We start from the raw sequence: 115,343 nt of genomic DNA, 5'->3' as shown, positions 1-115,343 counted from the left end.
GAGAATGAGGGTGTGACAGGAGACCGACCGGTATCATCAAGGCATGTACGCGCAGAAGCGCACCAGGAGTCATCCAGCAAAGAAAATGGGCTTGGTGGCTGGCTGGGGCGGTCATGCTGATCTGGACCCGTGGCTGGCCATGGGCCCGAAGGGCCGTCGCGAAGGGGTGGATTCCAGCGGTGCAGGCACAGCGTTAAGATGGAACCGGTTCATTTCTGCAGTTGGATAGGGAGCACTGAAATGTTGGTTGATATGGCTGCCTTCACACCGTGGTCGGCTCTGGCAGGCGGAGCACTAATAGGCCTGGCCGCCGGGCTGTTCGTGGTGGCGAACGGGCGCATTGCCGGTATCAGCGGTTTGCTCGGCTCGCTATTGCAGCGCACGGGAGAAGGGCGTGGCGAGAAACTGTCGTTTCTGCTGGGCATCATCGCGGCGCCACTTGTGTGGCGAGCGTTCTCGGCGATGCCCACGGTACATTTCAGTACGGCCCCCTGGTTGCTCATGGTCGCAGGGCTTCTGGTGGGCGTGGGTACCCGCTATGGCAGTGGCTGCACCAGTGGCCATGGTGTGTGCGGCCTTTCTCGCCTGTCCCCTCGCTCGGCGGTGGCCACGTTGTGCTTCATGGCGGCCGGCTTTGCCACCGTCTTCGTGGTTCGCCACCTTTACCCAGGAGCATGAAATGACCCGGATCAGCGCATTCATCGCGGGGTTGCTGTTCGGCATGGGGTTGTTGCTGTCGGGCATGGCAAACCCCACCAAGGTACTGGGGTTTCTCGACCTCGCGGGGCAGTGGGACCCGTCACTGGCACTCGTCATGGTGGGCGCCATCGGTGTTGCACTGCTGCCGATGGCTTGGGCGCGTCAGCACGCTGTGTCCTTGCTCGGCGGCGCGATGCAGTTGCCTGCCCGGCGCGACATTGACCGACGGCTAGTGGGTGGCAGCCTGATCTTCGGCATTGGCTGGGGGCTAGCCGGGGTGTGCCCAGGGCCGGCCCTGGTGCTGCTGGCCGGCGGGTTTTGGCAAGGCTGGCTGTTTGTGGCAGCGATGCTGGCCGGCATGGCGCTGTTCAATGGGCTGGAAGTGCTTAGTAAAAGCCGCCAGGCGTAAAGCAAGCTGCGGCCGTGCCGCGTAGACAACAGCGGGTGGGTTTCATTGGGTGAGGGCAGAGGAGACAACCCCGTTGCCCTTACCGACGACATGGAACCACCCGTTATCATTGCCATCCCGACGAAAGTCGCCCATTGAAGGCGGGTGAGGGCGCGGCCAGTTGCATAGTCGTCTGTAGCCCTCGGCCACGTTTAGGGGGCGGGGAAGGAGGCCAGGTAGGCTCGCACCGTCGGCTGTTCTTCGGTCAGCTGCTGGAAATTCAGCATCAGAAAGCACCGGTAACTTTCGAAGACAGGGTGATAACGATGACATGGGACAACCTGAATAAAGAATGGCGCTGAGGAATACACAATATCCCGGCTTGAGAGTTATCGGATATTGAGGGAAGCGTGAAGGGCACTTTCCAGACAGGCTATGCGTATAACTCAACTAAATATTCATTTAGTCGAGTTGGGTCGCGCGCTTACATAAAAGAAGGGTAGTTTGGTATTTATTGCTCGACAATGCAACCGACTGGCTTTATCTCAGGTTTTCTGGGTTATCGGGCTGCGGGCGCACGCTGATATCGGACAGCTTCGTGGCAAACTGAAGCGCTCAGGTAGCCTGGAATTGGGCTTTGAGGATACAGAATGGCTGGCGTGCACCCGCGCGCCAGGCAGATTTAACGGGTGTACTGACTGAGACAGAGCTGTACAGGGCGATGATTTTGACCGATTTTATCGTTTATTGAGTGAGTAAACCGCTCTAGGTTGAGGGGTTGCCAAGGTTAGGCGAAAGCGTCTATTGGGATTGATCTGGGCATTTAGGCTATTGAAAGGTCGTGGCGTCTGTGCCAATCAGAGCCAAATGCGATTGGAAAAACCCGGCTCTACAAATATCTCATGCTTTATTTTCACCTGGATAATGATGAGCTACCTGAAACAGATCTCACCGATATTGCGTGTTCGGAACCGTACAGAATTGACAGCGCAACCGCAGTCACTCGAGGCCATCGCGCTTAAAGTTTCTTCTGATTTCACAGGTTCGACCTCTGGTCAGAAAAAGGAGTTCGCGCCGATGCTTGTGTTTTCATCGATGAGTAAGCATACGCGGCCTTCGCAAGTCTTCAGAAATAGCAAAGGCGCTGGCACGGTTGCTTAACGCAGTTTACGTGGCTGCAGTAACACATAGACGTAAATCGACACCTTAATGACGAGGCTCGTCGCGCCAGGAAGCGCCTTGTATCCATGGCATCGGTGGACAGAAGCGTTGAATGGGTCTGCGGCTGTGAGAGCGATCCGAGCAGCAAGATGGATTGGAATGAGGCAAAAAAACGGCCTAGGTCGATTTACTTTCGAGATTAGGGTAAGAGGCTTCCGTGTACTGTCACAGCTGGAAAGGCGCCTGAGCTGTCATGTACCTGGCTTTAAATCTGCCCACCCAGCGGTACCGGTGACTAATACGCAGTTATGCATAATGCGTATTATGTTAAATCATGTTCTATGTAAGGGAGCCAGGGTCAGTGTCCGTTTCCATTAACCCCGTTGAGATTTTCACAAAACCCCGTTCTTTTAAAATCAAGCGCTTACGTATGGCTCCCCGTCCTCCAGCCTCCCTGCAGTTTCACAAACCTCCGTTCAGCACGCTCAGACCTTGCTCGCCTCGAAACCTAGTAGATAACCTTTCTATAATAGCCAGCTGACAGTCCAGCCATGCGGCCATTCATCCCATTTCCCATCTTTGCCCATACTCCCATTGGTGGCCAAGCCAAGAAACCGAGCTCCCGGTAAACATCCCGGTCGCCGAGCGACTGAGTGCGCTGGATCCAAGTATCAACCCGTTCATGAATACCTGGTACGCCCACCGATACCTCAACTGGGTGGCGTTCAGTTGGAACCCTCAGAGACCGCATCAGCTTTATCACACCTGCACCATGTCCCTCGAAAAGATGCTTAATTGGAGCTTCGCCAACGAGCTCTCGCTGTTCGAATGGACACGCGATGACTTTGAACACTACGCGGATTTCATCGCCAAGCCAGATGAGAGCTGGTGCACATCCAGCAGACAGCCTCGCTTCATCCCAGATGCACAACGTGATTTTCGTGCATGGGCTATTAATCCAGCCTGGCTGCCATTTGACGAGTCCCGCATTACCGGCTCTGAAAATGAGATCGAAGAAAATATCTGGAAGCGTGAAATCAGAATCGTCTCCCAGTTCTTGAATTTTTATCTCCAGGACGTTGGGGCTAGTCGGCTGAATGTCGCCAACGCACCGCTAGCCCACCTGGTGTTCAAGCAGCCCGAGACCCGGGAAACTATCACGGATGCCGAAATGACCTGGATTCTGCGCAATCTGAAGCGCCTGTTGAGCAGCCACGATTTTCAGGCAATTGAGATGGGCCTCATCATAGCTAGGTATTCTTCACAGCCGCTGGCCCGCCCTCACCCATATTTCCCACGGATAATTCCAAGGGTGCGATTGGGCTCAAGGGTTTAAGGAAAATCCTAGTTAGAGCCAGAGAAGCGCTGGGAAACTTAGCGTCTGCGTCCAATTCACCAGCCATCCGTCAGGCTTCACATAAATTTAGAGGATTGACCGTCGCGCTTGTCCGGGCCCCGGAGTTGACAGTCGATAACGGCGAGGAAGGCAGAAAGTAAAACAAGGGTGAGTTTTTATCGGCGTCAGATCGGCTTGGCACTGCGAGCAAGGCTGGCGTGAATGTCGCTGACTGAAGCCTGTTCGTTGCTGGAGGAGCCTGCCTCATCCATACTCAAAAGCCTTCGATTCATTCCAGACATGTCAGGCATTCATCCATTCATACCATTACGGAGCCCTGGCGCGAGCCATTGCTGGATCAGCATGAGAGTCACCACGGTGAGATCGTCTAGATGATATCGGTAATATCGGTAATTCGCCTCCATTAGCGAAGCAACAAATTCCTGCTGCTGACACTCTTGTTCAGATAGCGTGAGCGTACCCTTCTAGGCCCGGCTATCGTGAATCGAGACATCGTCGGACGACGACGCCTCGCCGCCCCCGGCTTCCATCCGTCAGCCTATACGCTGCGCTTGCTTCCCGGCACCCAATCCTCCCTCCCGGGTACTCGACGCGACGTGTTTTTTATCTCCTCACGTCTGTGCCCTTCGCTCAGAGCCGGCCTTTTCGAGCCTGAATGTCCGATAGGTTCGAGGTGTCGGCGCCCTTCCCTCATGACCGGCTAAGCCGCTGGCTTGCACCATGAACTGGCCTAATGATTTTGGACACCTTCATCGGGCGCTATGATGGCGCCCAATTGGAGGCAAAATCAGTGCGTAAATCTTATTCAAGAGAATACAAAGTCCAAGCTGCCGAAATGGTGCTGGACGGTGGCCAGTCAGTTCCTGAAGTCTGCGCAGCCCTTGGGCTGGGGCCTACGGCACTCCGTCGTTGGGTTGAGCAGGTGCGTGAAGAGAGAGCGGGCAAGGTTCCGGCCGGAACCAAAGCGATCACGCCGGAGCAGCAACGAATTGAAGAACTCGAAGCGCTGGTTCGGCAAAAAGATCGGGATATCGAAATCCTAAAAAAGGCCAGTGCTCTTCTGCTTCGGGACTCCAAAGATCGTTCTCGCTGATCAACGAGCTGAGTGAGCAATACCCTGTTATCGACTGCTGCCGCGTGCTTGGGGTCAAGCGCAGCAGTTTCTATGCATGGCGCAAACGGCAAGGGCGTGAAGACCCGGCCAGAGATGATCTGCGCCTGTTGGTAATCAAGCACTTCAACGCCTCGCGAAGTGCCTCTGGCTCGCGAACGTTGGTGCAGGAGCTGCGGCGAGACGGTCATGAAGTCGGACGATACAAGGTGCGCGGGTTAATGCGTGAAGCTGGTCTGAAGTGCAAGCAGCGCAGGCCGCACCGGTACCGGTCATCGGGGGCGGAAGCATTGATCGCGGAGAATCAGCTGAAGCGCAATTTCAAGGTTTCGACGATCAATGAGGTTTGGTGTGGCGATGTGACCTACATCCAGGTTGGCAGGCGCTGGTTGTACCTGGCCGCTGTGATTGACCTCTATGCCCGTCGAGTAGTGGGTTGGGCGTTCTCAATGATTGCAGACGCTAATTTGGCTTGTAACGCCCTGCGCATGGCTGCCGAATCGCGAGGCAGGCCGGCGGGTGTAATGTTTCATTCAGACCAGGGTTGTCAGTACACCAGCCATAAATTCAGGGCGGCACTCGATGAGTACAACTTGAACCAGAGCATGAGCCATCGTGGCCAATGCTGGGATAACGCCGCCATGGAGCGATTCTTCGGCGCGTTGAAATCAGAATGGATGCCAACGGAGGGTTATGAGACCGAAGCGCAGGCACGAGTGGATATCCAGGCTTATCTGATGCGCTACAACCTCAAGCGCCTCCACAGCTACAACGGCTACGAGACGCCGATAGCCATGGAGGAAAAGCTCAGGGCAGCGGCATAAACCTTAACCGGTGTCCAAAATTACTTGACCAGATCACCATGGCTCCCACACAGGTAGCTGCGTATGACCGCGTTGGACTTAGAACGCTGCACAGGTCTAGCCCGCCTACACCGGCCGACGTGGCGTGTGCTTGCAGCTTATTTGGAAGATCTGCACAAATTTCTCTTCCGTCATCGTTTCAATATCTGAAAGAGAACTCACTCTAAGTAGGCTCAGCGGGTTCTTCGCTGTGGACTTATAAATACTGCGCAGTATGGCTTCTATTCGTCCCCCCCGACTGATAGCGATTATGGCGATCGATGATTTTAATTCCTGCTAACTGGGCCGCTTGGTTCACCCTCGAAGAAGAATCGGAGTGATCGATCTCGAGCTTGGTAATGCGGTAAAGATGCTGGGAGGATGTGTTGGGCGGATAACCTCTTTAAGTCGACCAGAGCTTAGGCGAGGCAACCTTCCATTACTCTAGATGAGGCGAAATACCTCGTTAGATTGATTCGACGAATGGCGATTTCCTATGGTGATACTCGTTAGCCGGTCTCTATGAGCCCGAAGGTGCGATAGACACAAAATATCCTACGGCAAGGCCCTCGGCTGTGAGCTTCGGAGCAGCGCGCAGCAAACGCCAGAATCTAGAAGCCAACCTTCGGCAGCCTGAACATTCGGCTAGGTAGTATGTCTGCTCTACTTTCGACTGCTTCCCAAATACCCTATGCTGGCCTTTTGATTTTGCGCATGGGGCCTCCATGCTCCTGGAAGGAGCTAATATGGGCAAGCAGCACGCAACAGGGGCATCGCATGTTGAGGGAATTGATTTCGACATCCCTCTTCTACCCGAATCTGCTATCGACACCGATCAGCTATCCCGAGTAGGGTTCGCTGAAATCGCCACCTCCTCGCTTCGTAAAGTGCCTTCGACGTCGGGCTTCGTGCTGTCAATCGAAGGCCCATGGGGAAGCGGAAAAAGCTCAGTTCTCGCGATGATTCAGGCCCTGCTCAACCGTGAGGACAAGAAGCGTCAGCCAGTGATTGTGCATTTTAACCCCTGGCTGGTTGGCGACAAGGATGCCCTGCTCCGCCAGTTTCTCGCCAGCATTGCTAAGGCCGTTAAATTGAGCGATCACAGCAAGGATGGCCGGAAGGTAGCCAAAGAGCTCAAAGCTTACTCAAAGGTTTTTGATGTCCTAAAACTCATACCAGGCGTGGAGCCGTGGGCGTCCCTGGTTAAGTCGGTAATGGATGCTGCAGGCGATGCCAGTGAAGCCGTTGCAGAGTACAAATCGCCTGACCTTGAGGAGCAAAAGGAGCGAGTTGAGGCTGCGCTTAGGAGCTTTGATCGCCCTGTCATAGTTTTCATCGATGATGTCGACCGTCTTTTCCCTGCTGAAGTATTTGAGATGATCAGAATCATCAAAGCAGTCGGGGGACTGCCAAGGGTCGGATATGTCGTGGCTTGGGATTCCGCATACGTTACTGCAGCTCTCTCAAGCGTTAAGGTTCCTCAATCGAGCTCGTACCTGGACAAGATCGTTCAAGTCAGGATGCCGCTGCCAAACCTGTCCTTGAGCGCCCGGTCAAAGCTGTTTGACTCGGCTGTCGGGAGTCTTGATCCGAAGGCGATCCAAACTTACTTCGAGGGGCAAACCAAGCGGCTGGGCTTCCTGTATCAACTGGGGTTACGGGACTTGTTGGAGCAGCCCCGAGATCTTGCCCGGGTATTCAATGCTGTGCGAATGATTGAGCCCCTTCTACGGGGTGAGATTGTGTTTGCTGACATCCTTGGGCTAGCTGCGTTGTCGGTGAAAGCTCCGCAGGTGTATGAGCTGTTGAGGATTAAGCCACAGCTGTTCGTGGGGCGTCTGCCAAGTGAGATTGGGCCTGGTGATTCTACAAAGCTTGTCGCTGACGGCTCAGCTGAGCGAGCAACTGCATATGCACACGGACGCACTGACGCAATTCGTAAAGTCGTTCATTTCCTGTTTCCTGAGGTGGCAGCGGCAGAAGAAGGCTTCTCAATGGGTGACGGTAAGTACACTGATGGAGTGATTTCAGATCCTTCACGGCTACTCTTCGCGCTGCAGTTGGGCATAACAGATGGTGATGTGAGCATCAAGACGGCTCGACAGTATCTAGAAAATCCCGCCCAGCGGGAGAACATAGTTGCTGCTCTCACTCCTGACGTGTGCCATGAATTTATGGACATGCTCGGCCAAATCGGCTCCTCTTTGCCGAGCGATCAACTCGACGATATTTCAAGTGTTTGTGTATCGCTCGCTCGGCTTGTTGATTCTTCCGTTTTTGTAAAGCGTGGAAGACACCGTGATGGGGTCTTTGGAATGAGCCCTGACGACCTCGCCTTGCGACAGATTAAGCTGCTTACAGCTTCCTTTGACTCCATGAGCGCCTCAGCAATCTACACCCAAGTGGCTATTGACCCATACGCACTGAGCTGCGCGGCCGAGTTGCTTCGAGTGAGCTACGTACCGAATCAAAGGAGGTACGACAGCGATCTTTTGCTTGAGCAGGACAACAAGGACGCTGTGATACAAGCCTTTGCTCAAAACGTGCTGAATGCGACAGAGGAGAAGCGATTTTTTGAGGTCAACCTTCCAAGTCGTGTTCTCTGGACACTTGCGCGCCTTGATTCTCAAGCATGCAGGAAAATCTTCCGTATCGTGGAAGCGTCCGAAAAGTCTCTTGATCAGTTCGCTCTCCACTTCCTACGTAACAGTTGGGATTCGAGCAACGGCCAAGCCTACGCCCTGCCAAGTGATGAGGGAGTGACCAAAGCATTTTGCCCACTGAAGACCCTGCGTCAGCATGCTTCCAAGCGACTCGCAGATGAAACACTGGCCTATCCAGCGCGTGCAGCATGGCAATCGGTGCTAGACGGCAAGCCCCTTTATGGCGTGGACGGCACCGACGCAAGCAGATGATTAACTGGGGTTCTTCTCTAGGAAAACCATTAGGTTTCGGCGGTTGCGGAATGATGTTAAATTGCCATTCCTGATACGAGGAATGCCCAAGGAGTGTTTCGTGAGGAATGGTTTGCTGGTTTCTTGTATGGCTCTTTCCCTTACTGGATGTGGAGATGGTGGCGAAGCCTACAGAAAGCAGGCGGAGAGCCTTCGCGGGGACATCAGTTCTCTGCAAGCACAGATTGCAGCTGCGAAAACCAGGATCACTCAGCTCGAACAGGAAAATAAGACTCTCAAAGAGACACCGGCAGTGTTCTTAGCCCAGCTCAGAAAGGCTGTGGATGCCGGGGACGAGACAACCGCGAAAGCAGCCTTGGCATCGTTAACCTCCCGCTACGCCGACTCCGCTGAAGCTGCGATCGGAAATGGCCTTTTGCAAAAAATGGTCAAGGATCGCGAAGCTAAGGAACAAGAAGAGCGCCGACTGGCGGCTCTTGGTATGAAAGCGATCCCGGTCAAAGGCTCGTTCACCGCGGACGACAGCGCCGTCTCACTTCAGTCTGCTCAAGTGGCCGGCCAATGGAGCTTCAACGATCACGGGGATGAGTACGAATACCGCTCGGCTGAGCGCGGCTCTCGGTACATCACCGCGAAGGTGACCTACTCGTCCAAGAGCAAAGATCCCCGTTTGGCCCCTCTGATTGTTTACGCATCAAACGGTGGCGAGCTCAAACGCCTTGGCGTCATGGGCTTTGAGTTCGTTAGCTGGAGCAGCTATGCGACCTTCCTGGGAAACTACCACGACGACGCTAACGATTTTGCTCACAAGGCAAGCATCAGATTCTCAATGGGTCTTCAAGTCCCTAATGAAGCGATCATTAAACCCCTGTACATCGTTGCCTCGTCTTCAGGTTGCGCTGATCGTAGCTCGGATCGATTCGGTAATCCGCCCGTGAGCTACTCGACCTATAGCTGTGACCAAGCTGCTCCCGCTGTGCTCCGGGCAAGCGATTTCAAAGAAGGCCGGTTCGGCATCGTTAAGCGCATCGATTGATACTGAGATAGGACTCTCTACATGAAGAAGGCTTTTATTGCAGCGGGCATCGCCCTGCTCTGCTTGGTCATCTACACCCAGATTACGATTTTCTCAGTACCGCCAATTGGAGCGGTACCAGAAGGGAGGACAGTCATCATGCTTCGTCTCAACAAGACGAATTTCATCGATAGCGCTGATGCGATGTGCGTTCGTATTCAGGGCTATGTGAACCTGCTTTGCCGCGGTATGACGATGGGGGCTGTGGTGAACGCTACCACCATCATTGCGCGTCTGCCCTACTCCGAGACCATCTACAAGATCAGTACTGGTGGCAACACCTACGATCGATAATCGGGCTGTGCAGGCTTGTACTATCAGGCCTGCTAGATCCACAAGGATGTTCACTGCTGCTCATCGATTAAGTGATACCAGTCAGCGTAGGGCGTGTTGATCGCCTTGTGGCGGTTGTAGTCCGGGCTACCGTCATCCCACCACACCGGGCCCCTTTCCCCTAGTGCGAATTTCGCCTCATCCACCGCTGCTCGAGCAGCATGCAGCTTGTCTTTGTCGTCCAGTGCTTTGGCTTCCTTCACGGCTCGCCGTGCTTCCATCAGATCATGCACCAGGCGTTGACGGTTCTCATAAGAAATTAAGGGCTTGCTGCAACGCCTTAGCCGACCTTTGACTACGAAATATCGACCATCTGGTGTTGTTGGATGCATGGCGCAGATCTCGTGAACTGATACCTCACAGTCAACCAAAGCGCGCCCTAGGCCGCAAAGAGTACTTTGCTAGTCGAACGCCCAGTCGAAGAGCAACAACGAGCCCGCTGCGCGGATAGCGCGATCCATGCGTGCGACAAAGAGGCCCGACCTGAACTGCTGATTACGCTCTAGCCCGCGGAATTGGTAATGGCGGAGTAAGGCATCTCGATTAGTGTGATTGAGGTCAAACGTGCTTTGTTCTGGGGGCGAGCGGCGAATACTGTGAGTCGAAAGACCCGTGCTTTATTTGCAAATATCACAAGCCAATCCAAATTAGCTATAAGGCTTATTTAGTAGAGCTATAAGAATTATTTAAAAGCCTTGACAATTAATTGCCACCGAAAATTCTAAGTTAACCACCTTGATTTAGTGCCAAGCCACGTCTAGCCTCAAGAAAAATATGAGCGAGGTGAACCATGACGAAGCAAAAAGATGATGCTTCTCAAGGAGGAGAATCGACTTGGCAGGAGGGGCTGAAAAAAGATGGAATACTTTTCCAGTGGAGTGTCGGGGCAGACAAATCGCTGAATAACGCTGATCAGTCCCCAATACAAATTCCCATCCCATCAACTGCTGCTGAGGATGTAACCGCGGATCGAATCCAGCGAAGTTTTCGCGTTGGGATCGATTGGGTGAAAATGCTAAAAACCGTATTTGATTGTAAGAATAGCACTGGCTTTGAATATATTAGACTACCGATTGAAAAAGAACTTAAAGCGACCTTCAACAATCGTGGCGATATAAATTTATCCTCAATAAAAGACATTGCTAAAGAAGCAGGATTCGCCACAAACGTTGTTAAAGATGAATTCAAGTTTGGCAAGTGGCTGGTCAAGCCTAAGAAAGATTTAAAATTTCAATACACTGATTTTACCACGGTAGATAATTATCTTAGCATGTGGCGAGAAAAAGTTGATCGCGTGGATTTGCCACTCGATACAATCTGTTCGATTGAATTCCACGACTTTTTTGCAAGCGAGATTGCAGCCCGCTATGAACAGGTGAGATCAGAAGTTGACTCTACTTCAATCTTAGTTGGGAAAGTTGATGATCTTCTGAAGGATTCGGTTACGACCAACGGCCTTGATAGCACTTACAGGACTGCTCTTCGTCGAGCCATGGATATGAAAGTTTCATTTCATGAGGCCAAAGCTCGTATGAGAGAGCTTCAACAGAAGGCAGAAGCTCTTGGGTACAGATTAGATCCCCTATCAGGCGACTTAATCAAAGCGACAAATATTTCTTCGAGCTTTATACCTTCTCACCATAGAACCAAGCTGGAATTAATAGATGATCTCGGCATCGGCAGGGAAATCGCCAATCTAACTAATGAGCGCCCTTCAGCACTTCGCCCTCTTCCAGACTGGCAGGAAACAAAATTTTCGCACGAGCAGGCTCTTAATAAAACCCTAGGAATAAAGTCCGGATTATTTGAAAGAATCTCTAATGAATACATCACAACAACTGGCCACAATCTGGATGATGTTTTAAGAAACCTTGACCCCTACTTGCCCGACTCTATATTTGGTACAATTACCCTTCCCATATACGACATGGGTGTAAATACGGGAGAAAAATTAACTCGCGCTGTATCGGCGTTTAGACCGCACCCAGGACGCATGCCAATAAGATTACCCGAACTTTTCATCGAAGAAAAGTACAGGCTGGTACTACGGTATAGCGGGGTTGCAACGGGAGAAGTAGTGGAGAGCGTTACACTTGCTCCTGGAGAGGAAAGAACTATAGTAATCGAGCGATCCACAGTATCCGAGCGAGAAACAAAAACCTCTGCGACATCTTCTCTTGATATAGCAAGTGAAGCAAGGAGTGAACTAATTTCAGAGTTGGAATCAGAGTCTAGACGTTCAAGGGATGCGTCGCATTCATCTAAATGGAGTGCTTCTGCAAACGGCGGAGTTAACTTTGGCATCTGGAATGCCGGGGGAGAAACGTCAGGCGGGCAGACTTGGAATGAAACAACAAATGATTTTGCGAAGCGAGTTTCCAAATTAACTCAAAAGGCATCAAGCTCTCTGACAGCTCGTACGAGATACGAGGTTTCAAGCACCGCCAGCTTCAAAGCCACCACTTCAACTAGGGAAGCAACAACAATAAATCTGAAGAATATAAACCAAGGATGCGCACTTACTCTTTTCTTGCACCAGCTCACTAATCGTTATTCTCAAGAGCTCTTCCTTGTAGACCTATCAATTACTGTTCTGCCAGCTGCAGAGACTTTGCTGTGCTCTGAAATGTCATTGCCGCGTCAATTTTCTCTTTCTGATGTAATTGGCGTGCTGAAAGCGATGAGCGTGGAAAGCTTGCCAATTCGTTTTAAGACAACAAAAGAGGCGGAGCTTGAAGCATACTACAAAGAAGTTCTTAATCAAATAGCCTCCCTATTGAAGTCTTACGACCTAAAAACTGACGACGAAAACGTTAAAGCAGACGATCTATTAGATGAAATATTAAACAGCGTGCCAGGAATCAAGTCAATTGAGATTGCCGAGAAGAACTTAAAGCGACTAGCACCAAAATCCGTTAATTACCTGCAGAGTTCAGGATGGGTGGATGGCCCTTGCGCTGGCTTACTCATGACCACTTACTCATCTCCTTCCACTGCACTAGAGGACTACACCAATAAGTTACGCGAAGCTGAACTAGAAAAACGGAGAGCTGACACAAAAGAGGTTCTTGCTAGGGCAGCGCAAATTGAAGCTGTTGGTGATAGCTTACGACCAGCACCGCCAGATCTGGTTGCAATAGTTAAAAATGGTGGCGATCTAAAGTCTGCAAAAATCAGCTTTGTTGGCAGCGTCCGACAAGGGAAATGGATTGTGGTTGTTGACTCGATTGCGCGCCATCACTTTGAGGCGGATCCAACGATCCTTGAGTATTTAATTAATTTTACAACTGATCAAGATTGGCTTAGCGAAAACAATAACAACCTCGGCTTTCTTATTCACGAGCCATCAAGGCTTCATATTCCCTTTGTGGTGTGATATGAATGATGAAAACCTGATTTGCGTTTCGGATAAGTTGATATCACCTGCTGGTCTAGACCCCCAAGAGGATTCTGAGCCAATGTATTTATTGGAGGCTGCGGTAAGCGACGCACCAGGACAAGTATTGGAAATACCTGACATCCCTATAGAAGCACTCATACATTATCTGTCAAGGTTCAAAGATGACATTTCTGATCCTCTTGCCCTTGCAAGCGGCGTTATCAAGGCTGAGGTATTAGGAAGCCATACGGCAATTAGAGGGGTTGCAGAAACTCTGCGACGAGACTTGGTATATGCTATAGGGCTATACGAAAAAGCAGGAAAAAAAGTCACGCCGGAAATTAGAAATTTTGTGCAAAATGCACAAAATTCGGCTAAAAACTCCTTATCAAACATCCGCATCAATACACGCTCTTTTAGACTCATGACTCAAAAAGGCATTTCACTTCAATTTGGTGCATCATCAAATCCATGGGCAAAAAATCTTCGAGGGCGCATTGAGAAGGTACCAGTAAGCTTGTACTCACTTACTGACTTATTTAAAGATCCTTCAATAGCGGCAAACAAACAGACATACTATCGAAACGCGGATAAAATCTTGATTGCCCCAAAGTCTCTATCACGGGCTTTTGACGCCTTTGGACGAATTCTAATAGTCGCTGAAATTGCACCAATAGTGTATGACATTTACACATCAGCTACAGACAAGGATTATGAAGCGGCATTTGATAAATTTATTAATGGCATGGCGAAAGTTGGCTCCGGAATTATTGGAAACGCAGTAACTAATGCGGGTTTTGGCATGTGCGTTGAAGCAGGAGTTTCTGTTACAGTTTTGGCGTCCCCTGCAGTTGGCCTTCCATTTACAATAGCTTGTGGGGTAGGGGCGGTAGCAGCTGGAATGTACATAGGGAAACAAATCGAAAAACTACCGGTAAAGCTTTCTCCTGTACCAAATCTAGATCGAGGTTTAGAACTACGAAACCCCTAGATAGCTGACAACTTTAATGCTGACGGCGCATCATAATGGACAAGTGCTAGTAGGTCTCGTGAAGGCAAGGCAAGGTAACTAATCTGGGTATCCGCATTACAGTTACTTTTATATCAGCTAAATTACAGTAATTGTCGAAATAGAGAAGCAGTAAATCTGGCTGCAATACCAAGAAGTGTAGCCCACTGCATTTTATTTGCCAGCGGTTCATTGCTGCCGCCCACCTATAGCCGCAATGAACCGAGGATTACAGCTGCGCCTCTGTCGAACGTAATTGCAACGTCATATCGACGCCAATAGTCACAGCAGCACCTGCTCACCGGAATTATTGTGAGACTGGGGCGACAACGACTCAGAGCTACAAGAAATAAGGTAATGGCAATTGGGGATATGGAGTTAGCACAGGTGCCTTACAGCGACTGCTATTATCTTCAAGTAGATGACCTCTAGCGCTACCAGAACCGGTACGTTGGGATGCTCGGGGTGTTTTCAACAAATGAGTCCGAGTTCGGTTAGCGCCTTTAGTCCGTCAATGTTGACCGTTAGAGCGATTTCCGATGCTTTCCAAGTGGATTTCTCGTATCTGAAGATTTCCCCAGATCGGAAAGGATTTCTCCAGCAAGTGGAAAATCCGTCCTGCCTACGTCACAACGATGAGACCGACCGGGTTCCGCAACCCAGTCTCGTCCCCTACTATTCATCTTGAATGGCTAATGAGCGGTACCATCCAGCGTAAGGCGTGTTAATTGCCTTGTGGCGGTTGTAGTCCGGGCTACCGTCATCCCACCACACCGGGCCCCTCTCCCCTAGTGCCACTTTCGCCAAGGCCACTGCTGCTCGAGCGGCATGCAGCTTGTCTTCATCATCCAGTGCTTTGGCTTCCTTCACGACTCGCCGTGCTTCCATCAAGTCGTGCACCAGGTGCTGACGCTCTTCAACAGGCAGCGCGGGGTTGCTGCAGCGCCAGAGCTGACCTTTGACTACGAAGTAGCGACCGTCTGGTGTTGTTGGATGCATAGCGCATATTCCATGGGCTGATACCTTACTGACAACCAAGTCCCGCCATACGTTGTATGAGGATCTTTGCCGAGCGGAAAGCCCGGTCGGAGAAACAGCAACCAGCCCGCTTCGCGGAAAGCGCGACCCTTTGACCGCGCCCTGCTTTTAGTGTGGTGGGCGCACTCAATAATCAGAGTAAAAGTTTCTTTCTACTATCCTTCCGTATCACCGTTCTGCTTGGTACTCCACCTCCAACACAAACGATCATCATTATCCATAACAAACAATCCAGACCAGATGGCAAACCAAAACTGGACGGTTACTAGGGGGGCTGATCCCATCAACCATCCAAATCCTTGTAGCAGCGCTTGCATTAGTGACTTGCGATACGGAGAGGTCGTGCGAGGAGTATATACTCTAACCCTCGGAAGGCCGAACCCCCAACGCCAGTAGGTGCTCAGCTCATGCTTCGCAAACTTTATTGAATTACAATTCCACCAATATCTCCAACGGTACGACCAATCATCACTAAATAACCAGCTGTGTGTGAGATAGGATCGCACTGAGTCAAATGCCCTCACCTTTTCACCTGAACTAAGTTTCACCTCGCACTGGAGAATCCTGAAGTCTTCCACTGTGAAGCTAATGCAATCACCTGGAGAGTCTACATATTGCATCATGGGGATGTTTGTAAGACTACAAACCACCGGTGTGGTGTCAACATTGCAAAGAGATATTCGTTGCTGATACTTAACCCCCAGGCCTCGAGCTTCGTAGAAGACCTCCACTCCTGCCACAGTCTCCCCCGTTGCACGTAGCGCAAGCTTCCCCACGCGTGATTTAGGATAGGTTGGCTGTGCCAAATTAACTGAATATTCTAGGTGATCACCTAAGGCGTCCCAATGCGAGCCCAATCTGTGGTTTGAGCTCCATCGCTCGTGGGATCTAGAATACGTCTCATACAACAGCCCCCTGGTCACGCGCCCCCAAACCCAAGAAGCAATTTTTGCAACAAAATTAAAGGGGATTGGTATATCCAAACTAACTCCTTAACCTTTGGCAATGCAGTAGAGATTCCGCTGAAGAAGCCCAACAGTACCGGCACTTCAACCCATCCAGGTCATTGACTAGGTTGGAGACCTTCATCCGTCAACGATCACGGCCAGTCTGGTCTGGCTTCGTCATAACGCTCGTTACGCCGAGTGGTACTAATGTTCTGGTGGTGATCTTAGCGAGAGGAACTGGATGCATCAACAGTATCTGTATGTATCAACAGTATCTAGGCGGATCGGTAGCTCCTCCTCAGAGCAAGACCAAGCTGGCCGCATGGTCTTCGAGACGATCGGATGTGCCAGGAGAGCTGGGTATGAATTTAGACGAATACGGTGACACTCTCCCAGGCGCGCTGACGGCCCGCCAAGTCTGCCAGGTGCTGCGAGAGGTCGTGCTCGGACGCCGGACAATGACCAAGGTTGGCAGTCAGTCGTGGGCGCAGCTGTACGCCTGCCACTTCGAAGTCGATGTAGAGGGATGGCGGATCACGATCTACAACGACTGTCATGAGCTGGACTACTGCGAGCGGTGCGTGAGCCCGGAGGGAAAGCGCTGGGATTTCGACCTAGGTGATCGGCTGTCGACTTGGGAGTATCAAACCCTGGAGCGGATGTTGAAAGCCCTATAGAGCGATGTCGATTCTCGCGCCACTGGATGGTCACGCCCTCTGGCTGCAAGGCTGCCGCCGAGCGGACAATACAATCGCCCGAAAGTGTACTTCGCTCAGCTTTCATCTCCTTCCGCTCTAGCTCAAATGCGGCTCGTTCATGTGCCAAAGCTTCGTTCCCCTCCTCCAGCAATCGATCAGGCATTTTGAGGACGCTGCAGCACCGGGCAGTACGATCATGAAGATATCCGGGCAACCACCAGCGGCTGCCCAGGCCGGAGCTCAGCCCCGAGCGTTGGAGTACGCAGGGCCACCGCGCAGGCCGGTGTGCTCCTCCACCGCACCGGTGCCATCCAGGTAACCATGCTTGCGCAAGTCAGGCATGAGCACCGCAGCCAGCAGGGTAATGGCGCTCATGGCCGCCACGTAGTAGTAGAAATACGACTCTACCCCTGCGCCGCGCAACGACAGCGCCACGTACTCGGCCGTGCCGCCACACAGCGCATTGCCCAGTGCATAAGGCAAACCTACCCCCAGTGCGCGCACGGTGGCGGGGTACAGGTCAGCCTTGAGCACGCCGGTCACCGGCGTATAGAACGCTGCAATCAGCAGCCCGAGCATGACCAACGCGAAGGCTTCGTACGGGTTACTGACGCTCTTCAGGCCCGTGAGCAACGGCACGATCAACAGGCTCGACAGCAGGCCGAAGGCAATCATGCTGTTACGCGAGCCGATCCGGTCGGCCATCATCCCGAACACCGGCTGCAGGCACATGAACACCACCAGGGCGGCTGTCATGATGAAGCTGACTGTCGAGGGGTCGAAGCCGGCCGACACCACCAAGTACTTCTGCATGTAGGTGGAGAAGGTGTAGAAATGCAGCGAGCAACCGGCCGTGATGGCAATGGTCAGCAGCACGGCTTTCTTGTGTTTCATCAGTGCCTTGATCGAGCCGGCTTCCTTGTGTTTGGCGCCCTGGGCATGGGCGGTTTCAAGCATCGAGCGGCGCAGGTACACCACTACCAGCGCGCTGACCGCACCGATGAAGAACGGAATCCGCCAGCCCCAGGCCTTGAGCTCCTCGATTGGCAGCACATTTTGCAGCACCACCACCGTCAGCAGCGCGAGCAACTGGCCGGCGATGATGGTGAAGTACTGGAACGAGCCAAAGAAGCAGCGCTTGCCCTTGCGGGAAATTTCGCTGATGTAGGTGGCCCCGGTGCCGTATTCAGCACCGACCGAGAGCCCCTGCATCAAGCGGGCTACCAGCAGCAGCACCGGAGCTGCCATGCCGATGGACTCATAAGTGGGCAGTACGGCGATCATCAGCGAGCCGCCACACATCAGGAACACAGAGATGATCATGGAGAACTTGCGACCACGGGTGTCGGCCAGGTAGCCGAAGATCCACCCGCCTAACGGGCGCATGAAGAAGCCCACGGCGAAGATTCCGGCGGTCGCCAGCAACTGCGTGGTCTGGTCGCCCTGGGGGAAGAACAGGGCCGCGAAATAAATCGAGGTGTACGCATAAATGAAGAAGTCGTACCACTCCACCAGGTTGCCGGAGCAGGCACCGAGTATGGCGCGGATCCGTTGGCGGTTGGTCAGGTTGCGGATATCAGGCGCAGCGGGATTGTTATTGTTGGCGTGCATGGGGTAACTCCAGATCTAAGGCAAACGTAAGGCAGGAACGACAGCGTCGGTTTACGTTCGATTGATCGGTTTGGAGTCGCGATGGGAAAAAGCGGGCGGCAAAACGCGAGGCGATGAAACGCGCATCATGGGGGGTACCTTCTGGGATCTATTATTTTACAAGTCAGCGAAAGCGCACTGACTTTTATTCCCGAGCAAAGCTACGCCCTCACCTGGATAGCGGCCAGACCCGCTCCCCTCTAGCAGTTATGCCTCAATTGAATAGCTGGCTGCGTCAGAGCATATGCCCAGCCCAGATACCTTCGGCCACCAGCTCCGAGGCAATGTCGACGAAAGTCTGGCCGACATAGCGGGTAGCCGGGCTCACCTGGCGATCGGCCGGCAGCACCAGCACCAGTTTTCGCATGGGCGTAGGGTCTACCAGCGGTGCCGCGCATAGCGTGCCGTCGTTCAAGCGCGAGTAGATCGAGGCCAAGGGTAACGCGGTGTAACCAAAGCCATTGCGCACAAGGTCGATCATCGCGCCGAATGAATCCGCCTCGACGCTAGTGGTGATCTTGAAGCCGCGCTCCAGGGCACATTGGTCCATGATCTTGCGCAGTCCATGGCGGGGGCTGGGCAAGACCATCGGTTCACTGGCCAGCTGGGCGAAAGGGATCGCCGTGTCGAGGGTCAGCCCCGAATCGGGAGGGCCCACCAACACGAGGTTTTCCATCATCACCGGTTCGATGCGCAGGGTATGCAGCGGCTGCGGATCGTAGGAGATGGCCAATTCCAGTTCGCCCCGCTGTAACCAGTCCAGCAGATAGCCGCTGAAGGCTGATGAAAAGCGGATGGAGAGGTCCGGGTGGGTATCGCAGATGCGCTTGACCAGCGGCACGGTGACGATCTCGGCGATCGTCGGCGTGGTACCGATGGCGACCATGCCGCGAAAGGCCGCGCGCCCGCCAGCGACCGAAGTACGAATAGACTCCAGCTCGTTCATGATGCGGGTGGCCCGCTCAAGCACCTCGAGCCCCGCCGCGGTGATTTCCATCCCACGGCCATGGCGCTCGAACAGGTAAACGCCCAGCTCCTTTTCCAACTGCCGAATCTGCCGGCTCAACGCCGGTTGCGCGACATGCAGCCGGTCCGACGCCTTGCTCAAGCTGCCCAGCTCAGCCACGTGGATCAGGGTTTTGAGTTGCGTTACGTCCATCGGTCAACCACTGGCAAGGAAAGGAGCGCCTCTGAAACGGCGTGTTTGACAGTCTAAAGACAGCCTCGGGCGCCAGCTATAGAATTTGAGCATAGCAGCTAGAACCCCATGAAAACCCCTCGGGCTGGCCACACACGTGTGGCCGCACGGATGAATGCCCTGTTCCACCCGCTGCAATCGCCCGCAGGCCTCAAGTGTCAGCCAAGCGCCGACCTCAAGCTGTTGAACGCTCTACCTCCGGGTCAGTGGCGCGTGGGCTCGCCGGCTGTGCGTCCGGTTCCTGCAGTTCCCCTTCCCACTTGGCCACTACCGCAGTGGCGATCGAGTTACCCACGGCATTGGTGGCCGAACGCCCCATGTCGAGGAAGGTGTCGATCCCAAGGATCAACAGCAGCCCCGCTTCAGGAATATCGAACTGCACCAGGGTTGCGGCAATCACTACCAACGATGCCCGAGGCACCCCGGCGAGCCCCTTGGAGGTCAGCATCAAGGTCAGCAGCATGAGGATTTGCGTGCCGAGGGTCATCTCGATTCCGTACGCCTGGGCAATGAACAGCACGGCAAAGGTGCAGTACATCATCGAGCCGTCGAGGTTGAAGGAGTAACCCATGGGCATCACGAAGCTGGAAATCTTGCGGCTGACCCCAAAGCGGTCCAGCGCCGCGAGGAGTTTCGGATAGGCCGATTCGGAACTGGCTGTGGCGAACGCCAGCAGAAACGCCTCCTTGATGAGTGCCAGCAAGCCGAACACCCGCCGGCCCAGGAACATCGCCCCGGCCAGCACCAGCAACACCCACAATAAGACCAAGCCCAGATAGAAGTCGCGCATGAACACGGCGAACGTGGCCAGGATCGACAAGCCATTGACTGCCACCGTGGCAGCCATGGCCGCCATGACAGCCAAGGGCGCCAGCTTCATGACGTAGCCAGTGATCAGCAGCATGGCCTGCGCCAGTTCATCGGTCAGGCGTACCAGGCCCTTGGCTTTTTCCCCCAGCGCCGCCAGGGCGACCCCAAAGAACAGTGAGAACACCACGATTTGCAGGATCTCGTTGTTGGCCAAGGCCTCGGCGAACGACCTGGGTACCAAGTGGGTGACAAAGGCCTTGAGGGTAAAGGCCGAGGTCTGCAGCGAAGTGGTTTCACTGACGTCCGGCAAGGGCAGCGCCAGATGCAGCCCCGGCTGCAGGATATTGGCCATCATCAGACCGACCGCCAGCGACAGCAGCGAGGCCGTCAAGAACCATATCATGGCCTTGCCGAACACCCGGCCTACTGCACCGGCATCGCCCATGTGAGCGATGCCCACCACCAGGGTGGAAAACACCAGAGGCCCGATCAGCATCTTGATTAGCCTCAGGAACACGTCCGAGATCACCGAAATGTAACCGGCAGTATGGGCAGCAGCGGCTTTGTCCGGGCTGGTGAGAAAAATGACGTAGCCGATCACCACGCCGAGGAACATGGCCAGCAGTATCCAGCCCGCCAACGGTAATTTGAGTCTCATTGAGCACCTGTATTCAAGCAATAGGATCCGTCACCGCCTGAGCAGTGCATTACGGAACGAAGTAGGACAGTGCAAGGTGCCGGAACCGGCAGGGCGAGGATGGCGTATCGGCCAATGGCGGCTCAGCAGTGAGCCACCCGGCGAGTGTGCGCAGGTAACGAAGCATCATGGACAACCCTCGATCTTATTGTTGTTTTGATTCGACAGCGGCACGGCCGCAACCGAGTGGACAACCTAACGTCTTCGCCTGCGGCCCATAAGCACTGCATGTGTCTATCAGCTATGCCCGCTTTCTATAGAGGCAACCTCTCCTGCGCGAGCCATGCCTGACTTTATGCGGCAGCTGGTCGCGCCGAACGCTGACCCGCCATCCCACGGGCCAACCTATGCCGACCCGGCATATCTCAAAGAAAAAAACGGTAGTCGTCGTGCACAGCAACTCCCCCCATCATGTGGAAAAACAAAAGCAGCACTGCCGGGAGATACCCATGTCATCGCAAGAAGCTGAACAGAACTGGCAAGAGGACGTGTTCCGTGTCCTTAAGGCCCACGACGTCAAACACGTCGTGTTCGTCCCGGATGCCGGCCACTCGGCAGCCATCCGCATGTCCTACGCCGACCCTGATATCAAGGCCGTTGTGCTCACCACCGAAGAAGAAGGCATCGGTTACCTGGCCGGCGCCTGGCTGGGCGGAGAGCGCGGCGCTCTGCTGATGCAGTCAAGCGGCGTCGGTAACTGCATCAACACCCTTGCCCTGCAGAACTGCGCCGGTTTTCCACTCTTGATGGTGGTGACCATGCGCGGCGACTGGGCGGAGTTCAATGCCTGGCAGAACCCCATGGGCCAAGCCACCGAAGCCTCTCTAAACCTGATGAAGGTGATGACTTGGCGCGCTGACAAGCCTGAGGATGTGGCGCCCCTTCTCCATGGTGCCGCCACCATGGCCTTCAATGGCGATGCCGCCACTGCCCTGCTGCTTGGCCAGCGTCTGATCGGAGAAAAGAAATGGGTCAAGTAAGCGCCAACCACGTGCTCTGCCGCCGTGAAGTCGTCCGTACCCTGCTCGCCGATCGCAACGATGTGCTTGTGGTCACAGGCCTAGGCTCGGCCTCCTATGATGTGATGGCCGCGGGCGATCACGACAACAACTACTACCTCTGGGCCGCCATGGGCAGCGCCATCACCGTGGGTCTGGGCCTTGCCAATGCCCAGCCAGACAAAAGCGTGGTGGTGGTCACCGGTGACGGCGAACTGCTGATGGGCTTTGGCGCCCTGGCCACGGTTGCTCTGCAGCAACCCAAGAACCTGACCATTGTGGTGCTGGATAACGGCCACTTCGGTGAGACCGGCATGCAGGTCAGCCACGCCGGGTTCGGCATTCAGTTGGACCAGGTCGCCGAGACCTGCGGTTTTTCCTGGACTCAGGAAATTCGTGAAATGGACGGCGTGCATGCCTTGCGCGAGCGTTTCGCCACCCGTGATGGCGTCAAGCTGGCGACGGTGAAGATCAAGGCCGAGAACCCGCCCCGCGTATTGCCGCCGCGCGATGGCCATTACATCAAAAACCGCTTCCGCGCTGCCCTGGGCTTCCAGCCCATCTGACCGTGTTAAAGGGCCGGCCGGCGGCCGAACCACGATGACGCTGCCGGCCCGGTCCACCTTGGAGAATGATGATGAACGACAACAACAACGAAGAACTCAACGCCATTCGTGAGGGTGTGCGTGCCCTGTGTGGCGACTTCCCCGCCGAGTACTGGCGCAAGATCGACGAGGAAAAGGGCTTCCCTGAAGCCTTCGTCAAGGCCATGACCGACGAGGGTTGGCTGTCGGCGATGATTCCCGAGGAGTTCGGCGGTTCCGGCCTGGGCCTGGCCGAGGCTTCTGTAATTCTCGAAGAGGTCAATGCCTGCGGCGGCAACTCCGGCACCATCCACGGCCAGATGTACAACATGTTCACCTTGCTGCGTAACGGCAGCGACGAGCAGAAGCGCTATTACCTGCCCAAACTGGCCAGCGGCGAACTGCGCCTGCAATCGATGGCCGTGACCGAGCCGTCCACCGGCACCGACACCACCAAGATCAAGACCACCGCAGTTCGCCAGGGCGACAAGTATGTGGTCAATGGTCAGAAGGTGTGGATCTCGCGTGTGCAGCACTCCGATCTGATGATCCTGCTTGCACGCACCACCCCGCTCGCCGAGGTAACGAAAAAGGTCGATGGCATGTCGATTTTCCTGGTCGACTTGCGCGAGGCCATCGGCAACGGCCTGACCGTGCAGCCGATCGCCAACCTGGTGAACCACGAGACCAACGAGCTGTTCTTCGACAACCTGGAAATCCCAGCCAGTAGTTTGATTGGTGAAGAAGGCAAGGGCTTCCGCTACATCCTCGACGGCCTCAACGCAGAGCGCACCCTGATTGCCGCCGAATGCATCGGCGATGGCCGCTGGTTTGTCGAGAAAGCCAGCCAGTACGCCCGTGACCGTGAGGTGTTCGGCCGGCCGATCGGCAAGAACCAGGGCGTGCAGTTCCCCATCGCTGAAGCCCACATCGAGATCGAAGCCGCCGACCTGATGCGCTGGCGCGCCTGTGCCGAATACGACAGCGGGCGCAACGCCGGGGCAGCCGCCAACATGGCCAAGTACCTCGCCGCCAAGGCCAGCTGGGAGGCGGCCAACGCCTGCCTGCAGACCCACGGCGGCTTCGGCTTTGCCAACGAATACGACGTCGAGCGCAAGTTCCGCGAAACCCGTCTGTACCAGGTCGCGCCGATCTCGACCAACCTGATCCTGTCCTACGTGGCCGAACACCTCCTGGAGTTGCCACGTTCGTTCTGATCCGGACCGCCCCCGTTAACCACGGGGGCCTGCCATAACAAGAGAGACAACCAGCATGAGCCAGCCCATCCGCCCCCTTGACGGCATTACCGTCATCAGCCTCGAACACGCGATCGCGGCGCCCTTCTGCACCCGCCAGTTGGCCGACCTGGGCGCCCGGGTCATCAAGGTGGAGCGCCCCGGCAGTGGCGACTTCGCCCGGGGCTACGACCAGCGGGTCAACGGTCTGGCATCGCATTTCGTGTGGACCAACCGGTCGAAAGAAAGTCTCGCCCTGGACCTCAAGCAGGAAATCGCTGGCGATATTCTTGACCAACTGCTAGAGCAGGCCGATGTGTTGGTGCAGAACCTGGCACCGGGTGCGGCCGCACGCCTGGGACTGAGCTTCGAGGCGCTGCACGCGCGATTCCCACGGCTGATCGTCTGCGATATCTCCGGCTATGGCGCGGGCGGCCCTTATGAACAGAAAAAAGCCTACGACCTGCTGATCCAGAGCGAAGGCGGCTTCCTGTCGGTCACCGGTGGGCCGGGCGAAGACGGGATGGCCAAGGCCGGCAACTCGATCGCTGATATCGCCGCTGGCATGTATGCCTATACCGGTATCCTTTCGGCGGTCCTACTGCGGGAAAAGACCGGCATCGGCAGCCAAGTGGAAGTGTCCATGCTCGAGGCCTTGGTGGAGTGGATGAACTACCCGCTCTACTACGCCTACGAAGGTGCCGCACCACCGCCACGTGCCGGCGCGGCGCACGCCACCATCTATCCGTACGGCCCCTTCCCGGTGGGCGATGGCAGCACCGTCATGCTTGGCCTGCAGAACGAGCGGGAGTGGCAGCTGTTCTGCGAACAGGTGCTGCAGCAACCAGAACTGGCCAGTGACGAGCGCTTCAGTGCCAACTTCAAGCGCGTGACCAACCGCGATGCGCTGCGCGGACTGATCGTCGAGACCTTCGCTGCGCTGGACTTCGACACGGTAATCGAGCGCCTCGATGGGGCCAGCATCGCCAATGCCAAGGTCAATGACATGCAGGGTGTCTGGGCCCACCCGCAACTGCAGGCCCGGGACCGCTGGCGTCGCATCGACACCGCCGCCGGATCAGTGCCCAGCCTGCTGCCGCCGGCCACCAGCAACGCCTATGCACCGCGCATGGACCCGGTGCCCGCACTGGGCCAGCACAGCGAAGGCATCCTTGCCGAACTCGGCCTGCCCCAAGAACGTATTCAGCAACTGCGCAATTCAGGGGTCATCTGACCCCGTGTTCCTCATTCGTTGCCATTGCTCAAACACAGAGTATCCCTGCCTATGAAAGTGCTGGTCGCAATCAAACGAGTGGTCGACTACAACGTCAAGGTTCGCGTCAAGGCGGACAACTCCGGCGTCGACCTTGCTAACGTCAAGATGTCCATGAACCCCTTCTGCGAAATCGCCGTGGAAGAAGCCGTGCGCCTGAAGGAAAAAGGCGTTGCGACCGAGATCGTCGTGGTTTCCGTTGGCCCGACCACCGCCCAGGAGCAACTGCGTACCGCCCTGGCCCTGGGTACCGACCGCGCCATCCTGGTCGAAGCCGCTGACGAGCTGAATTCCCTGGCCGTGGCCAAGGCACTGAAAGCCGTTGTCGACAAGGAGCAGCCGCAGTTGGTCATCCTCGGCAAACAGGCCATCGACAGTGACAACAACCAGACCGGCCAGATGCTGGCCGCGCTGACCGGCTACGCCCAAGGCACCTTCGCCTCCAAGGTCGAAGTCGCTGGCGACAAGCTGAACGTCACCCGTGAAATCGACGGCGGCCTGCAGACCGTTTCGCTGAACCTGCCTGCCATCGTCACCACCGACCTGCGCCTGAACGAGCCACGCTACGCGTCGCTGCCGAACATCATGAAGGCCAAGAAGAAGCCGCTGGAAACTGTGACTCCAGACGCGCTGGGCGTTTCCCTCGCCTCCACCAACAAAACCCTGAAAGTTGAAGCCCCGGCAGCCCGCAGCGCTGGCATCAAGATCAAATCGGTAGCCGAACTGGTCGAAAAGCTGAAGAACGAAGCGAAGGTGATCTGATGAGCATTCTGGTAGTTGCTGAACACGACAATCGCATCCTTGCTGGCCCTACCCTGCACACTCTGGCCGCCGCTCGCCAGATCGGCGCTGACATCGTCGTTCTCGTAGCCGGACTGGACGCAGCCGGTGTGGCGTTCGCTGCCGCGCAGTGCGCTGGAGTGACCAAAGTGCTACTGGCTGACGATTTCGCCTACGCCCATCAGCTCCCGGAAAACGTGGCGCCCTTGGTGGCCAACCTGGTTCGCGACTTCAGCCATGTGCTGGCCCCGGCCACCAGCAACGGCAAGAACCTCCTGCCACGGGTAGCTGCGCTGCTGGATGTCGACCAGATCTCCGAGATCATTTCGGTTGAATCCGCTGACACCTTCAAGCGTCCAATCTACGCCGGTAACGCCATTGCCACCGTCCAATCCAGTGCTGCGGTAAAAGTCATCACCGTGCGCTCCACCGGTTTTGAGGCCGTGCCGGCAGAAGGAGGCAGCGCGCCAATCGAGGCCCTGGGTGGCGCTACAGATGCAGGTCTGTCGGCATTTGTCGGCGAAGAACTGGCCAAGTCCGACCGCCCCGAGCTGACCGCCGCCAAGATCGTGGTGTCGGGCGGTCGTGGCATGGGCAACGGTGAAAACTTCAGCCACCTGTATAGCCTGGCCGACAAGCTCGGTGCTGCGGTTGGTGCTTCGCGCGCGGCGGTAGACGCAGGGTTCGTGCCCAACGACATGCAGGTCGGTCAGACTGGCAAGATCGTCGCGCCGCAGTTGTACATCGCCGTGGGTATCTCCGGCGCTATTCAGCACCTGGCCGGCATGAAGGACGCCAAGGTCATTGTCGCGATCAACAAGGATGAAGAAGCACCTATCTTCCAGGTAGCTGATTACGGTTTGGTCGGCGACCTGTTCGAGATCGTACCGGCACTGACTTCGACGCTGTAAAGGACAATAAAAAATGAGTACACCTGCACCCCAAACATGGATTGGCCGTAGCGAGACTGTCCATGACTGCATCAGCCATAACCTGGTCAAGCGTATTGCTGCCACTTTGAGCGAGCCGGCACCCGCCCCTGGGGATGCCCTGCCCGCGCTCTGGCACTGGGCGTTTTTTCAGGAGCCTGTCGAAGCGGCCGGCCTGGGTGGCGACGGCCATCCGGCGCGGGGCGGTTTTCTGCCCCCGGCAGATAACCGCAACCGCATGTGGGCCGGAGGACGACTGGAGTTCATCCGTCCGCTGCGGATCGATGCTCAGGTGTCCCGCCGCTCGACCATCCTCAATGTCGAGGAGAAGCACGGGCGTACCGGCTCCCTGATGTTCGTCACCGTGCAGCATGAATATGTGCAGGACGGGCAGCGAGCACTGCTTGAAGAGCAGGACATCGTCTACCGCGAGCCCTCACCGCCCAAGCTTGGCGGCACAGAGCCGATGCCCCACGGCGATTGGAGCGAAAGCGTGCAACCAGATCCGACGCTACTGTTTCGCTACTCGGCGGTGACCTTCAACGGACATCGCATCCATTACGACTGGCCCTACGTCACTGAAACCGAGGGGTACCCGGGTCTGGTGGTCCACGGCCCACTGATCGCTACCCTGAACCTGCGTGCCTTCGTGCGCGCGAACCCGCAACTGAAGGTCCGCCGCTTCAGCTATCGCGGTGTGCGCCCGCTGATCTGCCCGGATGCGTTCCAAGTCGGCGGGCGGTTGACCGGTGACGGTAAGGCGCAGGTCTGGGCGGGTAATCAGGCCGGTCAGGCGCAGGTTGGCGAAATCGAATTCGCCCAGGGGGCACGCCCATGAACGCCGAGATCGTACGCAGCGCGCTGTTCGTGCCGGCTACCCGCCCAGAGCGCATACCCAAGGCATTGGTCAGTGGCGCAGATCGAGTCATCGTTGACCTTGAGGATGCCGTTGAAGAGGCGCTGAAGGAACAGGCGCGCGACAACCTCGAGCAGTTTCTCAGCGATCAACCCCAGGCCCGAGTGCTTGTGCGCGTCAACGCGCCGGGTCACTGGGCCCATGAGGCCGACCTGGCGCTGTGCCAGCGCCACCCCGGCGTCGTCGGCATTTTGCTGCCCAAGGCGGAAACCGTCGGCCAGATCGAACGCGCACATGCCACCGGCAAGGCGGTGTGGCCGATCATCGAAAGTGCCAAGGGCCTGGCTGCGCTGCCCCTCCTGGCGGCAGCGACAGGCGTCGACCGTCTGTCGTTCGGCAGCCTGGATCTGGGCCTGGACCTCGGGCTGAACGTCGGCAGTGCCGCCGCCGGGCAGGTACTGGACCATGCCCGCTATGCGGTGTTGCTGCACAGCCGTGTCGCCGGACTTGCCGCGCCGCTGGACGGCGTGTTCCCTGCCATTCAGGACACCGACGGGCTGCAGCGTCAGGTGCGCTTCGCCCGGGACATGGGCTTTGCCGGCGCCCTGTGCATTCACCCTGGCCAGGTCAGCGTGATTCACGCCGCGCTCAAGCCTTCGGCTGCCGAGCTGGACTGGGCGCAGCGGGTGGTCGAACACGCTGAAACTGGCGCTGGCGTGTTCACCCTCGATGGCCAGATGGTCGACGCTCCCGTCATCCTGCGCGCCCGCGCCATGCTGCTCCAGGCCGGCTGACGCTCCCGTTATCGCCCCCGGCACCGCATACTCCTTCTGTTCTGACGCGCAGCGGCCTGCGGTACCGGGGGCATCTACCCAGAGAGGTGCCCCATGTGTCTGCTCACTGGCACACCCCGGTCCCGGCGCTACTGCAAACGCCTGCTCTGCCGGCTGCTGGGCGCACTGTCGAGGATGCCGGCCTATGCTTGAAGCCGCCCGTCCCAGCCCCTCCCCCCTGACCCAGGCTGCAACCGAACTGATGGTCGAGATGGGCTACACCGCCATGACCATGAGGAAGCTGGCCCTGCGCGTCGGTATTCTCCCCGGCAGCCTTTACCATCACGTCGATTGCAAACAGGATCTGCTGCTCAATGTCGTGCTCGATATCGTCGAGCGCCGCAAGCAGGCCTGGGCAAACCGCGCCCAACCTCAAGATCTGCATGCTTATGTGCGTTTTGCGCTGGCACGGCAAGTTGCCCTTCCCCAGGAGGAGATGATCCTTCGTCACGAAACCAGGCACCTGCACGGCCGCCACCGGCTCTGGCTGGAGCGGGCAATGGGGCAACTGGCCGAGCCACTGCACCAGGTCATCGAGCGGGGTTGCGCTATCGGTCAGTACTGCGTACGCGACACAGCCCGGGCCGCCGTTGCGCTCCTGGCGATCATCGAGAGCGCCAATAGTCTGCGGGTTGGCAATGCGGCCTTCGAGGAAGGATGGATCGAGCAGCACATCTTGCGTATGTGCAATGCCTTGCTGCAGCCCGGGCAATGCCACGGTTGACGAACTGCCTTCAAGGTGAGTGGAGAATACATGCTCTGGCGGATCAGCACCCGCCAGAGCGTACTGCAAGCGGCACTAGGTATCGCGATGGTCACTGGCCTTCAGCCGTTGCCGGAACACATCAAACGCCTGCGGGTTGACCATACGTGGCCCCGGCTCGCCGCGCAGTACCTGCAGAATCTGCTCAGCCGCCCACGCTCCCATGCGCTTGCGGGCCTCGTGGGTGACGCCTGCGGTGTGATACAGGCCGACTACGTTTTCCAGGCCGAGCAAGGGGTGATCCAATGCCGGCGGCTCCTGGTCCCAAACGTCGATTCCCGCAGCGCCAAGATGGCCGCAGGCCAACGTGTCATACAACGCGGCCTCGTCATGCAAGCCTCCACGTGCGGTATTGATGAACACAGCCCCTTTGCGCATTGCCGCGAAAGCCGACGCGTTCATGAGGTTCAAGGTCGAAGCCAGACGCGGGCAATGCATCGAGACGACATCACTGTGCTGCAACAGGCTCTGCAACGTGCAACTGGCAGCGCCCCGCTGGCCGATCTGTTCCGCGCTCAGCAGGGGATCATGGGCAAGCACCTGCATGCCCAGGGCCTGGGCTATGCGTGCGACACGTGTACCAATTTCACCGATACCGACCAGCCCCAAGGTCTTACCGCACAGCTCGCTACCCATCAAGTCTTCACGAGAAAACCCGCGTTCCCGGCGCAAGCGCCGGTCCGATTCGCTGATACGCCGCGCGCAATCGAGCATCAGCCCAACCGTGGCCTCGGCCACCGATTGGGCGTTGGCGCCAGACTGGTTGACGACCAGGACACCTGCGCGGGTGCAGGCTTCGACATCTACTGTGTCGAAACCGGCGCCATTGGTCGAGACACACAGCAGGTCAGGCAACTGGCACAGCAGCGCCTCGGTCACACACCACGGTCGCGGGAGTTCGTCCCGCGCCGAAGGCACCTGGTACACCTGGCAGCTGCGCAGCGCCTGCAGGATGACGGCAGGCGGCTGGTCACGGGCAACGGTTTGCAGCACGACATCGGGCGAAGCTTCGAGGATCTGGGCCATCACCGGGTGATACCAGACGTCGAAGCGCACGATCTTCTTCCTTTCAGCAATCATGCTCGCCTTGCCTCAGTGGCTGGGGTGGATGGGCAGCGCTTTACGGCCCATGAACTTGCGTACGCCGATGTTCGCTTCGACCTTGCCGTCGCCATCGAGATAACCGTGTTTGCCAAGGTCTGGCATCAGCAGGGCCGACACCAGGGTGATGGCGCCGATGACCGCCACGTACAGGTAAAAGTACTGCTCCATCCCCAAGGACCGGAAGGTCAGCGCCACGTACTCGGCCGATCCGCCGAACATTGCGGCCCCCACGGCGTACGGCAGCCCTACACCCAGGGCGCGCACGGTCGGCGGATAGAAGTCGGCCTTGAGTACACCGGTGACCGGGGTATAGAAGGCTGCGATAAGCAACCCAGCGAGCACGAGCCCAAACGCGGCAAGCGGGTCCTGCACTGTCTTGATCGCGGACAGCAACGGGATAACCAGGAAGGTGGACAGCAGGCCGAACAAGATCATGTTGCGGCGCACGCCGATTTTGTCTGCGAGCAGGCCGAACACCGGCTGCACCAGCATGAAGATCACCAGTGCAGAAGCCATGATGATGCTCACAGTGGGGGCCGGGATACCGACACTCACTACCAGGAACTTCTGCATGTACGCGGTAAAGGTATAGAAGTACAGCGAGCAGCCGATGGTGATGGTAAAGGTCAGCAAAACCGCGCGCCGGTGCTGCATCAGGCCTCGGAGCGAGCCGGACTCCTTGCTCTTCATGCCCGCTTCAGTGGCTGTCTCGCGCATGGTGCGGCGCAGGATGACCACCACGATCGAAGCCAGCGCGCCGATCAGGAACGGTACCCGCCAGCCCCAGGCCTTCAGGTCCTGTTCCGACAGCACCAGTTGCAGTACCGCAACCGTCAGCAGCGCCAGCAGTTGCCCGGCGATGATCGTCATGTACTGGAACGAGCCGTAGAACGAGCGCCGCCCGGCGCGGGATACCTCGCTGATGTAGGTGGCGCCGGTGCCGTACTCGGCGCCTACCGACAACCCTTGCATCAGCCGCGCGATCACCAGCAGCACCGGCGCTGCCACACCCACCGTGGCATACGTGGGCATGACCGCGATCATCAACGAGCCGCCGCACATCATGAACACTGAGATGATCATCGAGATCTTGCGCCCTCGGGTATCGGCGATGTAGCCGAAAATCCAGCCACCCAGTGGACGCATGAAGAAACCGACAGCGAAGATACCGGCCGTGGCCAGCAGTTGGCTGGTCTGGTCGCCAGCTGGGAAGAACAGTGATGCGAAGTAGATCGACGTGTAGGCGTAGATGAAGAAGTCGTACCATTCCACCAAGTTGCCGGAACACACACCCACAATTGCGGTTGTGCGCTCTTTGCGCGTCAACGGACGTGCCGTGCTCATGTCTGCATTCATGATCGCTTACCCTTGTTGTTATTGTTTTTGCCAACTCGGGTACAGCTTTGCATAGCGTCATTTTGGGGGAAGAGGTGCCACAGGTCTAACAGCTATGCCTGCCAGGCATGGCTGTCTAGAACGGGCTTTCTGGGCGTTTCTGCTGTAGATAGCGGCAGACCTCTTCTGCTGCCCGACTCAGGCAGCCTTTGAAAATGTGCCGGGGGCTGCCGCCCAACATTGGTTGCGGATGGCTGACGATAGCCACCCCCCTTCGGTGAGGTTGATGGATGATCGAGCAGCAGGTGGAGCTTGCCCACCGGCCCATCGATTAGCAGCCCTTCACGGTCCAATTGTGACATTGCAATTGTCTCCTCGGTGGCTGCGCTCAAAGGGGCCGGGCCGGCAGTGACCGCATGACCAGCAGCACTAGCACGACATTGACGGCGGCCAAGGCAGCGAGCGTTGCCAGCACCCCCATGGCGCCAAAGTGCTGAAGCAGGTAGCCACCGACCAGCGGCGTCAGCGCCTGACCGATGAGCGAAGGCCGCGACATCTTGCCCATCAGCGCCACATACTGCGCCGGCGGCATCAGCGCAAGGGGCAGCAAACCCCGGACGATGGCCCGCAGGCCGTTGCCGCAGCCGTAGAGCAATAACCCCAGTGCCGTTGCGCCAGGTGCCAGGGCAACCAGTGCCACGCCCACGGCCACTAGCACTGAAGACACTAATGCGGTCCAGATCGGGTGACGTTTGCGGGCGACTATCTGCAGCACGCGCGAAGCGACTTGGCTGGGCCCCAATAGCGCACTCAGGGCGATTGCCGTAGCCAGACTGTGGCCCAACCCCTGCAGCACTGCCACCAGTTGCACCGAAACTGCTGTCATGATGATCGCGCCGATCGCAAAGATCCACATGAGCAACCAGTACAGACGTCGGTCGACGCTGACATCGGTCGCCGCCGCCACAGGCTTGCTTGTGGCCCCGTGCGGGCCCGCAGGCAGTACCCAGAGGTACAGCGGCGCGACCACGACAATCAGCATCAGCGCATAAGCGGTACAGGTAACTCGCCAGCCGAACTGCTCGATGCCGAACGCCACCAGCGGCCAAGTGATGGTGGTGGCAAAACCAGAGATCAAGGTGATGCCAGTGATCGCGCTGCCCGCCCGCTCGGCGTACAAGGCGCCGAGAGTGGCAAACAGGGCTTCGTAAAGACCAATGGCCATGCCGACGCCAATGACGACCCAGGCCAGCAGAAACACTTGCAGGCTGTTAGCGTTGCCGACGATCAACAGCCCCGCCCCGACCACGATTCCGCTCGCGGCCATCTGCAGGCGACCACCGTAGCGAACCACCAGGCGGCTGGCCAGCGGCGCAAGCAGTGCGGACACCATTAAGCTGAGCGACAGCGCTCCATAGACCCAGTGGCCATCCCAGCCGGTCTCGCGCAGGATGGGCTCACCCATCACCGCCAAAATAAAGAAGGACCCACCCCAGACCATGATCTGGAGTACCCCCAGGCAAAAGATGCCGACGGGTCCGGGGAGACGTAGAGCAGCGTTCACAAGCGGCCTTCATGTACGGAGGAGATCGACGCTGGTGAGTACCGTCGCCAACGTGTTTCGAGGGGCACTGTTGCGCGCAAAGCGCATCGCGCGACTGCAAAATTCTACTGGGATGAGCAAAGGGCTGCTATTGAATCCCGGCATTTCAGCTATGCTGGCCGACGCAGTGTTGACGCGATTAGTCGCGGAGAAAACAGCAGGCTCGCCTGTATTGAAGCGCGCCTGCCTGAGTGAGCAGGCCTGCCGGCGGCAGGCTTTGGTGGACTTACCTTTTGCGCTGCAGGGTGTGGTAACCGAGGTCCTCGCGGGCCTGCTTCAAGGTCTTGCCCTGGCTGATGGCGGCGCGGATATCGGCCTCCACGGCTTCGATCTGGCGGGCAAGCTGGGCGACATCACGGGCACACCCGCGTGGCACCACCACTACGCCATTGGCGTCGGCCACGACGATATCCCGAGCGCAGACTCGCGCCTGGCCGATGGACACCGGCTCGTTGACTGCGCCGACCTCGACCCTGTCCTTGCCGGTGCGCATGAAGCGGCCCTTGGTGAACAGCGGGTAGCCATCGCCCAGCGCCTTGTTGACATCTCGGCAAACGCCGTCAATCACCGTCGCGGCGATTTTTCGTGAGCCGGCGTACTGGGTCATTATGTCGCCCCAGACGGTGCAATCAGTCCGGCCGTCATTGTCGATCACCACCACATCGCCCTCGCCCACGTCCTCGATGAAGTCACCGACAGTGCCCGGCGGCACGCTGGCGGACACATAACGGACGGTAAACGCGGGGCCGACCACGACTTGCTTGTAGTCGGCCAGCGGCATCACGCCAAAGCAGTGCCCTGGCAGGCCCAGCTTGTCCATGGCATCGGATACGCCGGGGGTGTCGAGGCCCTCGAACAGCGCGACCAATTCTTTGTCTTCGGTATTCATCAGCAGCTCCTTGGTACGGTAATCAAATAAAAGAATGTGCAGGGCAAAAAGCCTCAGGTCGTAGCCGTTCTGGGGACCGGTTCGATAATGGTCAACAGCAACATGAAACTGACGAACGAGCCGATCGCCAAGTAGGAGAAAACGTAGCTCCAGCCGTAGCTGTCGAGCAAAAGACCAGTCAGGAATGGAGTGGCTGCGGCGCCCAACTGGCCAACCATGTTGACGATGGCATTGGCAATCGGGAAGGTCTGTTTGCTGGCCAGCGCCATGGGGTAAACCATATAGGACGAAAAGCCCAGGCTCAGCACCACGCCCGTGGCCATCAGCAGCAGCCCATACGCCAATGGGTCGGCGGGCGAATTGATCAACAGGTACATCATCACAGAGGTACCCAGCGCCGACAGCAGCATTCCGGGCTTGCGCCGTCCGGCCAGCCAGCGGTCCGAGCAGTAGCCGCCCAGCAGGTTGCCCAACACGGCGCCGACCCAGGGCGCTGCCGAGACCAGGCCCATGTTCATTACAGAAAAGCCCTTGACGGTCATCAGATAGGTCGGGATCCAGGCCAGAAGCACGCTGGACACGCCCAGCTGGAAGCAGTAGCTCAGCGCGCTGCCCCATATCTGCCAGGAGCCGAACACCTGGCGTCGGGTTTCAAGCAGTGGTACTTCGCGTCGACGAATGAAGGCATCCAACCGAGCAAAGCTGCGCGCTTTAGGTCGCCCGGTATTGCTCGCAGCGGTTCCGGTACCGCCGGCCCCTGCCGGATCGCTGATGTAGTCCAACTCGGCCTGGTTGACGAACCGGCTCTTGGAGGGGTGATCGGCAACCAGGAAGTACCAGGCGATTGACAGCAGGATCCCGGGTACGGCAAAGAAGTAGAACACCTCGCGCCAGCCCCACACCGAAATGATCACGGCGCACAGGGGGGGGACGATGACTGGCCCGAACTTCACCGCAGACAGAAAGATGCCCGAGGCGATGCCTTTTTCCCGGGGCGGGAACCAGTTGTTGATGGTGGTCGTCATGCTGATCGGTAACGGGCCCTCCGCCACACCCAGGCCCAGGCGATAGAGCTTCAATGCCAACAGCGAGCCAGCCGTGCCGACCAGGCCGGTTAGCGCCGAGGTCATGATCATTGCGCCGGGCAGGATTCGGCTTACGCCGTATTTGCTGAACGCCAACCCGGCTGGAATCTGGGCCAGTGCGTAGGCCAATAGGAATAGGCTCATGAGGCCGCCAGCCTGGGCGTTGCTCATCTCGAATTCCTGCCGGATGAACGGCAGCGCGACACCGAGATTGGCCCTGTCCGCCGCTGCGATGGTGTAGATGGAAAAGATCATCCCGGCAACGATCCAGCGGTAACTGCTGCGACCTTTGGCATGGACTATTTCAGCGGTCAACATAATGTGCACACCCTTGTTGTTGTAATTCGCGGGTAATCTAGGCACGGTGATACAAGAAAAAAAGCGACAAAAACTCAACTCAAATCATCGCTTTTAGTGGACAGTCTGAATCCCACTCGCCGTAGACAGCAGCCGTGCCGAGGTAATAAACGTGATCACCCTGAAGCAGATCGAAGCCATTTACTGGATTGTCGAGCTGGGCAGTTTCGAGGCCGCCGCCGCCAAACTGAACATGTCGCAGTCGGCGATTTCCAAACGGGTCCAGGAGTTGGAGGATGCCTTCGGCGTATCGATCTTCGATCGCTCCAAGCGCACTGCCAGGCTTACGCAAAAGGGCATCGAACTGCATGCCTGCGCGGTGGACATGCTGCGCCAGCGTGACGACTTGCTCGAACGCATCAGCTCGAAGGAAACCCTGATCCGGCGGTTTCGCCTTGGGGTGACGGAGCTCACCGCGCTCACCTGGCTGCCCTCGCTGGTCGAGCGCATACATCAGACCTACCCACGGGTCGACCTCGAGCCTTCCATCGAACTCAGCACCGACCTATTGCGGCGGCTGGAAAACGATGAGATAGACCTCATCGTAGTGCCTGACATCTTTCACGATCCGCGCTTCATCAGCACGCCCTTGAAGGCCGTAGAGAACGCCTGGATGTGTGCACCCGCCTTGTATCCAGGCGACAGCGCCATCAGCCTGAATGCGCTGGCGAGCTTCACCGTATTGACCCAGGGCGGCAGCTCTGGGACCGGCCTGACCTACGAGCGCTGGCTGGCAGAACACGACATTCGCCTTGGCAAGACCCTGACCAGCAACTACCTCGTGGCGCAGGTTGGCCTGACCATCTCAGGTGTGGGCATCAGCTACCTGCCGCTCGCCTGCATGGGCACACTTATCACCCAGGGGCGCTTGAAGGTGATCCACACGCAGCAGCCACTGCCAACTATCAAGTACGTCTGCGTTCACAGGGCCGACCGCTACCAGGGGCTGACGGTCGAAGTAGCCCGTCTCGCCCAGCAAACTTGTAATTTCAACCAGCTAATCATCACTTGAGGCGATGGTTTCTGATAAAAAAATATCGCTAAAAGCAAAGCCTGTTCTCTCCTAACATCGGCGCATGCCCCCGATAGTTGCCCCTTGATTAGGAGATTGAACATGTCGTTACCTGGGTCCCGCATCCTCGCTTCACCTGCTCTGGCCCCCGCGTCAGTCATCGAAGCTTTCGCTTCGGTGGTCACCCCGCACATCAGCGACAACCTCGGCCGTCACATTGGCGCCCGAGGCCTGACCCGCTACAACACCACAGGCAAACTGGTGGGTACCGCACTGACCATCAAAACCCGGCCCGGTGATAATCTCTATATCTACAAGGCCCTGACCTTGCTCGAGCCGGGTCATGTATTGGTGATCGACGCCCAGGGCGACACCAACAATGCGGTCATCGGCGAGCTCATTAAGCTCTACGCCGAACAACGCGGCTGTGTGGGGTTCATCGTCGACGGCGCGATTCGTGATGTGGATTCCTTCCGTTCGAGCCCCTGTTACGCACGGGGTGTCGTGCATTGCGGCCCCTACAAGACTGGGCCAGGCGAAATCAACGTGCCGGTGTCGGTCGGCGGCATGCTGGTGAACCCGGGTGACATCATCGTCGGTGACGAGGATGGCGTCGTGGCGTTCCCCCTCGCGGCAGCCGAGCAGGTGCTGGCTCAGGCCCGCGCTCATCAAGCCCATGAGGAGCGGGTAAAGGCCGAAATCGCCACTGGAGCTGTGGATCAATCCTGGCTGGACAAGGTGCTGGAAAAGGCCGGGTTGGCGGATTGAAACCCGCTGCCGATCAGCCCTCCCGTGGCGGAGCGTCTGACAGACACGGTCCCTTCCACATATCAGCGCACGCATCAACTCATATGGCAGGTGGCAAAGGCCGTTTCTGCCCAATAGCAGTCAATTCATGAGCGTCCGCTACCTGCTGGAGCTCAATTTTTTCCAGACTTGTCAGGAAGTTGAAGAGATTCGCGGCTTCTGGGGACAGTCGCGTATTGACCGCGACACCTGCGAATAAAGTTCGAGATGCCCAAGCGTCCACAAGCGGGACAGCTTTCAATGTAGTCTCAAGAAGCCCGTGCCTCACCGCTTCCAAAGGCAAAATTCCGATACCCAACCCAGCTTCGATCATTCGGCAGATGCCATCGAAGCTGGCCACCTGAATTCTGACCTTCAACAGTTTTCTCGCCTCATGGGCAGCATCGTTAATGCGCCGCAATAGCGAACTGCCTTGATTCAGCGCGACGTAGTCATAATCGAGCGTGTCAGCAAAGCTCACCTGTGAGAATTCGGCCAAGGGGTGATCGTTTGGCACCAAAAGCACCAATTGGTCTGCGCGATAGGGCCTTACCTCCAGGTTGGGTGCCAATACGTTGTCAGCGAAGATGCCTATATCGGCACGCCCGTCCTCAACGGCCTGGATCGTCGAGTCGCTAAGCGCTTCTTCCATGCCGATACGCACGTGCGGGTTCGCCGCAAGGAAAGTGTTGAGGTCCTTGGGAAGGAATTGGATTACAGCTGACGTATTGGCGAACAGCCTGACGTGCCCGCGGATGCCATGAGAAAAATCATTGGCATCATGTGCCATACGTTCGACACCTTCGAGGATTAACCGAGCATGTTCGGCCAGGCCTCTCCCGGCTGGCGTTAACTGCAGTCCTCTCGGAAGTCGAATGAACAGGGTGCAGTCGGTGACGCGTTCGAGTTCGGCGAGCCGCTTGCTGGCTGCCGATACGGTCATGTGCGCGCCATCCGCAGCCTTCGTCAGGTTCTGGCTGTTCGCCGCCAGTACCAGCAGCCTCAGAGACGCCAGGTCGAGTTGAAGAAGATTCAGCACGCACCGCCCCATCGTTTCCATTTTGGAAAGTGTAATGGAAAACTTTGAAATTCTCACGCCGGCGCTTTAGGGAGATGATCCAAGCAGAACCTCCAACAAGAACGGAAAACGTCATGAGCCTACCGCTGGATGGCATCAAAGTCGTCGAAATGGGACAGCTGATCGCTGGACCTTTCGCTGCAAAAATCCTCGCCGAGTTCGGAGCCGAAGTCATCAAGATTGAACCTCCCGTGACGGGCGACCCTTTGCGTAAATGGCGCTTGCTGCACAATGGCACTTCTGTGTGGTGGGCCGCCCAGTCTCGTAACAAGCAATCCGTCACGCTGGATCTTCGCCAGGCAGAGGCGCAGGACGTCGTGAAACGACTGATGCAAGACACTGACATCCTCATAGAGAATTTTCGTCCGGGAACCCTCGAAAAATGGGGGCTTGGATGGGATGTGCTGAGTGGCATCAATCCAAAGCTGATCATGTTGCGTGTATCAGGCTACGGGCAGACCGGACCTTATCGCGATCTTCCAGGCTTTGGAGTCATAGGTGAAGCAATGGGCGGGTTGCGTCATCTATCCGGTGAGCCAGGGCGCACGCCTGTGCGTGTTGGCGTGTCGATGGGTGATTCGTTATCGGCGCTGCATGGGGTGATCGGTGTCCTCCTCGCCCTGCGTCACCGGGAGCAAAACCAGGGTACAGGTCAGCAGGTGGACGTGGCGCTTTACGAATCAGTCTTCAACATGATGGAGAGTCTGATTCCTGAACATTCGGTGTTCGGCACTGTACGCGAGCCAGCGGGCAGTAGCCTTCCAGGGATTGCCCCTACCAACGCTTATCGTTGCCAAGACGGAAAGTACGCTCTGATCGCAGGTAATGGCGACAGCATCTTCAAGCGTCTGATGGAGAAGATCGATCGGCACGATCTGGCCGACGATCCTGAGCTTCAGCAAAACGACGGACGTGTCCGTCATGTCGCCAGGTTGGATGCTGCTATTTCTACTTGGACGGCTGAACGTCCACTGGACGAAGTACTTGCTGCGCTGAAAGAAGCCAACATCCCCTCCGGTAAAATCTACGATGCAGCCGATATCGCTGCCGATCCCCACTACCAGGCCCGCGGCATGTTGGTCCGCAGCGAGCTGGATGACGGTACGCCGGTCACTTTGCCTGGAATCGTCCCCAAACTCGAAGCAACGCCCGGGCAATTACGTTCGCCCGCCCCGAGGCTGGGCGAACACACCGACGCGGTTCTCGGCGGTTTGGGCATCGATGCTCCCACCCTTGAGCAATGGCGGCAGCGCGGCCTAATCTGATTAGCGGAGTACCTTAAATGAAACGCCTGTTCATGCAGGAAGTTGCGACCCGTGACGGCTTCCAGAACGAAAAAAACTTTATACAAACCGAAGATAAGATCTCGCTCATCAATGAGTTGAGTCAGTGTGGTTACACCAAGATCGAAGTCACGTCGTTCACGTCGCCCAAGGCCATCCCGGCGCTGCGTGACGCCGAAGCGGTCATGGCCGGCATAGCTCGCCAACCTGGCGTCGAGTACACGGTGCTTGTGCCGAACGTTAGGGGAGCTGAACGCGCATTAGGCTGTGGCATTGATGAGGCCAACCTGGTGATGTCAGTCAGCGAACCGCACAACCGCTCAAACTTGCGAATGACTCGGGAGCAATCGTTTACCCAACTCAAGGATGTGGTTGCCGTTATAGGCTCTGGCCCCGTGGCAGTAAACGTCTCATTGTCGACAGTTTTCGGTTGCCCAATGCAGGGTGACGTCCCGAGCGCTGATGTGCTTCGCTTCGTTGAACGTTTTGCTGCACTGGGAGTGCGAGGCGTAACGCTCTGCGACACCACTGGCATGGCTTACCCGTCTCAGGTTGAAGCGCTGTCCCGGCAAGTGCTTGAACGCTTTCCCAACCTGCAAGTAACCCTGCATTTTCACAATACCCGTGGCATGGCCTTGGCCAACACGCTGGCCGCGCTTGCCGCAGGCGTTAACCGTTTCGATGCTTCTCTGGGCGGCCTCGGTGGCTGCCCCTACGCGCCGGGAGCGAGCGGCAACGTCTGCACAGAAGACCTGGTGCACATGCTCGAACTGATGGGTTACGACACTGGCATGGATCTCCACCGGGTACTGGCAGCATCAGCGCGCCTTCCAGGTTTAATCGGCCACGATACGCCCAGCCAGATCCTCAGGGCAGGCAGGCGCCTGGATTTGCATCCGATACCGGAGCATGTGCATACGCTCACTAAGCAGATGACCAACATCGAATTGGAGCGTGCGCAATGATCGATCATCTCGACCACCTGGTGCTCACCACAATCGACATCCAGGCGTGCAAGGACTTCTACGTCCGGGTGCTGGGAATGCGCGCCGAGACCTTCGGCAGCGGTCGGTTGGCGCTATGTTTCGGTAATCAGAAAATCAACGTCCACGAGCGCGGACGGGAGTTTGAACCCAAGGCACACTTGCCTGTGCCAGGTGCTCTGGATCTGTGCTTTATCACAAGCATTGGGCTCGATGCCGTGATGGTGCGCCTGGAGTCGGAGGGCTGGCCAATCACCGATGGACCCGTACAAAGAACGGGTGCAACCGGACCTATTCGCTCGGTGTATGTACGTGATCCCGACCTGAATCTGATTGAAATCTCCGAGCTTCTCGCACCCAATCGCTGAAGAGATCCATTGCCATGAATATCGTCTTTCTTGACGGCGCCAGCCTGCCGTCCCCATTAGCACGTCCGCTCGAAGCCACTGAGTGGAGCGAGCGGGAGAAAACACCCCTCGATCAGTTAGTTGAGGCATTGGCCGAGGCAGACGTCGCAATTACCAACAAAGTGCGCATTGATCGACTTGCACTGGAACAACTGCCCAAACTCAAACTGATCTGTGTAGCCGCCACTGGCTATGACTGCGTCGATATTGCAGCCTGCCGCGATCAGGGCGTGACCGTGTGCAATGTTCCGGCATACAGCGCGGTAAGCGTTGCCGAGCACGTCATGTGTTCGTTGTTTGCGCTGCGCCGTCAACTGCTTGCCTACAGAGCCGCTTCTGCATCCGAGTGGCCAGCGTCATCGCACTTTTGCGTTCATGGGGAGCCGATTCAGGATCTGCAAGGTTCGACTCTCGGTATCATTGGTCGTGGCGATATTGGCAGTCGCGTCGCTCGGCTTGCCCGCGCTCTGGAGATCAATGTGTTGTTCGCCGAGCACCGCGGCGCCCATAAGGTGCGAGAAGGCTACTCCGAATTCGACGAGGTACTGGCCCGGTCAGACGCACTCACACTTCATTGCCCGCTGACACCGCAAACCCGGTATCTGATTGGCTCTGCGCAGATAGCCCGGATGAAGCCCGGTGCAGTTCTCATAAACACCGCGCGAGGCCCTCTGATCGACGAAAACGCCGTGCTGGCAGGGCTCGCCAATGGGCAGCTGGGCGGGGCGGCATTGGACGTGCTCTACGCCGAACCACCCCGTCCGGATCATCCTCTGCTCCACTGCACACATCCCAATCTGATTATCACACCCCACGTGGCCTGGGCGAGCCAGAGCAGCGTTGCACGGCTTAAAAGTGTACTTGCCGCGAACATCACGGCATTTGCCAAAGGTGATCCGATCAACGTGGTGACTTGAACCCAATATCGATTCAATCAGACCAATAGGTAGAGCCATGACAAAAACAATTAGCTCTTCGATAGAAACCGCTGACGTCGCCTTGCCATGTCGCAAACCGTTCTATCACCATCTGTACGTTCAGGTGCTGGCCGCCATCGTCCTGGGTGTCATTCTCGGGCATTACAGTCCTGGGCTGGGTGAGCAGATGAAACCGCTGGGTGATACGTTCATCAAGCTGATCAAAATGCTCATTGCGCCGATCATCTTCTGTACGGTGGTCAGCGGGATCGCCAGCATGCAAGACCTCAAGCGCATCGGGCGGATCGGCTTCAAATCCCTGGTGTATTTCGAGGTGCTGACCACCATCGCATTAGTCGTCGGCCTCATCGGTGTCAACCTGCTAAAGCCAGGAGTTGGCATGCACATTGACTCTGCGACACTGGATGCATCAGCGATTGCCGGGTACACCAAGGCGGCTCATGACCAGAGTGTTGTGGGATTTCTGACTCATATCATTCCCAGCACGGTATTCGGAGCGTTCACAGACGGTGACATCCTTCAGGTGCTGTTCATTTCCGTATTGTTCGCGTTCGGGCTACAACTGCTGGGCGAGGTCGGGAGACCGCTGCTGAACACCATCGACCTGATCGCCAAGGCGTTCTTCCGGATGCTCAAGATCGTCATGTACCTCGCACCGCTTGGGGCGTTTGGTGGTATGGCATTCACTGTGGGCAAGTATGGTGTCCAGTCGCTGGGGGCCTACGTAAACTTGCTGGTGTGCTATTACATCACGGGCTTGGTATTCGTCTTCGTGGTCTTGAACATCGTGGCGCGTCTGGCTGGATTCAGCCTCTGGAAATTCCTCAAATATATCCGTGAGGAATTGGTCCTGGTGCTGGGCACTTCATCCTCGGAGTCTGCTCTCCCACGCCTGATGGGCAAGCTGGAGAGGCTTGGCTGCGAGAAGTCCACTGTTGGCCTGGTCGTACCATCGGGCTACTGCTTCAACCTCGACGGCAGCTGCATCAACATGACGGTGCTCGCGATCTTCATCGCCCAGGCGTTGGACATTGACGTGTCGCTCTACCATCAGGTGACCTTGCTTTTGATCCTGCTGCTGACGTCCAAAGGAGCAGCAAGTGTGACAGGTGGTGCATTCATAACACTGGCCGCGACCTTGGGTTCAATCGACGTCATTCCCGCTGCCGGACTGGTGTTAGTACTTGGGGTTTATCGCTTTATTTCGGAAGGTGGCGCATTGATTAATGTGATCGGCAACGGCGTCGCCACGCTATTCGTTGCACGCTGGGATGGCGCGCTGGACAGAGAACAACTCAAACGCGAGCTGGGTTAACAGTTTGCTCTCAGCCCTTCAGCAGGCTGCCACGCACGGTGAGCTGAAGGGCTGCGAGCATCTGGATTCCGGCATATTCCGCCACGCAGCCCCCGTCCAGAGCGGACATTGATTGCGGCCAGACAAAAAGGCTGCACCACCTGTATCGCAGATATGCAATTGAGGAGGTGCAGCCTTTCGCTGCTCTGCTTCAGTGTGGTTATCTAGCTATCGCGCATCCTCGCAGAAGCGGTGGATGGCCTGACACGCCGCACGCAGCGAATCGTCATCGAGCGCGTAAGCAATGCGCAGGTAGCCTGAAAGACCAAAAGCACTGCCCTGAACGACTGCAACGTTGGCCTCCTCTAGCAACGCCAGGGCCACCGCCTCATCATTGACCAACTCACAACCGGCGGGAGAACGTTTGCCGATCAATCCTGAACAGTCGGCGAAAGCGTAGAAAGCCCCTCCTGGAACTTCGCAACTGATGCCCGGCGCCTGGTTGAGCAACTCGACCATGAAATCGCGACGCCGCTGGAATACTTCGCGGCTATGAGCGATGAAGTCTTTCGGGCCGTCAAGGGCAGCGATTGCTGCGTGCTGCGAGATGGAACAGGCGCCTGAGGTCTGCTGCCCCTGAAGCTTCTCCATCGCCTCGAGCAGCCAGCGGGGACCGGTAGCAAACCCTATTCGCCAACCCGTCATGGCATAGGCCTTCGACACGCCGTTCATGGTCAACGTCCGTGCAGCCAGACGTGGTTCAACCTGGGCAAGCGTGAGGAAGTCACGGTTGTCGAAAATCAGGTGCTCATAGATGTCGTCAGCCAGAATCAGAACCTGAGGATGGGCCAGCAACACCTCAGCCAGAGCCTGCAGTTCGTCGCGATCGTACACGGCGCCCGTGGGATTGGACGGCGAATTCAGGATCAGCCAGCGGGTGTTCGGGCCGATGGCTTCGGCCAGTGCGTGCGGGGTCAACTTGAAGCTCGACTCGGCGCCGCAGGCAACAATGCGCGACTCGCCACCACACAGCTCAACCATTTCTGGATAGCTGACCCAGTACGGCGCGGGGATCACAACTTCGTCGCCTTCGTTGAGGGTTGCGGCCAGGGCATTGAAGATGACTTGCTTGCCGCCGCTGCAAACCAGCGTGTCCTGCCAGCTGACGTCGAGACCATTTTCACGCTGGTATTTACGCGCGATGGCTTCTCGCAACGCACGAAGGCCAGCCACCTGGGTGTAACGAGTATGACCATTGTTGATTGCACTGATGGCTGCGGTACGGATGTGCTCCGGCGTATCGAAGTCAGGCTCACCCGCGCAAAGCGAAATGATCTTCGCCCCTTCTGCGCGTCGCGCAGCCACGCGGTCGATGATCTTGTAGGTTGCCGAAGGCTTGGCAGCCTCCAAGCGACGGTTCAGCGTTTCCAGGCTCACGCGTGTTCCTCCGGGTGAGTAAGGCCCATCAGGTCCATGGTGGTGTGACCCTCGCGCAGCTTGGCCATGAACAATGCCTCTTTGTCCGCACGTTTCTGGCCTTCGCGTAGCGTGCGTTCGACTGCATCCGCCGGGATGATGATCACGCCGTCCTCATCCGCGACAACCAGATCGCCGGCGCTTACTTGTGCACCGCTGAAGTCGAACGGTTTGCCTACTGAAGGCGTGGTCGCCTTGACGGTCCCTTTGACCGAGATACCCCGCGCGAACACCGGGAAGCCATGCGCTTCAAGCGCGGCGATGTCGCGTACGCCGCCATTGATTACCAAACCGACAATGCCTGCGGCTTGCGCCGCCACCGTGAGCACTTCCCCCCAGTAGCCAGCAATGAAGTCGGCGCAATCACAGACCAGGACGCTACCGCGCGGCGCTTTGGCCACGGCCAAGTGCAAGCCCAGGTTGTCACCAGGCGAACACTGCAGCGGGTAAGCGGGTGCGGCAATGAAGGCGCCCTTCCAGACAGCGCGAATCTCGCGGTCGACTGCAGACGGGAGCCCAGAGGCCTCATAAAGGGTGGAACTACCGAGGACCTTTACAATGTTCTGATAATCGTGTGGAAGGCTCATGGCTGTTTGCTCTGCAGGGAGTGGTAACCGAGGGCGGCACGCGCTTCTTTGAGGCTTTTGCCGGTAGCGATCTCTTCGCGGATCTGTGCTTCGACATGTTCGATACGACGTGCCGTTTCAGCGACTTCCTGCGCACGATTGCGCGGAACGATGACGACACCATTGGCGTCAGCGACAACGATGTCGCGGGCGCAAACTCGAGCTTGGCCAACCGACACCGGCTGGTTTACAGCCACGACTTCCACGCGGTCCTTGCCGGTACGCATGAAACGGCCTTTGCTGAACAGCGGGTAGCCTTCGCCCAGTGCCTTGTTCACATCGCGGCAGACTCCGTCAATGACCGTGCCGGCAATACCCCGGGCCAGTGCGTACTGGGTCATGATGTCGCCCCACACCGTGCAATCGGTACGGCCCTCATTGGCGATGACCACCACATCGCCTGGTGCTACTTCATCAATGAAGTCACCGACAGTGCCGGGCGGTGTGCTCGCACTGACGTACTGAACAGTGAAGGCTGGGCCGACCACAACCTGGCTGTAGTTTGCCAGCGGTGCGATACCGAAGGCCTGGCCTGGAAGGCCCAGCTTGTCCATCGCGTCAGATACACCCGGGGTATCCAAGCCTTCAAACAAGGCAACCAGGTCTTTATCAGAAAGGCTCATGTCAGTGCTCCACCTTGAGGGCTTCGAATTGCGTGTCATGCATGACTTCTTCGACCGAGCGACCGGCACGGACAGCGTCGACCATGCCGGCTTGGCGGCGGTCTATACGCTCGGCCAAATCAAGCACTTCCTCGATGGCATTGGCCGGCACGAAAACGGTGCCGCATTCGTCGGCGATCACATAGTCACCCTCATCAACTTCAATACCAGCCATGCGAACTTTGACGGCCGCGTCGATCTGGATGAGCCGGTTGCGCGCGCTGATCATGGTCACGCCGCGACCGAAGACCGGGTAACCGATATCGGCGCTGCCGCGGATGTCGCGGCTGAAGCCATCAATGATCGACCCACGGATGCCTTTGCGCTGGGCCGCGTTGGCCAGGATGTCGCCCCAGCTGGAGATACCGTCGACGCCCCCTGCAATCACCAGCACGCGGTCGTCGGTAGTGACTCGTTCTACCACCGGGGTAATAAGGTGAACCGTGGGCGCCACGTCTTGCTTGGGCCCCAGTTGCACGGTGCTTGCCCGGCCGACAATTTTGGGGCAGTTCCAGAGCGGCATCAGGCCGTTAGTGGCGCCAGGCAGTTCGAGGAAGTCCAGCGCGTCCGACACTGTGTTGGTATCGAGCGCGGCCAGGCGTTCAAGCGGGGCTTTCAAGCTCATCTGTTGCAGGCCTCTTGTAGGTGAGGCTTGAGTATCGGCGCCGAGATTTGATACGTATATTACGAAGAAGCTAAGCTTGTTATATCCTAAACCTATGGAAAAGCGCCGTGATCAACTTTCGCTTGATACGCCACCTTTGGCTGTTCCTGGCTGTGGCAGAAGACCAAAATTTCAGTCGCGCGGCCAAGCGGCTGGGTATGTCGCAACCCCCGTTGACCGAGCAGATCCAGGCGCTCGAACAGTCGCTACGCGTTCAACTTTTTACCCGTTCTCGCCGCGGAGCACAGCTGACTGCCGTCGGCGCCGCGATTCTTCCCGCGGTCCGGAAATTCGCTGATCAACTGGAGCGACTAGAGTTGGCGGTTCACGAAGCCGTCGCAGGCCATGCCGGCGTGGTGACCATCGGAGCCATTACATCGGCGATGATCGACGTGCTACCCCCGCTGATCGAGCGCTTCAAACAGAACCATCCGTTGATTACGGTATCGGTTCGGGAGATAGATAGCGCGGAAGCCATACCCGCACTGGAGGCGGGTGATATCGACATTGCATTCGCACGCCTGGAAGGGAATCTCGGTCGACATATTCAATCCTTGCCGTTGTCCGAAGATAGGCTGGCTGTAGCGCTACCCAAAGACCATCCCTTGGCTGCCAAGGAGTCAATCTCTCTACAAGCCCTCGCGGACGAAACCCTGGTCATGGCTTCACGGGATGTGAGTCCTGTGTACTTCGACTACCTGGTTGGGCAGTGCAAAGCCAGCGGCTTCGCTCCGCGCATCGTCCACCAGGTGCGGTCCGTATCGTCACAAGTCGCCTTTGTCAGTTGCGGACAGGGCATCGCATTGGTACCGACGTCTATGGGTAAACTCGCGCCGGAGAACGTCCTTATCCGCCCCCTGCATCCCGAAGTGAAAGTGGTGATCACGGCCATGGCCTGGCATAACGAGCACAAAAATCCGCTGGTAGAGGCAATGATCGACCATGCAAAAGATTTGCTGTCATAGGCCAGGCGTATGACAGGCTTCGTGGCTTCGTATTTTACAAATCATTTTGCGAGTTCAACATTGGGGACTCTGTTATAGGAGTTTGTATCCGTGTCCCATGCAGCTCGCTTCACGTACGAGAAAGTCCCACTGAACATCGATGGTGTACAGCTCGATGTGGCGGTGATACACCGCACCGGGCCAAAAACGCCCATCCTGTTCCTTCACGGTTTCGGTTCCACCAAAGAGGATTACGCCGATATCACGCTGCAGGCGTCTTTCGAAGGACACCCCTTCATTGCCTATGATGCGCCAGGCTGCGGTGAAACGAAGTGCGCCGACCTCTCGCGCATCAACATCGCATTCCTGGTGAAAACCGCGCAAGCCGTGCTCACGCATTTCGGAATCGACAAGTTCCATCTGGTAGGCCATTCCATGGGGGGACTTACCGGCTTGGTATTGGCTCACGAGGAGCCTGATCGCGTTAAAAGTTTCGTTGATATCGAAGGCAACATTGCACCTGAGGATTGCTTCCTCAGTCGACAGATCCATGATCATAACCGTGATGACGACGTGGGCTTCTTCCGTGACTTTATCGATCGCACTCGGCTGGCTTCGGATCCTGCAAGTGCACTCTATGCGGCCAGCCTTGCGCATAAAGTACGGACCGGCGCGGTGCGTGGCATTTTCGAATCCATGGTGGATTTGTCCGACAACGCCAAGTTGATGGACAAGTTCCTCGCACTGCCCTTCCCGCGCCAATACATGTATGGAGTCACCAACTCACACCTGTCGTACCTTGACCATATCGCAGCACAAGGCGTGGAACTGGCGTGCATCCCTGATTGCGGTCATTTTCCGATGTATTCGAATCCCGCCCTGATGTGGAAGCACATCAAGGCTTTGCAAGACCGCGCCTGAGCGAATCATATCTTTAAACACGCGGCTGAGTCGGCCGCGTGAAGCTCGCACTCCCCCAGTAAAAATAACAATGAGGTTGCGCCATGCTCGAAGCCATCAACGGTTTTCTTTCGGGAAAGCTGCTCATCGTCCTGGTCGTCGGACTAGGCACTTATTTCACCCTCAAGACACGCTTTGTGCAGCTTCGGTATTTCCTGCACATGTTTAAAGTTTTCAAAGACAGCCTCACCAGCAGTTCAGCGCAAATTAGCTCGTTTCAAGCGCTCATGTTAAGCCTCGCGGGTCGGGTAGGTGCAGGCAATATTGCCGGCGTTGGAGTCGCTGTAACAATGGGTGGTCCGGGTGCTGTCTTCTGGATGTGGGTCACCGCTCTGGTTGGCATGGCGACCACGCTGATGGAATGTAGCTTGGCCCAGTTGTACAAGCGTAAAGATGCCAGCGGCCAATTCTACGGCGGACCGTCCTTCTACATTGAATACGGGTTGAACAAGCGGTGGCTCGGCGTACTGATGGCAATCTTGCTCACCGTCACCTTTGGCTTTTCATTCAACGGTCTGCAATCGCATGCTGTAACCCACTCCCTGCAAAATGCCTTCGGCATCGAGCCTACCCATTCGGGCATCGTCCTGGCGGTCGTGCTGGGGCTGGTATTTGTAGGCGGCATCAAGCGTATCGCGAAGGTGGCAGACCTGCTGGTACCGGTGAAGACGCTAGCCTACGTAGCGGTAACGCTCTACGTGATTGTTTTGCAGTTCGATCACGTGCCAATGATGCTGCTGACCATCATCAAAAGCGCCTTCGGCCTGGACCAGGCATTCGGCGGCCTCATTGGCAGCGCCATCGTAATGGGAGTCAAACGAGGCGTGTTCGCCAATGAAGCCGGCCTGGGCAGTGCTCCCAATGTCGCGGCAGTGGCTGAGGTCAGGCATCCAATTTCTCAAGGTGTGGTACAGGCGTTTAGCGTGTTCTTCGACACGTTCGTCATTTGTACCTGCACTGCTCTGCTGATCCTGTTGTCCGGCTTCTACACCGCCGGCTTTGCCGGTGACGGTCTGGTTCTGACCCAGAACTCACTCGCTGCGGTTGTGGGCGACTGGGGGCGCATTTTCATTAGCGCTGCACTGGCATTGTTCGTGTTTACCTCGATCCTCTACAACTACTACCTCGGCGAGAACAACCTGAAGTTTATCCTTGGTGAAAGCCGCAAGGTCCTTCTAGCCTACCGCGCAGTCGTGCTAGCACTCATCCTCTGGGGCTCGATGGAAGACCTATCAACCGTATTCGCGTTTGCCGACATCACCATGACCCTTTCCGCCTTGGTAAACCTGGTCGCCCTGACGCTGCTGTGCAAGGTTGGCCTGAGGCTGCTCGCAGACTACGACAAGCAACGTAAAGCGGGTGTTACCGAACCCGTCCTGACCGCCAGTGCCTTTCAGGATGTGAATATCGACCAGGGTATCTGGGCTCAACAACCCCCAACGCCCTTAGATAACCCAGCGGTTGTGGTTAGCCACCGCTAAATCCGGCTGTGGCGACGGGGCCCGTTACATGGCCCCGTTGCCTGCTTCGCAGGTATGCTTTGCCGGGGGGGAATATCTGCACTCCGACGTAACCACTAAAAATTTCAGAAACAATCAGGGGTATTGAGGAGATCAATCTGGGCCTGGGCCGCATGACAGGTCTCTACGAACCCCTTGTGATTTGTCCGATCAGCGTGGCCAACTATCTGCGGACACATTGGCTTGCCACTTGATTGTCGAAGTCGGTGTCCATTCCCAAGCGTGTCTGCGGGATACCTGCTACCCCATGCGCAGTCAACAACAGCAAAAAATGTTTCCTTAGATCTGTGCCTGGCCACCGTCTACGAACAATTCAGCCCCGTTCACGAAGCTTGAGTCTTCACTGGCAAGGAACACGGCTGCATTGGCAATCTCGATGGGCTCACCCACCCGCCCCATTGGCACCTGCGAAGCCAGGTAGTCGAGCAAGCCTTGCTGTTGTGTTGTATCTGGGCCAGCCAGGTCGACCAGGCCGGGCGTACGCGTTGCGCCCGGGCTGAGGGTGTTGACCCTGACAGCGCGATCTTTCAAATCCAGAATCCAGCTCCGTGCAAAGGCCCGAACAGCCGCCTTAGACGCGGAGTACACACTGAATGCCGCAGTGCCCGAGCTACCGGCCGTGGAGCCGGTCAGAATGATCGACGCTTTCGGCGCCAGTAGCGGCAGCGCCTTCTGAACCGTGAACAACACGCCTTTCACGTTGCGATCGAATGTATCGTCGTAATGAGCTTCGGTGATCTCACCCAAAGACAGCATGGAGCCGCCGCCGGCGTTGACAAACAGCACGTCGAGCCGACCATGGTTTTGGTTAATGCGGGCATACAGCGTATCGAGCTGCTCGAGCTTCGTGGAGTCAACGGCAATACCGGTGGCGTTGCCAACCAGTTCCACCGCCTTGTCCAATTCAGCTTGACGGCGACCGGTGATGTAGACGTGAGCGCCCTCTTCAGCGAAGCGTTTGGCCGTGGCCAAACCGATGCCAGTGCTTCCGCCAGTGACCAGTGCGACTTTACCTTCCAGTTTCTTGCTCATGGTGTTTCTCCCGTCGAGATTGCGATTTGGTGTGGGAGAAGCGTATCGACCTCTAGAGAATTTCAAAATAGAATCATTTGAAAGTCATTATTGCAGAATTGAAATGTCAAGAATTCCGGATTTTGAAGGGCTTGCCATGTTCGCCAAGGTGGCGGAGGAAGGCTCTTACGCGGCCGCCGCCAGGGCAATGGGTGTGTCGGTTCCCACGGTATCGCGGGCGGTTGCGCGCTTGGAGGAGCGCCTGGGTGGTCGCTTGTTCAACCGAACGTCACGTCAACTCTCTGTGACCGAGTTTGGTCAACGTATGGTTGACCAGGCCAGTGCGTTGTATCGCCAGGCTGAAGAAATGGAAAGCGAAGCCCAAGAGCTGTCGGTTCAACCACGCGGGTTGGTGCGGCTGGCTGTGCCCATGTCGTTCGGCTTGCGCTGGGTCGCGCCGTTACTCCCAGCGTTGCTGACGCTCTATCCAGAGCTAGAGCTTGATCTACACCTATCTGATTCGACAGTTGACCTGGTGGCCGATGGTTTCGATGCGGCATTGCGGATCGCGGCCCTCCCCGATTCCTCCCTGGTGGCTCGCCGAATTTGCTCGGTGACCCAATTCCTCGTAGCAGCCCCGTCATATCTGGCCCGGCGTGGCCATCCATCTCATCCCCGCGACTTGGCCGCTCATGCGTGTATGAGCTACGCCTATCGAGCACGGAGCCAGGTGTGGCGTTTCACTCACGATAATGGCAGCGAGCAAGATGTGGCCCCGCGCGGCCCCCTGCGCGTCACCAACTCGGATGCATTAGTCGCACCTTTGCTGGCGGGGGTTGCAATCGCTGAGCTTCCGGAGTTCATCGCCGCCGAATATCTCGCCGATGGACGTCTACAGCACATCTTGCCTGAGTGGCGCATGACGCAGGGCGGTCTGTATTTCGTGACGCCATCAGCCCGTGCACGGCCGAGAAAAGTTCAGGCCCTTTCCGACTTCTTCGCGGAGCACCTTTCAAGCCCAGCCTGGAGGTAATCAGCGCCAAGCTGGCGCAGGGAGTATGTTAGTCGCGGGAGGACATGGCGTCTTACCTCCTGGCCCTCCTGAAGTTTTCACCCACAGCGGCGGAATGACGTGGATTTCAATCCCGTTTTCCTACCGACAAATATCAATGCCCCGCATCAGGACAGTTTGTACGTAAACCCCGCCCGCGCGAGCTCGAGGGAGGTGCTTGATATTTATCAAGTCCGTCTACCTACATTCGTCGAGACTCTTTACCAAAGGACATCGGAGCGTACACAGAAGCTCGACCTCGAGAAACACAGTTTGGCCCCCACTAAACAGCCGAAGAACCTCCCTTGGGAGCGCGCGAGGAAAGAAGGGGCAATGATGGCAACCGTCACGCGGAAACCCGGAAGGAGCACTGATGTATTCAAGCATCTTTTTCGCGTGGGGGCTGGCAGCCATTACCGTGGTTGTGCATGCCGTCGGTCTGGCCTTGATGCTAAAGTTTCTGTCCCGCAGAAACAATGTTCCCCTACGGCAACTAGGCGCCATCAGCGCGCGGTTGGTTTGGGTTGTCTGCTACATGATCATGCTGCATTTGATCGCTGTCTCGATTTGGGCGACATTCTATGTGTGGCAGGGATCTCTGCCTGATTTCGAAACGGCGCTTTACTTCTCTGGAGTAACCTACGCGACCATCGGCTACGGTGACGTGGTGCTGGTGAAACCCTGGCGCCTATTCGGGCTGATTGAAGGGTTGACGGGTATCATCATGTGCGGCTTATCCACGGGTGTGTTCTTCGCCGAGGTCAATCATATCTACCAAATGACCCATGCCGACAAGGACCGCGGCGAAAAAACCTGAAGTATTGCGCTACCAGGACTTCATGACTACGACGCCGTCAACGGCGTGGCGTCCTGATCCTGATAGTGCAGGATCGCAGCATGAGCGTTGAACAGCATACGCTCGCTCCCTAGTTTTTCGTCGAACCCAGCACGCCGTACCATTTCAAGTACACCAGGGTTCAACCCCGCCAGCCAGAGACTGGCACCGAGTTCGCCCAAGTGTTTTTCGCCTTCAATCAGAGCTTGCAGTGCCGAGTATTCGATGTCGGGAACGGCACTCATGTCCCAGACCACCACATGTGGATGGTACAGCGCTTCCAGCGCGATGATCTGCTCCTTGACATAGTCCGCGTTAAGGAAGAACAGACGTCCCTCCGGCCGCACGATCAACAGCCCCGGGAAAGTCTCATCATCTGGGTGGTCCTCCGATAAAGGCCGAAGCACGTCGGTACCGCGCTTGCGACCCAGGACGTACACATGCGGACGAGCCGTCTGATAGGCCAGACTGACCAACGATACGACGATTGCCACCGTGATGCCCTGCAGCGTGCCAAACAACAGCACACCAAACGTCGCTACGAGCGCCCAGTGGAACTCCATCGGGCGCACCTTGCGAATAGCCAGGAATTCCCGGGGTTGAATCAGCCCGACCGAGTAGTAGATGACGATGGCCGCCAATGTAGCGTGAGGCAGATACCCGAGAAGCCCCGAAAGCAGCAGCATCGTGGCGAAAGCCATGCCGGCAGTGACAATCGAGACCGCTTGAGAGTGGCCTCCGGTGGCACGGACAACCGCCGTCTGCGAAGTACCTCCACCGGCGGGCATCGCCCCCAGCAGTGCGCCCCCGAGGTTACCCAGGCCGGTAGCAACCAACTCGCGGTTTGCATTGATCGGGGGATCGCCTGGCCGGACAAAGGCACGACCTGCTGCAATCGTTTCGGTAAAGCTCATCAGCGCGATCCCGAGCGCACCCGGTATCATTTGTTCAACCAATGTGAGTTCGGGCAGTGTGATTGGGGGTAACCCTGCTGGAATCAAGCCGACAGTCGAAACGCCGAGCGCCTGCAGGCCGAAGTACCACGAGGCGGCGATACTCCCTGCCACCACAACAAGTGGTGCTGGCGAATGTGGCCACACGCGTTCCATTGCGATGAGGATCAGGAACGCCGCTGCAGCGACCGCGATCGTGATCAGAGAGCTCCCGGGTACGTGATGCACAATGTTGAGGAGATCGAGAAAAAAGCCCTGTTTGGCGATGTGGATGCCGAGAAGTTTTGGTACCTGATCCAACACGATCACAAGGCCGACACCTGCTTTGAAGCCGCTCAACACCGGGGAGGAAATGAAGTTCGCGAGAAAACCCAGGCGTATCAGCCGCGCCAACAGCAGCATGGTGCCCACCATTGCGGTCAGTGTTGCCGTGGCCGTGATCAGCTTCCCGGGGTCACCATCGGGTACTGCCAGACCGATCTGCGCACCGGCCAGAATCGCCAGCGTGGCGGAGGAGCTGACGCTAAGCACTCGCGACGTGCCCAGGAATGCGTAAATCAACATTGGGACGAAGGCCGTATACAAACCGACGGCAACAGGCAAGCCGGCGACAGTCGCGTAGGCCATTGCCTTGGGTAGTACGACTGCAGAGGCCGTGAGCCCTGAAACGACATTGAGGCGAAGTGACGCCGTGTCAGAGTGGGCCGTGCTTGAGGCTTTCAGATGAAGTTTCACACGGCCGCTCCTGATGGGTTCTATTGCCTGTTACGCGCAAAGACTCTCGGCATTCGCGCTGACACGGAGCTGACCCGCAAGCTCATTTTAAAGTCACCCTTGATCAGCTCAATCTCGCGGCCAACCTTCACGTTTTCTCTCTTCGGATATGCCGATTACGAATAAAAACCTTCACGCCGAAGGGCGCTTTGATTCTGTTGACTATTAACGACAGCCTTGTAACGCCGCCGAAGAATTTTCGTAATATTACGGGTTGCCCACCAAGGCGGAGTATTTATTGACCGCAGATGCATCGAAGTTTCTGCCGGATAAGTGCTAGAGACTTGAGAAATATCAAATATTCCCAATAAACGCATAGCCATCGCATGCGTCATTCTGGTCTGTACTCATCCAGGGCGCTCACGGTTACCTCGTGCTGCAACTTGATTTTTGTCAGAAGTGCCACCCTCTGCGGGTGCTAGCGTTATGACAAGAGACGGGCTATGCATCTGTTCAAGTTTGCTTCACGGAGAAGGGTATGCGCTGGAACATTAATGTTGTCAGACAGCCTGTCGGTTTGCCCATCGCCATTGTCCTAGGCGCCTTAAGTCTGGTTGCCGGCTGCGGCAAAGAACCCGTCTCCCCTGCGCATAACCCGCCTGAAGTCACTGTGATGACGGTCACCGCCCGCGACACGCCAGTGACTTTCGAATTCGTTGCCCAGACCCAAAGTTCCCGCGAGGTGGAAATCCGTGCACGCGTGGCCGGTTTCCTTGATAAGCGGCTGTACACCGAAGGCGATTTGGTCAAAGCCGGACAAACGCTGTTCCAGATGGACCGCAAACCGTTTGAGGCCGCGCTGTTGTCGGCCCAAGGCCAACTGGCCCAGCAACAAGCTCGCTGGGAGGTAGCCAAGTCCACGTTGGCGCGGGTACGGCCGCTGGCGGCGCAGAATGCGGTCAGCAAGATGGACCTTGACAATGCGGTGGGCAACGAACGTGAGACCCATGCCGCCGTATTGGCCGCAGAGGGTACTGTGCGTACCGCGCAGTTGAACCTCAGCTACACCACCATCAGCTCACCCCTTGCCGGACTGTCGAGCTATGCCAAAAAACAGGATGGCAGTTATGTGACGCCAGGTGAGTCGGGGTTATTGACTTCGGTGTCACAGATGGACCCGATGTACGTGAACTTCAGCCTCTCGGAAAACGAGACGCTGAAATACCGCGACGAGATAGCCGCCGGCCATCTCATTTTTCCACCGCGTAGTGATTTTATCGTTGAAGTGGTATTGGCTGACGGCACCGTGGCGCCCAACACTGGCAAGGTGAATTTTCTGGCACCTTCCTACAGTCAGGATACTGGCACCTTCCTGGTTCGGGCAGTGCTCGCCAACCCCGATGGCTTGCTGCGTCCGGGTCAGTTTGTGAGAGCCCTGGCCAAAGGCGCTACGCGACCCAATGCCATTCTTGTGCCGCAAAAAGCCGTGCTGGAAGGTTCCAAGAGTCACTTCGTGTGGGTCCTCAATGCCGAGGGAAAACCTGAGCAACGCGTGGTTGAAGTGGGTGACTGGCAAGGTGACAACTGGTTCATCAACAAGGGGCTACGGGTCGGCGAGCGCATCGTGGTCGATGGCGCGATCAGGGTCACGCCAGACGGGCCATTGAAGATCGTCGATATACCTGGCGCCTCGTCAACAAGCTCAGCCGATGGGCAAACCGCAAAAGCCGATGGGGGGAAAAGCCAATGAGCATTTCCCACTATTGCATTGACCGGCCGATCTTCGCTTCGGTGATCTCCATCATCATCACCCTGGCCGGTGCAGTAGCCATGCTCAAGCTCCCTGTTGCGCAGTACCCGGATATAACGCCGCCGCAGATTACGGTGGCCGCGACGTACCCCGGTGCCGATGCGCAAGTCGTGGCCAATAACGTGGCCGCGTCCATCGAACAGCAGGTCAATGGCGCCGACAACATGATCTACATGAACTCGTCGAGCTCCGCGACGGGCAACATGACCCTCAATGTTTTTTTCGAAATAGGCACCGACCCTTCGTTGGCGCAAGTCGACGTGCAGAACCGAGTCAACCTGGCCCTGCCGCAACTGCCCTCCGCCGTGCAGAGCCAGGGCATCCAGGTACAGAAAAAATCCTCGGCCTTCATGATGGTGCTTGCGGTGTATTCCGCCGGCGACCGCTACGACAGCACCTATGTCGCCAACTACGCCAACCTTTACATCCTCGATGCGATCAAGCGGATTCCAGGGGCGAACCAGGCCAGTATCTTCGGCACGCCAGACTACGCCATGCGGATCTGGCTAAAGCCTGACCGTATGGCCCAGCTGGGCATCACCGCCGCCGATGTACAGAAAGCCGTCGCCAATCAGAACCAGCAGTTCGCCGTAGGCAGGGTCGGCCAGTCGCCTACGGGGCAACCGGTGGAGCAGTCGTTTGCCGTGACCACCAAGGGACGCCTGACCGAGCCTTCGGAATTCGAGAACATCATCTTGCGTGCCAGCAACAACGGCGCGGCGGTTGTTCGACTCAAAGACGTTGGACGCGCCGAGCTGGGGCAAAAAGACTATTCCTTGCGCAGCACCTACCAGGGCCGGCCGGCGACGCTGATTTCCGTGTACCAGCAACCCGGCGCCAATGCCCTGGATGTTTCCGCAGCAGTGACCAACACCCTCTCGGACATGAAGGCCACGTTTCCCGAGGGCATCGAGTACAAGATCGTGATGGACACCACGGCCTTTACCCGAGCTTCGATTTCCGAGGTAATCCACACCTTCTTCGAAGCCCTGGTACTGGTGGTTATCGTGGTCTACATCTTCCTGCAGAGCCTGCGGGCCACGCTCATTCCGGTGCTCGCAGTGCCGGTGTCGATCGTCGGCACGTTCATCGGCATGTCCGCCCTCGGGTTTTCGGTGAACATGCTGACGCTGTTTGGCATGGTGTTGGCCATCGGTATTGTGGTGGATGACGCGATCGTGGTGATCGAAAACGTCGAACGCAATATGCAGGTGCACAAAATGACGCCCAAGGACGCGGCAAAACGGGCGATGGATGAAGTGGCAGGCCCGGTGGTGGCCATCGTCCTGGTACTGTGCGCGGTGTTCATTCCGGTGGCCTTCATGGGCGGCATCACCGGTCAACTCTACAAGCAGTTCGCGATCACCATCGCCATATCTGTAGTGATTTCCGGGCTGGTCGCCCTGACCTTGTCCCCCGCCCTGGCCTCCCTGCTGCTCAAACCGCAGCACGGTGACAAGAACGCCTTTTTCCGCTGGTTCGAACGCAATTTCGAGCGCTTGACCGAGGGCTATTCACGCTCGGTGGCGTTCATGATCAAGCGCTTCGTGCTGGCATTGCTACTCTTTGCCGGCATGATCGTGCTGATCCTGTTGATGGCCGAGCGCATCCCCAGCGCGTTCCTGCCACCGGAAGACCAGGGCTACCTGCTTGGCGCGGTGATCATGCCCGACGCTGCCAGCCTGGATCGCACCGCCGAGGTCGGCAAATTGGCCAGTGACTTCTTCATGAAAGATGAGGCCGTCGAAGGTGTCGCGATTGTGAACGGCTACAGCCTGCTCGACGGCCAGAACAAGAACAATGCCGGTGCGTTTTTTGTCGGCTTCAAGGATTTCGAGGGGCGTTACAAGGACTCCGAAACCATCAAGGCACAAAGCGCCCCCGCAGTGATCCAGAAGGCCACGCGGGCGTTTTCCACGGTTCAGGGAGGGATCATCTTGCCGGTCAACCCACCGTCCATTCCCGGCCTGGGTACCACCGGAGGCATGGAAGTCTGGGTTCAAAGCAAGGGCGACGGCAATGTCGACCAACTGGCGGAACTGGTCGCCAATCTGGTGGCGAAAGCCAAGACACGTCCGGAGCTGGGCGTCATCACCTCCACCTTCAACGTGTTTTCCCGTCAATTGATGGTCGACGTCGATCGCGAGAAAGCGGAATCCCTGGGCGTACCGGTCGAAGATGTCTACAGCGCCATGCAGACCATGTTCGGCTCGCTCTACGTCTCGCAATTCAACAAGTTCAGTCGCCTGTGGCAGGTGATTCTGCAGGCCGAACCGGCCTATCGCTTGAAGGCCGAGGACCTGCAGCAGATCTTTGTGCGCAGCAAAAACCTCGACATGGTGCCGCTCAAGGCCTTGCTGACCACCCGCTACGTCACCGGTCCCGACCTGCTAACACGTTTTAACAACTTCCCCGCGGTCAAACTCACAGCGAACCCGGCGCCAGGCTACAGTTCAGGCCAGGCACTCAAGGCTCTGGAGGAAATCGGCGCGGAGATCATGACCAATGACTATGCGCTGGCATTGAGTGGCGAGGCATTCGAGGAAAAAAAGAGCGGAGGTGCCTCCTCCCAGGTATTCATCTTCGGTCTGGTGATGGTGTTCCTGATCCTCGCGGCTCAGTACGAAAAGTGGTCACTGCCCGTGGGTGTGCTACTGGCCGTACCCTTTGCCTTGTTCGGCGCCCTGCTCGCCGTCCTGCTTCGGGGCTTGAGCAACGACGTCTATTTCCAGATCGGCTTGACCATGCTGGTGGCGCTGGCCGCCAAAAACGCCATTCTGATTTTCGAATTTGCGGTATTGAACCGGGAAACCGGCATGTCGACCTACGATGCCGCGATGACCGCAGCAAAAGAACGTCTGCGCCCTATCGTAATGACGTCCCTGGCGTTCATCCTCGGCTGCGTGCCTCTGGCCATTGCCGTCGGCGCCTCGGAGAATAGCCGTCACTCCATTGGTACCGGGGTAATTGGTGGCATGCTGGCGGCGACGGTGATCGCGATCTTCTTCATCCCTCTGTTCTATTACCTGGTGGAGCGAATGTTCGGGGAAAAGGACAACGCCCAAACAGCCGCCAAGCCAACTGCTTCGACGCAGGCTCCGACGATTCCCGACGGCGCGGCACAAAACCGACATGAGGGGGATTGAGATGCGTAAGCCTCCTATCCCGCTGATGTTGTGCCTGAGCCTGGCGGGTTGCATGGTGGGGCCAGACTACCAGCCCCCGAAAATCGACACCCCCGCTGCCTACCGTTATGCGGACAAGGAAGCAAAAGACCTGTCGAATACGCTGTGGTGGGAGCAGTTCCACGACCCGGTCCTGAATGAACTGATCCGCACGGCGCTGCTCGAAAACAAGGACATCAAGATTGCCGCCGCGCGGGTCGAAGAATTCCAGGGCCGTTACGGCCAGACCCGTTCCCTCTTGTTTCCACAAGTCGGTCTGGGCGCCCAAGGGCAGCGCTCCCGTTCGCCGCGTGACACCGGTCCGGTCTCGCTGGACCCATCGGTGGACCCGGTGTTCAACAACTACCAGGCCATTCTCAGTGTGAACTGGGAGCTGGATATCTGGGGCCGGTTGCGCCGCCTGGATGAATCCGCCCGTGCCGATTTGCTGGCCTCGGAAGAAGGCCGTCGAAGCGTGATCTTGAGTCTGGTCGCTTCGGTTGCGTCGAGCTACGTGACCCTGCGTGACCTCGACCGGGAACTGGAAATCGCCCGCACGACCGCCAAGGCTCGCAGTGAGTCCTACGAAATATTCAAACTGCGCTACGGTGCCGGCACCATTTCCGAAATGGAACTGGCACAGAATCAATCCGAACTCGAGCGCACCCAGGCGTCAGTTGCGCAACTCCAACCCCTGGTCGCGCAACAGGAAAACGCCTTGGCCGTGCTGCTTGGGCGTAACCCTGGGCCAATCATCCGCGGCCGTGACCTGGCCCAACTGAATCTGCCAACGGTGCCGGCCGGCTTACCATCAGACTTGCTTGAACGGCGACCGGACTTGCGTCAGGCAGAACTGAATCTGATATCGGCCAATGCACAGATCGGCGCTGCCAAGGCTCAATACTTCCCGACTATTTCCCTGACCGGCCTGTTAGGTTCCGCCAGTAACCAACTGTCGAACCTGTTCACTGGACCCGCTTCCACCTGGTCCTATGGTGTGGCGGTAAGCATGCCAATCTTCACAGCCGGCGGTATTGCCGGGCAGGTGCAGCAAGCTGAAGCCATCCAGAAACAGGCGCTGCAAATTTACCAACAGTCGATTCAATCGGCGTTCAGGGACGTGGAAAATGCCTTGGTCGCATCGAGCAAATCCAGAGAACGGATGGCCTACCAAGCCAGGCAAGTCGAGGCACTGAGCACTTATGCCCATTACGCACGGTTGCGCTACGACAACGGCTATACCAGCTACATCGAGGTGCTGGACGCCGAGCGCAGCCTGTTCGACGCCGAATTGGATTACACCCGCACCCGCGGTTCGGTGTTCACCAACATGATTGATCTGTACAAGGCGACTGGTGGTGGCTGGGTGACCGAGGCGGACAAACTGACAGCAACTGCCAATCAAAAGCGACCATGAGCATGATGGAGACACCGTGCCGGCAGACCGGTTTAGCCGTGCCAACGCCAGCGGTAGCTGTACCTTGGCCCTCTCGAGGTTAAACACTTGCGCTGGAAGGACAGTGTCGCGGGATGACGGATCCGGCTCACAGGCAAACCACAAAACGCTCCCGCCAAGGCTATGAAATGTGCGGTTTTCCAAGCGGAGCATCCACGCAGCTCAGGGGCAGGCTGCTACGCTTTTGTGATGGGACCGAACCATAACGCGATCTTGCTCCTGAACAACTTCGACTTCGTTGAGTAAAGGAGTGGAAATGTCTCCCAGTAAGAAGAAATCCGTCCAGGGTGCGGCTCGAGAACCAAAGTTCGGAATTTACGAGCCGACTTTTCGCTCGCGAAAAGAACGCCTGAACGCAGGAGAGCGGATACGCGAGAGCCTGCCACACTCATCTCACGCAGTGTGGAAACCACCGCGCAAGCATCGTAACCCTATCGATCTCCTTGAAGCGTCCAATCGATATAGACTCCCCAGTCTAGTGCCCGTGCGCTATGGACGCATGTTGCGCAGCCCCTTCACCTTCTTGCGCGGTTCTGCGGGATTGATGGTTCATGACTTGGCCAGCCTCCCCAACACCGGCATTCGGGTACAGGCGTGCGGTGATTGTCACCTGTTGAACTTCGGACTGTTCGCGACACCCGAGCGCAATCTGATTTTTGACATCAATGATTTCGACGAAACCCTTCCCGCCCCCTGGGAGTGGGATGTCAAACGCCTGGCGATCAGCTTCGCCGTCGCAGCTGCAGATAACAGGCTCAGCGAAAAAGATGCCCACGCGATCGCCGTCAAATCCGTTAAAGCTTACCGGGAACGTCTACGCGAGCTTTCGAAATTGAGCCCGCTGGAGGTCTGGTATGACCACCTGGATGCACAAACGATCATCGATATGGCCCCCAATGCCAAAATCAAAAAAAACCGTGAGCAATTGATAGAAAAAGCCAAGGTTCGAGTCGGCGATTATCTTTATCCCATGATCAGCAGTGAAGTGGCGGGCCGTCGACGCCTGATCGATCAACCCCCTGTTCTGTTTCATATCTATGAAAAGGACTTTGAAAAACGGGTGCATGCGGCACTGCAAGACTATCGATTATCGCTACCCCATGAACGCCGCATACTGTTTGATCGGTACCGTCTCGAAGACTTTGCCGTCAAAGCCGTCGGAATAGGGAGCGTCGGCACCTATTGTTTTGTCGGCCTGTTCTTTTCCGCGGAGAACCACCCCCTGCTTCTGCAATTCAAGGAAGCGTGTCCTTCCGTGTTGGCGCCTTACGCGGGAAAAAGCGAGTACGAGAACCAGGGGCAACGCATTGTCACAGGGCAGCGGCTGATGCAGTCTTCCAGCGACATTTTTCTGGGCTGGACGCAAGGCCAAAAAGGCCGCCATTTCTTTGTGCGGCAGTTGCGAGACATGAAAATGTCTGCGCCGATCGAAGGCGCAACGACCACACAAATGAAGCTGTACGCCGAGCTATGCGGTCGTACCCTCGCGCGTGCCCATGCAAAATCCGGGGATGCGGCACTGATTAGCGGCTATTTGGGTAAGTCGGACTCCTTCGATCAGGCCATCGGCAAATTTGTCATGACCTATGCAAAGCAAAATGCAAAAGACTATGCCGCGTTGGTAGCCGCAGAAAAATCCGGACGGATCAAAGCATTGAGAGAAGAAGACTGACACCGCCGCCCCGTGCTGTTGCCTTAACCGAACGCGCTGAATGCCATTACCTGAGGCCCACCAAAAATGCGTCATGAGGCAACACTATGGATCACCAGACCTCAGTGCCGAAGATCACGCACCTACCGTACCGTATCCGCCTGTTGTTACTGATCGCCACGGCGTGCTACGTCGGAGGCTGCGGTACGCTGGGGCCGACCTCGATACAGCGCGATCGCACAGACTACGGCACAGTGATTGCCACGACCTGGAAAGAACAGACACTGCTCAATATCGTCAAGTTGCGCTACGCCGATGCACCGGTGTATCTGGAAGTCTCTTCGGTGATCAGCTCCAGCGCCATACAAAGTCAGGTCAACCTCGCAGCAGGCTGGTTTTCGGGATGGCCCAACGACGGTAGCAGTCAGGCCATAGGCGCATCCGGCGTTTACACAGATCGTCCAACAATCAGCTATACACCGCTTTCCGGGGAACGGTTCTCACGCTACTTGTTGCAACCCTTATCTCCTGAGGCCGTTTTTTCGCTTATTCAGGCAGGCTACCCGGTCGACCGCGTGCTGCAATTGACCGTCCGAGCAGCGAATGGTGTGTACAATCGATCGGTATCGCCTACACGCTTGCGTGCCGCAGATCCACGTTTCTATGAGCTATTGGATGCGTTAAGGCGGATACAGCGTTCGGAATCGCTAGGTGTAAGAGTCAGTACCCGCGCCAACGAAAGAAGCGAAGTGCTCATGATCGAACGTGACATCCCCGATGATGTGGAGAAGGATCGCCTTACCGTACGAAAGATTCTTCACTTGCGGCCCGACAAGGATGAACTGACACTTACTTTCGGTATGGTATCCAGGAGCGATACCGAGATTGCGCTCCTGACACGCTCCATGTCAGAAATCTTTCTGGAACTCGCCGCGACGATCGAGGCCCCTGCCGCGCATTTGCAAGATGGGCGAGCAAACCCCATGCCTCCCGTGCCCGATCATCCCAGTCCGTGGGACGATCCTCTGGTTCGCATCCATTCGAGCGAAGAGCGACCCGCTGATGCCTATGCTGCTGTGCACTATCGCGACTATTGGTTTTGGATCGACGACCACGACATGAAATCCAAATCGGAGTTCTTGTTCATACTGGTACTGTTCTCTCTTGCCGAAACAGGCGTGGCGCCGCAAGCCCCGGTGATCACCGTACCCGCTAACTGATGTGACAGTCATTATCCATAACCCGCCAAGGTCATATCAAAGGCGCTGCCGGTTGGACGAAGTGAAATAGGCAAGGATCATTGATCTTTATCAATTGTTAACGGTTAATCGAGTTCACGCTGATAACGACGCAACGCCGCACCGCCACGGAGTACCCGCCGTAAGCAATCCATCGTCGATTACCTGTTGGCGATAGCACTGTTCGATGGCCCTTTCCCGGGCTTTGAACCTGCCAACCTGCTGTCAAGATCAAGCGAGATCTGCCAGGTGCGCCCACCCTGCAGAGTTTACGTAGTCAAGCATTGAGCATTAGCCCCCTATTCGGCCACGCGTTGCACGTTGCCGGACCAAGGTTCAAAACATTGAACGCGGCAAGGAGTTTGCGATGGCTGATTCAAGCAAAAAAATGAGCCTGGTCGGGCTCACGACGCTGGTGACAGTCAACATGATGGGTTCGGGGATCATCATGTTGCCTACCAACATGGCTCAACTGGGTGCCGTCTCGCTGTTGTCGTGGCTTTTCACGGCAATCGGCTCGATGGCCATCGCTTATTGTTTTGCCCAGTGCGGCGTCTTCTGCTCACGCTCTGGCGGGTTGTCCGCCTACACCGAAGAGGCTCACGCGAAGTCGGGTTTTTTCCTCTGCTCGTACCTGTACTTCCTGTCTCTGGCCATCGCCAACGTAGCCGTGGCCATCTCTGCGGTGGGCTACATGACCGCTTTCTTGCCCTGGCTGGGTAGTGGTGCCATCCCGTTGTGCATAGGCACCATCGGGCTAATCTGGCTGACCACCTTCGCCAACTTCGGCGGCCCCGGCATCACCGGCAAGATCGGTGCTTTCACGGTCTGGGGCGTGATCATTCCGGTAGCAGGCCTTTGCATCATCGGCTGGTTCTGGTTCAAGCCCGATGTACTGGTCGCCGCCTGGAACCCTAACGATCTGCCGATTTCCGAGTCCATCGCCAAAGCCATTCCTCTGACCCTGTGGGCGTTCCTGGGCATGGAGTCGGCGGCCCAAGCCACCGATGCCGTGGAAAACCCCAAGCGCAACGTGCCACTGGCCTGCCTGTTCGGCACCTTGGGGGCTGCCGGTGTCTATATACTGTCGACCACCGTCATCCAGGGCATCATTCCCAATGCCGATCTGGCCAAGTCCACGGCCCCCTTCGCGCTGGTCTACGCCACGATGTTCAATCCATTGGTAGGCCATATCGTCATGGCCCTGGCGGTCATGGCGTGTGTCGGCTCGCTGCTGGGGTGGCAATTTACCTTGGCGCAAACTGCCAAGATGACCGCCGACCAGAACCTGTTCCTCAAGTTCTTCAGCAAGGTCAACGCCATGAACGCCCCTGTCGTCGGCATGATCGTCTGTGGCGTGCTGCAAACCTTGATGGCCCTGTCGACCATTTCACCGGATGCCGCCGCCCAGTTCAGCAAGCTGGTCAACCTGGCGGCGGTGACTAACCTCATCCCATATTTAACCGCGCTGACTGGTCTGCTGGTCATTATGTACAAGGCCGGTGTCTCAACGACGATCTACGCGCGCAACCTGGTAGTGCTGCTGGTTGCGGTGACGTACTCCTTGTATGCCCTGTATGCCTGCGGCAAGGATGCGGTGATGGGCGGCACCCTAGTACTGGCCTTCGGTTACCTGCTCTACGGTTTCCTCGCCAAGCGTTTCACCGACACGCTGCCAGCCGAACAGGCCGGGGCCGGCAATCCTTAGGCGCGGCAGCCAGGACTGCACAGACATCTGCATACGGGGAAACCGGACATGAACGTACCCTTGATCAAAACCACCCGTTTTTTGCTCGCTCTGGCGTTTTTGACGCTGCCTTTGATGGCCAGTGCCTCCACACTTGAACGCGTGCGCAGCAGCCACAGCTTCACCATGGGCTACCTGCCAGACCTGGCCCCCTTCAGCACGCAGGAAGGCGACAAAGCCAGCGGCTATGCCATCGAGCAGTGCCTTAAAGTTGCAGACAAGCTCAAGCGCGAACTTGGCCTGCCGGACCTGCAAGTGCGCTACCAGCCGGTTACGGTTTACGAGCAGGTCAGTGCGGTGAGCCAAGGGAAAGTCGATATTCTCTGCACGCCGACTCCGCCCACTCTGGAACGGCGCAAGACGATCAGTTACGCCATACCGATCTACACCGCCGGTCTCTCTGTCGTGGTGCGCAAGGATGCCCCCGAATCGCTGCTTAATGTACTCAATGGCAAAGTCGCCAATAGCGGACCGACCTGGCGAGCAAGCATCAACAGCGGTCTGGCCAACCACACATACGCCACCATTGAGGGCGGTGTAACCGAAGACTGGATTCGCGAAAGGATGCGCCTGCTTGGTGTAATCGCTTCACTGGTTACCGTGGCCAACAACGATGAGGGCATCAAGCTGGTCGCCGACGGCAAGGCGGACGCGTTCTTTGCCGAGCGCATGTTGCTGAAAAACGAAATAGCCAAGGAAGGGGCTCCCAAAAACCTGATGCTCCTGGACCGCATATTCGAGTACTCGCCGGTGGCGATGATGGTGGAGCGCAATGACGACGACTTCCGCCTGCTGGTCGATACGGCCTTGAGCGAAGCCTATCGTTCGGGCTCCATTGAAAAGGACTACGACAAATACTTGGGAGGGACCAACGATATCGTGAAGAAATTGTTCAGGGTGTATGCGTTGCCCGAGTGACATCAATCACTACAGGCCGTCTGCAAGCAGCTTTCCGGGCGCTGTATGAAAAGCCGTCTCAAGGCTTTTCATACAGACGCTAACCTTGGCCACAGGTCAGTAGGAGATACGCCATTTCCTGAGCGTGGCAAGTGTCGAGGAAACCATGGGATACAGCCTGCCAATCCACGGGCAAAAGAAACGGCCTCTGAGGTCGTTTCTTTTTTTGCGTCTTTGATCGAACTTAGGAAACCCAAGACTCGACCACATCAGATCCATATTGAGCCTTCCACTCCTTCAGCAGTTTGTGGTTGCCACCTTTGGTCTCGATGATCTCGCCGTTGTGCGGGTTCTTGTACTGCTTAACCTGACGAGCGCGACGAGGTGATTTCTCTGCGGCAGCAGGTGCGGCACGGCGACTGGCCTGTGGATCCAGAAGGTTGATGATGTCACGAAGGCTATAGCCATATTGGCCCAGCAGATCGCGCAGTTTGGTCTCAAACTCGATTTCTTTCTGAAGCTCACGGCTGCCTTTCATGGCCTCCAGCTCGGCCAACTGGGCGGCCAATTTTTGCTCAAGTTGTCTAAATTCTGCCAGACGCGACATGGGGATACTCCGAAGTTGGACAGGTGACCTTTAGAACATCCTAACGCAGTTTAAATTCAAACCGAAATGAAAATCAGGGCCACCTGCTCCACTTTCCTGTTGCAGTGCAAGCGCCACACCGCCTATGTCTCATTTAGAGATGCCTGAATTTGAAACCCTCCAGCCTGACCTTGGCGAGTAGAAAGTTATCTACGCTGACACGCACCCAGGTTCCGTGCGGAGACACGACGGGCCTGTAGGAACGCAGATCATCCAGGTCAGTAGCCGATGCGGGGTAGAAGATCCCAGCGCTGCGTGAGCGCAAAAAGCGCCGCGAGTTATGGTCGTTATTTGTGAAACACCACACTAGAACTCCACCCTCCCCCGACCCGCCTTGACAGCGCTGCGCCTGGCTTTTCCTTCGAGGCGGCGGGTCTTGGAGCCCAGGGTCGGCTTGGTGGGGCGACGTTTCTTATCGGTCTTGCCAGCGTTGATGATCAACTCGGCAAGACGCGCCAAAGCGTCCGCACGGTTCTGCTCCTGTGTGCGGTACTGCTGGCCCTTGATGATCAATACGCCGTCGCCGGTGATACGACTGTCACGCAGCGCCAGCAGCCGCGCCTTGTAAAACTCGGGCAACGATGAAGACGGGATGTCGAAGCGCAGGTGCACGGCGCTGGATACCTTGTTGACATTTTGCCCGCCCGCGCCTTGCGCGCGGATGTAGGTGAGTTCGATTTCGGCATCCGGCAGATGCACGTTATTGGAGATGGTCAACATGATAGGGCCCTTTTCATTCCCCATTATCACAGACTGCGCCGCTGTCCCATAGGACAACACATAATGCTCTGTCCGTTCAGGGTCATCGTGAGCGCCGCCACGCAGAAAGCTCCACCTGAGCGCTAGGCCAGCGCGTACAAACTGAACCTGCGGGGACAACTGACCGAATGTGAAGGCCCAAGAGGCGATCGTTACTGCATTGCCTCGGCCACTGTCATCACCCACTCGGACGAGTCCCCATGGCGTTCGTAATTGGACGCGCAGGCCACGATGCCATGCTTGCGGAGCGTGTCCTTGTCCTGCCGGTCAACGGCCGTAATCATTCAATGAGCGTTAGCGGACGCTCGGGTTTTCCAAAGCGAAAGCAACACGCCGCCAATCAGAAGGCCGATGGTAACGCTCAACGATATTTCGACTGGTACTTTACCCACAACGCCATGAAGGAAGATTTTCGCGCCGATAAAGACAAGCACCAGAGCCAGGGCGTACTTAAGGTAAACAAAGCGACTGATCATCGCAGCCAATGCAAAATAGAGCGCTCGCAAGCCGAGAATTGCAAAGATGTTCGACGTATAAACGATGAACGGATCCTGCATGATTGCAAAAATTGCAGGCACGCTGTCAACAGCAAACACTAAATCTGCACATTCAATCAGGACAAGTGCAAGGAATAGTGGCGTCACCCATAGCGTTCTGTTCCCTGACACGTCAGGCAGCGAACCACAAAGCGTTGACCGTGCAATTCCTTGGTGATGCGCAGGTATTGTGTGACATTCCTGCACATGGAAATTGCCCAAGCGACTACGTTTCAGCTCGCCCCGGGCAACGCGGTCCAGTCCAGCGTCGATCTTGTCCAGCAGTTTTCTCCCACTCCAGCAGCCACAGGCGAAGCGGCTTCCTGCCTCTGCCTGCTCAAGAGCACGGACATGATTTGCAATCTGACCTTAATGTTATGTTATAACTAGCCACATCAAGCCTTACCTCTGGCTCGCCTGCGAACCGGGCCCAGGGAACGGAAGGCTGGATGAAGCTGACCAACCCCTTCCCCGGCTGGAACTGATTCATACCCCTTGCTGCTACGTGCAAGGCTCCCACCACTGGATAGACATGATGAGCTCAGCATTACCCGACGTTTCCGTCACCGACCTGGCCCCCAGCCTAAGCCCGTTGCAATGGGTCGGCATGCAGGGTATCGACCTGCCGGTAAGGATCGAAGAAGCGACCTACCAGCACGAGCTACACGCCCGGGCGGATGTCCAGGTCGACCTGCCGGCACCGCACGTCAAAGGCATTCACATGTCCAGGCTGTATCGCCTGCTGGACGCCTGGGGGCAGGCTGCGGCGGTCTCGCCGGCAAGTCTCTTTGCGCTGTTGCAGGAGATGATCGACAGCCATCAGGACTGCGAAAGCCGCAATGCCAGGTTGCGCCTGGATTTCGACTTGTTGGTTCGCCGCCCTGCGCTGGTGACCGAGGGCCTCTCTGGCTGGAAGTCGTACCCGGTTCACGTGCTCGCCACGAAGGTCGGCGGGGCACTGAACCTGAGTATCGAGGTCAGGATCGGCTACTCCTCGACCTGCCCGTGCTCGGCCGCTCTCTCCCGACAATTGATTGAGGACGGCTTCCTGCGAACCTTCAAGGACCAGCCGCTGCTCGAAGCCAGCGCCGTCGCGCAGTGGCTGCGCAGCAATGCGTCGCTGGCGACGCCGCATAGCCAGCGCAGCGAAGCTCGGGTGCGCGTCGCGGTGCCTGCCGATGCCCCTAATCTCGGGTTGCTGGGCCTGATCGACCAAGTCGAAGGCGCCTTGCGCACGCCGGTTCAGACCGCCGTGAAACGGGCTGACGAACAGGCTTTCGCGGCACTCAACGGGCAGAACCTGATGTTTGTCGAGGATGCTGCGCGGCGTATTCAGGTAAGCCTGCAGGGTTACCGCGATAGCCAAGTGCACGTTCGCCACCTGGAAAGCCTGCACCCGCACGATGCCTCGGCCTGGTCCGCCCCGCAGGCATCTGGGCCTGACCAACAAGAATCATTTGCAACCGGTAATGAGCGCTAACCACTGGTGTTACGTTATTACATCTAATAACATGCGCATCCCAACACATGAACATTCTCTCATCAGGATTCATTTGTCAGGCCTGACGCAAGACGGGCCGCTCTACTCGCAAGGGTTTCTTGTCATCTGTGATGCAGCACCGCCCGAAGCAGCGCGCGGCATCGATGTTGGCATCGAGTGCGGCCTGCACAGCCCACACAGTGGCGCCTGATGGTGTATCCGTCGATCCCCTTCGAGCTCGTGGACAGTGCCCAAGTCAGGACGTACCCAAAATTGCAACGTTATAGCGTGAAAAACGGAGACTTTACGTGAACCCTCGTGCCCCCCTTCTGGCCGGCCTGACGCTGGGCTTGTTCGGCCAGCCGATTTCAGCGGCACAACCCTTGCTGCTGAACGAAACCTCCATCACCGACGCCTACCTCGAAGAACGCGCCGACGGGCCGGTGCAAGGCTATCGTGCCAACCGCTCTGCCACCGCCACCCGCACCGATACCGACCTGCGCGACACACCGCAGAGTATCGACGTCGTGCCCGCGCAGGTGATCAAGGACCTCAACACCACCCGCATCGACCGCGCCCTGGACTTTGCTGGCGGCGTGTCGCGGCAGAACAACTTCGGCGGCCTGACTTTCCTCAACTACAGTGTGCGCGGCTTCACCACGGGCGAGCTGTACAAGAACGGTTTCGCCATCAACCGCGGCAGCTACAGCGCGCCGGACACGTCGAACATCGAACGCATCGAAGTGCTCAAAGGCCCGGCTGCCAGCCTGTACGGCCGTGGCGACCCTGGCGGGCTGGTCAACATCGTCACCAAGCGCCCCCAGGCCGAAGCCTTCAGTACGCTCACGCTCAGCGCAGGCAGCTGAGACCGCTACCGCACCGCCCTGGACGCCAACTCGCCGCTGGACAGCGAGGGGAATCTGCTGGGCCGGATCAACCTTGCCGTCGAAGACAACGACAGCTTCCGCGACCATGTCGGCAGCGAGCGCCGTATCGTCAGCCCCTCCCTGAGCTGGCAACTGTCACCCGACACCCGACTGATGATCGACACCGAGTTCTCCCGCACCGAGTCGGTGTTCGATCGCGGCATTCCGGCGGTCAACGGCGAAATGGGTTCGGTCAAGCGCTCGACCTTCCTTGGCGAGCCGAATGACGGCAAGATCCGCAACGACAACCAGACCCTCGACGTGGCGCTGGAACACGTGCTCAACGACAACTGGACGCTGCGCCTGGCCAACCACTACACCCAGGGCACGCTCAAAGGCAACAGCTCCGAGCCCCAGGCCCTGGTGGGCACCACCATCACGCGCTTCTATCGCGAACGCGACTTCGAATGGAACGACAACATCACCCAGGCCGAGCTGCACGGGCAGTTCGAGCTGGGTGGCTGGCAGCATCAGACCCTCGTCGGGCTGGAGTACGAAAACTACCGCAACAGCCAGAAGTACCCGCAAAGCGCCACCTCCGCAGCATACGGGCTGGATATCTACAACCCGGTATACGGCAAGCCGAAGCCAGCCATCACCCGTGCCAACGACTTCTTCGAGCACACTGAAAGCTATGCGATCAACCTGCAAGACCAGATCGCTTTCACCGAGCGCCTGCGCGGGTTGCTGGGCGTACGCCTGGAGCGCTTCGAGCAGACCTCGCAGAACCGCACCACGGGTCTCAGCAACAGCCAGGAAAAGGACGTTGCCACACCGCGCATCGGGGTGTTGTACCAACTGACCCCGCAAGTCGGCGTGTTCGCCAACGCATCCACTTCGTTCAAACCCAACACCATCGGCACCCAGGGCCAGGTGTACAAGCCTGAAAAGGGCTTGGGTTACGAGACCGGAGTCAAACTTGACCTCCTCGACAGCCGCCTGGGCGCGACCATCGCCCTGTTCCATATCGACAAGGAGAACGTCATCACCACAGACGCCCTTGGCGAGAGCGTGGCGGCGGGCGAAGCGCGCAGCCAAGGCCTGGACCTGCAGTTCAGCGGCCAGCTGACCGACGCGTTGCGAGTGATCGGCGCCTACGCCTACATCGACGCCGAGGTCACCAAGGGCGACGCAGCCCTGCCCAAAGGCAGCGACTTGCTCGGCATCGCCCGTAACAGCGGCAGCCTGATGGGCGTGTACGAATTCCAGGACGGTGCCCTGCGCGGCTCGGATGTGGGCGCAGCGGTGAACTACGTCGGCGAACGCCCCGGCCAGGCCGGCAGCGACTTCACCCTGGACGCCTACAGCACGGTCGACCTGCTGGCGCACTACAAGGCCAGCGAACAGGTCACCGTCGGCCTTAACCTCAACAACCTGTTCGACCGCAAGTACTACGAACGCTCGTACAACAGCGCTTGGGTGCTGCCCGGGGAGCCACGCAACTTCAGTGTCAGCCTGACCCTTAGCCTTTGAACCGAGGAACCATCATGCATCCATCATTGAAAGTCGCTTCCCTGTTGACCCTGATGGTCAGCGTCAACGCAGGCGCCCACGGCCTGTGGACCGAGGAGCGACGTGGCAATATCGAGGCTGTGTACGGCCACGGTGCCGAGGATAACGCCTACAAGGCGGAAAAGATCAAGCGCGCCTGGGCGTTCGACGCGACCGGGAACATGGTCCCGGTCACGGTCGAGCGCCTGGCAGATCATGCCGTGCTGCAACCACTTACCCCGCCTGCGGCACTTGCCGTGCTGCTGGACAACGGGCCTTGGTCACAGCGCCCGGACAAGCAATGGGTCAATCAGGATCGCACCCACGTCAAGGATGCGATCGCCTCCACCCACAGCTTGAAATACAGCCTGGCGATCTACCAGAGCGGTGCTCGCCTGCCGAAACTGGACATGCTGCGATTGGCGATCGTTCCCCTGAGCGACCCTCTGCAAGTCGGGCCAGGCAAGACGCTGGAAGTGCTGGTACTGCTCGATGGCAAACCGGCTGCTGATATCCCGCTGCAGGGCGATTACCGAGGCGCCCCTCACCAGGTCAGCGCCACCACCGACAAGCAAGGCCGGGCACGTATAACCGTACGCAATGAAGGGCTCAACATCATCGCGGCCCAGGCTACCCTGCCAATGGCAGACGGCAGCCCCGTGGCCCAACAGAGTCTGTTCAGTTCACTGACGTTCCTGGGTGAGCCGCACCACGAGTAACATAAGCGACCTACCTCGGCCGAGGTATGGCAGTTAGAGACGTTCGGAATGAGTGCCTGCAACCAGCATCCGCACCATGTCCATCGGCACAAGCCCGGCTGCGGCCACACGGCAATCGAACACGATGGGCATGTCGATTACCTGCATGATGGGCACTTGCATCACATGCAGAGCGATCATGTCGATGAACGCACTAGGTCGCGTTTGCCGAGCCCCCAGCGCTAATTGAAGAGGTCAACACTTGCGGGCGCTCCTCGGGCGCTACCACCGGGGCAGCAGGCATCCGGTATTGGTTCTCCCACTTCGCCACAACCAGAGGCGCCAGTGCGTTGCCCAAGACATTCAGCGCCGTGATCGGCATGTCCATCAAGCGATAGACTCCGGCGATGAATGCAATACCTTCCACAGGCAGACCGGCACTGGTCAGCGTAGCGGTCAAGATCACGAACATGGCACCCGGGACGCCGGCTGCGCCCTTGGAGGTCAGCACCATGATGATGATCAGCATCACCTGGTCAGCCAAGCTCAGGGGAATTTCATACAGCTGCGCGATGAACAGCGTGCCGATGCCCACGAACAGCGATGCGCCATCCAGATTGAAGGAATAACCCGTAGGGATAACCAACGTAGCAATCGAACGCGGCGCACCGTAGGCCTCGACCTTTTCAATCAGCTGGGGCATGACAGTCGCCGAGGCGGCAGTACTGAATGCCAGGATCAACTCATCCTTGATCGCCTTGATCAGGTCGAAGATGTTGATCCCTGCAACCTTCGCGATGCCGCCCAGCACGACCACGCCGAACAGAATGACCGCGACGTAGGTGACGGCAATCAGTTTTGCCAGAGGCAGCAACGCGGAAAGCCCGAAGTTGGCTACCGTCACGCCGATCAGGCCAAAGATCCCGATCGGTGAGTAGTGCATCACGATATGCGTCACCTTGAACATCGTCGCGGAAATGGCATTGACTACCGCGATCAACGGCATTTTCTTCTCTTTGTCCAGAGCACTTAGCCCAAAGCCGAACATGACCGAGAAGAACAGGACAGGCAGCAGCTTTCCTTGCGCCATTGCACCGACAATATTGTCCGGGATGATATTGAGGATGACTTGAGCAAACCCTGTGCTCTCCGAGGTAGAGGGAAGCGAGAGCGATTGGGTGTTTGCCAGCGTCGTCAAGTTGGCACCTACGCCTGGCTGCGCAAGATTGCCAACCAGCAGGCCACACACAATTGCGATGCTGGTCACGACAAAGAAGTAGAACAAGGCTTTCACCCCTACCCGCCCTATCGCCTTGCTATCACCATTGCCTGCGATCGCGCCGACCATGCACGCGAATACAAGGGGTATGACAATCATCTTCATCATCTTGATGAAAATATCGCCGACGGGTTGCAAAAAGCTGCTGATTATCCAGGCTTTGTACTCGGGAAAGAAATTGAGAAGTGCCCCCACTACAACCCCGAGCACAAGACCTACAATAATTCTAGTCACCAGACTAGTCTTCGCCATACGTCCTCCAGTTATTATAATTTGGACTGTACATTGGCCGGCAAAAATGCCAAACACATCGTTGGAGCCTGTTATTTTTATTGAGTGGCCACTCATCGATACACGCCTCTTATCTCACGCAGACAAAGCGGGAGGCGCGTCCCGAAGGTTTATACCAATCAGGTGGCAAATACACCTTCAAAGTCCTTGAACCCTTTGATCTCGATCGGGTTGCCACTGGGGTCCAGGAAAAACATCGTTCGCTGCTCCCCAGGTTGGCCCGGGAATCGTACAACCGGCGGTATGTCGAACTGCACACCATGAAGCGCCAGGCGGTCTGCCATCGCGAACCAGTCATCCAGATGCAGCACCAAGCCGATATGCGGCATCAACACTTCATGGTCGCCGACTTTGCCGGTGCGGGTCGTTGGAAAAGGAACACCTTTGTGAAGCGAAATCTGGTGACCGAAGAAATCGTAATCCACATAAGTTTCACTTGTGCGGCCTTCTTTGCAGCCGAGAATGTTACCGTAGAAGTTACGAGATGCTTCGAGATCTGTAACATGGTATGAAACATGAAATAACGATTTCATAACTACCCTCTTTGGTTTCTGATAGAACTTTTGGGGAGGTTAGCGTAGCCTCGCGCAAGTGCTAAAGCGCATTTTTCCATCTCTCAGCGAAAGGAAATGTTTTGGACACTCGATTTCTCGAAAGCCTGATGGCGGTGATAGAGACTGGCTCGATTGCAGCGGCGGCTCGACGGGAAAACCTGACAGCACCTGCAGTCAGCCAGCGTATACAAGCACTCGAGAAATCGCTGGCGTGCGAACTCCTGAACCGAAGCGCACATGCTGTCGAACCTACCGAGAAATGCCTGTCGTTGCTGCCGAAGATTCGAGATCTGATCCAGGGGGCAGCAGAGCTGAAAGAGGATCTGGACACCGGTAGCCTGTCGGGGTATCTCAAGATCGGTGCGATCTCTACAGCGTTGACAGGCATATTGCCAGAGGCCATGAATCAGCTATCAAGCATTGCCCCGCAACTGAGGCTACGTATCACGCCAGGGGACTCACGCAGTCTTTACGAACAAGTAGCCTGCGGAGAGCTCGATGCGGGAATCATGGTATGTCCGCCCTTCAGCGTCCCCAAAACCATTCGTGTACAGGTGCTTCGAGAAGAACCCCTGATGCTTTTGACCAAAGACCCCGTTGACAAGCGCGACATCCGCTCGACGATTCTTGGTCGAAACCTGATTCGATATGACTCACATGCCTGGGGTGGGCAGATTGCACAGCAGTACTTGAATGACAATGACCTGCAACCCGATGTCCTCTGTAATCTGGATGCGTTGGATGCTATCTACATCATGGTCGCAAAAGGCATGGGGGTGTCTGTTGTCCCACTCTGGGCGGGATTGAAGACTGACGACGTACAGGCAACGCCAGTGTCGGACGCTGACAGCTACATGTACATGCGCCAGGTAGTCCTGCTTCACAAGGCCAACCCCAGAAGGCCCAAGGCGGTGGAGGTTTTGAAGGCACAGCTTATGAATAACTGCAGCTTTCCATAAGGGCCTACACTCTCGGCAACAGGAGGTGTTCATGATAGCTCGCTGGCGTTGGTTGGCTACGCGAATTGCCAAGCGTCTCTGGTTCAGAGCAACGCTTTTCTCCCTGTTGGGGGTGGTTACCGCGCTACTGGCCATGGTGTTCAAGGATGCAGTGCCGGTCAGCTTGCCTGCACGTATCGGTGCAGATGCCGTTGACAAGATATTGGGCATCATCGCCTCGAGCATGCTTGCCGTCACGACGTTTTCGCTCAGTACAATGGTCTCGGCCTACAGTGCCGCCAGCAGTGGCGTAACCCCGCGCGCCACTTCGTTGGTCATGGAGGACGCCACGACCCAGAACGCTCTGGCGACCTTCATCGGGTCCTTTCTCTTCAGCCTCGTCGGCATCATTGCACTGAGCACCGGAGCCTACGGTACACAAGGTCGTGTAGTGCTTTTCACCGTGACGATTGCAGTGGTGGTCCTGATCATCTACACCTTGCTGCGCTGGATTGATCACCTCTCCAAACTAGGGCGCGTGGGGGAGACGATCGACCGTGTCGAAAAAGCAGTGATCAAAGCCATCGAGCAGCGTGTTGAACACCCTTTTCTGGGCGCTGCAGCCTACCCGCCTGACCTCAAGTTTCCTGGGGTAACCCATGAAGTGAAAAGCCGCCAGACCGGCTATGTCCAGCACATCGATGTCCTCACGTTGAGCAAGATTGCAACGCGAACCGAGATTCGAATTTTCCTCGAAGTCCTGCCTGGCACCTTTGTACATGAGGGTATGGTGGTGGCACGGGCCTTGGCCGTGGATGGCGAGCCGCTCGATGACAATGGCGCGCTGGACATCGAGATGCTCGCTGCCGTGACCGTCGGCCTCAGGAGAACGTTCGAGCATGACCCGCGCTTCGGGCTTTCGGTGTTGTCAGAGATCGCCTCGCGAGCGCTTTCTCCAGCGGTAAATGATCCCGGCACAGCCATCGACATCATTGGCCGCGGCATTCGCTGCCTGACGTGTTGGGGGAAACTGCATCCCGTGGCGCAAAGCACGGATAACAAATGCCCGCAGGTCTATGTTCGTGCACTGCTGGCGGATGACCTGTTTGACGATTTTTTTGCGCCGATCAGCCGGGACGGCGCGGCTTTGCAAGAGGTCAATCTGCGTTTGATCAAAGCCCTGGTCAGCCTGGCGCGCATCAATCCCCGCGCATTTCAAGCCGCCTGCAGCCGGCATGCCGCGCGCTTGCTTGCACACGCGGGCAGTGGGCTTGTACTTCAACAGGACAAGGACGAGCTCCGCGCGCTTGCTGCCGAACTCATCGGTGTTCAATAAGTCTCGTGCGCCTGTACCCGATTGAATATTCGTGCTTGAAAAATCACCCTGTTCAGATGCACTAGAAGATGTAGAATCCCTCGCCAACCTCCCAACCTGATCATTCAGTTTTCACGCCGAGTCCCGCCATGAAGCTGGCCCACCACACACGATCACATGTCGCCTGGGTGCTGTATTTCAGCATCCTGTTCGGCTCGTTGCTGTGCGCCATGGGCCATGGGCAAATGGCCGGGTTGCGCCTGGCTGGTATGGATGATGCCGCCTGGTGCACGGCCGACAGCAGCGGCATGGTCCAAGGTGAGCAAGACTTCAGCGATCCGACCCTGCCTGCCGGCGGTGACTGCGTGATCGCCAGCCTGTTCAGCGCGACACTGCTGGCCGTATTTTTCGGCCTGCTGACCCTGCTCGCCTGCGAGCCGGGCAGCCCCTTACCCAACCAACCTCCGCCACGCCTGCCCAAGCAGCGTTGGCCACTGGTCAATCCCCGCGCCTCTCCTGCTTCGCTTCTCGCGTTCTGACATCGCCGCGTCCCCGTGCCGCCTGATCGGCAGCGGGCGTGTGCTCACCGATTTCAGCCAGGAAGCCTTGCATGTTCCGCATGACCACTTTGGCGCTGCTCGTTGGCAGCGCAACCTGTGCCTGGGCGCAGGATGACACCCTGACCCTGCCGGCCAGCAATGTCACAGCCACAGCCAATCAACCCAAGGAGGCAACCAGCCTTGACCTTGATCGCCCCATCGAAAGCGGCTCGCGGCTGAACCTCAGCGCCAGGGAGAACCCCGCTTCCATCAGCGTTGCCGACCGCAAGACCATGGAGCGCATCGGCGCACGTAACTTCCAGGACGCCGCCAATGCACTGCCCGGGGTTAACGCCTCGGCTCCGCCCGGCTGGGGCGGATATGTGTCGTACCGAGGGTTCAACGGTGCCCAGATCAGCCAGTTGTTCAATGGCATCAATTTGCAGTATGGCGGCGCGGCGCGCCCGGTGGGCGCCTGGATCTACGACCGCGTCGAATTGCTCGGCGGGCCCTCCTCCTTCCTCAACGGCAGCGGCGCTGTCGGTGGCAGCCTCAATTTCATCACCCGGCTGGCAAGCCGTGACGAAGACACCTTCGAAGGGCGCGTCAGTTATGCACGCTACGACACCATGGAAACGTCGGTCGCCTTCAACAAGGCGCTGAACACGGGCGACGGCCCGCGCCACTATGCCCGCCTCGACTACAGCCGCACCAGCACCAACGGCTATATCGATCGGCAGGAGAATGGGGCCGGCAACCTGGCTTTCTCGCTGCTTAGCGACATCAACGATCAGCTCTCGCACACGCTGGCCATCGAATACCTGGAAGAGCAAGAGGACAGCCCCTACTGGGGCACACCGGTATTGCAGCCACTGGTCGGTACCTTGCACATCGACAAGCACAACCGTTTCAACAACTACAACGTCGAAGACGGTCGCTACGAGCAGCGCACCCGGTGGCTGCGCTCGATCACCGACTATCGCTTCGATGACAACACCCAACTGCGTAACACCTTCTACCACTACAACGGCCAGCGCGATTACCGCAATCTCGAGGTGTATCGCTACAACGCCGACAACAGCGCCATCGCTCGCTCAGGCGGCTATCGCCAGCGGCACGACCAGGAGGTCAACGGCGACAAGCTCGAGCTGACCCACCAGGGCCAGTTGTTCGGCCTTGCCAGCGATTGGGCTTTCGGCATGGACTACAGCACCAACCAGCAAACCAACTACCCGCTGTCCAAGGGGGCATTCGACACGGTTGACCCGAACGGCTTCGAACCCGGGCACTTCCTCGATATCCCCGGTATGGACGCGCCCATGACCAAGGGCAGAACCACCACCACCGACACCACCTCGGCCTTCGTCGAGAACCGTACCCGCCTGACCGATCAACTGTCGTTGATAACCGCGTTGCGCTACGACCATATCGACTTCGACGTGGTCGACCATGTGGCGCGAGCCAGGCTGGACCGACGCTGGGACGCCATCACCGGTCGCCTGGGGCTGGTCTATGACCTGACCTCCAACGTCAGCCTGTACACCCAATACAGCACCTCGGCCGAACCACCAGGCGGTACCCTGACCAGCGCCTCGATCAGCCAGGTCGGCGACTTCGACCTGAGCACCGGCCGTCAGGTCGAAGTAGGCAGCAAGTTCGACTTCCTCGACGGCCGCGGCTCGGCGACGGCAGCGGCGTATCGCATCGTGCGCAAGGATATCTCCGTGCCCTCCTCGACCGTGCCCAACACCACCGAGCAGGCGGGCCAGCAGACCTCCACCGGCATCGAGCTGGCAGCCTCGTTCAAGGTCACGCCCAAGCTGCTGGCGGCGGGCAACTTCAGTTGGGTGAATGCCGAATACGATGAATTCAACGAAACCATCGGCGGCGTGGTGTACTCGCGCAAGGGCAAGAACCCGGTCAACATCCCCGACCGCGTGGCCAACCTCTGGTTGACCTACGACCTGGCGCCCGGCTGGCAGGTCGGGGCCGATGCCCGCTATGTCTCATCGGTGTACGCCAACACCGCCAATACCACATGGGTACCGTCGTACACCGTCTACGGGCTGTCCATGACCCACGACCTGGACAAGCACGTGCAAGTCAGCGCGCGGCTGCGCAACCTCACCGACGAGGTGTATGCCCGCTTCATCCACCAGACCAACACCCAGTACTACCTGGGTGAACCGCGCAGCCTGGAAGTCGCTGTGCAGTGGCGCTACTGATGAGCGTGAAGCGCCAGCTGTACCTGTGGCACCGCTGGCTGGGCATCGTCGCCTGCCTGTTCATGGCGCTATGGTTCGTCTCCGGGGTTGTCATGCTGTACGTCGGCTACCCCAAGCTGACACCGGCCGAGCGCCTGGCCCACCTGCCGGCTTTGCCGGCGGGGTGCTGCGCCGAGTTGCCCGAGCATTGGGCGCAACAGCCGCTGAAGGCGCTGCGCCTGACCAGCCTGGGCGGGCGCGCGCACTATCTGCTGGAACTGGCCGACGGTCGCCGCGTCATCCTCGATGCCGCCAGCGGCGAGCCTCTGGCTCGGGCCGACGCAGCCTGGGCCCTGGCCAATGCCCGGCAGTATGCCGGTGACGCCGGGTTGGCTTACCTGGGCACCGTGGACGAGGACATGTGGACCCACTCCAGGGCATTGGATGGCGACCGCCCCTTGCATCACGTGCAGGTAGACGATACAGCCGGCACCTGGCTGTACCTGTCCAGCCGCACCGGCGAAGTGGTGCGTGACGCCACCGCCCAGGAGCGTGCATGGAACTGGGTCGGTGCATGGCTGCATTGGCTCTATCCTCTACGGGGCGGGTTCGGCTTCGACAACGGCTGGCGTACCCTGGTGATCGGCCTGTCCCTGGGCGCAACGGTCATGGCGCTCCTGGGCATGACCGTTGGCATACTGCGCCTGCGGCTGCGCAAGCGCTATCGCAGCGGCTCGTGCAGCCCCTACCCTGGCGGCTGGCTGCGCTGGCACCACATCGGCGGGCTACTGTTCGGCACGGTGCTGGTGCTGTGGGCATTCAGCGGACTCATGTCGATGCGCCCCTGGGGTGTGACCGACAGTCGTTCGCAGCTGGCCCCACAGGCGCTACGTCAGGGGCCACTACGCGCGATGGATATCGGCCAGACGGTTGCCCAGGCCATGGCCAGCCTGAGCCGGGAGCCTGGGTTCAACCCTGTCGAAATCCAGTGGCAACGCCTGGGCGGCGACACCTTCCTGGTTGCCCGCAATGCCGCCGGCGATAGCCGGATTCTGGAAGCCGGCGCGCCGCCGGCGCGGGCCTTGTCCGAACGACGCTTGCTGACAGCGGCCCGTGCGATGGCGGCAGGCGTCGTGGTACAGGCCAACTGGCAAGGGCACTATGACGCCTACTATTTCACCCGTGACGCCCAGAGCATGTACGGCTTTCAGAGCCGCCCACTGCCGGTACTGCGCCTGCGCTTCGACGACCCCGCCAGCACGTGGGTCTACCTCGACCCGGCCAGTGCAGAAGTGGTAGCCAGCCACGATGCCAGGCAACGCACCGGTCGCTGGCTGTTCAACCTGTTGCACAGCTGGGATCTGCAGCCACTGCTGCAAAGGCCGGTGTTACGCGAAGGCCTGATCATCGCCTTGAGCATCGGCGGCCTGGTGGTTTCACTCAGCGGCGCCGTACTAGGCTGGCGAAGGCTACGCAGAATGACCACTCGAGTTCGCGGTTGAGCCTCCTTTCGTGTTTGGCAGCGGCCTGAGCGATTGCCGCTGATCACTGAAAAAACAAAAGCCGGGACGGTAATGCGCCCCGGCTTTTGTTTGACCCGATGAAAACCCTGCCAAGAGTAAAACACCGGATCAACTTCAACGTAGCACGGCACCTGCAAGCCGCCACCCTGCGACAGTTCGCCGCACCCTGCCAGCCAGACCGGTAGATGAAGCCCTGACACCGCACATGCGTCAGAACGTCGCACCTGACAGGGATAACCAGGCTCTTAGACTCTGCCTTCCAATAAAAAACCTGAGAGGTCGGTCATGAAGAAAACACTGGCAATGCTTGCTTGCCTGGCAACCGCCAGCCTGGCTCAAGCAGCCCAGGACCCGGAGGCGGTCTTCAACCGCGCCTGCCAGATGTGCCACAACGGGCAATTGCCAATGGCGCCGAAGAAAGGCGACCACGAGGCCTGGAAGCCACGGCTGGCCCAAGGCAACGATGTTCTGGTGAAGCACGTCACCGAAGGCTTCAACGCCATGCCGCCGCGCGGCCTGTGCATGGACTGCACCGCCGACGATTACAAGGCCGTAATCGACTACATGTCCAAGTGATTCGTGCGCCAGGGACGCCTCCAGTAGGGTGCGCCTCTGGTAACCGCCTACAAAGAGTCAGCGCGGCGGTATCTTCCAAGCCAAAGGCACAGCAACGCCCCTAGCATCAGCACCGCGATCATGGCCTTCCAGACCAGGCCATAGCCTTGGGCTTGACGCAACAGCACACCGAACACAGGTGGCCCTAGAGCAAAGCCGGCGAAGAACCCGACTGACACCAGGCTGGCCGAAACGGCGGGTGGGCCAAACGTCCGGTCGCGCAGGACCATGCCCATGGCCACCGCATTGGTCGCCACCGCCGTGAGCCCCATGCCGATGCTGCCGATCCACAGCCATGCCCAGGACTGCAGGCCGGCCAGGCTTGTGCTGAAAACTGCCAGCGCCGCCAGCACGCACAGCACACCCAGCATCAAACTCTCGTCCTTCATACGCGCAGCCATCGGCGTCAGCAGCACCCGAGCCAGAATCCCCATCAGCCCGAACACCGCCACCAGTGTGCCAGCCAGCGCAACAGGCACACCTTGCGCCCGGGCATACACGCCCAAGTAGGTCACGAACGACGACAAGGCAATGGCCACGCAGCATTGCACCGCCATCAACAGTGCCAACCCAGGCGAAGGCCGCTGCAGGGCAATCGGCACGCTGGCCCCGCACGTCTGCAGCGCCGGCAGATGACGCAGAGCGATCATGCCCAACAGCAATGCCATCGGCGCAAACAGCACCAATGCCTGGCGCCAGCCCAGATGCTGGGCAAGCAGGGGCAGCAGCAACCCGGCACACAGCGCCGACACTTGCACCCCCGCCTGCTTGAAGCCGACGCTCGCGGCCCGTTCGGCGACCGGCAGGTGCTCGGCAATCAACAGGTTGGTCGCAGGATTGGCCATTGCCTGGGCAGCGCCACACACGGCCAGGGCAAGGACTAACCCGACGAAGCCCGGCAGCAGGCCGGCCAGGCCATAGGCGAGGGCACAAATGCCGAACAACAACCCCAGCGCCCGCCGTCCACCCAGGCGATCGACGAGGGCCCCGGCCCATAGCGACAACAGCGCGGCCAGGGCAAAGGCACTCATGGTCAAGTAACCCAGCCAGTGCTCAGGCACCTGTAAATCAGCGACCAGGTAGGGGCCCAGTGCGCCTATGGCGTAGAACACCAACATGGGCAGGGCCATGGCCGCGCCCAGCAGGCTGCGCAGCAGGATCGTCGATGGTTGCCGTGCCTGGGATATCGACAGGTCGTCAATCTGCATGGGAGCGGTCCCCATCGTTGCCCGTTGCGCCGACCCAGTCTTCAGGTAACGAAGACGGCGCGGCGAAATTCAATCCTCCTGCGCATCGGTAAGCGTCGATCAACTGCCGCCCCAATGCACTGACCAAGGCATCGTCGGTGCCATCCATGAAGTGCGTGGCACGGGCATGCCGGTAAATCCCCGCCAGTGGCAAACCGTCGCCCAGCCCTTCGGCGCCATGGATCTGGATCGCCGAGTCCACATTGAGGCTCAGGGCGCGCGAAGCAGCCAACTTGGCAAGGTTGGACTCCACTTCATTGGCCTGGCCTTGGTCGAAGCGCGTCGCGGCATCGCGCAGCAGCGACCGCGCAGCATGAATCGCCTGGTAGGCCTCGACAATGCGCAAGCGTACCAACTGCTTGTCCGCCAGCCGTGCCAGCGCACCGCGCGGCGACACGATGCGCGCGCCCATCAGGTCGAAGCAGCGTTGCGCCATCCCCAGCCAGTGTGCCGAACGCAACAGCCGCCCTAGGCCCAAACGCTCCTGGATCAGCGCCAAACCTCCACCCACTTCACCGAGTACCTGCCCCGGTCCCACGCGCACTCCGCTCAAGCGCACACCGGCTTGCCCCTGGTAGCGCCCCAGTACGGGCATTCTCCCGACGACATCCAGCCCAGGCGTTCCGGTCGGTACCACGAACAGCGTCAACCCCCGTTCCAGCGGTCCCTCACGGGTGCGCGCGACCACAGTGATGAACGCTGCCTGTTCGGCGCGGCAGATGAACCATTTTTCGCCATCCAGGCGCCAATGATCACCACACCACTGACCGCGTGTTGTAAGAGTGGCGGGTATCGAGCCGATGCTATTGGGCTCGGACATGCCGTAACTGGCCAGCGCTTCACCGGCCAGCACCGGCGCCAGCACTTCTTGGCGCAGTTGCTCGTTACCATGACGCAGCATGTAGCCGTCCAGCGCTGCCTCGGCACCGAATACTGCCGGCCCATGCTCCGAGCGCCCCTCCTGTTCGGCCAACGGCAGGTAATGGAGCAGGTCGCCGGGTTCAAGGCCATTGGCAAGGCCCCATAGCCCGGCTTCCCGTGCGGCCTGCTGCAATTGCGCCAGACAAGCGTGAGCCGCAGCATCGCCCGCCTCCAGACAAGCCTCACGGGGGATGAGCTGTTGATCCATGAAGCGACGGATCTGAATCGCCCTTTCCTGTAGCCGATCACTTTCACGCATGGACGAACCTCAACAGGCAATGTTCAAACGACGTTGCAGGAACGCCAGGTCGGCGGCCAGCGCCTTCTTGTCCACCTTTCCGGCAGGGCTTAGCGGTAACTCGTGGTGGAAGCGCAGGTATTCTGGCCATTTGTTCTTCTCCAGGCCCTGATCGCCCAGGTAGTCGGTCAGCTGCTTGAGGGCGAATCGTCGAGCCCCTGGGCGCAGGGTCAGGCAGATGCACACCCGTTGCCCGAGCTCAGCGTCTGCTACAGGTACACAGGCCGCGCTGACCACATCCGGGTGAGCAGTGACAATCCGTTCGATCTGCGCTGGGCTGATGTTGGCGCCACCGCGGATGATCACGTCCTTCTTGCGCCCCACCAGCACCAAATGGCCACTGGCATTGATCAGCCCCAGGTCACCGGTGCACACCCAGCCCTGGTCGTCGCGATAACGTTGGTCAAGCTCCGGCGCATTGACGTACTGCATCGGACTCAAGGGGCCTCGGGCCTTGATCTCGCCGACTTGCCCCGCGGGCAGTTCATCACCGCCCTCATCGACGATCTTGATCTCGCAGACACTGGGGTTGGGCTGGCCGACACTGCTCAACACCACCTCAAACGGGTCGTCCGGCAAGTTGTGACAATTGACCCCGTCGGCCGACCCGTACAGGCTCACCAAGGCGCAACCGAAGGCTTCGACGCAGCGCCGGATACTCTGCCCATCGATCAGCGCACCGCCACTGACCAGCGCCACCAGGCTACGGCGATCGACCTCGGCCAACGCGGGATCGGCCGCGATGCGCTGCAGCATGGTCGGCACGGCGAATACATGGGTCGGACGCAATTGCTCGATGGCACGGATGGCATCGGCCGCTTCGAAACGATCCAGCACCGCCAGTGAACCACCGAGCCAGGCCAGGCACCCGGCGGTGGCCGTGGAGCCGAATGCCGAGCCCAGCGGCACCAGGTAGAGCCCACGCAACCCATCCCCTTGCGGGTGCAGCCGCTGCAGGAACCGGCCCCGCCCGCCGACCAGCGCATTGTGTGAATAGGCCACCAGCTTGGGCTCGGACTCAGTGCCCGACGACACCAGCAGGCGTGCCGGGCTGTTCGGGCAAACCACAGGACGGTCGCTGGCTGCCAAGGGGGCCGAAGCCAGCAGACTGGCCAGGCTCGCCCAACCCTGGCGCTCGCCACCATCGACCACCAGGATGCGCAGGCTCAGCAGCGTCGGACGAAGCGACTCGATGACCGCGCACAGGTCGGTATCGCCTTGATGTGGTGCAACGACCACCGCCCGTGCGCAGCAACGCTTGAGCAGCGCTTCGATGTCCAGACGGCCACGCCCCGGCGGAAATGGCGCGACCACTGCACCCAGCACGGCGGCAGCCAGGTCGATCGCGCAACACTGCCAACCGTTACCGATCTGGTAGGCGATCACATCACCGGCGACCACCCCACGGTCTCGCAAGCCCTTTGCCAGGCGCAGGCTGTAGTCGTGCAACTGCCGGTAGTTGACCTGACTGTTCAGGGTCAGTACCGCCGGCTTGTCGGGCGTAACCTGGACGTGCTCCTCGAACAGCTCGAACAGCGGCTGGTCGGCATACCAGCCAGCTTCACGCCATGCTTGCCTGACAGCAGCGGGCACCAAATCGATCATGCCGGAATCGTTCATATAAACCTCCATGGGGAAAGCACGCGGGTGTAACTGCCTGGCTGCAGCCAGGGCGACAGACGTGGGTCCTGATGCAATTGGGCAAGGTCCTGCCAGACGATCGCGACGGGTACACCTGCTGCCAGCAACAGCGAGTGCCAGTGACTGGCAGGCTGGCATGGCAACTTTTGCTGTAGCGGCTCGAACATGGCACGCCACGCCGACTGCGCCGGAAGATCGAACAGGCGCCTGACTGCATTGAGGTCGCGGGGCACCGAGCAGTCGATCGCCAGGCGCGCATCCTGGCACTGGAACACCATGGCGCTGGCCTCACGCCGGGCCAATCGGGAACGGCAAAGCACATCGGCGGCGCCGAGCAACGAGCTGTCAACGCGGCCTGCAAGGCCGTGCAGGTGGCGGGCCAGCAAAGCCGCGACGATGCCCTGGGCGGCAAGCACGCCCCCGAACACGTCGAGCACTGTGAACAAGGAACCACCCGGGTTGCCTTCACCCTGGCCGATCAGTTGCGCCACGCCGGACCAGGCCTGCACCGTGAAGTCCGTCCCCGGCAGACCGGCAGGTACATTGGTCCCTCCCCAGCCCCCGGCGTAGGCATAAATCAGTGCGGGGTTGGTCTGGGCCAGGTCCGGCTGGTCGAGCCCGAGTTCCTCGGCCTTGCCTGGCGCCCAGTTGTGCAGGAACACGTCAGCCGCGGCGGCCCGCTGGCGCAGCAGGGCGCGTTCGTCTGCGGACTTGATGTCCAGTTCGACCACCGACTTCAAACCGTTCAAGGCGTCGAAACGCACCGAGCAACCTTGCGCCAGTGGGGCCATGCCACGCAGCGGATCACCGCCAGGCATTTCCAGGCGGGTCACCTCGGCCCCCAGAATGGCCAGCAGGTGCCCCGCGAGTGGCCCCTGGATCCGCCGGCACGATTCGATGACCTGCAGACCGCTCAACGGCAAGGCCTGACTGCAGGGCCGCGAGGGCGGCACGACCGGTTGCAGGTCGAACGACCAAGGGCTGTCGCCCAATGCTGCCAGGGCGCCGCGCCGAGCCAGGTCGTGCACTTGTGTGATGGCCATGCCTGTGTTGGCGCAATGATGCTCGATCTGCGCGTAAGACAGACTGGCCAGCGCTTGGCACAGGGCTTCGGGCACTGGTGCGATGGCCCGTGCATAGCGCAGCAGGAACCCCTGCCAACCTTTGCCGCTATCGGCCCGGGACACACCTAATGCGTCCCAGAAAGCCAGCCATGGACCGGCATCCAGGGTTTCCAGTTCGAAGGACACGCCGTCGGCACTGATGAAGGGCGGCCGCAACTGCGCGGACGAACAGCCCGCCGGCAGTTGCTCGGCGCCCCCCTCGGCTGTCGCCCCGGCGAGGTACTGGCTGATACACAACAAGCCCGCCCCCGGCAGTGACAGGCTGCAGTCAGCCATTTCGCCACCGCGCAGGCGCCCCAGCACCGTAGCCATCAACCCAGTCAGCACCAGGCTGGCAGCGACGTTGCTGAGGTAATCCAGATCGATAGCCTGGGCTTGCCCACTGGCCCTCCCATGCACCGCCATCAATCCGCAAGCGGCTTGCAAGGTGAATTCGCTGATCCCCGTCGGGGCGCCATCGCCCCAGCCGGTGATGCGGCACTGAGCAGGGTGCAGGCCCTCACCCTCCAGGCGATAGACAAGCGCCTGGTCGTCGGCGGGCACCTCGCAAAGCAGCAGCCCCAAGGCCTGCGCTTGTAGCGCCACGGCACGCTGCAGCGGCATCTGCTCATCGGCAAACGGTCCGAGCAGACGGCAGCCACTCAGCACCGCAGCCTGGCTCATCTGGCACCTCCGGCCACCGCAGGCAGGATGATCAGCTCGTCGCGGTCAGCCACCACGGTATCGAGGTTGGCGAGAAAACGTATATCTTCGTCGTTGAGGTACAGGTTGACGAAGCGGTGCAGCCCTTGCTCGTCCATCAAGCGTGGGCGTATGCCCGGGTAGCGCCGTTCGAGGTCGTCGACCACCTCGCGCACCGTTTGCCCCAGGGCTTCGACGCGTTTGTGGTCCTGGGTGTAACTGCGTAACAGGGTCGGAACACTGACAAAAACCGGCATGGGTTACTCCTCGGCTTCAGAGCCGATCACGAGAAAATGAGATAGCGATCGCGATTCAGGCGGCGCGGCTGTCGCTGTCGATAATGCGCAAGCTCTCTTCGATGACCTGGCCCTGCGCGATGCGGAAGCTGCGCACCGGGTGCTCGCAGCCTGGCGCGGTGGAGACGATCAGGTAATGGGCATACGTTTCGCTGGCGAACTCGATATCGGTCCTGCTCGGGTACGCCTCGCTGGCAGTGTGCGAGTGGTAGATCACCACCGGCTCCTCCTGCTGAGCGTCCATCTCGCGCCAGACGCGCAGTTGCTCGCGTGGCTCGAACCGGAAGTAGGTTTGCGAGGCGGCTTGATTGGCCATGGGCACCCAGCGTGAAGGCTGGTCGGAGCCTTCTCTGCCGGCGATCACGCCGCAGGCTTCGAGGGGGTGTTGCTGCCGTGCATGCGTCAGCAGGGCGTCGAGCAAGGCTCTGGAAATGGTCAACATGATGGTTCGTCCTCTCAATAGCTCGGCAAGGCCGGCTCCACATCCTTGATCCAGGCCAGGATGCCGCCCTGCAGATTTTTCACGCGGCTGAAGCCCAACCCCTGCAACTCCAGCAGTACCGCCCGAGACCGGACGCCTGACTTGCAATGCAGCACCAGGGGCGTGTCACTGGCATAACGGTCCTGCAACTGCGCGGCCAATCCGGCGTGCCGGGGCATCAGTTGCGCCCCCTGGATGTGCGCAATGTCCCACTCAGTTGGCTCGCGGACGTCGATCAGCACCACGCTCGGGTCATCAAGCAGCAGCGCCTGCAGCGCAACAGCGCTGATCTGCGGCACCTCGACTGCGGCTGGCTGCACACCGCCGCAAAAGGTCTGGTAATCATCCAGACGGGTAATCGGCCGGCGATCCGGGGCACGACGCAGACGGATCTGGCGGTAACTCATCTCCAGTGCGTCGTAGACCATGAGCCGGCCGAGCAGTGTTTCGCCGATACCAGTGATCAACTTGATGGCCTCGGTGGCCATGATCGAACCGACCGACGCGCAGAGAATCCCCAGTACCCCTCCCTCGGAGCACGACGGCGCAAGCTCCGGTGGCGGCGGCTCGGGATACAGGTCGCGGTAGTTCAGACCACCGCCACCCGGGGCCTGCTCCCAGAACACCGAGACCTGGCCTTCGAAGCGGAAGATCGAGCCCCAGACATAGGGCTTGCCGGCCAGCACGCAGGCGTCGTTGACCAGGTAGCGGGTGGCGAAGTTATCGGTGCCGTCGAGGATCAGGTCGTACTCGGCGAACAACGCCAAGGCGTTCTCCGGCTCCAGGCGCAGGTTGTGCCGGCGCACGTTGACCAACGGGTTGAGGTCGGCGATGGCCTGCGCGGCACTGTCGCTCTTGGCCTGGCCCAGCGTGGACTGGCGGTGGATCACCTGGCGTTGCAGGTTGGACGCTTCAACCACGTCGAAATCGACGATGCCGAGGGTGCCGACTCCGGCTGCCGCCAGGTACAGCAAGGTTGGCGAACCGAGCCCCCCGGCGCCGATGACCAGCACCTTGCTGCTCTTGAGCCGGCGCTGGCCGTCGAGCCCGACGTCGGGAATCAGCAGGTGGCGGCTGTAGCGGGAAATCTCTTCGCTGCTCAGTTGGGCGCAGGCGTCAACCAGTGCGGGAAGTTTCATCGTGAAGCTCCTTGGCTTAGGGCCTGCCCATTGTTCGCCAGCCCACGGGGCGCGCACATCCTCTGACAGCACGCATTCGTATGGATTGCGCTTCGATGCATATGGATTACGTCGACACGGCGCCGCGCTTGCCGACCTCCTTGGGCGCAAAGCCGAAATAGCCGCTGAACGCGGTGCTGAAATTGCTGGGGTGGCTGTAGCCAACCTTGTAGGCCACCTGGGCGACCTGGCAGCCCTCCTGAAGCAGGATGTGGGCACGCTGCATGCGCAGTTCCAGCAGCATGCGATAGGGCGTGGTATCGAACAGCTCATGAAAGCCCTGCTTGAGCTTCGCCGCACTCAGGCCGACGCGGCGACACAGGAGCGGGACAGTCAGCGGCTGATCGAGCTCGTCGTGCAGCAGTTGCCGGGCCTGCTCCAGGCGCTTGACCAGTGCCCCAGGCAACAGCGGCCTGGCCTCGGGCGGTTGCACAGTCAGCTGGCGCAGAGGTTGGCTCAACAGGTTCAGCACATGCAGATGGATGTCCAATGGCGCGTATTGCCCTTGGGCCAATCGCGTGGTCAGGGCCTGGACATGACTGCACGCATCACGGCTGGTGGAGCACTGCAACAGTGGCACCTCACCCTGGCAATGCAGCAGGCGCCGGGCCTGCTGTTCGCCCATGTAGCGGCGCAAGGTGCGCTCACCCACGATCAGCTGCAGGCCACCGGCACCGGGACTGGTTTGAAGGCGCCTGGCCTGCGCTGCGTCGCGCAGCAACTGGGCAATGCTCTGGCCAGCCTCAAAGGGCCAGCAGCGACCTTTGCTGTCGACAAAGCGCAGAACGCCCTGCTCCAGGAAAGTCAGGCACAGCAGCGGCCCCCTGAGACAATCGCAGGCATGTCGCAGCGCAGCCCCCTGATTGCCGGCGTCGAAGCGCATCAGCAGCAGGTCGTCCTCGATGACCAGGTGTTGCGGCGCGCTGGCTGGAACGGCACGCAAACGCTGCAACGGCTCATGCGGGGTAACGCGGCGCAGCACGACACTAGCGTGCGCCACGCGTTTCATTCGCCACTTGCAAAGTATCGTCCATCGCCGGCACTCCTCCATGAAGCGGCGCACGACCATGACGGCCCGCCGCCCGCTTCGCTGGCTCAAGGCTTGCTGTGTGGTCCCGCAAGCCACCTCTTCGGCCCTATGCCTTTTGTCATGGGCCTGAGACGCGCGCACGGCCACGGGCACGTGCGCGAAGCGAGGTTCAGCAGGGAGAGGCGCGAGGGTTGGAGGACGGCCAGCAATAGCGGGGCGGCGCATGCCCATGGGGAACACGAGCGAAACGTCGCCGGTCGATGTTCGACAACAGCCAGGCCAGGGCGACGAGGAACACCAGGTGCACGAAGCCTGCCGCGCACAAGGGGCAAGTGAACGGCGTGGCCAGCCCGCTGTCGGGCAACACCGAAAGGTCCTTGGCGGCCAACGCCGAGGTGTCGGTGCGGACCGAGCAGAACTGTCCGCCGATGCCGTTCAACGCCAGCCCAAGCATCTGCCCATGGCCCAAGCCACAGGAGAACACATTGAACAGCGCAATGAAGTACAGGGCCCAGGCGATGAAGGCGCGTCGTGTCGGGTGGCGACTCATGAACCGGATCCGTGGCGTGAAAGGTGAGCAGATACCAACGGCGATTTTCGCCTGGCAATCCGTACAAGGCTTTCTAGACTCTACTGCGACAATCCGCCACACCACCTGCCAAGCCATGGTGAATTGGCATTAGCCTCATCAAGGTGCGGCAGGCTGTCGCACCCTGCATAGACAGGAAGCATTGCTAGACTCGCGCATCGCCCCATTTCAGCCGCCGCAGCCATCGAGCAAGGGATATGCACCGATCAGCAGGACGTCGCCATACCCTCGCCTGGATCCTCTACGCCAGCGTGCTGTTTGCCGTGCTGCACTGCGGGCTAGGCCACGGCCAGGCCAGCGGCCTGACGCTCAACGGCGCCGGTGGCGCCGTCTGCGGCCACGCCGGGGCCGCGCCCAGTCCGCTCGGCTTCGAGCAGTGGCTGGGTGACACCTCGGCCGCAGGCACTACGCTGGATTGCCCCTTGTGCAGCCACTCCGGCCTGGCGTTCATGCCCCTACTGCCCGACGCTCCGGTCGCCCGGGCAACACCTGACATTTCCCTGCCCGCCTCCCCCGCAGCCTGGCCTCGTCGCCTCTGGCCTGCAGCCAACCCCCGCGCCTCGCCCGCCCTGACCTGACCTGCCCTCCCAGGCCACAACGCGCCCATTGCTCAAATGCAACGGGGGATGCCGCCATGCGCGCGTCGTCGGCCCGCCTCGACTTTTCGCAACAGGAATACACAGAGCATGAAAAACAAGACGCTTTGCTGCGCAGCCGCACTCGCCCTTTCCAGTGGTACCGCACTGGCCCAGACCGACAGCGTGGAGCTGCCCGAAACCACGGTGGTCGGCACTTCGGTCATCGACCAGAACACGGTCGACAGCTTCGGCAGCCTCACCACCGTGGTCGGCCAGGAGCAGATCCGCGACCTCAACGCGCTCGACCTGTCCTCCGCGCTGCGTCGTACACCCGGCGTGGTGGTGTCGCGCTTCAACCCGGTCGGCTCGTTCGGCGGTGCCGAAGGCGGCGCGGTGTACATACGCGGCATGGGTGCCAGCCGCCCGGGCAGCGAGATCAAGACCTACATCGATGGCGTTCCCTTCTATATGGGCGTCTGGGGCCACCCGCTGCTGGACCTGCTGCCGATCAACGCGATGCAGAGCATCAGCGTGTACAAAGGCCCGCAGCCGCAGAAGTTCGGCAACACCTTCGCGGCCATCGACCTGACGCCCAAGGTTGCCGAGCAGGGCGACAACCACCATGGGGAGCTGCAACTCACCGGCGGCAGCTTCCGCACGGCCACCGAACAAGCCAGCCTGATTGGCCGCGAAGGCGATTTCGACTACCTGCTGGCCCAGGGGGCAGCCCACTCGGACGGTGACCGCAGTGACGGTGATGGCCGGCTGAACAATGGCATGGCGCGCTTGGGTTATCGGCTGAACGAGAACTGGAGCACTGGCTTGTTGGTGCTGCACGCCAACAACCAGGTCTCCGACCCCGGGCAGAAAGGCCTGCCGGAAACCAAAAATGGCGAGTTCAATACCCGCGGCACGCTCGCTTCGCTGTCATTGGCCCACAATCACGAATGGGGCGATGGCAGCCTCAAGGTCTACCACAACGAAGGCCGAGGTTCGGCCCTTGACCAGACCGGCCTGGACGGCGACACCATCAGTGATTTCACCCTGCAGGGCATTCGCTGGGAAGAGCAATTGCGCCCCTGGCAAGGCGGCGAAGTGGCCTTGGGCCTGGACATCGACGAGAGCAAGGGCGAAGTCCACTTCAAACGCATCGCCCCGGCGCCACAAGCGAAGTTCGACGCGCCCACCCTGCGCGTGACATCGCCGCACGTCGCCGTCAGCCATGCCTTTGCCCTCAACGACACCTGGACCCTGACCCCGTCGGCCGGCGTACGCACGTATGAGCACAACGTGTTCGACAACGCCACCGCCCCGCACGCAGGCCTGCTGCTGTCCTCGAACAATGTCGAGTTCCGTGCCAACGCCTCGCGCGGCATCAACTACCCCGGCCTGGAAGCTTCGGTGATGTCGAGCCTGATTCCGGCGCTCGGCGAAACCTGGAAAGACCTCAAGCCCGAGAAAGTCGACCACCAGGAACTGGGCGTGCGCTTCAACCCGATCGACAGCGCCACCCTCGACCTGGCGGTGTTCAAGGACAAGCTGCAGGACCGCTACCTGTTTGCCTTCCCACCGTCGGTGTCGCGCCCGTCGTATATCAACCTGGGTGATTACAACATCAAGGGCGCCGAAGCCACCTGGCAGCAACGCTGGACCAGCAACTGGAGCAGCTTCGTCGGGTTCACCTGGCTCGACCCTTCGCTCAAGACCCTGCCCTACGCACCGCAGAAATCGCTGTCGCTGGGCACCACCTACGAAACCGGGCCGTGGCGCCTGTCGGCTGATGCGCAGTACCAGAAAGACATGTACGTGCTGGCCGAGGAACGCACCGCCGGCGCCAGCAACTTCTCCAAGGTCGACAGCTTCACCGTGGTCAACATGCGCGTAGGTTATGCCGTACCCGCACTGGGCAAGGTCGGCGAAGTGTTCGTCGCCGTGGAAAACCTGTTCGACCGTGACTACGCCTACCGCACCAACTACCCGATGCCCGGTACTTCGGCGCAACTGGGTGTGAAGATGGGCTTCTGAGCCCTCCCCTGACGCTGCCGGCCTGCACCGGCAGCCCTTTCAAGGAATACGCGCATGAAAGCACCGATTCTCGCCCTGCTGCTAGCCTGCAGCCCACTGCTGGCCGTGGCCGATACCGCCAGCGAGCAGCAGAGCATTCAGCAACTGATGCGACACAACTTCGAACGCCCGGATGCGCCGCTGGACGTTGGCCCAGTTACCGTCCAGGGCGACCATGCGGTAGCCGGCTGGTTGCAAGACCAGCGCGGCGGCCGCGCCTTGTTGCGTAAAGGGCCTCACGGCTGGCGTGTGGTGTTGTGCGCAGGCGATTCGCTGCTCGACCCGGCGACCCTGCGCAGCGCCGGGCTCAGTGACCAGGACTCAGCCCAACTGAGCCAGGCAGTGCGCCAGGCCGAGAGTGCTCAGCCAGCCGAGCGCGTCAAGCAGTTCGCGTTGTTCCAGGGCGTGGTCAAGGTCGACAAGGACGCTGCCCACGGCAATCACTGATGAACAAGCCGGGGGCTTTCACGCCCCCGTCATGTTGTGTCACCTTGACGCCTTCCTGGCACAAATGCTCCAGGCAATGGCTGACTCGCCCCCCTTCAAGCAATCGGCACAGGCGGCGTGGTTCACGCAATGCGGTGATCGCCATGGATCGAGGAAGGCGCATGCCTTTGCTGGCGTTTCTCAACTCGCTTTGAGGGCACGATCAGCAGCTGCGAGCCTTTGAGGCTGACACCCAGGGTGTAAGCCAGCAACATGGGGAGTAGCACACTGGCAAGAATCAGCAAGGTCCCCAAGGTTCTTTCGTCACTGGCCGCGCTCCATAGCGTCATGCTGGCAGACACTTGCACGCTGGAAGGCAAGATGAAAGGGAATAGAGCGAACCCTACGCTGCACAGCGTCGCACCCACCGTCAGGCCACTGCCCAGTAGCGCCAGGCCAGACCGGGCATTGGCGCAAGCGAACAGACTCATGACGGTGCCAGCCAAGGCAAGCACAGGTGCCAGGCCGGCTGCAGGCCAGGCCTGAAAATTGTCCAGCCAGCCAGGGTTGTCTGCCAGCACCACCCAAACGCCAGGCCCGCACAAAGTAGCGTGACGTTCCACCGCCCAAACACTGTAGCCGCGCGCATTCGCTGCCAGCCATATAGCAGCGACTATGAAACTGGCCAGGAACATCACACCCGCAGCGCCTGCGACCCGGCTTGCTGACTGATACAAGGAGCGGCCGCCGCGCTGCACCACCCAGGTAGCGCCAAACTGGCAGACCATCGTCAGGCTCACGACACCTGCAAGCAAGGCGAACGGACTGAACAGGCCACCCACTGTCCCGTGGAACTGCATACCCGCCTGGCCACAGCGACTGAATGGCAACCCAAGGAGCAGGTTGCCCAGCATGCCCCCCAGCAGGGCTGCCGGCAGCAAGCCGATCGCCAGCACGCGCCAGGCTCGTGGTCTGGCGGCTTGCCACGCAGATCGGCGCAACAGTACCAGCAGGCCCACAAGGCCCGTCACCAGGCAGGCCAGGCCACCGAGCGCGGGCCAGACCAGCGCAAGTGTGCCACCCAGGGCCAGCAACCACAGCAGGTTGATATGCGCAGGCGCCGCCGGTGCTTGCTGCAGCGGTTCTCCACTTCGACCCGATAGCCACGGCACCAGCACCCGAGCGCCCACATCCAGACTTTCGCCCAGCATAAAACCGATCAGCATTAGGCCAATCAATAGCCACCAGACGATCTTCAGCAGTTCATGGTCCATGACGGCTCTCTCAGCTCGAAGGAAAGCGGCGCATCCGATGGAAGGGCCGCTTTGGGTCGCCTGCCGTGCAGCATGGATGGGACAAGGCGATACAGGCAATGACCATGCTAGGCGCTGCCTGTTGTTCCCCCAACTGCGACAGCCCGTCGCATGTCGCGGGATGCGGTGACAGCACGGGCGTCCAGCAGTGGCTCAGGGCCAACTGCGGCAGCCTGTCGCACCAAAATGTACCGGCATGACCCTGCCACCAACCTATACAGCAACGACTATGCTTTTTGACCAGACGGCCTCCGTAAACAAGACTGCCACCGCCAATCAACAAGGAGTTCCAAATGAAACCCTTCGCGCTCAAAGGCTTGCGCAAAACCAATGGCTTGCTGTTCGGTTTGTTGTTGACCAGCTTCGCCAGCACCGCCCTGGCACAGGTCGAAGTCAAGGTGGAAGACCCTTGGGTCAGGGCCACCGTGCCCAGCCAGCCCGCCACAGGGGCCTTCATGCGCCTTACCGCCAGCGAGGACGTCAAGCTCGTTCGGGTCAGTTCACCCGTGGCCGCCAAGACGGAACTGCACGAGATGACCATGAAGGACGGCGTAATGACCATGAAGCCATTGCCGAGCCTGCAATTGCCAGCGAACCAGCCGGTAACGCTCGACACCCACGGTTACCACATCATGCTGATCAACCCCAAAGAGCAGATCAAGGAAGGCGCCACGGTGTCGCTGACCCTGACCGTGGTCGATGACGCGGGTAACGAAACCTCGGTCAAGGTCGATGCACCGGTGCGCCCGCTAGCCAGCGGCGAAGACGACTTGCCGGACTAACAAGCGCCCAGTTGGAGTGCTGCGCCCGCTCGCGTGTTGGCTTGCCCGTTTGCGGGCAAGTCCAGTGTGTGGCGCTGTATCTCGTTCTCTGCGCTATCCACCAGTTCGAGGATCAAACGGCAGCGCTTCAGGTAACGGCTGCCGGCGTCGGTCAGGGCAATGCGGCGGGTCGTGCGGTTCAGCAAGCGAATATGCAGGTGCGCCTCCAGGTTGGAGAGCATCCGGGAAACGCTGGCAGTGGTCGTGTCGAGGCGTTCGGCCGCAGCGGTCAGGCTGCCGGCCTGAACCACGCAACTGAACGCGCGCATGGCTTGGAGTACGTCCATCGTCGGTCTCTCACTAAGCATTCAATGAATAGAAAAACGGGCGGCGCACGGCCGCCTCTGTGCCGACCTGGCTTAGCCAGGCACCGGCAACCAGCGCCGGAAGCTGCTCTCGCCTTTAGCGCTAAGCGGGCTCCAGGAAAATTCCCAAGGGGGTGACGGCAAGTCTTCGTCCGCCTGGGAGGCTGGCAGCGCCGGGCGTACGCCGGTTTTCCACTCCACCACCCGCTCGCCCATCGGTTGCCAGGCCAGCACCAAGCCACGGGCCTGAGACACATCAGTCGCCACCCATAGGGCGGCCGCGGCCACCATGAAGGCCTCGATGTGCTCCTCAGTGACACGCGCCTGGTAGGGAGAGCTCAGCAACCAGCGGCAAACGCTGATGTAGTACGTCCAATCCAGCGCCGGATGGTGTCGGTAGGCCCAAGTCATGAAGCGTCGGAACAACTCAAGCCCCTCTGGCGGGTCGAGCTTCAGCAAGCCTGGGCAAACATCGAATAGCGTGTGCCAGTATGGCAGCAGGCGCGCATCGAGGTTGACGAAGCTGCGGGCATTGCAGGGGTAATCGGGAAACGGCAACAGGAAGTCGCCAGTGCGCGACGGGCGAACGGAGGGTTCCAGCAACGCTGAAGCGTTCAGGGTACGAGACATCGTGTGCTCCTGGGTACGGCTAGCCATCGGCAGGCCGACGCCCCGCTTTTAGCGGGTGCGGCCTGGGTCCTTGCAGGTCAGGCGATCGCTTTCGGGGAGGCACGGGGGTTGATCGACGGCCAGCAGTGCCGGGGCGAATGCACCAGAACAGCGGGTTGCTGGTCGACAGGCAGCACAGGCAGGGCAAAGCCGGCCAGAATCAAAGAGGCAGGCAGTGGTGCAGGGCCGCCTTGGGCGCAGCAGCAATGCCCGGGGGCTGACGTCTTCGGGCTAAGGTTGCCGTCCTTGTCCAGCATGGCCGGCTGTACGCCGCCCGACGAGCAATAACTGCCCGCCAGCAACTGCGCCAGGCTCAGGTCGCCCAGGGTACTGGCCATGGGCAATGCCAGTACCTTGAGCAGCATGGCAAGCAGCGCCGCGACCCAGAGGTTATCCCAGGTGCGTGCGCGCAGGCCGCAATGGCGCATGTTCACGCCTCGCCAGGTAGCGCGGGCGTGGAGATTCGACAGGTCATGAGGGCTTCTCTCCAACGACGGTCAAACCAACCGGCAGGCGCATACCTGAGCATGCACCGTGAATCCGGCGTGTTAATGGCAGGCACAGGCCTGCCACGGCGCCTAGGCGCAGGTAGCGTCAGAGAGGTGAAGCGCGAGGGTTGGACGACGGCCAGCAATAGCGCGGAGGCGCTTGGCTGCGGACCTCGCGCATGATCGGGCGGCGGTTGGCACTGGCCAGCAGCCAAGCGACACCGATCAGGAATACCAGGGTAAGAAAAGCCGCCGAGCCCATCGGGCAACTGAACGGAATGCTCAGGTCGCCAGCAAGGGCGCCGTCCTGCTTGGCCTTCAGTGAGCCGGTATCGCCACCGAGGCTGCAGAACGCACCGCCGAAGCCATTCAGCGCCAGCCCCAATGCCTGCCCGTGGGCAAGGCCACAGCCAAGTACATTGAACAGGACACAGAAGTACAGTGCCCAGGCAATGAGGGGACGGTTTGAAGGCAGACGGTTCATGGGCAGCGACTTTAGCATCGAAACCGGCCCCGTAGAAGCATCACCTCCGCCCTGCCCCCTCTGCGACAAGCCGTCACACCCGGCGCGGTTGGCCTCGATTCACCCGCGCAGGTGGCCCGCAGGGACAGATTGTCGCAGTTGGTCACACCCGCCACCGTCCTTACAGTGGCGCCGCCATCGCAATGGCCCGAGTAATTCCCCCAGAAACCAACGCTGAGCCGGCCAGGACCCGGGCTCTGCTTCCCGAAACCGGCGCCGAGGTGCGCCACCCTGTGAGGCCCCATCATCATGAGCGTGCTCGAGGCGCTAGACCTGGCTCGAATCCAGTTCGCCTTCACCGTTTCCTTCCACATCCTGTTCCCCGCCATCACCATCGGCCTTGCCAGTTACCTGGCAGTGCTCGAAGGCCTGTGGCTGCGAACGAATCAGCAGGTCTACCGCGACCTTTACCACTTCTGGTCGAAGATCTTCGCCGTCAACTTTGGCATGGGCGTGGTGTCCGGCCTGGTCATGGCTTACCAGTTCGGCACCAACTGGAGCCGGTTCTCCGACTTCGCCGGTGCCATTACCGGCCCGTTGCTGACTTATGAAGTGCTCACCGCGTTCTTCCTGGAAGCAGGCTTCCTTGGCGTCATGCTGTTTGGCTGGAACCGTGTCGGCCGTGGCCTGCACTTCTTCTCCACGGTGATGGTCGCGCTCGGGACGCTGGTCTCGACCTTCTGGATTCTGGCCTCCAACAGCTGGATGCAGACGCCCCAAGGCTATGAGATTGTCGATGGCCGGGTGATTCCGGCGGACTGGCTGGCCGTCATCTTCAACCCCTCATTCCCCTACCGCCTGATGCACATGGCCACTGCCGCATTCGTTGCCACGGCGTTCTTCGTCGGCGCCTCGGCGGCCTGGCACCTGCTGCGCGGGCGTGACAACCCGGCCATCCGCAAGATGCTGTCGATGGCCATGTGGATGGCGCTGGTCGTGGCTCCGATCCAAGCCGTGATTGGCGACTTCCATGGGCTTAACACCCTCAAGCACCAACCGGTGAAAATCGCGGCGATCGAAGGCCACTGGGAGAACAAACCTGGTGAACCGACCCCTCTGATCCTGTTCGGCATCCCCGACATGCAGGCCGAAACCACCCGCTTCAAGATCGAGATCCCCGCCCTCGGCAGCCTGATCCTGACCCACAGCCTGGACAAGCAGGTACCGGCGATGAAGGAGTTCCCGCCTGAAGACCGGCCCAACTCGACCATCGTCTTCTGGTCGTTCCGGATCATGGTCGGCCTCGGCTTCCTGATGATCTTCGTCGGCCTGTGGAGCCTGTGGCTGCGCAAGCGCGGCACGCTCTACACCTCGCGCCCGTTCCTGTACCTGACATTGTGGATGGGGCCGTCGGGACTGATCGCCATTCTCGCCGGCTGGTTCACTACCGAAATCGGCCGCCAGCCGTGGGTGGTGTACGGCTTGCAGCGCACTGCCGATGGTGTGTCGAACCATGACGCCACCCAGCTCAGCATTACCTTGGTCGCGTTCGTGGTGGTCTATTTCGCCCTGTTCGGCACCGGCCTCGGCTACATGATGCGCCTCGTGCGCAAAGGACCAAAACCTGGCGAGGGCGACCAACACACCCCAGGCGGCCCAGGCCAGCAACATACTCCGGCACGGCCGCTGTCCGCCGCCGACGATTACCAGGCAGAGGTGAACTGACATGGGCATCGACCTTCCACTGATCTGGGCGGTGATCATCATCTTCGGCGTGATGATGTATGTGGTGATGGATGGCTTCGACCTGGGAATCGGCATGCTCTTCCCCTTCGTCAAGGACGCGCGTGACCGGGATGTGATGATGAACACGGTCGCCCCGGTATGGGACGGCAACGAAACCTGGCTGATCCTCGGCGGTGCAGCGCTGTTCGGCGCCTTTCCGCTGGCCTACGCGGTGGTGCTGGAGGCGCTTTACCTGCCGCTGATCCTGATGCTGATCGGCCTGATCTTCCGGGGCGTGGCCTTCGAGTTCCGCTTCAAGGCCAAACCCGCCAAGCGCCACCTCTGGGACAAGGCCTTCATCTGGGGCTCGCTGGTCGCGACCTTCTCCCAAGGTGTTGCACTGGGCGCTTTCATCGAAGGCATCAAGGTGGTCGAGCGCAAATACGCTGGAGGCGCGCTCGACTGGCTCACACCGTTCAGCCTGTTCTGCGGGCTGGGCCTGGTGGTCGCCTACACCCTGCTCGGTTGCACCTGGCTGGTGATGAAGACCGAAGGGCCGCTGCAGCAGCGCATGCACGATGTTGCCAGGCCGTTGGCGTTGGTACTGTTGGTGGTGATCGCCGTGGTCAGCCTGTGGACACCGCTGGCCTACCCGCAAATCGCTGCGCGCTGGTTCAGCATGCCCAACCTGCTCTGGTTCATGCCGGTGCCGATCCTGGTGTTGGTAACGTGCTACGGGCTGCTACGTGCCGTGGCGCGCAACGCGCACTACACGCCGTTCTTGCTGACCCTGGCCCTGATTTTCCTGGGCTACAGCGGCCTTGGCATCAGCCTGTGGCCAAACATCATCCCGCCGTCGATCAGCATCTGGGAAGCCGCAGCGCCGCCCCAGAGCCAAGGCTTCATGCTGGTAGGCACACTGTTCATCCTGCCCATCATCCTCGGCTACACGTTCTGGAGCTATTACGTGTTCCGCGGCAAGGTGACCCATGAAGACGGCTATCACTAGGCGCACAACGTGATGACACCCGATGTGAAGCAACCGATGTGGCGCCGACTTACCTGGCTGGTGCTGATCTGGGCAGGCAGCGTGGCGGCGCTGGGTCTGTTCGCTTGGCTGATCCGACTGTTCATGATGGCCGCCGGCATGCGCAGCCATTGAGCCCTCGAGGTGGTGCGCCTGCGACAAAAAGGCGCACCACGGAACTTGTACAGCCCGCAACGGATGCGGCTTAATGCGCGCCATATTCGTTCGGGTGACTCATGCTTTCACGTGCACGTGCACATCTTTGTCTGTTCGCCTGCCTCGCCGTGCTGTTCAACCTGCTGGCGATGCCGCTTGACCGTGCCTTGCAAACACCCCGCATCGACAGCCAATCGCTGATTCTCGGCAGCTTTTGCAGCCTGCACGGTGCACAGAGCCTGCCCAAGTCACTGCTGGCCCAGCTCAAGGCCGAGCTGCCGCAACTCGACGATCAGCCGGACATGAAACACCAGGCGGGCGACTGCTGCTGTGGTCACGCCGGGCATGCCTTGCTGGCCAGCGACTATTATCGCCACCTGTTCCCCCGCTACTGGCCTGACACACTGTTGCTCGGTAACAGCCACAGGCTGTTGCTGCCGCGCGAGCAGTGGCCAAAGCTCAACCCCCGCGCCTCGCCCCTGGCCTGACCCGTCGTTGCTTGCCCACAGCTGCCCCGTGACCTGCGGTGCGCAGCCTTGCCCGACTGTCTGACCAGGAAACCTTCCATGCCTGCGTTCCGTTGCACCGCACGCGCTGTCCTGCCCGTGCTCGCTGTGTTCAGCCTCAGCCCCCTGTCGCTGGCCGTTGCCGAAACTCTGCCTGCTGAAAACTCCACCCTCACCCTTGGCGCGGTCAACGTGACCAGTACCGAAAGCGGCCCGCTGGCCACCAGCAGCGTGCTCAGTTCGGTGGATATTCTGGGCGGTGACATCCTTGAGAAGATGCCGGTTGCCTACAGCTGGGAGCTGTTCCGCCGGGCACCGGGGGTGATGCTCACCGAGTTCAACCAGGGCACCACCTCGGGCAAGCTGTCGTTTCGCGGCTTCAATGGCGAAGGCGAAGTGAACGCGGTCAAGTTGCTGATCGATGGCATCCCCAGCAACACCAACGACGGCAACATGCCCTTCATCGACTCGGTGTTCCCCATGGACATCGACAGCATCGAGGTGGTGCGCGGCACCAGCGACCCGCGCTATGGCCTGAACAACATCGCCGGTAACGTCAACATCAACACCCGCACCGGCGGTAACTACAACAAGGCGCGCCTGCGCTACGGCAGCTTCAACACCCGCGAGGTGCAACTGGCCAAGGGCATCGAGACCAGCAACTGGACACAGAACTACTTCTTCGCCCGCCAGCAGGTCGACGGCTACCGCGACCATGCCGACACCGAACGCTACAGCTTCGGCGGCAAATGGTTCTATACCCCTGACGATGGCAGCTATCGCCTTGGCCTGATCGCCCGCCACTACGAGTCCGAAGCCCAGGAGGCCGGCTACCTGACCGAGGATGACGCCCGCCATCATCCGCGCATGAGCAATGACTACAACGCCACGGACAAAGGCACGCGGCGAATGAACCAGGTCAGCGTGCACTTCGACACCGACCTGGCCGAGACCCTGTCCTGGTCGGCCAAGACCTACCTCAACACCTATGACGACCGTCGCTGGACGCAGTACTGGCGCACCAGTTCACAGCAGGAACGTGACACCTACGAGGATCAGTACGGTGCCATTACCTCGCTGACTTGGCGACCACAGGTGGACTGGCTGCATGCGTTTGCCCTTGAAGGCGGAAGCGATGTGCAGAAGCAACAGAACCGCAGCGAACGCTACCGCACCGTGGAGCGTGTACGCCAGGCGCAGACACGCGACCAGGACTTCGACTTCAACACGGTCGGTGCCTACGTGCAGGCGGAGATCGAGCCGTTCGAATCGCTGAAGATCGTGCCGGCCTACCGGGTGGACAAGATCAGTGGTGACTTCACCAACAAGATGACCGGGCAGGACTACGACATCAACGACTACGGGCTGATCAAGCAGCCCAAGCTCAGCATTGTCTATTCGCCGTGGAAGTTCGCCAGCGTTTACGCCAACTGGGGCCGCACCTTCCAGGTCGGGACGGGCGCTGCAGCCTACAAGGTGCCGCCGCGCAACGAGGACCTGGACCCTTCGATCAACGAAGGCTGGGAAACCGGCGTCAAGTTCACCCCGGCCAGCTGGGTCGATGGCCGCGTGGCCTATTGGCGTCAGGACGCCTCTGGCGAAGTGAGCCGTCGCCTGAACGACCCTAGCGGCGAGTCGGACAACGTCGGCGAAACACGCCGCTGGGGCTATGACCTGCAGGTCAACCTGCACCCGGACGAACGCACCGAGGTGTGGATGTCCTACTCCTGGCAGTACTCCAAGATCCTTGAGCCCAGCAGCGCGTTACCAAGCAGCAAAGGCCAGGAAATCGATCACGTGCCACACCATCTGTGGAACACCGGCATCAGCTACCAGGCCACTCCCGCGCTGCAACTGACTGCCTGGGCGAACGGGCAGACCAACTACTACCTGGAGCGGGAGAACACCCAAGGTACGTATGGCGGCTACGTACTGATGAACCTCGGTGCAACGTACAAGGTCAGCGAAACCATGAGCATGGACCTGCAGTTGAAGAACCTCACCAACCGCTACTATGAGTACGTGTGGTACGACCCGGATGGTGCGGAGGCTTCCCTGCACGCCCCGGGTGACGGTCGTGCGCTGTATGCCGGCGTGACGTTCGACTTCTGAAAGTCTGCACGTTGGTCGGCGCCAGTGGCTCGGGCAACGCCCTCAGTGGCCTTGGCTTGCTCGACCGCTTGTTGGCCGTCGCGATCAATTGGCTTTCGAAGTGCCGGAAAACACGCTATGTTCGTGATTGAACTTGCGAGGGGAAACTGTGCAGCCAAGGTAGCCTTCGATCAAGAAAAGGATCCGCGCAACGACGTGAAATACGGGAAGCGTCGCAGGTGCCGTAACCGTGGCGATAACCTGTGCTGCACTGCCACTACTTACCGCAACGCTTTCTGAATCCAGCAATCGAACAGGGCGAAGGGCATCACATGTGAACGCCAGGAGGCTTTTCCAGGACGCCGTCAAAGTGCCAGAATCCGCTACCGGTCACATGCGGCGGCGCCAGCCATGACAAACCTTGATCCCGGCGATGAAGTAGCCTACTCCGTACGGAGGGATCGGCTTGAACAGCTGTTTGTCCAGTCGGCGCCCGCTGTGCTTGGCAGCTTCCTGGCCGCCGTCATGCTGTGCTGGTTGGGCTGGGAGCGTTTCGACCCGCAAAGGGTCATCGTGTGGATGACGTTATTGGGCCTGTCGACCGGCGTGCGTACCGCCATGTTCTTCGCCTATCTGCGAGCACCGGCCAACCAGCGCACGGCCGAACGCTGGGAGTGGCGTTACTGGGTCACGCTGATGCTGTCGGCGGCTATCTGGGGCTGGGGCGCCTTTGCCGTAATGCCCACCGACGACGCGCTGGGGCAGACGCTGATCATGTTGTTTGCCGTCGGCATGTCTGTCAGCGCGGTGTCGTGTTACTCCTCCTACCGCAACATGACCCTGGTGTCGATGGGCCTGGTCTTGCTGCCTTCTACAGGCTGGCTACTGTTGCAACCTTCTACGCTGCAACAAGGGATAGCCTTGGCGGTGCTGGTGTTCGCCTGGTTCGTGGTCAGCGCGACGCAAAGCCTGTCCTCGGCATTGACGACGGCCTGGCGCCTGAAACACGAAATGCAACGCGCGCATCGGCTTGCCATGGTGGCCTCGTGCACGGACGAACTGACCGGCCTGAACAACCGACGTGCTTTTTTCGACAACGCTTCGGCGCAGCACGCCCAGTGCAGGGATGCGGGTACATTCATGGCCGTGTTGATGCTGGACGTCGACCATTTCAAACAGATCAACGACACGTTCGGGCATGCCGCAGGCGACCAGGTGCTGCAGCGCATCGGTGCAGCGATCAGTGCCAGCCTGCGTGACAACGACATTGCCGGCAGGCTGGGCGGCGAGGAGTTCGCCATCCTGCTGCCCAATACGCCGCCAGACACGGCGATTGAGGTTGCCGAGCGCCTGCGGGCCCTGATAGCCAAACTGCGTGTGAATGATGAACACCCGGTCACCGCAAGCATAGGTTTAGCGTTCGCGAAGGCCCCTGCCACTGAGCTCGGCGCCTTGCTCAGCAGTGCAGACAGCGCCATGTACCTTTCCAAGGTATCGGGCCGTAACCGGGTCACCGTCGCCGAACCGGACCAGGAGGCATTGCACAAGCAGCACTAGCCCCTCCAAGGAAGTGCTATGCAGGGTCCTGGGCCACGGCGTCACCCGGCGCTGGGCGCAGCGTGCGCACGGCATCGTCGAACAGGTGTAGGTTGGCATGGGCCTGCAGCCGTTGCGGCAAGCGTGCGTTGGCAATCGAACCCCGCAAGTCGTGCCAATGCTGAACAAGTTGTTGCGGTTATTGAAGAAAATCTACCGAGACTGACTCCGTCTGCCCAGCGTGGTGAAATCCGATCGACCTGTTGCGCCTCTTTGACGTCCCAAGAAAGCACCTTGGCAAATCACCCCAGAGGCGAGGTACTCATGAACGACCGCATCATCGCGTTTTTCACCGAAACCACCGTATTCGGCATCTCCATTCTCAATCTGCTGGTGGCGCTGACAGTCGCCACCGTAGTTTTCCTGGTCGCCCGTGCCGCCATCAGTTTCCTGATGCGCCGGGTACGGCGCTGGTCCGAACACGAAGGCCCATTGAGCCAGATAATGGCCAAGGTGCTTTCCGGCACCAGCAACGTTCTGTTGTTGCTGGCCTCATTGCTGGTAGGCCTGAGCATGCTCGACCTGCCCGAGCGCTGGCTGAGCAGGGTCAGCAGCCTGTGGTTCGTGGTCGCTGCCTTGCAGATTGGCCTGTGGGCCAACCGCGCCATCGGCTTGGGCCTGAGCCGCTACTTCGCCCGCCACCGTACCGACGGCCTGAACCAGGGCAGCGCACTGGCAACCCTTTCGGCCTGGGGCGCGCGGGTCCTGCTGTGGTCAGTCGTAGTGCTGGCGATGCTGTCGAACCTGGGGGTGAACATCACCGCCTTCGTCGCCAGCCTTGGCGTGGGCGGCATCGCGGTGGCGCTGGCTGTGCAGAATATCCTTGGCGACCTGTTCGCTTCGTTGTCGATCGCCGTGGACAAGCCGTTCGAGATCGGTGACTTCATCGTCATCGGGCCCCTGGCGGGCACCGTTGAGCACGTCGGCCTCAAAACCACACGCATCCGCAGCCTCGGCGGCGAACAGATCGTCATGGCCAACGCCAGCATGATCAGCAGCACCATCCAGAATTACAAGCGCCTGCAAGAGCGTCGCATCGTGTTCGAGTTCGGGCTTTCCTACGACACGCCCACCGAGGCCGTGAAGAAAGCGCCAGCCATCGTAGAAGACGCCATCAAGGCCCAGGAGCAGGCGCGTTTCGATCGCGCTCACCTGCGCGGCTTCGGCAAAGAGGCGCTGGAGTTCGAGTGTGTCTACATTGTCCGGGACCCAGGCTACAACCTTTACATGGACATTCAGCAAGCGATCAACTTCAGGCTGCTGGAGCGGTTCTCGCAAATCGGCGCCAAGTTCGCCGTGCCGGTGCGCGCGATCAAGGTCACGGCATTGCCAGAGGCCGCCGGCCTGCATGGCCAGGCTCGCGAAGGCCTGAGCATCAGGGGCGCTTGATGCTGGCAACCTGCCCGGCTCGCCAGATAGGTCCGCCGCAGGGCGTGCACATGCGCACGCCCTGCCCGCGCTGAAACGCTATTTCAGCGCCGCGATGAAGCTGTCTTTCAGCACCTCGAGAAGGAAGTCCGCATTGGTCCGGCTGAAAATCATCGAAGGGCGCATTTTCAGCACGTTGTCATGCGGGCCTTCGGTGCCGATCAACACGCCGCGCTCCCGGGCACCATCAGCCACTTTTCTGGCCAGGGCCGTGGCTGGCGCCTTTGACTGGCGGTCAGTGACCAGCACGATGCCGAGGAACAGGCCCAACCCGCGCACATCACCAATCACGTCGAATTGCTGCTGAAGCTTGCGCAAACCCTCGAGCAGGTAATGGCCGACATTCAAGGCGTTTTCTTTCAACTGGTCGCGCTCGATTGCATCGAGCACCGCCAGGCCTACCGCGCATGACACTGGGTTACCGGCGAAGGTATTGAAATACTCCATGCCGTTGTTGAAAGCATCGGCAACCTCGCGCGTGGTCACTACCGCCGACATCGGGTGGCCGTTACCTATGGGTTTGCCCATGCTGACGGCATCCGGGACCACGCCCTGGGTCTCGAATGCCCACCAGTGGCTGCCGACCCGGCCAAACCCGACCTGAACCTCATCGGCCAGGCACAGCCCACCTTCGGCACGCACCATGGCGTACACCTCCTCAAGGTAGTGTTCGGGCAAAAACACCTGCCCCGCCACGCTGGGGATCGATTCGGCAATGAAAAACCCGGGGCGCTTGCCTGCCTTGCGCATGGCATCCAGCTGCTCTGCCACCGACTCGGCAAAGCGCTTGCCGTGCGCTTCCACGGGCCAGTGCTCGGGGGCGTAGTAGCTGTCCGGAACCACGGCCTCGTAAACATGCGCCGCCCTGCCCTTGCCCGCCTTGCGCTTGTACTTGTAAGGGCTCAGATCGATCAGTTCCTGAGTGGTGCCGTGGTAGGCCCAGTCCAGCACGATCGCCTGATCACTGCCTGTGTAGTTGCGCGCCATACGCAGCATCAGGCTGTTGGCCTCACTCCCCGAGCAGCCAAAGGACGCTACGCAAAGGCCCTTGGGCAAAGTGCCGGTCAGGCGCTCGGCGTATTCGACGATGTTGTCGTGCAGGTAGCGTGTATTGGTGTTGAGCAGCGCAGCCTGGCGGGTCAGGGCTTCGACCACGTCGGGATGACTATGGCCCAGGTGGCACACGTTGTTGAAGCAGTCCAGGTAGGCCCGCCCGAAGTTGTCGATCAGCCATACGCCATCACCGCGCACGAACTTGATCGGGTCGGTGTACGAAATGGACAGGTTGGGTAGCAGCAGTTCCTTGCGCCTGGCAATGATCTGGGCCTTGGTCATCCCCTGCTGGCTGTAGGTCTCTGGCGGGATACCGGCCAGGGCCGAGGCATCGGGGAACAGGTCGGCCCACGCTTCGCGGTATGCGGGCTCACCCACGCCAATGACCTCGCACGCGCGCAACTGGGTATCGGTGACCAACTGCAGATGCAGGTGGGGAATCCAGCCGCCGTTCTCGTGATCGCTGCCCATGTAACCGACGAGGTCGCCCGCTTCGAGCTTGTCACCGGCCTTCAAACGGCTGAGCGCCTCGTGGGCCATGTGCCCCCACAGTGTCAGAAATGGCGGGCAACCGGGCGGGGTGTGCTCGAGCATCACCAGGCCGCCATAACCCAGCGGGTCTGGCTCAACCTCGACGCTTCTGACGGTGCCGGCAATCGGTGCGTACAACGGCGTACCCGCTGGCATCAGCAAATCTACCCCCACATGCAGGGTCCGGTGCTGCCCCTTGATGAAGCGAGACTCAAAGGCGCTGTCGGTATAGACGGCACGTACCTCGCCCCATGGCCCGATGCCCAGCGGGGCCTTGTGCGCGGCAGAGCATTCATTCCACCACCGCGTCGCATCTGCAGGGCGCTGCTGGGCCGAGGCAATGGTCATCTCATGGCTGGCATCGCCAAACGGCGCGATGACCTTGTCGAGAATGGCGGCTGACGGGCGCACCAGGTCGGCAAACGACTTGTGGTTGTCGGCAATCCAGCGGCGGACTTCCCCCGCACCTTCGATGGCATCGAAACCACAGGCCTTGCGCAAAATGCCGGTGGCCAACCGTGGGTTCATCGAATCGAGCTGTTCCAGTAGACGCCAGGCAGGTGCTTCACTGATCGCCAGGTAGGGGTTGTCGTCGGTCTGGTCCTGCCGGGAAGCGGAGAACGTGACGCTGATGACCAAGCGCATGGCTATCAGGTTGAACAACACATCAAGTTCTTGCGCTTGCAACGGGTACTTCTCATGGAAGCCGGCCACCAGCGCAGCCGCAGCGCCGATCGGGTCGTCCATGTCGAGAATGGCGTAGGCGCTGGCAATTGCGACCTCGGCAATCAGAACGGTGTGCACGGCATCGCCAAAATCGATGAAGCCAGTCACGTTACCGGCCGTTTCGGCATCGACCAGGATGTTCCAGTCGTTGGCATCGTTGTGGATCACCTGGGCCCGAAGGGACGCCAGTTCAGGCTGTACCGTCTGCTCGAACCGGGCGATGAAGCGCTCGGCAACGGCCCGGCGATCAGGGTCCTTGATGCAGTGCAGCCGCGAACGGGAGCGCGCAGCATGGCGTAAGTCCCAGTCCAGGTCGCGGACTGCGCCCGGGTGCATGAAGCCCTGCAGCGCACGGTCAAGTTCACCGAGTGCCTGGCCGAAGTTTCTCATCAGCGCCAGGGAGCGTCTGGCCTTGGCAAGTGGCGTGCCGGCCAGCCAGCTGACCAGGCGCACAGCGTGCTGTTCACCGGTGCTGCTGGCCACAGACGGCAGGTAGTCGCCCGTCACGCTGGCCCGCAGGTGTGGTACGCCCAAATGCGCGCCATGCACGGCCAGGTGGTCGAGTAGCGCGGTTTGAAACTCGCTTTCTACCCTGGGCTCGCTGGCATTGACGATTTTCAGTATCCAGCCTGCGTCTACGCCCGTATCCAGCCGGTAATTGCGATCACGTTCCCCATCCAAGGGCGTTGCAGTGCCGGTGACATTGAAGAAATCTTTTGCAAGGCCCTCTGCATCGCTTGCCGAAAACCGAGGTGCCGGGTGGGAAAGGTCTGTCATATCATCAGGTTCCGAGCGCGCTGATTGTTTTTCAATAGCTTGTCATGCGCCGCCGAAACGGACACCCTGCATACGGTCGGGCGCAACAGGCATTATGCCGGTTCCGACCGGCATAATGACGGCAAGCTTATCAAGGGGCTGCAATGCGTGACCTGGACGCTAAAGATCGTGAGATTCTTGAGGTACTTTCGAAGGACGCGCGTATTGCGCTCAAGGCGTTAGCCGGCCGCATAGGCCTTTCCCGAAGTGCCACCACCGAGCGTGTCGCCAACCTTGAACGCAGCGGAGTCATTCGCGGTTATCGCGCTGACATCGGCGAAATAGACGCCAACGTGATACGCGCGATCTTGCTGGTTACGTTGCAGCGTACGCCTGCCATGGGGCTGCTCGACCAGTTGGCAACGGACGCGCGCGTACGGCGGGTGTCGTCGGTGAGCGGTCAGCTTGACCTGGTGGTTGAAGTGGAGACCCGAACGATCGACGACCTCAACCAGGTACGCGACAACGTGGCACGTCACGAATCAGTGGATGACATTACCACGTCGGTAGTCCTGCGCCGTGATATCGACCGCCAGGGCGCCTGATACCTGCAGAGGCAGTAGACAGGCCGTACTTACCCAAGCCTCACAGGTGTCGAAGCACGCCCTGGATCTCGCGAACGACCTGCCGCGTTGCCTCGTCGACGGTCCCTTCATTGCGGCACAGCACCCAGCCTTGCTCCGCAACCGCACGCTCGAACGCCTCGGTACAGGCAACCTGTTCATCCAGGTTATGGATCACCGTACTGCCCAGCCCACGCGTGCGCGCCGCGGCCCTCGCCCATGAGGTTTCAGGCGTTGTGACAACCCCGACATGCAAATCGGGCACTTGCACGTTTCGTTCGAGGTTCAGGCGCAGGATCTTGTCAAACGGCACTGTGCGGCGAAACGCAGCGTCAGAGGGGTACCAGCGATCAATCAGGATGATGCTGTCAGCGGGCTGCCTGGGCAGTACATGTCGGGAAATCCAGGCGCGGCTTTCAGCGAAGCGCTCGCAAACCTTGAACTCAAGGTCCTGGCAAGGGCTTCTGGAAAGCTGGTTGACCAGGGCCATGGTCTCGCCCCGGTGAGGATCATTCTTTCTTTCGCAAAGGCGGATCACCTTGTTCCCGTCCAGCCGTAACGCTTGAGTGACGGCCTCCAGCAGCGTGGTCTTGCCGGTCCCCTTGGGCCCATCGAAGGAAATAAACAGCGGGCGGTTCATCTTGCAATACCAGTTGGCTCAAGCGCGGGATAAGACCATTGATCGTAGCTGCCTTCAAGCGATTCTCGACGGGAGTACATCCGTACTCCACGCTGTGATCAAAGCATTGCCTTGGGAATGGACCGGCATTGCCCGACCCGCCATCCCCAAGGCGTGCAATGCCTGCTAGGCTGACGGACGATGGCGGACCTGCAGCCCGCCTCCCCTTACCCACAGGCACGGGCCAATGACCTACAACCCCCACGTTAACCTGACCAACTGCGACCGGGAGCCCATCCAGATTCCCGGGAGCATCCAGCCCCATGGCTGCCTGCTGGCCTGTGATGCCTCGGCGACCGTGGTGCTGCGCCATTCGGTCAATGCCCCACAGATGCTGGGTGTAGCAAACGATATCAATGGTCAGAAACTGCACGCGGTGCTGGGTGACGAGGTCACGCATACGCTTCGCAACGCACTTGCCCGTACCCGGGATGCCTCGCGGCCCGCGCTCAGTTTCGGCGTGACGTTGCCCAACGGCGCGGCCGTCGACATCGCCGCCCACTTGTACAAAGGCACGGCAATCCTCGAATTCGAGCCCGCCGGGGCGAGCATCGCCGAACCGATCGAGCTGGCCCGCACGCTGATTGCCCAACTGCGCGAAATCGACCAGACCCACAAGCTGTTCCGCGACGCCGCCCGCTTTGTCAGGGCGGTGCTCGGTTACGACCGGGTGATGATCTACCAGCTGGGAGCCGACGGTGCCGGCAAGGTGGTTGCCGAGTCCAAGCGTAGCGACCTCGAAAGCTTCATGGGCCAATACTTCCCCGCCTCCGATATCCCCCAGCAGGCCCGCGCGCTCTACCTGCGCAACCCGATCCGGGTAATCTCCGACGCCCAGTTCAATACGGTCGCCATCAACCCGGTGCTCGACCCCTCGGGCGAACCGCTCGACCTGTCCTACGCGCACCTGCGCAGCGTCTCGCCGATCCATTGCGAATACCTGTGCAACATGGGCGTGGGCGCCTCGATGTCGATTTCCGTCATCGTCAATGGCGAGCTGTGGGGAATGATTGCCTGCCATCACTACGCACCGCGCACGCTGGCCATGGGGCAACGTGTGGCCGCCGAGATGTTCGGTGAGTTCTTCTCCCTGCATATCGAGACCCTGCGTAGCCGGCAAAAACTCGAAGCTGCCGTGCGCATCCACAAAGCCCTGGACAGCCTGCTGCGCGACGCCAACCAGGCGGCGGACATTGATGGGTTCTTCCACGCACGCCTGCCCCGGTTGATGTCGCTGATTCCCTGCGACGGCATCGGCATGTCGCTGCTAGGCCGCTGGTCGTGCGCAGGGCTGGCGCCGCCCCAAACGGCCGTGCCTGACCTGCTGCGCCTGGCAGACATGGTCAGCGAAGGCCGAATCTGGGCGTCCAATCGCCTGTCGACAGTGCTCCCGTCGGCCCAGGCGTATTTTAATGATGTGTCGGGTGTGCTGATCGTCCCGATGTCGCAACACCCAAGGGATTACTTGATCTTCTTCCGCAAGGAGGTGGTCGAGACACTCGATTGGGCCGGGGACCCGAACAAGACCTATGACAGCGGCGCGTTGGGCGACCGCCTGACGCCCCGCAAGAGCTTCGCCATCTGGAAAGAAACCGTTCACCAGCAGTCGCTACCCTGGACCGAGCAGGACCGCCAGTTTGGCGATGCCATCCGTACCGCTATCGTCGAAGTGGTGCTGCACAACAGCGAACTGCTCGCCAGTGAACGCGCCAAAGCCGACGTGCGCCAGCGCATGCTCAACGAAGAGCTCAACCACAGGGTCAAGAACATCCTGTCGCTGATTGGTGCACTGGTTGCCCATCCGACCCCGGAAAGCCAGACCCTGCAGGACTATGTGGCAACGCTCAAAGGGCGTATCCAGGCCTTGTCGTTGGCCCATGACCAGGTGGTGCGCGGTGACGGTGGCGGGCGCCTGGCGAAGCTGCTGGAGGCCGAGCTTTCTCCCTATCGCACGGCTGCCGACGTGATCGAGTTGCAGGGCCCGAACGTCATCCTCGATGCGCGCGCGTACTCGGTCATGGCCCTGGTGCTGCACGAACTGGCCACCAACGCGGCCAAGTACGGTGCGCTATCGCGGGCTGGCGGCAAGCTTTCGGTGAGCTGGGCAATCGACGCCACCAACGCTTGTGCCATCAGTTGGCGGGAAAGTGGTGGGCCAACGGTACGCCAGCCCAGCCGCAGCGGCTTCGGTACGGTGCTGATCGACCGCAGCATCCCGTTCGACCTGGGTGGCACCAGCGCGGTGGAATATCACCCCGAAGGCCTGCAAGGCTTTTTCAGAATCCCGGCCAAGCACCTTTCCGTAGCCGAAGCGGCAGTAACCGCTCTCCCGGCCACGCCTATGGCCCGTGCAAACGGTGCGTTTGCAGCGCGCTCGGGTTTGTGTGTGCTGATACTCGAGGATCAACTGGTAATTGCAGTAGGCCTGGAGCAAATTCTCAACGATGCGCAAATCGAGGACGTGATCACCGCCAGCTCCGAGGACCAAGCCATGCAACTGCTTGGTAGCCACAAACCGGACGCGGCAATACTGGATGTCAACCTGGGCACCGGAACCTCCATTTCCGTAGCAGATGAACTGGTTCGCCGGCAGGTCCCGTTCCTCTTTGCCACCGGCTATGGCGACGGCATCAGCATTCCCGAGCACTTGCAGCATGTGCCCGTCACGCGCAAGCCTTATGACGCCAATGCCATTCTGGCCAGCCTGCAAGGCCTGCTTGAGCTGGGGTGAATGGGATACAGAAGCAGCCTTGTATTGCGAAAAGGCCCGTAAAGCCGACACATCACCGTCAGCTATACGGGCCTCTTTACAGCACCAGGCCGCGCCGGCAAAAAGACGGCGCCGGCCTGTCAGGGCTTACACCGCCAGCGCGCGCTCACGCAGCTCGCTGTTGAGGATGCGGTCGTTCTCGCTGTAATCGACCGGGCAGTCGATCACGTGCACACCT

Annotated in this window: 101 protein-coding genes and 3 pseudogenes (1 of these 104 running past the window's edge); 61 read left to right on the top strand and 43 right to left on the bottom strand. The window is 59.2% G+C overall.

Annotation, left to right across the window (positions count from 1 at the left end; all coding sequences use genetic code 11):
• The 9 genes from BJQ17_RS11420 to BJQ17_RS11380 all read left to right on the top strand — a co-directional run.
• On the top strand, positions 1 to 8 hold part of the coding region annotated (locus tag BJQ17_RS11420; RefSeq protein ID WP_070096081.1) for a cation:proton antiporter (this coding region is incomplete at its 5' end). 829 nt of the annotated region lie to the left of the window's left edge; 8 of 837 annotated nt are visible.
• A gap of 232 nt (positions 9 to 240) precedes the next feature.
• A complete protein-coding gene (locus tag BJQ17_RS11415) occupies positions 241 to 678 on the top strand; it encodes a YeeE/YedE family protein (RefSeq protein ID WP_004374607.1) in 438 nt (145 codons plus the stop codon).
• Position 679: 1 nt separating this feature from the next.
• Entirely contained in the window at positions 680 to 1,108 is a 429-nt protein-coding gene (locus tag BJQ17_RS11410) for a DUF6691 family protein (protein ID WP_004577360.1), read from the top strand.
• 1,822 nt (positions 1,109 to 2,930) lie between these two features.
• Entirely contained in the window at positions 2,931 to 3,584 is a 654-nt protein-coding gene (locus BJQ17_RS11405; protein ID WP_070096080.1) for a hypothetical protein, read from the top strand.
• 754 nt (positions 3,585 to 4,338) lie between these two features.
• Positions 4,339 to 4,698, top strand: a complete 360-nt coding sequence (locus BJQ17_RS32085) for a transposase (RefSeq protein WP_070096079.1) — start codon at positions 4,339 to 4,341, stop codon at positions 4,696 to 4,698.
• Positions 4,695 to 5,540 (top strand): IS3 family transposase, encoded by an 846-nt coding sequence (locus tag BJQ17_RS11395; protein ID WP_070096078.1) that lies wholly within the window; start codon positions 4,695 to 4,697, stop codon positions 5,538 to 5,540. The genes BJQ17_RS32085 and BJQ17_RS11395 overlap by 4 nt, the downstream gene beginning before the upstream one ends.
• 764 nt (positions 5,541 to 6,304) lie before the next feature.
• Positions 6,305 to 8,473: a P-loop NTPase fold protein gene (locus BJQ17_RS11390; protein WP_070096077.1), complete on the top strand. Its 2,169-nt coding sequence runs from the start codon at positions 6,305 to 6,307 to the stop codon at positions 8,471 to 8,473.
• A 100-nt stretch (positions 8,474 to 8,573) separates the two neighbouring features.
• Positions 8,574 to 9,509 carry a hypothetical protein gene (locus tag BJQ17_RS11385; RefSeq protein ID WP_139139773.1) on the top strand — a complete coding sequence of 312 codons (936 nt, stop codon included), beginning with the start codon at positions 8,574 to 8,576 and terminating at the stop codon, positions 9,507 to 9,509.
• 21 nt (positions 9,510 to 9,530) lie between these two features.
• Positions 9,531 to 9,842, top strand: coding sequence for a hypothetical protein (locus BJQ17_RS11380; RefSeq protein WP_070096075.1), 312 nt, complete (start codon positions 9,531 to 9,533; stop codon positions 9,840 to 9,842).
• A gap of 50 nt (positions 9,843 to 9,892) precedes the next feature.
• Here the strand turns inward: BJQ17_RS11380 and BJQ17_RS11375 are convergent, their stop codons facing one another.
• Positions 9,893 to 10,213: a hypothetical protein gene (locus BJQ17_RS11375; RefSeq protein WP_070096074.1), complete on the bottom strand. Its 321-nt coding sequence runs from the start codon at positions 10,211 to 10,213 to the stop codon at positions 9,893 to 9,895.
• 458 nt (positions 10,214 to 10,671) lie between these two features.
• Between BJQ17_RS11375 and BJQ17_RS31005 the strand changes: the two genes are divergently transcribed.
• Positions 10,672 to 13,257: a hypothetical protein gene (locus BJQ17_RS31005; protein ID WP_139139772.1), complete on the top strand. Its 2,586-nt coding sequence runs from the start codon at positions 10,672 to 10,674 to the stop codon at positions 13,255 to 13,257.
• Position 13,258: 1 nt separating this feature from the next.
• On the top strand, positions 13,259 to 14,251 hold the full coding sequence (locus BJQ17_RS31000; protein WP_139139771.1) for a hypothetical protein: 993 nt from the start codon (positions 13,259 to 13,261) through the stop codon (positions 14,249 to 14,251).
• A 693-nt stretch (positions 14,252 to 14,944) separates the two neighbouring features.
• Here BJQ17_RS31000 and BJQ17_RS11370 read toward each other — a convergent pair.
• The 5 genes from BJQ17_RS11370 to BJQ17_RS11350 form a co-directional block, all read right to left on the bottom strand.
• Positions 14,945 to 15,268: a hypothetical protein gene (locus tag BJQ17_RS11370; RefSeq protein ID WP_070096073.1), complete on the bottom strand. Its 324-nt coding sequence runs from the start codon at positions 15,266 to 15,268 to the stop codon at positions 14,945 to 14,947.
• A gap of 1,354 nt (positions 15,269 to 16,622) precedes the next feature.
• Complete coding sequence (locus BJQ17_RS31640) at positions 16,623 to 16,811, bottom strand: hypothetical protein (RefSeq protein WP_175442728.1); 189 nt, start codon at positions 16,809 to 16,811, stop codon at positions 16,623 to 16,625.
• Between the two features lie 381 nt (positions 16,812 to 17,192).
• Positions 17,193 to 18,563, bottom strand: coding sequence for an MFS family transporter (locus tag BJQ17_RS11360; protein ID WP_070096071.1), 1,371 nt, complete (start codon positions 18,561 to 18,563; stop codon positions 17,193 to 17,195).
• A 274-nt stretch (positions 18,564 to 18,837) separates the two neighbouring features.
• A complete protein-coding gene (locus BJQ17_RS11355) occupies positions 18,838 to 19,761 on the bottom strand; it encodes a LysR family transcriptional regulator (protein WP_047602692.1) in 924 nt (307 codons plus the stop codon).
• Between the two features lie 214 nt (positions 19,762 to 19,975).
• A complete protein-coding gene (locus BJQ17_RS11350; protein WP_070096070.1) occupies positions 19,976 to 21,268 on the bottom strand; it encodes a dicarboxylate/amino acid:cation symporter in 1,293 nt (430 codons plus the stop codon).
• A 488-nt stretch (positions 21,269 to 21,756) separates the two neighbouring features.
• Here BJQ17_RS11350 and BJQ17_RS11345 point away from each other — a divergent pair, with 488 nt between their 5' ends.
• The 9 genes from BJQ17_RS11345 (at position 21,757) to BJQ17_RS11305 (ending at position 29,519) form a co-directional block, all read left to right on the top strand.
• The gene (locus tag BJQ17_RS11345; RefSeq protein WP_047602690.1) at positions 21,757 to 22,287 is read left to right on the top strand and encodes a thiamine pyrophosphate-binding protein; all 531 of its coding nucleotides are present in this window, start codon (positions 21,757 to 21,759) and stop codon (positions 22,285 to 22,287) included.
• Positions 22,275 to 22,871: a thiamine pyrophosphate-dependent enzyme gene (locus BJQ17_RS11340; protein ID WP_060545539.1), complete on the top strand. Its 597-nt coding sequence runs from the start codon at positions 22,275 to 22,277 to the stop codon at positions 22,869 to 22,871. Before BJQ17_RS11345 ends, BJQ17_RS11340 begins: the two co-directional genes overlap by 13 nt.
• 71 nt (positions 22,872 to 22,942) lie before the next feature.
• Complete coding sequence (locus tag BJQ17_RS11335; protein WP_064614587.1) at positions 22,943 to 24,106, top strand: acyl-CoA dehydrogenase family protein; 1,164 nt, start codon at positions 22,943 to 22,945, stop codon at positions 24,104 to 24,106.
• 55 nt (positions 24,107 to 24,161) lie between these two features.
• On the top strand, positions 24,162 to 25,358 hold the full coding sequence (locus BJQ17_RS11330; protein ID WP_060545542.1) for a CaiB/BaiF CoA-transferase family protein: 1,197 nt from the start codon (positions 24,162 to 24,164) through the stop codon (positions 25,356 to 25,358).
• Between the two features lie 51 nt (positions 25,359 to 25,409).
• Complete coding sequence (locus tag BJQ17_RS11325; protein ID WP_070096069.1) at positions 25,410 to 26,159, top strand: electron transfer flavoprotein subunit beta/FixA family protein; 750 nt, start codon at positions 25,410 to 25,412, stop codon at positions 26,157 to 26,159.
• Complete coding sequence (locus tag BJQ17_RS11320; protein ID WP_070096068.1) at positions 26,159 to 27,088, top strand: electron transfer flavoprotein subunit alpha/FixB family protein; 930 nt, start codon at positions 26,159 to 26,161, stop codon at positions 27,086 to 27,088. The genes BJQ17_RS11325 and BJQ17_RS11320 overlap by 1 nt, the downstream gene beginning before the upstream one ends.
• Positions 27,089 to 27,101: 13 nt before the next feature.
• Positions 27,102 to 27,944: a MaoC family dehydratase N-terminal domain-containing protein gene (locus BJQ17_RS11315; RefSeq protein ID WP_064614595.1), complete on the top strand. Its 843-nt coding sequence runs from the start codon at positions 27,102 to 27,104 to the stop codon at positions 27,942 to 27,944.
• Positions 27,941 to 28,756, top strand: coding sequence for a CoA ester lyase (locus BJQ17_RS11310; protein WP_070096067.1), 816 nt, complete (start codon positions 27,941 to 27,943; stop codon positions 28,754 to 28,756). The genes BJQ17_RS11315 and BJQ17_RS11310 overlap by 4 nt, the downstream gene beginning before the upstream one ends.
• Before the next feature lie 184 nt (positions 28,757 to 28,940).
• Positions 28,941 to 29,519 carry a TetR/AcrR family transcriptional regulator gene (locus BJQ17_RS11305; protein ID WP_047602682.1) on the top strand — a complete coding sequence of 193 codons (579 nt, stop codon included), beginning with the start codon at positions 28,941 to 28,943 and terminating at the stop codon, positions 29,517 to 29,519.
• Positions 29,520 to 29,594: 75 nt separating this feature from the next.
• Here the strand turns inward: BJQ17_RS11305 and BJQ17_RS11300 are convergent, their stop codons facing one another.
• From BJQ17_RS11300 to BJQ17_RS11280, 5 genes are all read right to left on the bottom strand, one after another.
• The gene (locus tag BJQ17_RS11300) at positions 29,595 to 30,638 is read right to left on the bottom strand and encodes a hydroxyacid dehydrogenase (protein WP_060545551.1); all 1,044 of its coding nucleotides are present in this window, start codon (positions 30,636 to 30,638) and stop codon (positions 29,595 to 29,597) included.
• 12 nt (positions 30,639 to 30,650) lie between these two features.
• Positions 30,651 to 32,006: an MFS family transporter gene (locus BJQ17_RS11295; protein ID WP_139139770.1), complete on the bottom strand. Its 1,356-nt coding sequence runs from the start codon at positions 32,004 to 32,006 to the stop codon at positions 30,651 to 30,653.
• 379 nt (positions 32,007 to 32,385) lie between these two features.
• Positions 32,386 to 33,498, bottom strand: a complete 1,113-nt coding sequence (locus BJQ17_RS11290) for an MFS transporter (protein ID WP_070096066.1) — start codon at positions 33,496 to 33,498, stop codon at positions 32,386 to 32,388.
• 328 nt (positions 33,499 to 33,826) lie between these two features.
• Positions 33,827 to 34,489, bottom strand: a complete 663-nt coding sequence (locus BJQ17_RS11285) for an RraA family protein (RefSeq protein ID WP_060545557.1) — start codon at positions 34,487 to 34,489, stop codon at positions 33,827 to 33,829.
• 53 nt (positions 34,490 to 34,542) lie between these two features.
• A complete protein-coding gene (locus BJQ17_RS11280; protein WP_060545558.1) occupies positions 34,543 to 35,892 on the bottom strand; it encodes an MFS transporter in 1,350 nt (449 codons plus the stop codon).
• Positions 35,893 to 36,043: 151 nt separating this feature from the next.
• On the opposite strand from BJQ17_RS11280, the gene BJQ17_RS11275 reads away from it, so the two are divergent.
• The gene (locus BJQ17_RS11275; RefSeq protein ID WP_064614602.1) at positions 36,044 to 36,943 is read left to right on the top strand and encodes a LysR family transcriptional regulator; all 900 of its coding nucleotides are present in this window, start codon (positions 36,044 to 36,046) and stop codon (positions 36,941 to 36,943) included.
• Between the two features lie 102 nt (positions 36,944 to 37,045).
• The gene (locus tag BJQ17_RS11270; RefSeq protein ID WP_047602675.1) at positions 37,046 to 37,711 is read left to right on the top strand and encodes an RraA family protein; all 666 of its coding nucleotides are present in this window, start codon (positions 37,046 to 37,048) and stop codon (positions 37,709 to 37,711) included.
• A gap of 79 nt (positions 37,712 to 37,790) precedes the next feature.
• Here the strand turns inward: BJQ17_RS11270 and BJQ17_RS11265 are convergent, their stop codons facing one another.
• The gene (locus tag BJQ17_RS11265) at positions 37,791 to 38,768 is read right to left on the bottom strand and encodes a LysR family transcriptional regulator (protein ID WP_083285054.1); all 978 of its coding nucleotides are present in this window, start codon (positions 38,766 to 38,768) and stop codon (positions 37,791 to 37,793) included.
• Between the two features lie 113 nt (positions 38,769 to 38,881).
• Here BJQ17_RS11265 and BJQ17_RS11260 point away from each other — a divergent pair, with 113 nt between their 5' ends.
• Genes BJQ17_RS11260 through BJQ17_RS11240 form a run of 5 tightly spaced genes read left to right on the top strand, consistent with a single transcriptional unit; the run spans position 38,882 to position 43,733 of the window.
• Complete coding sequence (locus tag BJQ17_RS11260; RefSeq protein ID WP_070096065.1) at positions 38,882 to 40,072, top strand: CaiB/BaiF CoA-transferase family protein; 1,191 nt, start codon at positions 38,882 to 38,884, stop codon at positions 40,070 to 40,072.
• Positions 40,073 to 40,089: 17 nt separating this feature from the next.
• Positions 40,090 to 41,055, top strand: coding sequence for a hydroxymethylglutaryl-CoA lyase (locus BJQ17_RS11255; protein WP_070096064.1), 966 nt, complete (start codon positions 40,090 to 40,092; stop codon positions 41,053 to 41,055).
• On the top strand, positions 41,052 to 41,441 hold the full coding sequence (locus tag BJQ17_RS11250; RefSeq protein ID WP_047602672.1) for a VOC family protein: 390 nt from the start codon (positions 41,052 to 41,054) through the stop codon (positions 41,439 to 41,441). Before BJQ17_RS11255 ends, BJQ17_RS11250 begins: the two co-directional genes overlap by 4 nt.
• 14 nt (positions 41,442 to 41,455) lie before the next feature.
• Positions 41,456 to 42,397 (top strand): D-2-hydroxyacid dehydrogenase, encoded by a 942-nt coding sequence (locus tag BJQ17_RS11245; RefSeq protein ID WP_047602671.1) that lies wholly within the window; start codon positions 41,456 to 41,458, stop codon positions 42,395 to 42,397.
• 37 nt (positions 42,398 to 42,434) lie between these two features.
• Entirely contained in the window at positions 42,435 to 43,733 is a 1,299-nt protein-coding gene (locus BJQ17_RS11240) for a dicarboxylate/amino acid:cation symporter (RefSeq protein ID WP_070096063.1), read from the top strand.
• A 207-nt stretch (positions 43,734 to 43,940) separates the two neighbouring features.
• On the opposite strand, the gene BJQ17_RS11235 is transcribed toward BJQ17_RS11240, so the two are convergent.
• The 4 genes from BJQ17_RS11235 to BJQ17_RS11220 are packed head-to-tail and all read right to left on the bottom strand — an operon-like array spanning position 43,941 to position 47,101.
• On the bottom strand, positions 43,941 to 45,149 hold the full coding sequence (locus BJQ17_RS11235; RefSeq protein WP_060545568.1) for a pyridoxal phosphate-dependent aminotransferase: 1,209 nt from the start codon (positions 45,147 to 45,149) through the stop codon (positions 43,941 to 43,943).
• Complete coding sequence (locus BJQ17_RS11230; RefSeq protein WP_060545570.1) at positions 45,146 to 45,775, bottom strand: RraA family protein; 630 nt, start codon at positions 45,773 to 45,775, stop codon at positions 45,146 to 45,148. The genes BJQ17_RS11235 and BJQ17_RS11230 overlap by 4 nt, the downstream gene beginning before the upstream one ends.
• Positions 45,772 to 46,437: an RraA family protein gene (locus BJQ17_RS11225; protein ID WP_060545572.1), complete on the bottom strand. Its 666-nt coding sequence runs from the start codon at positions 46,435 to 46,437 to the stop codon at positions 45,772 to 45,774. Before BJQ17_RS11225 ends, BJQ17_RS11230 begins: the two co-directional genes overlap by 4 nt.
• A gap of 1 nt (position 46,438) precedes the next feature.
• Positions 46,439 to 47,101 carry an RraA family protein gene (locus BJQ17_RS11220; RefSeq protein ID WP_060545574.1) on the bottom strand — a complete coding sequence of 221 codons (663 nt, stop codon included), beginning with the start codon at positions 47,099 to 47,101 and terminating at the stop codon, positions 46,439 to 46,441.
• 107 nt (positions 47,102 to 47,208) lie between these two features.
• On the opposite strand from BJQ17_RS11220, the gene BJQ17_RS11215 reads away from it, so the two are divergent.
• From BJQ17_RS11215 to BJQ17_RS11205, 3 genes are all read left to right on the top strand, one after another.
• On the top strand, positions 47,209 to 48,105 hold the full coding sequence (locus tag BJQ17_RS11215) for a LysR family transcriptional regulator (RefSeq protein ID WP_064614608.1): 897 nt from the start codon (positions 47,209 to 47,211) through the stop codon (positions 48,103 to 48,105).
• Positions 48,106 to 48,195: 90 nt separating this feature from the next.
• Complete coding sequence (locus BJQ17_RS11210; protein WP_070096062.1) at positions 48,196 to 49,005, top strand: alpha/beta fold hydrolase; 810 nt, start codon at positions 48,196 to 48,198, stop codon at positions 49,003 to 49,005.
• An 83-nt stretch (positions 49,006 to 49,088) separates the two neighbouring features.
• Complete coding sequence (locus tag BJQ17_RS11205; protein WP_070096061.1) at positions 49,089 to 50,525, top strand: sodium:alanine symporter family protein; 1,437 nt, start codon at positions 49,089 to 49,091, stop codon at positions 50,523 to 50,525.
• Positions 50,526 to 50,843: 318 nt separating this feature from the next.
• On the opposite strand, the gene BJQ17_RS11200 is transcribed toward BJQ17_RS11205, so the two are convergent.
• Positions 50,844 to 51,596 (bottom strand): SDR family NAD(P)-dependent oxidoreductase, encoded by a 753-nt coding sequence (locus tag BJQ17_RS11200; RefSeq protein WP_004577545.1) that lies wholly within the window; start codon positions 51,594 to 51,596, stop codon positions 50,844 to 50,846.
• Between the two features lie 103 nt (positions 51,597 to 51,699).
• Between BJQ17_RS11200 and BJQ17_RS11195 the strand changes: the two genes are divergently transcribed.
• Both BJQ17_RS11195 and BJQ17_RS11190 read left to right on the top strand, forming a co-directional pair.
• Positions 51,700 to 52,608 (top strand): LysR family transcriptional regulator, encoded by a 909-nt coding sequence (locus tag BJQ17_RS11195; RefSeq protein WP_019751499.1) that lies wholly within the window; start codon positions 51,700 to 51,702, stop codon positions 52,606 to 52,608.
• Between the two features lie 391 nt (positions 52,609 to 52,999).
• Positions 53,000 to 53,443 (top strand): potassium channel family protein, encoded by a 444-nt coding sequence (locus BJQ17_RS11190; RefSeq protein ID WP_004374840.1) that lies wholly within the window; start codon positions 53,000 to 53,002, stop codon positions 53,441 to 53,443.
• A gap of 26 nt (positions 53,444 to 53,469) precedes the next feature.
• Here the strand turns inward: BJQ17_RS11190 and BJQ17_RS11185 are convergent, their stop codons facing one another.
• A complete protein-coding gene (locus BJQ17_RS11185) occupies positions 53,470 to 55,149 on the bottom strand; it encodes a SulP family inorganic anion transporter (RefSeq protein WP_070096060.1) in 1,680 nt (559 codons plus the stop codon).
• Between the two features lie 652 nt (positions 55,150 to 55,801).
• Between BJQ17_RS11185 and BJQ17_RS11180 the strand changes: the two genes are divergently transcribed.
• From BJQ17_RS11180 to BJQ17_RS11150, 7 genes are all read left to right on the top strand, one after another.
• The gene (locus tag BJQ17_RS11180) at positions 55,802 to 56,878 is read left to right on the top strand and encodes an efflux RND transporter periplasmic adaptor subunit (RefSeq protein WP_004577548.1); all 1,077 of its coding nucleotides are present in this window, start codon (positions 55,802 to 55,804) and stop codon (positions 56,876 to 56,878) included.
• Entirely contained in the window at positions 56,875 to 60,084 is a 3,210-nt protein-coding gene (locus tag BJQ17_RS11175) for an efflux RND transporter permease subunit (RefSeq protein WP_070096059.1), read from the top strand. Before BJQ17_RS11180 ends, BJQ17_RS11175 begins: the two co-directional genes overlap by 4 nt.
• Before the next feature lies 1 nt (position 60,085).
• Positions 60,086 to 61,519 carry an efflux transporter outer membrane subunit gene (locus tag BJQ17_RS11170; RefSeq protein WP_014861895.1) on the top strand — a complete coding sequence of 478 codons (1,434 nt, stop codon included), beginning with the start codon at positions 60,086 to 60,088 and terminating at the stop codon, positions 61,517 to 61,519.
• A 295-nt stretch (positions 61,520 to 61,814) separates the two neighbouring features.
• A complete protein-coding gene (locus BJQ17_RS11165) occupies positions 61,815 to 63,230 on the top strand; it encodes a DUF2252 domain-containing protein (protein ID WP_218188952.1) in 1,416 nt (471 codons plus the stop codon).
• Between the two features lie 86 nt (positions 63,231 to 63,316).
• The gene (locus BJQ17_RS11160) at positions 63,317 to 64,429 is read left to right on the top strand and encodes a hypothetical protein (RefSeq protein WP_070096058.1); all 1,113 of its coding nucleotides are present in this window, start codon (positions 63,317 to 63,319) and stop codon (positions 64,427 to 64,429) included.
• A 385-nt stretch (positions 64,430 to 64,814) separates the two neighbouring features.
• Complete coding sequence (gene potE, locus BJQ17_RS11155) at positions 64,815 to 66,155, top strand: putrescine-ornithine antiporter (protein ID WP_004374854.1); 1,341 nt, start codon at positions 64,815 to 64,817, stop codon at positions 66,153 to 66,155.
• 48 nt (positions 66,156 to 66,203) lie between these two features.
• Complete coding sequence (locus BJQ17_RS11150) at positions 66,204 to 67,112, top strand: amino acid ABC transporter substrate-binding protein (protein ID WP_070096057.1); 909 nt, start codon at positions 66,204 to 66,206, stop codon at positions 67,110 to 67,112.
• A 223-nt stretch (positions 67,113 to 67,335) separates the two neighbouring features.
• On the opposite strand, the gene BJQ17_RS11145 is transcribed toward BJQ17_RS11150, so the two are convergent.
• From BJQ17_RS11145 to BJQ17_RS11130, 4 genes and pseudogenes are all read right to left on the bottom strand, one after another.
• Positions 67,336 to 67,698: a histone-like nucleoid-structuring protein, MvaT/MvaU family gene (locus BJQ17_RS11145; RefSeq protein ID WP_070096056.1), complete on the bottom strand. Its 363-nt coding sequence runs from the start codon at positions 67,696 to 67,698 to the stop codon at positions 67,336 to 67,338.
• A 345-nt stretch (positions 67,699 to 68,043) separates the two neighbouring features.
• Positions 68,044 to 68,457 (bottom strand): alternative ribosome rescue aminoacyl-tRNA hydrolase ArfB, encoded by a 414-nt coding sequence (gene arfB, locus BJQ17_RS11140; RefSeq protein ID WP_004374860.1) that lies wholly within the window; start codon positions 68,455 to 68,457, stop codon positions 68,044 to 68,046.
• Positions 68,458 to 68,648: 191 nt separating this feature from the next.
• Positions 68,649 to 68,780 (bottom strand): hypothetical protein, encoded by a 132-nt coding sequence (locus BJQ17_RS32080; protein ID WP_004374862.1) that lies wholly within the window; start codon positions 68,778 to 68,780, stop codon positions 68,649 to 68,651.
• Positions 68,781 to 69,214, bottom strand: a pseudogene (locus BJQ17_RS11130) (TerC family protein); the annotation flags it as partial.
• Between the two features lie 353 nt (positions 69,215 to 69,567).
• Here BJQ17_RS11130 and folE2 point away from each other — a divergent pair.
• The 3 genes and pseudogenes from folE2 to BJQ17_RS11115 all read left to right on the top strand — a co-directional run bounded on the left by folE2 (position 69,568) and on the right by BJQ17_RS11115 (position 73,648).
• Positions 69,568 to 70,512: a GTP cyclohydrolase FolE2 gene (gene folE2 / locus BJQ17_RS11125; protein WP_004374868.1), complete on the top strand. Its 945-nt coding sequence runs from the start codon at positions 69,568 to 69,570 to the stop codon at positions 70,510 to 70,512.
• A gap of 308 nt (positions 70,513 to 70,820) precedes the next feature.
• Positions 70,821 to 72,911, top strand: a pseudogene (locus BJQ17_RS11120) (TonB-dependent siderophore receptor).
• Positions 72,912 to 72,925: 14 nt separating this feature from the next.
• Positions 72,926 to 73,648 carry a DUF4198 domain-containing protein gene (locus BJQ17_RS11115; protein WP_070096055.1) on the top strand — a complete coding sequence of 241 codons (723 nt, stop codon included), beginning with the start codon at positions 72,926 to 72,928 and terminating at the stop codon, positions 73,646 to 73,648.
• Positions 73,649 to 73,681: 33 nt separating this feature from the next.
• On the opposite strand, the gene BJQ17_RS31635 is transcribed toward BJQ17_RS11115, so the two are convergent.
• From BJQ17_RS31635 to BJQ17_RS11100, 3 genes are all read right to left on the bottom strand, one after another.
• On the bottom strand, positions 73,682 to 73,828 hold the full coding sequence (locus tag BJQ17_RS31635) for a hypothetical protein (RefSeq protein ID WP_175442727.1): 147 nt from the start codon (positions 73,826 to 73,828) through the stop codon (positions 73,682 to 73,684).
• Between the two features lie 13 nt (positions 73,829 to 73,841).
• Entirely contained in the window at positions 73,842 to 75,158 is a 1,317-nt protein-coding gene (locus tag BJQ17_RS11105; protein ID WP_070096054.1) for a cation:dicarboxylate symporter family transporter, read from the bottom strand.
• A gap of 158 nt (positions 75,159 to 75,316) precedes the next feature.
• Positions 75,317 to 75,730, bottom strand: coding sequence for a VOC family protein (locus BJQ17_RS11100; RefSeq protein WP_010954206.1), 414 nt, complete (start codon positions 75,728 to 75,730; stop codon positions 75,317 to 75,319).
• A gap of 101 nt (positions 75,731 to 75,831) precedes the next feature.
• Between BJQ17_RS11100 and BJQ17_RS11095 the strand changes: the two genes are divergently transcribed.
• From BJQ17_RS11095 to BJQ17_RS11070, 6 genes are all read left to right on the top strand, one after another.
• Positions 75,832 to 76,710 carry a LysR family transcriptional regulator gene (locus BJQ17_RS11095; protein WP_070096053.1) on the top strand — a complete coding sequence of 293 codons (879 nt, stop codon included), beginning with the start codon at positions 75,832 to 75,834 and terminating at the stop codon, positions 76,708 to 76,710.
• Positions 76,711 to 76,741: 31 nt separating this feature from the next.
• Positions 76,742 to 78,025: a DUF2254 domain-containing protein gene (locus BJQ17_RS11090; protein ID WP_070096052.1), complete on the top strand. Its 1,284-nt coding sequence runs from the start codon at positions 76,742 to 76,744 to the stop codon at positions 78,023 to 78,025.
• A gap of 128 nt (positions 78,026 to 78,153) precedes the next feature.
• On the top strand, positions 78,154 to 78,543 hold the full coding sequence (locus BJQ17_RS11085) for a DUF2946 family protein (protein WP_070096051.1): 390 nt from the start codon (positions 78,154 to 78,156) through the stop codon (positions 78,541 to 78,543).
• Between the two features lie 71 nt (positions 78,544 to 78,614).
• Positions 78,615 to 80,768 (top strand): TonB-dependent siderophore receptor, encoded by a 2,154-nt coding sequence (locus BJQ17_RS11080; RefSeq protein WP_070096050.1) that lies wholly within the window; start codon positions 78,615 to 78,617, stop codon positions 80,766 to 80,768.
• A 5-nt stretch (positions 80,769 to 80,773) separates the two neighbouring features.
• Positions 80,774 to 82,249: a PepSY domain-containing protein gene (locus tag BJQ17_RS11075; protein WP_070096085.1), complete on the top strand. Its 1,476-nt coding sequence runs from the start codon at positions 80,774 to 80,776 to the stop codon at positions 82,247 to 82,249.
• Between the two features lie 306 nt (positions 82,250 to 82,555).
• A complete protein-coding gene (locus BJQ17_RS11070) occupies positions 82,556 to 82,846 on the top strand; it encodes a cytochrome c5 family protein (RefSeq protein ID WP_010954210.1) in 291 nt (96 codons plus the stop codon).
• A gap of 47 nt (positions 82,847 to 82,893) precedes the next feature.
• Here BJQ17_RS11070 and BJQ17_RS11065 read toward each other — a convergent pair whose 3' ends face one another.
• The 9 genes from BJQ17_RS11065 to BJQ17_RS11025 form a co-directional block, all read right to left on the bottom strand.
• The gene (locus BJQ17_RS11065; protein WP_020191487.1) at positions 82,894 to 84,093 is read right to left on the bottom strand and encodes a CynX/NimT family MFS transporter; all 1,200 of its coding nucleotides are present in this window, start codon (positions 84,091 to 84,093) and stop codon (positions 82,894 to 82,896) included.
• Positions 84,083 to 85,312 (bottom strand): acyl-CoA dehydrogenase family protein, encoded by a 1,230-nt coding sequence (locus BJQ17_RS11060; RefSeq protein WP_070096049.1) that lies wholly within the window; start codon positions 85,310 to 85,312, stop codon positions 84,083 to 84,085. The genes BJQ17_RS11065 and BJQ17_RS11060 overlap by 11 nt, the downstream gene beginning before the upstream one ends.
• Positions 85,313 to 85,321: 9 nt before the next feature.
• Complete coding sequence (locus BJQ17_RS11055; protein WP_070096048.1) at positions 85,322 to 86,971, bottom strand: class I adenylate-forming enzyme family protein; 1,650 nt, start codon at positions 86,969 to 86,971, stop codon at positions 85,322 to 85,324.
• Complete coding sequence (locus BJQ17_RS11050) at positions 86,968 to 88,779, bottom strand: CoA transferase (RefSeq protein ID WP_070096047.1); 1,812 nt, start codon at positions 88,777 to 88,779, stop codon at positions 86,968 to 86,970. The genes BJQ17_RS11055 and BJQ17_RS11050 overlap by 4 nt, the downstream gene beginning before the upstream one ends.
• Complete coding sequence (locus tag BJQ17_RS11045; RefSeq protein ID WP_070096046.1) at positions 88,776 to 89,054, bottom strand: MoaD/ThiS family protein; 279 nt, start codon at positions 89,052 to 89,054, stop codon at positions 88,776 to 88,778. The genes BJQ17_RS11050 and BJQ17_RS11045 overlap by 4 nt, the downstream gene beginning before the upstream one ends.
• 55 nt (positions 89,055 to 89,109) lie before the next feature.
• Positions 89,110 to 89,535, bottom strand: a complete 426-nt coding sequence (locus BJQ17_RS11040; RefSeq protein ID WP_070096045.1) for a Mov34/MPN/PAD-1 family protein — start codon at positions 89,533 to 89,535, stop codon at positions 89,110 to 89,112.
• 14 nt (positions 89,536 to 89,549) lie between these two features.
• Positions 89,550 to 90,713 (bottom strand): molybdopterin-synthase adenylyltransferase MoeB, encoded by a 1,164-nt coding sequence (gene moeB, locus BJQ17_RS11035; RefSeq protein WP_070096044.1) that lies wholly within the window; start codon positions 90,711 to 90,713, stop codon positions 89,550 to 89,552.
• A 106-nt stretch (positions 90,714 to 90,819) separates the two neighbouring features.
• A complete protein-coding gene (locus tag BJQ17_RS11030) occupies positions 90,820 to 91,752 on the bottom strand; it encodes a helix-turn-helix transcriptional regulator (protein WP_175442726.1) in 933 nt (310 codons plus the stop codon).
• Positions 91,753 to 91,951: 199 nt separating this feature from the next.
• Entirely contained in the window at positions 91,952 to 92,332 is a 381-nt protein-coding gene (locus tag BJQ17_RS11025; RefSeq protein ID WP_070096042.1) for a DUF2946 domain-containing protein, read from the bottom strand.
• A 236-nt stretch (positions 92,333 to 92,568) separates the two neighbouring features.
• On the opposite strand from BJQ17_RS11025, the gene BJQ17_RS11020 reads away from it, so the two are divergent.
• From BJQ17_RS11020 to BJQ17_RS11010, 3 genes are all read left to right on the top strand, one after another.
• Complete coding sequence (locus BJQ17_RS11020; protein WP_070096041.1) at positions 92,569 to 92,949, top strand: DUF2946 family protein; 381 nt, start codon at positions 92,569 to 92,571, stop codon at positions 92,947 to 92,949.
• A 108-nt stretch (positions 92,950 to 93,057) separates the two neighbouring features.
• The gene (locus BJQ17_RS11015) at positions 93,058 to 94,974 is read left to right on the top strand and encodes a TonB-dependent receptor (RefSeq protein ID WP_083285048.1); all 1,917 of its coding nucleotides are present in this window, start codon (positions 93,058 to 93,060) and stop codon (positions 94,972 to 94,974) included.
• A 54-nt stretch (positions 94,975 to 95,028) separates the two neighbouring features.
• On the top strand, positions 95,029 to 95,460 hold the full coding sequence (locus BJQ17_RS11010; protein ID WP_020193608.1) for a copper uptake system-associated protein: 432 nt from the start codon (positions 95,029 to 95,031) through the stop codon (positions 95,458 to 95,460).
• Between the two features lie 122 nt (positions 95,461 to 95,582).
• Here the strand turns inward: BJQ17_RS11010 and cydB (BJQ17_RS11005) are convergent, their stop codons facing one another.
• Positions 95,583 to 96,713, bottom strand: coding sequence for a cytochrome d ubiquinol oxidase subunit II (cydB, locus tag BJQ17_RS11005; RefSeq protein WP_083285047.1), 1,131 nt, complete (start codon positions 96,711 to 96,713; stop codon positions 95,583 to 95,585).
• A 332-nt stretch (positions 96,714 to 97,045) separates the two neighbouring features.
• Here cydB (BJQ17_RS11005) and BJQ17_RS11000 point away from each other — a divergent pair, with 332 nt between their 5' ends.
• On the top strand, positions 97,046 to 97,534 hold the full coding sequence (locus BJQ17_RS11000) for a copper chaperone PCu(A)C (protein ID WP_083285046.1): 489 nt from the start codon (positions 97,046 to 97,048) through the stop codon (positions 97,532 to 97,534).
• Between the two features lie 80 nt (positions 97,535 to 97,614).
• Here BJQ17_RS11000 and BJQ17_RS10995 read toward each other — a convergent pair.
• The 4 genes and pseudogenes from BJQ17_RS10995 to BJQ17_RS10980 all read right to left on the bottom strand — a co-directional run.
• A pseudogene (locus tag BJQ17_RS10995) lies at positions 97,615 to 97,860 on the bottom strand (LysR family transcriptional regulator); the annotation flags it as partial.
• A gap of 72 nt (positions 97,861 to 97,932) precedes the next feature.
• Positions 97,933 to 98,508 (bottom strand): putative natural product biosynthesis protein, encoded by a 576-nt coding sequence (locus tag BJQ17_RS10990; RefSeq protein ID WP_083285045.1) that lies wholly within the window; start codon positions 98,506 to 98,508, stop codon positions 97,933 to 97,935.
• 77 nt (positions 98,509 to 98,585) lie between these two features.
• Entirely contained in the window at positions 98,586 to 98,975 is a 390-nt protein-coding gene (locus BJQ17_RS10985) for a DUF2946 family protein (protein ID WP_020193612.1), read from the bottom strand.
• A gap of 166 nt (positions 98,976 to 99,141) precedes the next feature.
• Positions 99,142 to 99,519, bottom strand: a complete 378-nt coding sequence (locus BJQ17_RS10980; RefSeq protein ID WP_020193613.1) for a DUF2946 family protein — start codon at positions 99,517 to 99,519, stop codon at positions 99,142 to 99,144.
• Positions 99,520 to 99,807: 288 nt separating this feature from the next.
• On the opposite strand from BJQ17_RS10980, the gene BJQ17_RS10975 reads away from it, so the two are divergent.
• From BJQ17_RS10975 to BJQ17_RS10955, 6 genes are all read left to right on the top strand, one after another.
• Complete coding sequence (locus BJQ17_RS10975) at positions 99,808 to 101,223, top strand: cytochrome ubiquinol oxidase subunit I (protein WP_070096039.1); 1,416 nt, start codon at positions 99,808 to 99,810, stop codon at positions 101,221 to 101,223.
• A 1-nt stretch (position 101,224) separates the two neighbouring features.
• Positions 101,225 to 102,232 carry a cytochrome d ubiquinol oxidase subunit II gene (gene cydB, locus BJQ17_RS10970; RefSeq protein ID WP_070096038.1) on the top strand — a complete coding sequence of 336 codons (1,008 nt, stop codon included), beginning with the start codon at positions 101,225 to 101,227 and terminating at the stop codon, positions 102,230 to 102,232.
• Between the two features lie 12 nt (positions 102,233 to 102,244).
• Complete coding sequence (locus BJQ17_RS29920) at positions 102,245 to 102,385, top strand: DUF2474 domain-containing protein (RefSeq protein WP_083285044.1); 141 nt, start codon at positions 102,245 to 102,247, stop codon at positions 102,383 to 102,385.
• Positions 102,386 to 102,486: 101 nt separating this feature from the next.
• A complete protein-coding gene (locus BJQ17_RS10965) occupies positions 102,487 to 102,894 on the top strand; it encodes a DUF2946 family protein (protein ID WP_070096037.1) in 408 nt (135 codons plus the stop codon).
• A 78-nt stretch (positions 102,895 to 102,972) separates the two neighbouring features.
• Complete coding sequence (locus BJQ17_RS10960; protein WP_070096036.1) at positions 102,973 to 105,024, top strand: TonB-dependent receptor; 2,052 nt, start codon at positions 102,973 to 102,975, stop codon at positions 105,022 to 105,024.
• A gap of 477 nt (positions 105,025 to 105,501) precedes the next feature.
• Positions 105,502 to 106,560: a diguanylate cyclase gene (locus tag BJQ17_RS10955; RefSeq protein ID WP_070096035.1), complete on the top strand. Its 1,059-nt coding sequence runs from the start codon at positions 105,502 to 105,504 to the stop codon at positions 106,558 to 106,560.
• A 16-nt stretch (positions 106,561 to 106,576) separates the two neighbouring features.
• Here BJQ17_RS10955 and BJQ17_RS32075 read toward each other — a convergent pair whose 3' ends face one another.
• A complete protein-coding gene (locus BJQ17_RS32075; protein ID WP_256559582.1) occupies positions 106,577 to 106,708 on the bottom strand; it encodes a hypothetical protein in 132 nt (43 codons plus the stop codon).
• Between the two features lie 155 nt (positions 106,709 to 106,863).
• Here BJQ17_RS32075 and BJQ17_RS10950 point away from each other — a divergent pair, with 155 nt between their 5' ends.
• Positions 106,864 to 107,988 (top strand): mechanosensitive ion channel family protein, encoded by a 1,125-nt coding sequence (locus tag BJQ17_RS10950; protein WP_070096034.1) that lies wholly within the window; start codon positions 106,864 to 106,866, stop codon positions 107,986 to 107,988.
• Positions 107,989 to 108,066: 78 nt separating this feature from the next.
• On the opposite strand, the gene BJQ17_RS10945 is transcribed toward BJQ17_RS10950, so the two are convergent.
• The gene (locus BJQ17_RS10945) at positions 108,067 to 111,114 is read right to left on the bottom strand and encodes an aminotransferase class III-fold pyridoxal phosphate-dependent enzyme (protein WP_070096033.1); all 3,048 of its coding nucleotides are present in this window, start codon (positions 111,112 to 111,114) and stop codon (positions 108,067 to 108,069) included.
• Positions 111,115 to 111,257: 143 nt separating this feature from the next.
• Between BJQ17_RS10945 and BJQ17_RS10940 the strand changes: the two genes are divergently transcribed.
• Positions 111,258 to 111,698, top strand: coding sequence for an Lrp/AsnC family transcriptional regulator (locus BJQ17_RS10940; RefSeq protein ID WP_004374903.1), 441 nt, complete (start codon positions 111,258 to 111,260; stop codon positions 111,696 to 111,698).
• Between the two features lie 40 nt (positions 111,699 to 111,738).
• On the opposite strand, the gene BJQ17_RS10935 is transcribed toward BJQ17_RS10940, so the two are convergent.
• Positions 111,739 to 112,356 (bottom strand): dTMP kinase, encoded by a 618-nt coding sequence (locus BJQ17_RS10935; protein ID WP_047602653.1) that lies wholly within the window; start codon positions 112,354 to 112,356, stop codon positions 111,739 to 111,741.
• Positions 112,357 to 112,582: 226 nt separating this feature from the next.
• Here BJQ17_RS10935 and BJQ17_RS10930 point away from each other — a divergent pair, with 226 nt between their 5' ends.
• A complete protein-coding gene (locus BJQ17_RS10930) occupies positions 112,583 to 115,126 on the top strand; it encodes an HWE histidine kinase domain-containing protein (RefSeq protein ID WP_070096032.1) in 2,544 nt (847 codons plus the stop codon).
• Positions 115,127 to 115,252: 126 nt separating this feature from the next.
• On the opposite strand, the gene BJQ17_RS32070 is transcribed toward BJQ17_RS10930, so the two are convergent.
• Positions 115,253 to 115,343: hypothetical protein (locus tag BJQ17_RS32070; RefSeq protein WP_232856785.1), on the bottom strand; the 91-nt coding region annotated here is incomplete at its 5' end.

Source organism: Pseudomonas sp. NBRC 111139 (genome assembly GCF_001753955.1).
GTDB classification, from domain to species: Bacteria; Pseudomonadota; Gammaproteobacteria; order Pseudomonadales; family Pseudomonadaceae; genus Aquipseudomonas; species Aquipseudomonas alloputida.
Note: the sequence above shows the minus strand (reverse complement) of the source record. Positions and strands in the feature narration are given on the sequence as shown.

Bases quoted from the DNA above. Each gene is read 5' to 3' on its own strand.
- BJQ17_RS11305 (WP_047602682.1), top strand. From the start codon at position 28,941: ATGCTTGAAGCCGCCCGTCCCAGCCCCTCCCCCCTGACCCAGGCTGCA.
- BJQ17_RS11105 (WP_070096054.1), bottom strand. From the start codon at position 75,158: ATGGCGAAGACTAGTCTGGTGACTAGAATTATTGTAGGTCTTGTGCTC.
- BJQ17_RS11100 (WP_010954206.1), bottom strand. From the start codon at position 75,730: ATGAAATCGTTATTTCATGTTTCATACCATGTTACAGATCTCGAAGCA.
- BJQ17_RS11375 (WP_070096074.1), bottom strand. From the start codon at position 10,213: ATGCATCCAACAACACCAGATGGTCGATATTTCGTAGTCAAAGGTCGG.
- BJQ17_RS11260 (WP_070096065.1), top strand. From the start codon at position 38,882: ATGAGCCTACCGCTGGATGGCATCAAAGTCGTCGAAATGGGACAGCTG.
- BJQ17_RS10985 (WP_020193612.1), bottom strand. From the start codon at position 98,975: ATGCGCCATTGCGGCCTGCGCGCACGCACCTGGGATAACCTCTGGGTC.
- BJQ17_RS11090 (WP_070096052.1), top strand. From the start codon at position 76,742: ATGATAGCTCGCTGGCGTTGGTTGGCTACGCGAATTGCCAAGCGTCTC.
- BJQ17_RS11285 (WP_060545557.1), bottom strand. From the start codon at position 34,489: ATGAATACCGAAGACAAAGAATTGGTCGCGCTGTTCGAGGGCCTCGAC.
- BJQ17_RS11390 (WP_070096077.1), top strand. From the start codon at position 6,305: ATGGGCAAGCAGCACGCAACAGGGGCATCGCATGTTGAGGGAATTGAT.
- cydB (WP_083285047.1), bottom strand. From the start codon at position 96,713: ATGGACCATGAACTGCTGAAGATCGTCTGGTGGCTATTGATTGGCCTA.
- BJQ17_RS10940 (WP_004374903.1), top strand. From the start codon at position 111,258: ATGCGTGACCTGGACGCTAAAGATCGTGAGATTCTTGAGGTACTTTCG.
- BJQ17_RS11050 (WP_070096047.1), bottom strand. From the start codon at position 88,779: ATGAGCCAGGCTGCGGTGCTGAGTGGCTGCCGTCTGCTCGGACCGTTT.
- BJQ17_RS11175 (WP_070096059.1), top strand. From the start codon at position 56,875: ATGAGCATTTCCCACTATTGCATTGACCGGCCGATCTTCGCTTCGGTG.
- BJQ17_RS11040 (WP_070096045.1), bottom strand. From the start codon at position 89,535: ATGTTGACCATTTCCAGAGCCTTGCTCGACGCCCTGCTGACGCATGCA.
- BJQ17_RS11145 (WP_070096056.1), bottom strand. From the start codon at position 67,698: ATGTCGCGTCTGGCAGAATTTAGACAACTTGAGCAAAAATTGGCCGCC.
- potE (WP_004374854.1), top strand. From the start codon at position 64,815: ATGGCTGATTCAAGCAAAAAAATGAGCCTGGTCGGGCTCACGACGCTG.
- BJQ17_RS11320 (WP_070096068.1), top strand. From the start codon at position 26,159: ATGAGCATTCTGGTAGTTGCTGAACACGACAATCGCATCCTTGCTGGC.
- moeB (WP_070096044.1), bottom strand. From the start codon at position 90,713: ATGAAACTTCCCGCACTGGTTGACGCCTGCGCCCAACTGAGCAGCGAA.
- BJQ17_RS11070 (WP_010954210.1), top strand. From the start codon at position 82,556: ATGAAGAAAACACTGGCAATGCTTGCTTGCCTGGCAACCGCCAGCCTG.
- BJQ17_RS11250 (WP_047602672.1), top strand. From the start codon at position 41,052: ATGATCGATCATCTCGACCACCTGGTGCTCACCACAATCGACATCCAG.
- BJQ17_RS11160 (WP_070096058.1), top strand. From the start codon at position 63,317: ATGGATCACCAGACCTCAGTGCCGAAGATCACGCACCTACCGTACCGT.
- BJQ17_RS11255 (WP_070096064.1), top strand. From the start codon at position 40,090: ATGAAACGCCTGTTCATGCAGGAAGTTGCGACCCGTGACGGCTTCCAG.
- BJQ17_RS11335 (WP_064614587.1), top strand. From the start codon at position 22,943: ATGAACGACAACAACAACGAAGAACTCAACGCCATTCGTGAGGGTGTG.
- BJQ17_RS11370 (WP_070096073.1), bottom strand. From the start codon at position 15,268: ATGCATCCAACAACACCAGACGGTCGCTACTTCGTAGTCAAAGGTCAG.
- arfB (WP_004374860.1), bottom strand. From the start codon at position 68,457: ATGTTGACCATCTCCAATAACGTGCATCTGCCGGATGCCGAAATCGAA.
- BJQ17_RS32085 (WP_070096079.1), top strand. From the start codon at position 4,339: ATGATTTTGGACACCTTCATCGGGCGCTATGATGGCGCCCAATTGGAG.
- BJQ17_RS11085 (WP_070096051.1), top strand. From the start codon at position 78,154: ATGAAGCTGGCCCACCACACACGATCACATGTCGCCTGGGTGCTGTAT.
- BJQ17_RS11230 (WP_060545570.1), bottom strand. From the start codon at position 45,775: ATGAGCCTTCCACACGATTATCAGAACATTGTAAAGGTCCTCGGTAGT.
- BJQ17_RS29920 (WP_083285044.1), top strand. From the start codon at position 102,245: ATGACACCCGATGTGAAGCAACCGATGTGGCGCCGACTTACCTGGCTG.
- BJQ17_RS11295 (WP_139139770.1), bottom strand. From the start codon at position 32,006: ATGAGCACGGCACGTCCGTTGACGCGCAAAGAGCGCACAACCGCAATT.
- BJQ17_RS11165 (WP_218188952.1), top strand. From the start codon at position 61,815: ATGTCTCCCAGTAAGAAGAAATCCGTCCAGGGTGCGGCTCGAGAACCA.
- BJQ17_RS11180 (WP_004577548.1), top strand. From the start codon at position 55,802: ATGACGGTCACCGCCCGCGACACGCCAGTGACTTTCGAATTCGTTGCC.
- BJQ17_RS10980 (WP_020193613.1), bottom strand. From the start codon at position 99,519: ATGAACCGTCTGCCTTCAAACCGTCCCCTCATTGCCTGGGCACTGTAC.
- BJQ17_RS11020 (WP_070096041.1), top strand. From the start codon at position 92,569: ATGCACCGATCAGCAGGACGTCGCCATACCCTCGCCTGGATCCTCTAC.
- BJQ17_RS10965 (WP_070096037.1), top strand. From the start codon at position 102,487: ATGCTTTCACGTGCACGTGCACATCTTTGTCTGTTCGCCTGCCTCGCC.
- BJQ17_RS11205 (WP_070096061.1), top strand. From the start codon at position 49,089: ATGCTCGAAGCCATCAACGGTTTTCTTTCGGGAAAGCTGCTCATCGTC.
- BJQ17_RS11345 (WP_047602690.1), top strand. From the start codon at position 21,757: ATGTCATCGCAAGAAGCTGAACAGAACTGGCAAGAGGACGTGTTCCGT.
- BJQ17_RS10975 (WP_070096039.1), top strand. From the start codon at position 99,808: ATGAGCGTGCTCGAGGCGCTAGACCTGGCTCGAATCCAGTTCGCCTTC.
- folE2 (WP_004374868.1), top strand. From the start codon at position 69,568: ATGAGCTCAGCATTACCCGACGTTTCCGTCACCGACCTGGCCCCCAGC.
- BJQ17_RS10945 (WP_070096033.1), bottom strand. From the start codon at position 111,114: ATGACAGACCTTTCCCACCCGGCACCTCGGTTTTCGGCAAGCGATGCA.
- BJQ17_RS11310 (WP_070096067.1), top strand. From the start codon at position 27,941: ATGAACGCCGAGATCGTACGCAGCGCGCTGTTCGTGCCGGCTACCCGC.
- BJQ17_RS10935 (WP_047602653.1), bottom strand. From the start codon at position 112,356: ATGAACCGCCCGCTGTTTATTTCCTTCGATGGGCCCAAGGGGACCGGC.
- BJQ17_RS11010 (WP_020193608.1), top strand. From the start codon at position 95,029: ATGAAAGCACCGATTCTCGCCCTGCTGCTAGCCTGCAGCCCACTGCTG.
- BJQ17_RS11080 (WP_070096050.1), top strand. From the start codon at position 78,615: ATGTTCCGCATGACCACTTTGGCGCTGCTCGTTGGCAGCGCAACCTGT.
- BJQ17_RS11350 (WP_070096070.1), bottom strand. From the start codon at position 21,268: ATGAGACTCAAATTACCGTTGGCGGGCTGGATACTGCTGGCCATGTTC.
- BJQ17_RS11325 (WP_070096069.1), top strand. From the start codon at position 25,410: ATGAAAGTGCTGGTCGCAATCAAACGAGTGGTCGACTACAACGTCAAG.
- BJQ17_RS10990 (WP_083285045.1), bottom strand. From the start codon at position 98,508: ATGTCTCGTACCCTGAACGCTTCAGCGTTGCTGGAACCCTCCGTTCGC.
- BJQ17_RS11405 (WP_070096080.1), top strand. From the start codon at position 2,931: ATGAATACCTGGTACGCCCACCGATACCTCAACTGGGTGGCGTTCAGT.
- BJQ17_RS11300 (WP_060545551.1), bottom strand. From the start codon at position 30,638: ATGATTGCTGAAAGGAAGAAGATCGTGCGCTTCGACGTCTGGTATCAC.
- BJQ17_RS31640 (WP_175442728.1), bottom strand. From the start codon at position 16,811: ATGACAGTCGTTGTAGATCGTGATCCGCCATCCCTCTACATCGACTTC.
- BJQ17_RS31635 (WP_175442727.1), bottom strand. From the start codon at position 73,828: ATGATCGCTCTGCATGTGATGCAAGTGCCCATCATGCAGGTAATCGAC.
- BJQ17_RS11355 (WP_047602692.1), bottom strand. From the start codon at position 19,761: ATGGACGTAACGCAACTCAAAACCCTGATCCACGTGGCTGAGCTGGGC.
- BJQ17_RS11315 (WP_064614595.1), top strand. From the start codon at position 27,102: ATGAGTACACCTGCACCCCAAACATGGATTGGCCGTAGCGAGACTGTC.
- BJQ17_RS11290 (WP_070096066.1), bottom strand. From the start codon at position 33,498: ATGGTCTGGGGTGGGTCCTTCTTTATTTTGGCGGTGATGGGTGAGCCC.
- BJQ17_RS11220 (WP_060545574.1), bottom strand. From the start codon at position 47,101: ATGAGCTTGAAAGCCCCGCTTGAACGCCTGGCCGCGCTCGATACCAAC.
- BJQ17_RS11270 (WP_047602675.1), top strand. From the start codon at position 37,046: ATGTCGTTACCTGGGTCCCGCATCCTCGCTTCACCTGCTCTGGCCCCC.
- BJQ17_RS10960 (WP_070096036.1), top strand. From the start codon at position 102,973: ATGCCTGCGTTCCGTTGCACCGCACGCGCTGTCCTGCCCGTGCTCGCT.
- BJQ17_RS11055 (WP_070096048.1), bottom strand. From the start codon at position 86,971: ATGAACGATTCCGGCATGATCGATTTGGTGCCCGCTGCTGTCAGGCAA.
- BJQ17_RS10930 (WP_070096032.1), top strand. From the start codon at position 112,583: ATGACCTACAACCCCCACGTTAACCTGACCAACTGCGACCGGGAGCCC.
- BJQ17_RS11360 (WP_070096071.1), bottom strand. From the start codon at position 18,563: ATGCACGCCAACAATAACAATCCCGCTGCGCCTGATATCCGCAACCTG.
- BJQ17_RS11280 (WP_060545558.1), bottom strand. From the start codon at position 35,892: ATGTTGACCGCTGAAATAGTCCATGCCAAAGGTCGCAGCAGTTACCGC.
- BJQ17_RS11410 (WP_004577360.1), top strand. From the start codon at position 680: ATGACCCGGATCAGCGCATTCATCGCGGGGTTGCTGTTCGGCATGGGG.
- BJQ17_RS11415 (WP_004374607.1), top strand. From the start codon at position 241: ATGTTGGTTGATATGGCTGCCTTCACACCGTGGTCGGCTCTGGCAGGC.
- BJQ17_RS11340 (WP_060545539.1), top strand. From the start codon at position 22,275: ATGGGTCAAGTAAGCGCCAACCACGTGCTCTGCCGCCGTGAAGTCGTC.
- BJQ17_RS32080 (WP_004374862.1), bottom strand. From the start codon at position 68,780: ATGATTACGGCCGTTGACCGGCAGGACAAGGACACGCTCCGCAAGCAT.
- BJQ17_RS11195 (WP_019751499.1), top strand. From the start codon at position 51,700: ATGTCAAGAATTCCGGATTTTGAAGGGCTTGCCATGTTCGCCAAGGTG.
- BJQ17_RS11000 (WP_083285046.1), top strand. From the start codon at position 97,046: ATGAAACCCTTCGCGCTCAAAGGCTTGCGCAAAACCAATGGCTTGCTG.
- BJQ17_RS11045 (WP_070096046.1), bottom strand. From the start codon at position 89,054: ATGCCGGTTTTTGTCAGTGTTCCGACCCTGTTACGCAGTTACACCCAG.
- BJQ17_RS11025 (WP_070096042.1), bottom strand. From the start codon at position 92,332: ATGAGTCGCCACCCGACACGACGCGCCTTCATCGCCTGGGCCCTGTAC.
- BJQ17_RS11245 (WP_047602671.1), top strand. From the start codon at position 41,456: ATGAATATCGTCTTTCTTGACGGCGCCAGCCTGCCGTCCCCATTAGCA.
- BJQ17_RS11015 (WP_083285048.1), top strand. From the start codon at position 93,058: ATGAAAAACAAGACGCTTTGCTGCGCAGCCGCACTCGCCCTTTCCAGT.
- BJQ17_RS11170 (WP_014861895.1), top strand. From the start codon at position 60,086: ATGCGTAAGCCTCCTATCCCGCTGATGTTGTGCCTGAGCCTGGCGGGT.
- BJQ17_RS11115 (WP_070096055.1), top strand. From the start codon at position 72,926: ATGCATCCATCATTGAAAGTCGCTTCCCTGTTGACCCTGATGGTCAGC.
- BJQ17_RS11150 (WP_070096057.1), top strand. From the start codon at position 66,204: ATGAACGTACCCTTGATCAAAACCACCCGTTTTTTGCTCGCTCTGGCG.
- BJQ17_RS11240 (WP_070096063.1), top strand. From the start codon at position 42,435: ATGACAAAAACAATTAGCTCTTCGATAGAAACCGCTGACGTCGCCTTG.
- BJQ17_RS11065 (WP_020191487.1), bottom strand. From the start codon at position 84,093: ATGCAGATTGACGACCTGTCGATATCCCAGGCACGGCAACCATCGACG.
- BJQ17_RS10950 (WP_070096034.1), top strand. From the start codon at position 106,864: ATGAACGACCGCATCATCGCGTTTTTCACCGAAACCACCGTATTCGGC.
- BJQ17_RS11200 (WP_004577545.1), bottom strand. From the start codon at position 51,596: ATGAGCAAGAAACTGGAAGGTAAAGTCGCACTGGTCACTGGCGGAAGC.
- BJQ17_RS11330 (WP_060545542.1), top strand. From the start codon at position 24,162: ATGAGCCAGCCCATCCGCCCCCTTGACGGCATTACCGTCATCAGCCTC.
- BJQ17_RS31005 (WP_139139772.1), top strand. From the start codon at position 10,672: ATGACGAAGCAAAAAGATGATGCTTCTCAAGGAGGAGAATCGACTTGG.
- cydB (WP_070096038.1), top strand. From the start codon at position 101,225: ATGGGCATCGACCTTCCACTGATCTGGGCGGTGATCATCATCTTCGGC.
- BJQ17_RS11060 (WP_070096049.1), bottom strand. From the start codon at position 85,312: ATGCGTGAAAGTGATCGGCTACAGGAAAGGGCGATTCAGATCCGTCGC.
- BJQ17_RS11225 (WP_060545572.1), bottom strand. From the start codon at position 46,437: ATGAGCCTTTCTGATAAAGACCTGGTTGCCTTGTTTGAAGGCTTGGAT.
- BJQ17_RS11190 (WP_004374840.1), top strand. From the start codon at position 53,000: ATGTATTCAAGCATCTTTTTCGCGTGGGGGCTGGCAGCCATTACCGTG.
- BJQ17_RS31000 (WP_139139771.1), top strand. From the start codon at position 13,259: ATGAATGATGAAAACCTGATTTGCGTTTCGGATAAGTTGATATCACCT.
- BJQ17_RS11380 (WP_070096075.1), top strand. From the start codon at position 9,531: ATGAAGAAGGCTTTTATTGCAGCGGGCATCGCCCTGCTCTGCTTGGTC.